This window comes from Pseudoalteromonas issachenkonii, assembly GCF_002310795.1.
GTDB classification, from domain to species: Bacteria; Pseudomonadota; Gammaproteobacteria; order Enterobacterales; family Alteromonadaceae; genus Pseudoalteromonas; species Pseudoalteromonas tetraodonis.
The window spans coordinates 2,768,224-2,883,566 of the sequence record NZ_CP011030.1; the positions used below are offsets into that span (position 1 = coordinate 2,768,224).

110 protein-coding genes, 2 pseudogenes and 1 riboswitch (1 of these 113 running past the window's edge) are annotated in these 115,343 nt (G+C 40.0%); of the genes and pseudogenes, 48 read left to right on the top strand and 64 right to left on the bottom strand.

All coding sequences use genetic code 11. The annotated features are described in order from the left end of the window. Positions 1–138 precede the first annotated feature (138 nt). The 3 genes from recJ to xerD form a co-directional block, all read right to left on the bottom strand. Entirely contained in the window at positions 139–1,860 is a 1,722-nt protein-coding gene (gene recJ / locus PISS_RS12830; RefSeq protein ID WP_028835670.1) for a single-stranded-DNA-specific exonuclease RecJ, read from the bottom strand. Between the two features lie 83 nt (positions 1,861–1,943). Beyond that, positions 1,944–2,672 carry a bifunctional protein-disulfide isomerase/oxidoreductase DsbC gene (gene dsbC / locus PISS_RS12835; RefSeq protein ID WP_008467797.1) on the bottom strand — a complete coding sequence of 243 codons (729 nt, stop codon included), beginning with the start codon at positions 2,670–2,672 and terminating at the stop codon, positions 1,944–1,946. Between the two features lie 72 nt (positions 2,673–2,744). Further along, on the bottom strand, positions 2,745–3,671 hold the full coding sequence (xerD, locus tag PISS_RS12840; protein WP_008110662.1) for a site-specific tyrosine recombinase XerD: 927 nt from the start codon (positions 3,669–3,671) through the stop codon (positions 2,745–2,747). A 105-nt stretch (positions 3,672–3,776) separates the two neighbouring features. Here xerD and fldB point away from each other — a divergent pair, with 105 nt between their 5' ends. Further along, complete coding sequence (fldB, locus tag PISS_RS12845) at positions 3,777–4,298, top strand: flavodoxin FldB (RefSeq protein WP_008467792.1); 522 nt, start codon at positions 3,777–3,779, stop codon at positions 4,296–4,298. Positions 4,299–4,345: 47 nt separating this feature from the next. On the opposite strand, the gene PISS_RS12850 is transcribed toward fldB, so the two are convergent. Together PISS_RS12850 and PISS_RS12855 are read right to left on the bottom strand one after the other, a co-directional pair. Beyond that, positions 4,346–4,804, bottom strand: coding sequence for a DUF2147 domain-containing protein (locus PISS_RS12850; RefSeq protein ID WP_036956626.1), 459 nt, complete (start codon positions 4,802–4,804; stop codon positions 4,346–4,348). Between the two features lie 94 nt (positions 4,805–4,898). Beyond that, the gene (locus PISS_RS12855) at positions 4,899–5,597 is read right to left on the bottom strand and encodes a tRNA1(Val) (adenine(37)-N6)-methyltransferase (protein WP_058155221.1); all 699 of its coding nucleotides are present in this window, start codon (positions 5,595–5,597) and stop codon (positions 4,899–4,901) included. A 76-nt stretch (positions 5,598–5,673) separates the two neighbouring features. On the opposite strand from PISS_RS12855, the gene srmB reads away from it, so the two are divergent. Together srmB and PISS_RS12865 are read left to right on the top strand one after the other, a co-directional pair. Further along, the gene (gene srmB / locus PISS_RS12860) at positions 5,674–6,900 is read left to right on the top strand and encodes an ATP-dependent RNA helicase SrmB (protein WP_013465810.1); all 1,227 of its coding nucleotides are present in this window, start codon (positions 5,674–5,676) and stop codon (positions 6,898–6,900) included. A 239-nt stretch (positions 6,901–7,139) separates the two neighbouring features. Then, positions 7,140–7,460, top strand: coding sequence for a BON domain-containing protein (locus PISS_RS12865; protein WP_058155222.1), 321 nt, complete (start codon positions 7,140–7,142; stop codon positions 7,458–7,460). Positions 7,461–8,205: 745 nt separating this feature from the next. On the opposite strand, the gene PISS_RS12870 is transcribed toward PISS_RS12865, so the two are convergent. Next, positions 8,206–9,162, bottom strand: a complete 957-nt coding sequence (locus PISS_RS12870) for a mechanosensitive ion channel family protein (RefSeq protein WP_033102560.1) — start codon at positions 9,160–9,162, stop codon at positions 8,206–8,208. Between the two features lie 105 nt (positions 9,163–9,267). Further along, the gene (gene yaaA / locus PISS_RS12875; RefSeq protein WP_028835667.1) at positions 9,268–10,047 is read right to left on the bottom strand and encodes a peroxide stress protein YaaA; all 780 of its coding nucleotides are present in this window, start codon (positions 10,045–10,047) and stop codon (positions 9,268–9,270) included. Between the two features lie 218 nt (positions 10,048–10,265). Here yaaA and tal point away from each other — a divergent pair, with 218 nt between their 5' ends. Both tal and PISS_RS12885 read left to right on the top strand, forming a co-directional pair. Then, a complete protein-coding gene (gene tal, locus PISS_RS12880; RefSeq protein WP_036980141.1) occupies positions 10,266–11,216 on the top strand; it encodes a transaldolase in 951 nt (316 codons plus the stop codon). Between the two features lie 226 nt (positions 11,217–11,442). After that, positions 11,443–11,631 carry a DUF3545 family protein gene (locus PISS_RS12885; RefSeq protein ID WP_008467780.1) on the top strand — a complete coding sequence of 63 codons (189 nt, stop codon included), beginning with the start codon at positions 11,443–11,445 and terminating at the stop codon, positions 11,629–11,631. 59 nt (positions 11,632–11,690) lie between these two features. Here PISS_RS12885 and ung read toward each other — a convergent pair whose 3' ends face one another. The 8 genes from ung to PISS_RS12925 form a co-directional block, all read right to left on the bottom strand. Continuing rightward, positions 11,691–12,353: a uracil-DNA glycosylase gene (gene ung / locus PISS_RS12890; protein ID WP_058155223.1), complete on the bottom strand. Its 663-nt coding sequence runs from the start codon at positions 12,351–12,353 to the stop codon at positions 11,691–11,693. After that, on the bottom strand, positions 12,350–13,198 hold the full coding sequence (locus tag PISS_RS12895; RefSeq protein ID WP_058155224.1) for a cobalamin-binding protein: 849 nt from the start codon (positions 13,196–13,198) through the stop codon (positions 12,350–12,352). The genes ung and PISS_RS12895 overlap by 4 nt, the downstream gene beginning before the upstream one ends. After that, entirely contained in the window at positions 13,198–13,797 is a 600-nt protein-coding gene (cobO, locus tag PISS_RS12900; protein ID WP_058155225.1) for a cob(I)yrinic acid a,c-diamide adenosyltransferase, read from the bottom strand. Before cobO ends, PISS_RS12895 begins: the two co-directional genes overlap by 1 nt. Beyond that, positions 13,790–15,271 (bottom strand): cobyric acid synthase, encoded by a 1,482-nt coding sequence (locus PISS_RS12905; RefSeq protein ID WP_028835662.1) that lies wholly within the window; start codon positions 15,269–15,271, stop codon positions 13,790–13,792. Before PISS_RS12905 ends, cobO begins: the two co-directional genes overlap by 8 nt. After that, positions 15,271–16,281 carry a FecCD family ABC transporter permease gene (locus tag PISS_RS12910; RefSeq protein ID WP_058155527.1) on the bottom strand — a complete coding sequence of 337 codons (1,011 nt, stop codon included), beginning with the start codon at positions 16,279–16,281 and terminating at the stop codon, positions 15,271–15,273. Before PISS_RS12910 ends, PISS_RS12905 begins: the two co-directional genes overlap by 1 nt. Before the next feature lies 1 nt (position 16,282). Beyond that, complete coding sequence (locus PISS_RS12915; RefSeq protein WP_036956633.1) at positions 16,283–17,095, bottom strand: ABC transporter ATP-binding protein; 813 nt, start codon at positions 17,093–17,095, stop codon at positions 16,283–16,285. A 76-nt stretch (positions 17,096–17,171) separates the two neighbouring features. Next, a riboswitch (cobalamin riboswitch) is annotated at positions 17,172–17,309 on the bottom strand. A gap of 50 nt (positions 17,310–17,359) precedes the next feature. Beyond that, complete coding sequence (locus PISS_RS12920; RefSeq protein ID WP_033102554.1) at positions 17,360–18,289, bottom strand: porin; 930 nt, start codon at positions 18,287–18,289, stop codon at positions 17,360–17,362. A gap of 163 nt (positions 18,290–18,452) precedes the next feature. Then, positions 18,453–19,322 carry a LysR family transcriptional regulator gene (locus PISS_RS12925; RefSeq protein WP_013465823.1) on the bottom strand — a complete coding sequence of 290 codons (870 nt, stop codon included), beginning with the start codon at positions 19,320–19,322 and terminating at the stop codon, positions 18,453–18,455. Positions 19,323–19,411: 89 nt separating this feature from the next. Between PISS_RS12925 and PISS_RS12930 the strand changes: the two genes are divergently transcribed. Both PISS_RS12930 and PISS_RS12935 read left to right on the top strand, forming a co-directional pair. Next, a complete protein-coding gene (locus PISS_RS12930) occupies positions 19,412–19,786 on the top strand; it encodes a MaoP family protein (protein ID WP_008110628.1) in 375 nt (124 codons plus the stop codon). Positions 19,787–19,872: 86 nt separating this feature from the next. Next, entirely contained in the window at positions 19,873–21,105 is a 1,233-nt protein-coding gene (locus PISS_RS12935; RefSeq protein WP_058155226.1) for a GGDEF domain-containing response regulator, read from the top strand. A 5-nt stretch (positions 21,106–21,110) separates the two neighbouring features. Here the strand turns inward: PISS_RS12935 and rarD are convergent, their stop codons facing one another. Beyond that, a complete protein-coding gene (rarD, locus tag PISS_RS12940; RefSeq protein WP_058155227.1) occupies positions 21,111–22,031 on the bottom strand; it encodes an EamA family transporter RarD in 921 nt (306 codons plus the stop codon). Positions 22,032–22,082: 51 nt separating this feature from the next. Then, entirely contained in the window at positions 22,083–22,538 is a 456-nt protein-coding gene (locus PISS_RS12945) for a thioesterase family protein (RefSeq protein ID WP_028835656.1), read from the bottom strand. A 151-nt stretch (positions 22,539–22,689) separates the two neighbouring features. On the opposite strand from PISS_RS12945, the gene recQ reads away from it, so the two are divergent. From recQ to PISS_RS12965, 4 genes are all read left to right on the top strand, one after another. After that, the gene (gene recQ, locus PISS_RS12950; RefSeq protein ID WP_058155228.1) at positions 22,690–24,513 is read left to right on the top strand and encodes a DNA helicase RecQ; all 1,824 of its coding nucleotides are present in this window, start codon (positions 22,690–22,692) and stop codon (positions 24,511–24,513) included. 7 nt (positions 24,514–24,520) lie between these two features. Beyond that, entirely contained in the window at positions 24,521–24,805 is a 285-nt protein-coding gene (locus PISS_RS12955) for a DUF3630 family protein (RefSeq protein WP_008110618.1), read from the top strand. A 128-nt stretch (positions 24,806–24,933) separates the two neighbouring features. Further along, positions 24,934–26,652, top strand: coding sequence for a POTRA domain-containing protein (locus PISS_RS12960; RefSeq protein WP_058155229.1), 1,719 nt, complete (start codon positions 24,934–24,936; stop codon positions 26,650–26,652). Positions 26,653–26,717: 65 nt separating this feature from the next. After that, the gene (locus PISS_RS12965) at positions 26,718–27,293 is read left to right on the top strand and encodes a mechanosensitive ion channel domain-containing protein (protein WP_013465831.1); all 576 of its coding nucleotides are present in this window, start codon (positions 26,718–26,720) and stop codon (positions 27,291–27,293) included. Positions 27,294–27,391: 98 nt separating this feature from the next. Here the strand turns inward: PISS_RS12965 and PISS_RS12970 are convergent, their stop codons facing one another. From PISS_RS12970 to PISS_RS12980, 3 genes are all read right to left on the bottom strand, one after another. After that, a complete protein-coding gene (locus PISS_RS12970; protein ID WP_008110612.1) occupies positions 27,392–28,450 on the bottom strand; it encodes a succinylglutamate desuccinylase/aspartoacylase family protein in 1,059 nt (352 codons plus the stop codon). Next, a complete protein-coding gene (gene rimK, locus PISS_RS12975; protein WP_008110610.1) occupies positions 28,437–29,342 on the bottom strand; it encodes a 30S ribosomal protein S6--L-glutamate ligase in 906 nt (301 codons plus the stop codon). The genes PISS_RS12970 and rimK overlap by 14 nt, the downstream gene beginning before the upstream one ends. A 66-nt stretch (positions 29,343–29,408) precedes the next feature. Then, positions 29,409–29,831: an ATP-dependent zinc protease family protein gene (locus PISS_RS12980; RefSeq protein ID WP_008110607.1), complete on the bottom strand. Its 423-nt coding sequence runs from the start codon at positions 29,829–29,831 to the stop codon at positions 29,409–29,411. Positions 29,832–30,359: 528 nt separating this feature from the next. On the opposite strand from PISS_RS12980, the gene zntB reads away from it, so the two are divergent. Continuing rightward, positions 30,360–31,331, top strand: coding sequence for a zinc transporter ZntB (zntB, locus tag PISS_RS12985; RefSeq protein WP_058155230.1), 972 nt, complete (start codon positions 30,360–30,362; stop codon positions 31,329–31,331). 67 nt (positions 31,332–31,398) lie between these two features. Here the strand turns inward: zntB and rraB are convergent, their stop codons facing one another. From rraB to PISS_RS13030, 9 genes are all read right to left on the bottom strand, one after another. After that, on the bottom strand, positions 31,399–31,734 hold the full coding sequence (gene rraB / locus PISS_RS12990; RefSeq protein WP_008110603.1) for a ribonuclease E inhibitor RraB: 336 nt from the start codon (positions 31,732–31,734) through the stop codon (positions 31,399–31,401). Then, entirely contained in the window at positions 31,734–32,447 is a 714-nt protein-coding gene (locus PISS_RS12995) for a 1-acylglycerol-3-phosphate O-acyltransferase (protein ID WP_029610024.1), read from the bottom strand. The genes rraB and PISS_RS12995 overlap by 1 nt, the downstream gene beginning before the upstream one ends. Before the next feature lie 166 nt (positions 32,448–32,613). Further along, positions 32,614–34,911, bottom strand: a complete 2,298-nt coding sequence (parC, locus tag PISS_RS13000; protein WP_013465834.1) for a DNA topoisomerase IV subunit A — start codon at positions 34,909–34,911, stop codon at positions 32,614–32,616. Between the two features lie 10 nt (positions 34,912–34,921). Then, complete coding sequence (locus tag PISS_RS13005) at positions 34,922–36,016, bottom strand: PQQ-dependent sugar dehydrogenase (RefSeq protein ID WP_058155231.1); 1,095 nt, start codon at positions 36,014–36,016, stop codon at positions 34,922–34,924. Positions 36,017–36,043: 27 nt separating this feature from the next. Continuing rightward, on the bottom strand, positions 36,044–37,933 hold the full coding sequence (gene parE / locus PISS_RS13010) for a DNA topoisomerase IV subunit B (protein WP_013465836.1): 1,890 nt from the start codon (positions 37,931–37,933) through the stop codon (positions 36,044–36,046). 20 nt (positions 37,934–37,953) lie between these two features. Beyond that, positions 37,954–38,517 (bottom strand): YqiA/YcfP family alpha/beta fold hydrolase, encoded by a 564-nt coding sequence (locus tag PISS_RS13015; protein ID WP_058155232.1) that lies wholly within the window; start codon positions 38,515–38,517, stop codon positions 37,954–37,956. Beyond that, positions 38,502–39,287: a metallophosphoesterase gene (locus PISS_RS13020; RefSeq protein ID WP_013465837.1), complete on the bottom strand. Its 786-nt coding sequence runs from the start codon at positions 39,285–39,287 to the stop codon at positions 38,502–38,504. Before PISS_RS13020 ends, PISS_RS13015 begins: the two co-directional genes overlap by 16 nt. After that, positions 39,274–39,732, bottom strand: a complete 459-nt coding sequence (locus PISS_RS13025) for a DUF1249 domain-containing protein (protein WP_058155233.1) — start codon at positions 39,730–39,732, stop codon at positions 39,274–39,276. The genes PISS_RS13020 and PISS_RS13025 overlap by 14 nt, the downstream gene beginning before the upstream one ends. Before the next feature lie 31 nt (positions 39,733–39,763). Continuing rightward, positions 39,764–40,390: an NUDIX domain-containing protein gene (locus PISS_RS13030; RefSeq protein WP_058155234.1), complete on the bottom strand. Its 627-nt coding sequence runs from the start codon at positions 40,388–40,390 to the stop codon at positions 39,764–39,766. A 158-nt stretch (positions 40,391–40,548) separates the two neighbouring features. On the opposite strand from PISS_RS13030, the gene tolC reads away from it, so the two are divergent. The 3 genes from tolC to PISS_RS13045 all read left to right on the top strand — a co-directional run bounded on the left by tolC (position 40,549) and on the right by PISS_RS13045 (position 43,547). Then, positions 40,549–41,907 carry an outer membrane channel protein TolC gene (gene tolC, locus PISS_RS13035; RefSeq protein WP_013465840.1) on the top strand — a complete coding sequence of 453 codons (1,359 nt, stop codon included), beginning with the start codon at positions 40,549–40,551 and terminating at the stop codon, positions 41,905–41,907. Between the two features lie 106 nt (positions 41,908–42,013). After that, on the top strand, positions 42,014–42,937 hold the full coding sequence (gene lpxL / locus PISS_RS13040) for an LpxL/LpxP family Kdo(2)-lipid IV(A) lauroyl/palmitoleoyl acyltransferase (RefSeq protein WP_013465841.1): 924 nt from the start codon (positions 42,014–42,016) through the stop codon (positions 42,935–42,937). A 37-nt stretch (positions 42,938–42,974) separates the two neighbouring features. Next, entirely contained in the window at positions 42,975–43,547 is a 573-nt protein-coding gene (locus PISS_RS13045; protein WP_016900582.1) for a toxin co-regulated pilus biosynthesis Q family protein, read from the top strand. A 64-nt stretch (positions 43,548–43,611) separates the two neighbouring features. Here the strand turns inward: PISS_RS13045 and glnE are convergent, their stop codons facing one another. Then, a complete protein-coding gene (glnE, locus tag PISS_RS13050; RefSeq protein WP_058155235.1) occupies positions 43,612–46,407 on the bottom strand; it encodes a bifunctional [glutamate--ammonia ligase]-adenylyl-L-tyrosine phosphorylase/[glutamate--ammonia-ligase] adenylyltransferase in 2,796 nt (931 codons plus the stop codon). A gap of 78 nt (positions 46,408–46,485) precedes the next feature. Here glnE and PISS_RS13055 point away from each other — a divergent pair, with 78 nt between their 5' ends. The 6 genes from PISS_RS13055 to ruvX all read left to right on the top strand — a co-directional run bounded on the left by PISS_RS13055 (position 46,486) and on the right by ruvX (position 50,912). After that, positions 46,486–47,379, top strand: coding sequence for a DUF350 domain-containing protein (locus tag PISS_RS13055; protein ID WP_058155236.1), 894 nt, complete (start codon positions 46,486–46,488; stop codon positions 47,377–47,379). A 77-nt stretch (positions 47,380–47,456) separates the two neighbouring features. Further along, the gene (locus PISS_RS13060; RefSeq protein ID WP_028835646.1) at positions 47,457–47,930 is read left to right on the top strand and encodes a hypothetical protein; all 474 of its coding nucleotides are present in this window, start codon (positions 47,457–47,459) and stop codon (positions 47,928–47,930) included. A 70-nt stretch (positions 47,931–48,000) separates the two neighbouring features. Continuing rightward, on the top strand, positions 48,001–48,735 hold the full coding sequence (gene rsmE, locus PISS_RS13065; RefSeq protein WP_028835645.1) for a 16S rRNA (uracil(1498)-N(3))-methyltransferase: 735 nt from the start codon (positions 48,001–48,003) through the stop codon (positions 48,733–48,735). Positions 48,736–48,801: 66 nt separating this feature from the next. Next, positions 48,802–49,752: a glutathione synthase gene (gene gshB / locus PISS_RS13070; protein ID WP_013465847.1), complete on the top strand. Its 951-nt coding sequence runs from the start codon at positions 48,802–48,804 to the stop codon at positions 49,750–49,752. A gap of 135 nt (positions 49,753–49,887) precedes the next feature. Continuing rightward, positions 49,888–50,445, top strand: coding sequence for a YqgE/AlgH family protein (locus PISS_RS13075; RefSeq protein WP_024600819.1), 558 nt, complete (start codon positions 49,888–49,890; stop codon positions 50,443–50,445). A gap of 17 nt (positions 50,446–50,462) precedes the next feature. Further along, a complete protein-coding gene (gene ruvX / locus PISS_RS13080; protein ID WP_013465849.1) occupies positions 50,463–50,912 on the top strand; it encodes a Holliday junction resolvase RuvX in 450 nt (149 codons plus the stop codon). Positions 50,913–50,970: 58 nt separating this feature from the next. Here the strand turns inward: ruvX and PISS_RS13085 are convergent, their stop codons facing one another. Then, a complete protein-coding gene (locus PISS_RS13085; RefSeq protein WP_013465850.1) occupies positions 50,971–52,107 on the bottom strand; it encodes a PilT/PilU family type 4a pilus ATPase in 1,137 nt (378 codons plus the stop codon). 9 nt (positions 52,108–52,116) lie between these two features. Then, on the bottom strand, positions 52,117–53,157 hold the full coding sequence (locus tag PISS_RS13090) for a type IV pilus twitching motility protein PilT (protein WP_013465851.1): 1,041 nt from the start codon (positions 53,155–53,157) through the stop codon (positions 52,117–52,119). Between the two features lie 2 nt (positions 53,158–53,159). On the opposite strand from PISS_RS13090, the gene PISS_RS13095 reads away from it, so the two are divergent. The 8 genes from PISS_RS13095 to PISS_RS13130 all read left to right on the top strand — a co-directional run bounded on the left by PISS_RS13095 (position 53,160) and on the right by PISS_RS13130 (position 60,142). Continuing rightward, a complete protein-coding gene (locus PISS_RS13095; protein WP_024600821.1) occupies positions 53,160–53,873 on the top strand; it encodes a YggS family pyridoxal phosphate-dependent enzyme in 714 nt (237 codons plus the stop codon). A gap of 17 nt (positions 53,874–53,890) precedes the next feature. Beyond that, positions 53,891–54,712 carry a pyrroline-5-carboxylate reductase gene (gene proC, locus PISS_RS13100; RefSeq protein ID WP_024600822.1) on the top strand — a complete coding sequence of 274 codons (822 nt, stop codon included), beginning with the start codon at positions 53,891–53,893 and terminating at the stop codon, positions 54,710–54,712. Between the two features lie 26 nt (positions 54,713–54,738). Next, positions 54,739–55,272, top strand: coding sequence for a YggT family protein (locus tag PISS_RS13105; protein WP_058155237.1), 534 nt, complete (start codon positions 54,739–54,741; stop codon positions 55,270–55,272). A gap of 57 nt (positions 55,273–55,329) precedes the next feature. After that, positions 55,330–55,773 carry a DUF4426 domain-containing protein gene (locus PISS_RS13110; RefSeq protein WP_058155238.1) on the top strand — a complete coding sequence of 148 codons (444 nt, stop codon included), beginning with the start codon at positions 55,330–55,332 and terminating at the stop codon, positions 55,771–55,773. Between the two features lie 2 nt (positions 55,774–55,775). Further along, entirely contained in the window at positions 55,776–56,375 is a 600-nt protein-coding gene (locus PISS_RS13115) for an XTP/dITP diphosphatase (protein WP_016900586.1), read from the top strand. Next, a complete protein-coding gene (gene hemW, locus PISS_RS13120; RefSeq protein ID WP_058155239.1) occupies positions 56,372–57,508 on the top strand; it encodes a radical SAM family heme chaperone HemW in 1,137 nt (378 codons plus the stop codon). Before PISS_RS13115 ends, hemW begins: the two co-directional genes overlap by 4 nt. Positions 57,509–57,545: 37 nt before the next feature. Next, entirely contained in the window at positions 57,546–59,378 is a 1,833-nt protein-coding gene (locus PISS_RS13125) for a DUF885 domain-containing protein (protein WP_033102538.1), read from the top strand. 104 nt (positions 59,379–59,482) lie between these two features. Continuing rightward, the gene (locus PISS_RS13130; RefSeq protein ID WP_058155240.1) at positions 59,483–60,142 is read left to right on the top strand and encodes a hypothetical protein; all 660 of its coding nucleotides are present in this window, start codon (positions 59,483–59,485) and stop codon (positions 60,140–60,142) included. Here PISS_RS13130 and PISS_RS13135 read toward each other — a convergent pair. Next, the gene (locus PISS_RS13135; RefSeq protein ID WP_008467710.1) at positions 60,134–60,850 is read right to left on the bottom strand and encodes an SIMPL domain-containing protein; all 717 of its coding nucleotides are present in this window, start codon (positions 60,848–60,850) and stop codon (positions 60,134–60,136) included. The two genes, PISS_RS13130 and PISS_RS13135, sit on opposite strands and share 9 nt — an antisense overlap. A gap of 380 nt (positions 60,851–61,230) precedes the next feature. Here PISS_RS13135 and PISS_RS13140 point away from each other — a divergent pair, with 380 nt between their 5' ends. Both PISS_RS13140 and PISS_RS13145 read left to right on the top strand, forming a co-directional pair. Then, entirely contained in the window at positions 61,231–63,897 is a 2,667-nt protein-coding gene (locus PISS_RS13140) for a bifunctional acetate--CoA ligase family protein/GNAT family N-acetyltransferase (protein ID WP_058155241.1), read from the top strand. 8 nt (positions 63,898–63,905) lie between these two features. After that, positions 63,906–64,850 carry an ion transporter gene (locus PISS_RS13145; RefSeq protein ID WP_013465861.1) on the top strand — a complete coding sequence of 315 codons (945 nt, stop codon included), beginning with the start codon at positions 63,906–63,908 and terminating at the stop codon, positions 64,848–64,850. Between the two features lie 24 nt (positions 64,851–64,874). On the opposite strand, the gene PISS_RS13150 is transcribed toward PISS_RS13145, so the two are convergent. Genes PISS_RS13150 through PISS_RS13160 form a run of 3 tightly spaced genes read right to left on the bottom strand, consistent with a single transcriptional unit; the run spans position 64,875 to position 70,023 of the window. Beyond that, positions 64,875–69,380 (bottom strand): EAL domain-containing protein, encoded by a 4,506-nt coding sequence (locus PISS_RS13150; RefSeq protein ID WP_058155242.1) that lies wholly within the window; start codon positions 69,378–69,380, stop codon positions 64,875–64,877. 25 nt (positions 69,381–69,405) lie between these two features. Further along, the gene (locus PISS_RS13155; protein WP_024600832.1) at positions 69,406–69,807 is read right to left on the bottom strand and encodes a GNAT family N-acetyltransferase; all 402 of its coding nucleotides are present in this window, start codon (positions 69,805–69,807) and stop codon (positions 69,406–69,408) included. Positions 69,808–69,819: 12 nt separating this feature from the next. Further along, positions 69,820–70,023, bottom strand: a complete 204-nt coding sequence (locus PISS_RS13160) for a DUF3283 family protein (protein ID WP_013465864.1) — start codon at positions 70,021–70,023, stop codon at positions 69,820–69,822. A gap of 425 nt (positions 70,024–70,448) precedes the next feature. On the opposite strand from PISS_RS13160, the gene PISS_RS13165 reads away from it, so the two are divergent. After that, the gene (locus PISS_RS13165; protein WP_049775596.1) at positions 70,449–71,093 is read left to right on the top strand and encodes a type 2 periplasmic-binding domain-containing protein; all 645 of its coding nucleotides are present in this window, start codon (positions 70,449–70,451) and stop codon (positions 71,091–71,093) included. Here PISS_RS13165 and PISS_RS13170 read toward each other — a convergent pair. Continuing rightward, the gene (locus PISS_RS13170; protein WP_013465866.1) at positions 71,090–71,335 is read right to left on the bottom strand and encodes a DUF1289 domain-containing protein; all 246 of its coding nucleotides are present in this window, start codon (positions 71,333–71,335) and stop codon (positions 71,090–71,092) included. The two genes, PISS_RS13165 and PISS_RS13170, sit on opposite strands and share 4 nt — an antisense overlap. Positions 71,336–71,438: 103 nt before the next feature. Next, positions 71,439–72,572: a 1-acyl-sn-glycerol-3-phosphate acyltransferase gene (locus tag PISS_RS13175; protein WP_058155243.1), complete on the bottom strand. Its 1,134-nt coding sequence runs from the start codon at positions 72,570–72,572 to the stop codon at positions 71,439–71,441. Between the two features lie 440 nt (positions 72,573–73,012). On the opposite strand from PISS_RS13175, the gene PISS_RS13180 reads away from it, so the two are divergent. Both PISS_RS13180 and PISS_RS13185 read left to right on the top strand, forming a co-directional pair. After that, a complete protein-coding gene (locus tag PISS_RS13180; RefSeq protein ID WP_425273031.1) occupies positions 73,013–73,990 on the top strand; it encodes a D-2-hydroxyacid dehydrogenase in 978 nt (325 codons plus the stop codon). A gap of 174 nt (positions 73,991–74,164) precedes the next feature. Beyond that, on the top strand, positions 74,165–74,545 hold the full coding sequence (locus tag PISS_RS13185) for a DUF3192 domain-containing protein (RefSeq protein WP_013465869.1): 381 nt from the start codon (positions 74,165–74,167) through the stop codon (positions 74,543–74,545). 13 nt (positions 74,546–74,558) lie between these two features. Here PISS_RS13185 and PISS_RS13190 read toward each other — a convergent pair whose 3' ends face one another. The 3 genes and pseudogenes from PISS_RS13190 to PISS_RS13200 form a co-directional block, all read right to left on the bottom strand. Continuing rightward, entirely contained in the window at positions 74,559–75,458 is a 900-nt protein-coding gene (locus PISS_RS13190) for a diguanylate cyclase (protein WP_016900589.1), read from the bottom strand. Continuing rightward, positions 75,448–79,218, bottom strand: coding sequence for an ATP-binding protein (locus PISS_RS13195; protein WP_058155244.1), 3,771 nt, complete (start codon positions 79,216–79,218; stop codon positions 75,448–75,450). Before PISS_RS13195 ends, PISS_RS13190 begins: the two co-directional genes overlap by 11 nt. Before the next feature lie 66 nt (positions 79,219–79,284). Next, positions 79,285–79,542 (bottom strand): annotated as a pseudogene (locus tag PISS_RS13200) (PhoH family protein); the annotation flags it as partial. Positions 79,543–79,627: 85 nt separating this feature from the next. On the opposite strand from PISS_RS13200, the gene PISS_RS13205 reads away from it, so the two are divergent. The 7 genes from PISS_RS13205 (at position 79,628) to PISS_RS13235 (ending at position 87,671) form a co-directional block, all read left to right on the top strand. Next, entirely contained in the window at positions 79,628–81,118 is a 1,491-nt protein-coding gene (locus tag PISS_RS13205; protein ID WP_008113382.1) for a site-specific integrase, read from the top strand. Further along, a complete protein-coding gene (locus PISS_RS13210; protein ID WP_013465872.1) occupies positions 81,102–83,873 on the top strand; it encodes a hypothetical protein in 2,772 nt (923 codons plus the stop codon). Before PISS_RS13205 ends, PISS_RS13210 begins: the two co-directional genes overlap by 17 nt. After that, positions 83,870–85,954, top strand: a complete 2,085-nt coding sequence (locus PISS_RS13215; RefSeq protein ID WP_008113384.1) for a site-specific integrase — start codon at positions 83,870–83,872, stop codon at positions 85,952–85,954. Before PISS_RS13210 ends, PISS_RS13215 begins: the two co-directional genes overlap by 4 nt. Beyond that, positions 85,951–86,415: a hypothetical protein gene (locus tag PISS_RS13220; protein WP_008113385.1), complete on the top strand. Its 465-nt coding sequence runs from the start codon at positions 85,951–85,953 to the stop codon at positions 86,413–86,415. Before PISS_RS13215 ends, PISS_RS13220 begins: the two co-directional genes overlap by 4 nt. 222 nt (positions 86,416–86,637) lie before the next feature. Next, positions 86,638–87,015 (top strand): MerR family transcriptional regulator, encoded by a 378-nt coding sequence (locus PISS_RS13225; protein ID WP_008464133.1) that lies wholly within the window; start codon positions 86,638–86,640, stop codon positions 87,013–87,015. Between the two features lie 60 nt (positions 87,016–87,075). After that, positions 87,076–87,465: an organomercurial transporter MerC gene (gene merC, locus PISS_RS13230; protein WP_008109712.1), complete on the top strand. Its 390-nt coding sequence runs from the start codon at positions 87,076–87,078 to the stop codon at positions 87,463–87,465. Beyond that, positions 87,453–87,671, top strand: a complete 219-nt coding sequence (locus PISS_RS13235; RefSeq protein WP_008109710.1) for a GDCCVxC domain-containing (seleno)protein — start codon at positions 87,453–87,455, stop codon at positions 87,669–87,671. The genes merC and PISS_RS13235 overlap by 13 nt, the downstream gene beginning before the upstream one ends. A gap of 22 nt (positions 87,672–87,693) precedes the next feature. Here PISS_RS13235 and PISS_RS13240 read toward each other — a convergent pair whose 3' ends face one another. From PISS_RS13240 to PISS_RS19055, 7 genes are read right to left on the bottom strand one after another with little or no spacing between them, the layout of a single operon-like run. Next, positions 87,694–88,233: a manganese efflux pump MntP gene (locus tag PISS_RS13240; RefSeq protein WP_008109708.1), complete on the bottom strand. Its 540-nt coding sequence runs from the start codon at positions 88,231–88,233 to the stop codon at positions 87,694–87,696. 51 nt (positions 88,234–88,284) lie between these two features. Beyond that, complete coding sequence (qatD, locus tag PISS_RS13245) at positions 88,285–88,875, bottom strand: Qat anti-phage system TatD family nuclease QatD (RefSeq protein WP_335337943.1); 591 nt, start codon at positions 88,873–88,875, stop codon at positions 88,285–88,287. 12 nt (positions 88,876–88,887) lie between these two features. After that, positions 88,888–89,016, bottom strand: coding sequence for a hypothetical protein (locus PISS_RS19120; RefSeq protein WP_257720497.1), 129 nt, complete (start codon positions 89,014–89,016; stop codon positions 88,888–88,890). Next, the gene (gene qatC, locus PISS_RS13250; RefSeq protein WP_058155245.1) at positions 89,013–90,347 is read right to left on the bottom strand and encodes a Qat anti-phage system QueC-like protein QatC; all 1,335 of its coding nucleotides are present in this window, start codon (positions 90,345–90,347) and stop codon (positions 89,013–89,015) included. The genes PISS_RS19120 and qatC overlap by 4 nt, the downstream gene beginning before the upstream one ends. After that, positions 90,340–91,227 carry a hypothetical protein gene (locus PISS_RS13255; protein ID WP_008109702.1) on the bottom strand — a complete coding sequence of 296 codons (888 nt, stop codon included), beginning with the start codon at positions 91,225–91,227 and terminating at the stop codon, positions 90,340–90,342. The genes qatC and PISS_RS13255 overlap by 8 nt, the downstream gene beginning before the upstream one ends. Before the next feature lies 1 nt (position 91,228). Continuing rightward, positions 91,229–92,989, bottom strand: a complete 1,761-nt coding sequence (locus tag PISS_RS13260) for a KAP family P-loop NTPase fold protein (protein WP_024596196.1) — start codon at positions 92,987–92,989, stop codon at positions 91,229–91,231. 18 nt (positions 92,990–93,007) lie between these two features. Continuing rightward, positions 93,008–93,253 (bottom strand): helix-turn-helix domain-containing protein, encoded by a 246-nt coding sequence (locus tag PISS_RS19055; protein ID WP_016899212.1) that lies wholly within the window; start codon positions 93,251–93,253, stop codon positions 93,008–93,010. A 509-nt stretch (positions 93,254–93,762) separates the two neighbouring features. On the opposite strand from PISS_RS19055, the gene PISS_RS13270 reads away from it, so the two are divergent. The 4 genes from PISS_RS13270 to PISS_RS13290 all read left to right on the top strand — a co-directional run bounded on the left by PISS_RS13270 (position 93,763) and on the right by PISS_RS13290 (position 100,499). Further along, positions 93,763–94,662, top strand: coding sequence for a cation efflux transmembrane domain-containing protein (locus tag PISS_RS13270; RefSeq protein ID WP_013465880.1), 900 nt, complete (start codon positions 93,763–93,765; stop codon positions 94,660–94,662). A 452-nt stretch (positions 94,663–95,114) separates the two neighbouring features. Continuing rightward, the gene (locus tag PISS_RS13280) at positions 95,115–96,407 is read left to right on the top strand and encodes a TolC family protein (RefSeq protein WP_013465882.1); all 1,293 of its coding nucleotides are present in this window, start codon (positions 95,115–95,117) and stop codon (positions 96,405–96,407) included. 71 nt (positions 96,408–96,478) lie between these two features. Beyond that, positions 96,479–97,375: an efflux RND transporter periplasmic adaptor subunit gene (locus PISS_RS13285; protein ID WP_058155246.1), complete on the top strand. Its 897-nt coding sequence runs from the start codon at positions 96,479–96,481 to the stop codon at positions 97,373–97,375. Between the two features lie 10 nt (positions 97,376–97,385). Next, entirely contained in the window at positions 97,386–100,499 is a 3,114-nt protein-coding gene (locus PISS_RS13290; RefSeq protein WP_058155247.1) for an efflux RND transporter permease subunit, read from the top strand. A gap of 98 nt (positions 100,500–100,597) precedes the next feature. Here the strand turns inward: PISS_RS13290 and PISS_RS13295 are convergent, their stop codons facing one another. After that, a complete protein-coding gene (locus PISS_RS13295) occupies positions 100,598–101,485 on the bottom strand; it encodes a cation diffusion facilitator family transporter (protein ID WP_008464143.1) in 888 nt (295 codons plus the stop codon). Further along, positions 101,472–102,203 carry a transglutaminase-like domain-containing protein gene (locus tag PISS_RS13300; protein WP_008464145.1) on the bottom strand — a complete coding sequence of 244 codons (732 nt, stop codon included), beginning with the start codon at positions 102,201–102,203 and terminating at the stop codon, positions 101,472–101,474. The genes PISS_RS13295 and PISS_RS13300 overlap by 14 nt, the downstream gene beginning before the upstream one ends. A gap of 79 nt (positions 102,204–102,282) precedes the next feature. Here PISS_RS13300 and cadR point away from each other — a divergent pair, with 79 nt between their 5' ends. After that, positions 102,283–102,672, top strand: coding sequence for a Cd(II)/Pb(II)-responsive transcriptional regulator (gene cadR, locus PISS_RS13305; RefSeq protein ID WP_008109677.1), 390 nt, complete (start codon positions 102,283–102,285; stop codon positions 102,670–102,672). Between the two features lie 526 nt (positions 102,673–103,198). Here cadR and PISS_RS19060 read toward each other — a convergent pair. Then, positions 103,199–103,561, bottom strand: a pseudogene (locus PISS_RS19060) (recombinase family protein). A 403-nt stretch (positions 103,562–103,964) separates the two neighbouring features. Here PISS_RS19060 and PISS_RS13315 point away from each other — a divergent pair. After that, on the top strand, positions 103,965–104,486 hold the full coding sequence (locus PISS_RS13315; RefSeq protein WP_008109672.1) for a DUF305 domain-containing protein: 522 nt from the start codon (positions 103,965–103,967) through the stop codon (positions 104,484–104,486). Position 104,487: 1 nt separating this feature from the next. Next, on the top strand, positions 104,488–105,219 hold the full coding sequence (locus PISS_RS13320; protein ID WP_058155248.1) for a MauE/DoxX family redox-associated membrane protein: 732 nt from the start codon (positions 104,488–104,490) through the stop codon (positions 105,217–105,219). A 216-nt stretch (positions 105,220–105,435) separates the two neighbouring features. Here PISS_RS13320 and PISS_RS13325 read toward each other — a convergent pair whose 3' ends face one another. The 13 genes from PISS_RS13325 to PISS_RS13390 all read right to left on the bottom strand — a co-directional run. After that, on the bottom strand, positions 105,436–105,786 hold the full coding sequence (locus PISS_RS13325) for a hypothetical protein (RefSeq protein ID WP_004589646.1): 351 nt from the start codon (positions 105,784–105,786) through the stop codon (positions 105,436–105,438). A gap of 50 nt (positions 105,787–105,836) precedes the next feature. After that, the gene (locus tag PISS_RS13330; protein WP_008467865.1) at positions 105,837–106,208 is read right to left on the bottom strand and encodes a hypothetical protein; all 372 of its coding nucleotides are present in this window, start codon (positions 106,206–106,208) and stop codon (positions 105,837–105,839) included. Positions 106,209–106,218: 10 nt separating this feature from the next. Beyond that, complete coding sequence (locus PISS_RS13335) at positions 106,219–106,641, bottom strand: hypothetical protein (RefSeq protein ID WP_008467863.1); 423 nt, start codon at positions 106,639–106,641, stop codon at positions 106,219–106,221. Continuing rightward, complete coding sequence (locus tag PISS_RS13340; RefSeq protein WP_058155249.1) at positions 106,625–107,290, bottom strand: methyltransferase family protein; 666 nt, start codon at positions 107,288–107,290, stop codon at positions 106,625–106,627. The genes PISS_RS13335 and PISS_RS13340 overlap by 17 nt, the downstream gene beginning before the upstream one ends. After that, the gene (locus PISS_RS13345) at positions 107,283–107,618 is read right to left on the bottom strand and encodes a DUF2933 domain-containing protein (RefSeq protein WP_008467859.1); all 336 of its coding nucleotides are present in this window, start codon (positions 107,616–107,618) and stop codon (positions 107,283–107,285) included. Before PISS_RS13345 ends, PISS_RS13340 begins: the two co-directional genes overlap by 8 nt. Before the next feature lie 9 nt (positions 107,619–107,627). Beyond that, a complete protein-coding gene (locus PISS_RS13350) occupies positions 107,628–107,981 on the bottom strand; it encodes a cupredoxin domain-containing protein (RefSeq protein ID WP_004589267.1) in 354 nt (117 codons plus the stop codon). A gap of 11 nt (positions 107,982–107,992) precedes the next feature. Continuing rightward, a complete protein-coding gene (locus PISS_RS13355; protein WP_058155250.1) occupies positions 107,993–110,236 on the bottom strand; it encodes a heavy metal translocating P-type ATPase in 2,244 nt (747 codons plus the stop codon). A gap of 101 nt (positions 110,237–110,337) precedes the next feature. Further along, on the bottom strand, positions 110,338–110,751 hold the full coding sequence (locus PISS_RS13360) for a MerR family transcriptional regulator (protein WP_008467855.1): 414 nt from the start codon (positions 110,749–110,751) through the stop codon (positions 110,338–110,340). 299 nt (positions 110,752–111,050) lie between these two features. Beyond that, positions 111,051–111,473 carry a hypothetical protein gene (locus PISS_RS13365; RefSeq protein WP_010558026.1) on the bottom strand — a complete coding sequence of 141 codons (423 nt, stop codon included), beginning with the start codon at positions 111,471–111,473 and terminating at the stop codon, positions 111,051–111,053. A 652-nt stretch (positions 111,474–112,125) separates the two neighbouring features. Continuing rightward, on the bottom strand, positions 112,126–112,986 hold the full coding sequence (locus PISS_RS13375; RefSeq protein ID WP_004589262.1) for a copper resistance protein B: 861 nt from the start codon (positions 112,984–112,986) through the stop codon (positions 112,126–112,128). After that, positions 112,983–114,806 (bottom strand): copper resistance system multicopper oxidase, encoded by a 1,824-nt coding sequence (locus PISS_RS13380; RefSeq protein ID WP_013465888.1) that lies wholly within the window; start codon positions 114,804–114,806, stop codon positions 112,983–112,985. Before PISS_RS13380 ends, PISS_RS13375 begins: the two co-directional genes overlap by 4 nt. 27 nt (positions 114,807–114,833) lie before the next feature. Beyond that, the gene (locus PISS_RS13385; protein ID WP_058155251.1) at positions 114,834–115,304 is read right to left on the bottom strand and encodes a YybH family protein; all 471 of its coding nucleotides are present in this window, start codon (positions 115,302–115,304) and stop codon (positions 114,834–114,836) included. A gap of 15 nt (positions 115,305–115,319) precedes the next feature. Further along, positions 115,320–115,343, bottom strand: partial view of a copper resistance D family protein gene (locus PISS_RS13390; RefSeq protein ID WP_024596191.1) — the 3' portion only. It continues 864 nt past the right edge of the window; 24 of the gene's 888 nt are visible here — the last part of the coding sequence; its start codon lies off the right edge, out of view; it ends in the stop codon at positions 115,320–115,322.

Here is a 115,343-nt window from a genome sequence, read left to right on the forward strand (position 1 = left end):
ACTCCAAAATGGCTAGGTTATTGCGCACTTAAAAAAGAGACCGAGCGCAATTAAAAATCATCAAATAATAAAAACGCCCGATTTTAACAAAAAACCGCGCGTTTTATTAGCCTTTTATGCATGGTTTGAAGATATTTTTTAGCCCACTTTTTCAAGCTCTCTTACAATCAGTTGTAAGCTAAATTTACCTCTAAATTCATTTATATCGAGCTGGTACGCTACTTTAACAAACTGCGCCTCGGTATCTGGCCACGCTTTTACATCAATGCCAAAAGCTATGGCGTCAACTAAACGTGCAGATTGGTGTTTAAGGACTAACTTTAGGTGTTTTTCACCCACAATGCGCTGCTGTATCACTTCAAAGGTGTGTTCAAATATCGGCTCAGGAAATTGCTGCCCCCACGGGCCTGATTGTTTTAAAAGCTGGGCAAAATCCATGCTAAAGCAGTCGTTAGGTAGTTCACCATCGGTAAACACAATACAGCGTTTACTTTCTTCACTGAGTTGCTCGCTAACCGCACTATCAAAAGCGCGTTTAAACTCAGTAAATTGCTGCTCGTTAATACTTAACCCTGCTGCCATTGCGTGGCCGCCAAATTTATTAATTAAACCGGGTTGCGCGGTGTTTAATCCCTCTAGTAGGTCGCGCATATGCAAGCCTTCAATAGAGCGACATGAGCCTTTAATTTCACCATTTTCGCCACCCGCAAATATCACGGTTGGGCGATGGTATTTTTCTTTTAAGCGCCCCGCTAAAATACCAATAACGCCTTGGTGCCAATCGTCTTGATATAAACAAATAGCATCGGGCACACTGTCTTCTTTAAACGCCAGCCTATCGAGCACGGCTTGCGCCTCTACTTGCATACCTTGCTCTATTTCACGTCTGGCAAAGTTTAAGCTATCAAGCTCACCGGCTATGCGTCTTGCTTGATTTATGTCGTTGCTAAGTAAACACGCTATGCCTAGACTCATGTCGTCTAAGCGCCCTGCTGCATTTAAGCGTGGAGCAAGCGAAAAACCAAAGTCACTGGCGCTCAAACGCGCGGCATTGCGATTAGCCACTTCAATCAGTGCGGTAATACCCGGACGAGTTTTACCACTGCGAATACGTGCCAAGCCTTGGTGCACTAAGGTGCGGTTGTTCGCATCAAGTGCCACCACATCGGCCACCGTACCTAGCGCTACAATATCAAGCAAATCAGCAATATTTGGCATGGGATGCTGCTCAAAATAACCTTGTTCACGCAGTGCGCTTCTCAGGGCAATGAGTAAATAAAATGCCACCCCAACACCGGCTATCGACTTAGAGGGAAAATCACAATCGTGGCGGTTAGGGTTAACAATAGCATCGGCGTTAGGCAGTTGTTCACCCTGCAAGTGGTGATCTGTTACCAGCACTTTAATGCCTGCGGCTTTAACAATATCAATGCCTGCGATACACGATATGCCGTTATCGACGGTGATCACTAAATCGGGCTGCATCGTCACTATTTGCTCAGCCAATGCTGGGCTTAAGCCGTATCCTAAACTAAAGCGGTCTGGTACTAAGTAATCTAAGTGGGTAAAGCCAAACATGGCCAGCCCTTGCATTAAGGTGGCGGTGCTGGTTGCGCCATCGGCGTCAAAGTCGCCCACAATAAGTATTTTGCTTTGTGCGTGTAGGGCTTCAATTAACAGTTGGCTGGCTTTGTCTATATCTTTAAAAAGTTTGAAGTCGTGGAGTGTGGCTGCGCTATTGTTTAGCTCATCGGCATGGGAAACATTTCGCGTGGCATAAATTTGCTTAATAACAGGGTGAAGATGGCTCGGCAGATGAGAGTCGTCAACGGGTTCTCGCGCAATGATCATTTTTTTCATGCTAGTTTTTAACTTATGATGTTCATGATATAAGACAAAAAAAGGCCATTAAGGCCTTTTTAAACACATACTCGTGGTATTGCTTAGCCCGCTTTGTTAGCCTCAAGCGCTGCGCTTAATGCCGCAGCAGGCTGATAACCTGGGATCATCGTGCCATCTTCTAAAATAATAGCCGGTGTACCGCTAATACCAAAACTCTGGCCTAACTGATAATGCTCAGCAACAGGTGCGCTACAGCCTTTAACAATTTGGGTATCTGCACCCGATTTAGCTTCAGTTAATGCTTCTTGCTGATCTTTCGCACACCATACATTCATTAAATCAGCGTAACCAGATCCTTGCAGACCGCCGCGTGGAAATGCTAAATACTTAACGGTAATACCCGCATCAAGTAAGTCATCTAGTTCACGGTGTAATTTACGACAGTAACCACAGCTAATATCGGTAAATACAGTAATGCTGTGCTTCTCTTCAGGTGCTTTGTAAACAATCATTGAGTCTTCGTATTCTTTTAACCCTGATTGGCGCACACCATTAAGTGCTTGCTCGGTTAGGTTACTACGGTTGTTTAGATCGATTAGCGTACCTTGCATTAAAAATTGACCGTCAGGACTTGCATACAGCACACCTTTATTGGTGATCAATTCTTTTAAGCCTGCAACTGGGCTTGGATTAATTTGTTTAACGGTCACCCCTAGCGCGGCAAATTTTGTCACGATAGGATCTGTAGCATCCGGAGTGACTGCAACGCTATTAGCAAAAGCGCTCAAACTAGTGCACAACATGGCACCTGCTAACATTAATTTTTTCATAACGGGTTCTCTATCCTAAAAATACTTATCTTATCGTGTCTATATGACCGGCTTAGTGACAAAAAAATTCGCTTAAGCACGAGGATGATGCTCAGCATGCACCGATTTTAATCGCTCATTCGCTACATGCGTATAAATTTGGGTAGTTGATAGGTCGCTGTGGCCAAGCATCATCTGCACCACACGCAAGTCAGCCCCATGATTTAATAAATGCGTTGCAAATGCATGTCGCAAGGTATGGGGTGATAGCGGCGACTCAACGGATGCCAAAATAGCATAGTGTTTAATCCGATGCCAAAAAGTTTGTCGTGTCATACCCACTCCTCGCTTTGAGGGAAACACAAAATCGGTAGCATGTTTTATCATTTGCGCGCGCCCGAGCTTTAAAAATTGCTCGAGCCAATACATGGCCTCTTCACCTAAAGGCACTAATCGCTCTTTGTTACCTTTACCTTTTACAAACACCACAGCTTGGCGCAAATTTATTTGCTCCATTCTAAGCCCCACCAGCTCGGTTACCCGCAGGCCTGTTGCATACAGTAACTCCAGCATGGCTTTATCGCGCAGCCCCATTGGCTCTTCAATGTTGGGCGCACTTAATAGCGCTTCTACTTCGGCCTCAGATAGCGTTTTTGGTAACGACTGCCCTGCCTTTGGCTGAGCAATATTGACCATAGGTGAGTCGCTAATTATTTTTTCACGTACAAAGTACTGATAAAAACGTTTTAATGCACTAATACTTCGCGCAGTGCTGCGTGGTTTTAGCCCTAAATCAACGCGGTGTGCTAGGTAACTTTCAACATCTAAGCTGGTTACCGTCATTAAGTTTTCGCCTTTTAAAAACTGGCAAAACTTATCTAAGTCACTGCGATAAGCGCTCAGTGTGTTTTCACTTACGCCTTGCTCTAAATAGAGGCTATCTAAAAAGGTTTCTAAAAAGTCGCTATTGCTGCTTAGCTCAGTATTTTGTTCAGGTAAATCGTCAGATAGCGTTGTCACGTTGTGATCTCATGTTGGTAATACCACGGGAGAAGGTATCAATTAAAAATACCTTACGGTAAACTTGAGCCTATCATAACAGGCAATTACACAGTGATAAATACGATGCAGATTGGTTTATTTTTTGGTTCTACTACCTGCTATACCGAAATGGCGGCAGAAAAAATACGCGACATTATTGGCGCCGATATCGTCAGCTTACATAATATTAAAGACGAGCCGCTTAAAAACGCTGAGCAATATGACTTTATCATTTTTGGTATTTCTACGTGGGACTTTGGCGAAATTCAAGAAGATTGGGAATCAAAGTGGGACGACATAAAAGATGTTGACCTAAATGGTAAAACTATAGCCTTATTTGGCATGGGCGATCAGCAAGGGTATGGCCAGTGGTTTCAAGACGCATTAGGCATGCTTCACGACGAAATAAATGCCCAAGCCATTACTCAATTAGGCTTTTGGCCGAACGACAGTAATTACGAATTTGAAGCATCAAAAGCCCTTACCGAAGACGGTAAACAGTTTGTAGGTTTAGCATTAGATGAAGACAGTCAGTACGAGCTAAGCGACGAGCGTATTGCCACGTGGGTAGAACAAGTGATGACAGAGTACGCTGAAACCCTATAACTCACTATTGCAAAGAGCGCTGCCATGCAGCGCTTTTTAATTCTTAACTATTCTACTTTTAACCAGTATTGGTTACGGTAAAAAAAGCCCACATAACCGCGCACTTCTAGTTTTTCGCCATTTTGCTGCGGTGTTAAACGCACGCTGTAGGTTTTACCATTATTGGGGTCGAGAATTTCACCGTCTTCCCAACTACCGTCACCCGCATAGGTCACATCTTCAATAATGGTCATCCCCAACATAGGCTGATTCTTTTTATCACCATCACACTCGGTGCAAAGTGCATCTTGCTTGGCTTTATTGAGTATTTTTTCAATTTTACCAGTCAGCACGCCATCTTGCTCAGTAATGCGCACGTACGACTTAGCCTCGTTGGTCTCTTCGTTAATAGTTTTCCAAAGCCCAACCGGTGTGGGGTTAGCAAAAACCTCAGAGGTGTTAAATAAGCTGCCCGCTAAAAGGGCTAGTAATAGTATTTTTTTTGATTTTTTAGTTAATAAATTCATCAAATTACTTTAAATATGAGTCAATAATGGTGCCATACTAACAATCCTTTATAAAACACTCTACGTAAAAATGCTTTAGGCATACAGCGTGGTATTACATATTTAAATAAAACGCCTTGCACAGTGCAATGTAGTCTTGACTGTAAGCATTACTTAACTCCCTTATGCATAGGGTGCTTTTACTTACTTCGCCATCATCAAAACTAAAAGTCATCAAACTGCGGCTAAAGGGCTTATTTGGCATAGCTTGTACTTGGCAGTGACGATTTAAATACAGCCCTTGCTGCTGTGCTAATGTTATAAATAACTGCGCCTCAGTGGTGGGTAAAATAAGATTAAAACGCGAATGTTGATGACTTAGTTGCCTAAACGCACCAAGCAGTTCTGCAAAGCTTAAACCATCGGTATGGCGAGCGGTATTTCGCGCTGCATTATCACCTTTTAAACTGTGATTAAAATAAGGCGGATTAGCTATAACACAATCAAATAAACCCACAGCCTCAAACTGCTGAATAGGCTGATGGTAAATACTAATATCCGGCCAAGGGCTTTGCTGGCAATTTTGTAAAGCCTGCTGGTAGGCGGCTTCATCAACTTCAACCGCGCTCACCTTTAAATGTGGCGCTCGTTGCTTACACATTAGAGCCAGTAACCCTGTACCTGTTCCTATATCAAGTAACGTATTTGCGTGGCTTAAATCAGCCCATGCGCCCAGTAAAATACCATCGGTAGAGACCTTCATGGCGCACTGGTCGTGCTCAACCTTAAATTGTTTAAATGCAAAACCAGACATTTTTTCACCTTTTCATTCACCAAGCAGGTTTAAGTGCGTATAATTAACGGCAATTGTCCCCTATTTTTGACACTCTATGCAATTTTCTGAATTTGATCTTGATGATAAGCTACTCAATGCTATTAATAAAATGGGCTATGAAACCCCCACTAGCATTCAACAACAAGCCATTCCTGAGGCGTTGCAAGGACGCGACATTTTAGCGTCGGCACCAACAGGTACGGGTAAAACGGCGGCATTTTTAATTCCGGCAATTCAATATTTAATGGATTTCCCACGTCGTGATCCGGGCTTTGCACGGGTATTAATTATGACCCCAACGCGCGAGCTTGCTTATCAAATTCATGAACAATGTGAGTTACTTGCAAAACAAACCCAGTTAAAAATTGGGGTGGTTACCGGCGGTATAAACTACGGTACACACAAAGAAATTTTTGAAAATAATAATGACATTTTAATCGCCACACCTGGGCGTTTAATGGAGTATTTGGAAACCGAGAACTTCCACGCAGAAAACGTAGAAATGCTCATTCTTGATGAAGCCGACCGCATGCTCGACATGGGTTTTCGTAAAGAAATGCTGCGCATTTGTGATGAAGCTAAAAACCGTCGTCAGTGCTTTTTATTCTCAGCCACCCTTGAGGGCGATAGCGTAGAATTATTTGCTGAGCGTATTTTAAACGACCCCGCGCTACTTGAAGCCGAATCATCACGTAAAGAAAAAGCTAAAATTCATCAATGGGTTCATTTAGCCGACGACTACCGCCATAAACTAGAGCTATTAGTTAACACTTTAAATGGCCCTGATGTTAGTAAAGCGATTGTGTTTGTAAAAACCCGTGAGCGCCTTGAAACCCTAATTGGTGAGCTTACTAATAACGGCGTAAAAGCTGCGTGGCTACGTGGTGAAATGCCACAAGACAAACGCATGAAAGCCATGGAAAACTTCCACAGTGGCAAAACCCGTATTTTAGTCGCTACCGATGTGGCGGCCCGCGGTATTGATGTAGCTGATATAAGCCACGTAATTAATTTTGATATGCCTCGCACTGCAGATGTATACGTACACCGTATTGGCCGTACAGGTCGCGCGGGTAAAAAAGGTATTGCAATTTCACTCATTGAAGCGCACGACATTGGCATACTTTACAAAGTAGAACGTTACATAGAGCAAAAGCTAAAACGCCGTGTATTTAAAGGATTAGAACCAAAGCATAAAGAAGCCAAGCCACCGGTTAAAAAGCGTAAAGATCCAGTAAAAATGAAAGCAAAGAAAAAAGCCAAAGCTAAAAAGAAAAAATAGCTTTAGCTTTAACACATTTAATTGAGCCGACGTTTGTCGGCTTTTTTGTGGCTTAAAAACAGTGAGTAAGCTATTCATAGTAATATGTAAAAAATACTTAGCTGAATAACTAATTAATAAAATAGTAATTTATTTCAAATAGTTAACCTTGGAATGAAACTTGTAACCCTATCGAATATACGAGTATTAAAACGCCGAGTAATGGCGTTGTTTTTTAGTAACACACTAAGGATATAGTTATGAGTCGCATTAAATTTACTATCGGTTTTATTTCGTTTTGTTGTTTATTTTTATTAGTCTCTGCTTTTAAAGTCAGTGCAGCAACGCATTTAGCTGTAGTTAGCAGTGTGGCTACACAACCTAATTTACAACAATCTATTACTCATGAATTGCGCACTAACCCAAATTTAAAGTTAGAAAAACTAAACGTATACGTTAATGACGGTGACGTTGAACTTAAAGGTGAAGCCAATAACGGTTTTGAACGCGCTCTTGCACAAAAGTTTTTAGAAAATATGGATGGGGTTAAAATCATTCATAACAAAATTAGTGTCATTTAATACAACTTTTTCTTAACCAATACGCTTAACTTATCCCTCAGCGCTGCTTGTTTCTCCAACACAAGCGGCGCTTTTTTATGGTTTGCACAATATAATTCACTGCAGAGCATATTCCCAAGCCAGTTTAAATACTTAATTAAATGCCTTTTAATTTACGCACCAATCGCGACGCTCATTGCAGCTGCTTATACTTTTGAAACCTTTGTTTATAGACACTTATTATAAAGCGCTTACATCAAGCTTGGGCTCTAGTTCGGCTGATTAAATAATCTATTTTGAGATGAGAAACCTTATCGATATAGTTTTATAATTGAGATGCTTTTAAGGCAGTTAGCGCAAGGCTTTAATTACTTCAGATTATCAATTGGGTCTGTTGTTCTTTCAAGGTTGAATTTGCAGTAGTCTGTTTGGTATTTAGCCAAGGGTTCTACCCAGGGACATTTACTCTTTGTTGGCTACATGGATGGTGGTAAGGAGCGTGAGCTGGACGCGGAAGCTTTGCTCGGTTTTTACTTATTATTACATGGATGTAAGCCAGTAGAATAACGCAGGAGCAGTTATCGAGCCCACTAGGCAACAAACCTCGCGTCGCGATTAAATAGCTCTTAGTTTGAACTAATTTTAATCCGCAAAGGTCAACAGACCCTTATATTATTTATTATAAAAAGCGCGTTTTACTTTGTAAAAACGCGCTGATAGTCAGTAACTATTTCCCAATGCTTTTACCTTCGGGGTTTTAAATTATTTACTCACCTTGGCTTGCATCAGTATTATTGTCACCCTCTTTATTTGCTGACTGCTGACTTATTTTATCGCTTATCATGGCATCGAGTTTTTCACCGCCCTTAATACCAAAATCCAACGTACGAATAGGAAACGGAATACTAATATCAGCGGCATCGAGTGCTTGCTTTACAGCCACAACTCCTTTGTGACGCACCGTCATAAAATCAGGCTCGCCAGGGTATTTGATCCAAAACCACACCAACAAGTTTATACTGCTATCACCAAAGCCTTCGGCATAAACAGCGGTTTCATTTTTGCGGATCACAAAGTCAAATTGGTTAATTTTGTCGACGATGACCTCACTGGCTTTTTCTATATCGTCAGCGTAAGAAATACCCACCGGCACTTCTATTCGTCTTACCCCTAAGGTGCTGTAATTACGCAGTACATTTCTAAATAGTATTTTATTAGGTACCAGTATCAATTGCCCGTAAAAGCTCTCTATTAGTGTGTTGCGCAAGTTTATTGAATGTACCGAACCAAACACATTATCGGTTTCTATGACATCACCCGCTTTAAACGGTTTACGAATTCCCATGGCAATACCCGCTATCAGGTTTTCGGTCATATCTTGAAAAGCAAAACCAATGGCAAGACCAACAATACCTGCACCAGCAAGCAGAGAAGTGACAGTACTTTTTAAGCCCATAAAATCAAGGGCAATAAATACCCCCACACTCAGTACAATAACTTTAAATATTGAGGCCATTAAATCGGCAATTTGCGTAGAGTCGAGCGAGCGACGTAAAACATTTTTCATTCCTTTGCCTGCCAAACGCGCAATAAATGAAAATAGAATGGCAATGATCACCGCAACAATAAAATTAGGGATATGGCTTATAACTACATCAAACCAACCGCCGAGCTTTTCTTCTATCAACTTTTCGGCTTCTGTAATTGAGGGAATTGAGAGCATTTATTTTATACCTTAGTTAGGGTTAGTAATCTAAGGTTTGCAAAAATAACGCCAGTATAAAAAAGCCATGCAATGCATGGCTTATTAAATACTTTAAAAAGTGTGTTAGTTTTGCTCTTCGCGTAAAAATACCGGTTCAAGTTCTTTGGTGGTTGCCTCTGGGCTAAAGTAATAGCCGGCCACAGTAAACTCTTTGAGTTGGCTTAATTGAGTCACTTGATTTTCAATGATGTAGCGTGCCATCATGCCGCGCGCTTTTTTAGCGTAAAAGCTAATCACTTTATATTGGCCGTTTTTACAGTCTTTAAAGTGTGGTGTAATAATGTGTGCGTTAAGCGTTTTTTTATCTACTGCTTTAAAGTATTCGTTAGAGGCTAGGTTTACTAAGTATTGTGCATCTTGTGCCGCTAATACGTCGTTAAGTTTATTAGCAATAACACTGCCCCAAAACTCATATAAGTTTTTACCCCGGCTGTTTTCAAGTTTTGTACCCATTTCTAAGCGATAAGCCTGCATTAAATCAAGCGGCTTTAATACTCCGTATAATCCCGAAAGTATACGTAAATGGTCTTGAGCGTAATCAAGCTGCTTAGTAGTGAGGGTATTAGCATCTAACCCGCCGTATACATCGCCGTTAAAGGCAAGCACGGCCTGTTTAGCATTATCGGTAGTGAATGGTTGTGCCCACTCACTAAAACGCGCTGCGTTGAGGCCTGCGAGTTTATCGCTAATTTTCATTAAACTGCCAATTTGCGCAGGAGTTAGTTCACGGCATACTTTCATGAGCGCTTCGCTGTGCTCAAGTAATTCAGGTTGAGTGAACTTATCTGTTGCGGGTGGCGTGTCGTAATCAAGATTCTTTGCTGGTGAAATAACAGTGATCATAGTTAGCTATTGACTTGTAAATTATTTAATGTCAATTTCAACATTAAATGAAACGAAAAGCACGTTTTGTTTAAAATTATCCTACCTAAAACTCAACCGTTACCGTTTTTTTATTGATAAGGACATAAGACCTATCAAGCATTGTCACACTGTTGCAGTATAGCTATATTAAGGTAGTTTAGATTTTCTTTTAACTTGCTTGGAATGAGGAAAAGCAAATGACTAGCGCTCTACAAAGGCTTAAACAACATTCTTCTATCGTGGCCGACACGGGCGATATAGAAGCCATAAAAAAACATCAACCTGAAGATGCGACTACCAATCCATCGCTACTTTTAAAAGCGAGCGAGATTGAAGCTTACAAACCTTATCTAGATAAAGCATGGCAGTATGCAAAAGAAACAGAGCAACAGCCTGCAAAACAGCTAGAGCTGGCTTGTGATTATTTTGCAGTATTACTTGGTAAAGAAATTAGTGAAATTGTACCGGGTTATATTTCTACCGAAGTTGATGCACGTTTGTCATTTGATACCCAAGCAACAATTAATAAAGCACACACGCTATTGAGCCTTTACGAAAAAGAAGGCGTAAGCAAAGACAAAATTTTAATTAAAATAGCGTCAACGTGGGAAGGTATTAAAGCGGCTGAGCAATTAGAAAAAGAAGGCACTAAGTGTAACCTTACTTTATTATTCAGCGATGCCCAAGCGCGCGCTTGTGCTGATGCAAACGTATTTTTAATCTCTCCATTTGTTGGCCGTATTTTAGATTGGCACGTGGCAAACGGTATGGAAAAACCAACCGATCCGCTTCAAGATCCGGGTGTGCAATCTGTACGTAGCATTTTTGAGTTTTACAAACGTCACGACTACAAAACCGTAGTTATGGGCGCAAGCTTTCGTAATACCGGTGAAATTATTGCCCTTACAGGATGCGATAAGCTAACAATTAGCCCTAATCTTTTAGAAGATTTGGGTAATTTAGAAGGTGCTGAAGAATACTTGCTAGCAAGTGATATTGCTAAAGAGCCAAAACCTGAGCCACTTAGCGAAACACAGTTCCGTTGGTTACATAACCAAGATGCCATGGCGACTGAAAAACTCGCTGAAGGTATTCGCTCATTTGCAGATGCGCAAGAGCAGTTAGAAGCACGCTTTAAAGCGATGTAACTAACCGCTGTTTAAGAGTTTAAAAACGTCGCTTATTGCGGCGTTTTTTTATACCTGCAATTTTATTTTAAATACTCGCCTTGTCCCCATTTAAGTGCTGTTCTCATTGATCTTCATCAAAATACCACCCGTTAGTAACAGTTTCGTCACATTTATATTCTATTTTATTAATAGCTGTGGTATAGATACTGCCGAGGTTCAAAAAGTGGTCAATAGGAGATAATCAATGGATAGCCTAAACGAAATAATAGAGATATTAGAAGGTTCTGATACATCGAAAAAAACCTCTCAAAAAAATAAAAAAAGAAAATGGCGCGAAATAGAAGCAATAAAAGATAAGCAACGTTTGCGCAAAGAACTACAGGAGCTTGACTATTTTGCGGATAGTGTTGCTATTGATGAGTTAGAGTTTTAACTAACATAAGCAACTAAAAAGGCTTTCATAAATGAAAGCCTTTTTTAATGCCTATTACCCTATACCTGCCAATTAATGGGCTGCGCCCCTTGCGCTATTAACAGTTCATTGGTTTTGGAAAAGTGCTGGCAACCAAAAAAGCCGCGATGCGCTGAAAGCGGCGAAGGATGAGGCCCTGCCAATACATGATGGCGCTGGCGATCAATACTTTTACCTTTTTTTTGTGCATGTGCGCCCCATAAAATAAACACCACACCTTGGCAGTGCTCATTTATATGAGCAATCACGTTATCGGTAAATTGCTCCCAACCTAAGTGTTTATGGGAATGGGCTTGCCCTTGCTCTACAGTTAATACTGTATTGAGCAAAAACACACCTTGCTTTGCCCAGCCTTGTAAATAGCCGTGTTCTGGCGTGGTAAAGCCATTAATATCAGTTACTAACTCTTTATAAATATTTTTGAGCGAAGGCGGGAGCTTTTTAACCTCAGGCAATACTGAAAAACACAAACCATGCGCTTGCCCTTCTCCATGGTAAGGGTCTTGACCTAATATAACCACTTTAATGTCGCTAAGTGGAGTTGCATCAAATGCGCTAAACATCTGTGATTTTGGCGGATATACAGCAGTGCCTTCGGATCGTTTATTCGCAATATATTCAAGGGTTTGCTGCATATATGTTTGGCTAAGTTCATGGTTTAAAAAAGATGACCAGTTGCTCATAATTGACTCTTAATAAATTCTCTAGATATATCTACTTTGTCACACATCTGCGCTAATCCATCCAACATTCTGGGGGTAAACCGATGTAATAAATCAGCATTGACGCTAATAAACTGCTCATACTTTACCGCAGGGATTTCAGGCCATTGCTGCCAATTTACCGTAGGCATTACCCTTTTTGATTTTTCATCGGGAATAATAATAACTTGTGGCTTAGTAACTATCACGTTTTCGATGCTAATTTGTGGGTAATCTGTGTCGCTGTTTGCAAATACATTGGTTACTTGGCAAGTTTCGATTAACTGATTGATCCATGTATTTTTTGATACAGTCATCATAGGCTCAGGCCACAACTGATAAAACCCAGTAAGCGTGGTTTTATCTTTCTGTGTAACTTTAATTGCGTTGAGTTTGGCCGTAAATGTCTCGGCTACTTGTTTACTTTGCTCAATATGACCCGTTATTTGACCTAATTTTAGTATTTCCGAGGCAACCCCTTCAATAGAACTTGGATCACTTAAATATAATTCAATTCCTAAACGCTTTATTTGTGCTAAATCTTCAGCCTGATTACCACTTTTCCACGCAATCACCATGTCAGGTTTTAGCATGAGTAACTTTTCAATAGAAATGCCATTGTAGCCACCAATACGCTCAATTTTAGTCGCCTCTTGCGGGTAATCTGCGTAATCCAGCGTGCCCACTATTAAATCACCAGCACCAATAGCATATAAATTTTCAACTATGTGTGGTGCTAAAGCCACTATACGAAGCGCCTTGTCAGCTAGGGCTTGGGGTACATTAACAGCAAACAATAACAGCCCAAAAACAATACGCTTTAACATTAGTAATCAAAGCCTTTCAATGCTTTTACGCCCGACTCAAACGCATGTTTTACATTACGTACTTCACTTACCGTATCGGCAAGCTCTATTAAGGTGCGATGCGCAGCACGACCAGTAATAATTACCGATTGCATAGGCGGTCTATTATTTACAGCAACAACCACTTCTTCAAGGTCGATATAACCATAGGTCACCATATAGGTGAGTTCATCGAGTAATACCACATCGATACTGCTGTCGCTTAGCATCCGCTTTGACTTTTGCCATGTTGCTTGCGCTGCCGCGGTATCGGCCTCTTTATTTTGCGTATCCCACGTAAACCCGGTGTTCATAACAGCAAATTCAACCCCAGCACCTTGCAGTAAATTACGCTCACCACACTCCCATGTGCCTTTAATAAACTGACATACCGCAGCTTTTTTGCCGTGCCCAACACAGCGTGCAACCACACCAAAGCCAGAAGTCGATTTGCCTTTACCGTTACCAGTAATAACCTGAAAAATGCCTTTTTCTCGTTGCGCTGCGGCTACTCGCGCGTCAACCTGTTCTTTTACTTTTTGTTGACGCTGTTGGTGCTTGTCGTTAGTTGATTCAGTCATTGTTATGTCCTTGATAAATTTTAATAATTTGTTCAATATTTAAATGCGCTTTACACATATCAGCTAAGCGTTCTAACTGGCGTTCACGATGCTCATTTATACTAATCGCACTAATTGCACTTTCTGGTTTCACCCACTTTAACAGCTGTTCTGTGGCTGCAGGACTATCAAACAAGCCATGTAAATAGGTACCAGCAATGGCATTATCGTCACTCACAAAACCATCGGTTTTAAAGTCATTGGGGTGTTTATTAAAGCGAATGAGTGGCTTGTAGAGCGCCTTTCCTTGACTAATACCTGCATGTATTTCGTAGCCATCACATGCAACCTGTTGCTCATTTAAATTAAGCACTGCGCTCACTCGGCTTAACACTTTTTGCTCACCCAATAGCGTATCAAAATCGCTAAGCGCTAAACCCGTCACTTGCCCCAACGATGACTCCACCCCATTTGGATCACTGATAGTGTTACCCAGCATTTGCATACCACCGCAAATACCCAATACTTTGCCACCATAACGTAGATGGCGCTTAATTTGCTGATCCCAGCCTTCATTTTTTAAAAACGCGAGATCGCTGAGTACATTTTTACTGCCAGGTACAATAATTAAATCAACAGCAGGAATTGCTTGTGTATGGCGCACGTAGGTTATATTTATATTCGGGTGTAATCGCAGAGCATCAAAATCGGTATGGTTACTAATATGTGGCAATAACAGTACAGCAATATTTATACTGGCATCGGTCACATTATTATCTATGGCCACAGCATCTTCTGCATCAAGTGCTAAATCGTGCAAGTAAGGTAATACCCCTAATACAGGTTTACCGGTATACTCCTCGAGCCAATCTAGCCCACCTTGTAATAAACTAATATCACCACGAAAACGGTTAATCACAAAGCCTTTTACTCGTGCTTGCTCAGACTCGCTTAATAACGCCAAAGTCCCGACTAAGTGCGCAAATACTCCTCCTTTATCAATATCGGCAATAATAATAACAGGGCAATCCACTTGCTCGGCGTAACCCATATTTGCAATATCGTTTGCGCGTAAATTAATTTCGGCTGGGCTGCCAGCCCCTTCTACCAGTAATAAATCAAAGCGTTTAGCTAAACGCTTATGTGAGGTTAATACTGCATCCATAGCCACTTTTTTGTAGTCATGGTAAGCATCGGCTTCCATATTGCTGATAGCTCTACCATGAATAATAACTTGTGCGCCGGTATCACTATTGGGTTTGAGTAATATAGGGTTAAAGTCGATTTCAGGTTCAACTTTTGCGGCTATGGCTTGTAATGCTTGGGCTCTGCCAATTTCGCCACCATCGTGTGTTACGGCGCTATTAAGTGCCATATTTTGTGGTTTAAACGGTGCAACATTAACCCCTTGGTTAGCAAACACTCTGCAAAGTGCTGCCACTAAGGTGCTTTTACCCGCATCGGAGGTGGTACCTTGTACCATTAATGTTTTCATTATTTACCCACCAGCTGGCGCTTACGAAAATACAAGATACTTAAAAAGAATAGACTACCAATAGCCGCCGTGATCACCCCTATTGGCAGCTCTTGGTTAGCGAGTAATGAACGTGCCAGTACATCGACCCATACCATAAATATGCCCCCGACTAACCCGGTCATTAATAATCCAACGCTGCTGCCTTGAGAGATAAAAAAGCGCACTATGTGCGGCACCATTAAGCCAACAAAGCCAATTCCGCCACACATAGCAACCAATACGGCTGTGATCAATGAGCTTAAAATAAGCATTAAAATTCGAAAGCGATGCACCCGTACACCAAGCGTTGTTGCGCTTTCATCACCTAACAACATGGCATTAAGTTGGCGTCTAAAACCTAACATAATGACTGTACATGTAATGATGACCAAGGCAGGTAATAACAGTGACGGCCATTGCGCCCTAGCAAAACTTCCCAAAGTCCAAAATAAAATAGCCGCGACGGCCTGTGGATCGCTCCAATAAAGTAATAAACTGGTAAAGGCGCTAAATAAAAATGATAAGGCCACCCCAGCCAATAACATCGACTCAACTTGGGCGTTGCGTTTACTGCCAGCAATTAAAATTAATAACCCCATTGCCACTAAACTGCCAATTAAGGCTGCTGCTGATAGCGCAATGCCTGCGCCTATTCCAACAAAAGCCATTAATACTACGACTCCTAATGATGCTCCCGACGAAATACCAAACAAATAAGGGTCAGCCAATGGATTACGAGTAACTGTTTGTAATATCAATCCAGCAATCGCTAAACCGCTGCCGGCCAAAAAAGCCAGTAACGTACGTGGCATTCTTAATTCAATAATAATGCGGCTGGTAAATGAGGCCTCGCTTGAAAAAGTTAAGCTATGGTATACATCTGCGAGCGAGGTAGGGGCAGCACCAAAGCTCAATGCCACAAATAAACTAAATACAGCGCATAACAGTGCAATAATTAACGCCACACCATGGTTAGACATAATCGCCATGTTATTGGTATCCATAATAATAGGTAATATGGGGAATAGACTCGCCATTGGACGCCGTTTGAGGGTGAGTATTAACTTGCGCGCAAACACCAAAAACCTCATCAAGCATTTGCTCGGTGATCACCTTATTAGGCTTTCCCGCGCTAGCGATTTCTCCGTTTTTAATAACCACTAACTCATCGCACATGGCTGCCGCTAAATTTAAATCATGAAATGAAGCAAACACAGTAATGCCCAAAGATTTAGCCAGCTCCATTAATTGAATTTGATATTTAACATCAAGGTGGCTTGTGGGTTCATCCATAATGAGTAGCTGTGGTTGCTGCACAATCGCTCTGGCAATAAGCGCTCGTTGCTTTTCACCGCCAGATAGTGAGTCAAATGACTGATTGCTATGAGATTCAAGCCCAACACGACTAATAGCCTGCGCTATTTTTTGTTTATCTGCTTGGGTGGTCGAGCTAAATAGCGTTTTATGCGGGGTAAGCCCTAGAGCTACAACATCGAATAACGAGAGATTAAATTGCGACGGTGTTTCTTGTAGCACTACCGCAACTTGCTTGGCATAGTCTTCGCTTTTTAGCTGCCAAATATCGGTATCGTTAAATTTAATGTCGCCTGCTGATGGCTGATTAAATCGATATAAGCACCGCAGTAAACTCGACTTTCCTGCCCCATTAGGGCCAATTAAACCAATAAATTTACCACGCTCAATGCTCACATTAATGTGCTTAAGAATTAATGTATTGTCCACTCGCCAAGAAACGTTGTTAACGGTTAAAAGCGGTAAGTTTAAAGAGGTGTGAGTGTGCAAAAAATTATCCTAGGCAGGGAAACACCCACACTCAGTACTAATACGTACCAAAAAGAAAATGAGTTAACCCGCTCGTTATATGAAGTTTTAAGGCATTTGTATCTGACTTACAGTAAAACTGATCACAGTTACGGGAATAGTTGAGGAGTTCCACCTCATTCCAAATGCTTGGCTATTATGCGCAGATAAGTAAATAATTTAAAGCAAAAAAAAACCGCACTCAACTGAGTGCGGTTAAAAGGGAGTGTTTTAACTAAGGTTTAGTTAAAACTTATATTCCATACCTAAACCTAGGTAATCTTGGTCAACATTGTTGTCCATATCAAAGCTTGAGTAAAAGCCAAATACTTTAAGGTTTTTGTTTAGCTTATGGTCAACACCTACCGATACCGCGCTTTTATCATCGCTGTCATCAAAATCCATTGTTTGGTATTGCACTTTGAAAGTGTTGCTACCCATAAGGTAAGCTGCATTCACTAAGTAACCGTCAGCCTCAGCGCTGCCATCTACTTTTTCTTGTGTTTGGTACATTGCGCCAAGTCTAAAATCTTCAATTTTACCTTGAACTGTTGCACGCACTACATCGTAACCATTTACTTCGCTATCAGCAGCAATGGCAGCATATACTGCGCTCTTTTTAAGGCCTGCATCACCGTAAGTTAACGCCACTGAGTAGCCATTTTTGGCATCTACGTCGTCTTCTGCAATAAATGACGCTAATACTTTAAAACCTTCATATGAGTTTGAAGCATAAGATACTGAGTTACCTAAACGATTTTCACCTTTAAAGGTATTTTTTATATCACCTTCAAGATCGTTGAAAAGATCTAGTTTCCCCTGCGCTTGCTTAAGCGCGGTGTCGTTGCGGCCTATTACAACCTGACCAAATCCGCCTTTAAAGCCCACATATTGATTACGCGCTGAAATATTGTCGTCATCACCTTTAGAATCGGCATCAGACACATCAACCTGAAATTCAAACTTATAAACCGCTTCTAAACCGTCTGAAATTTTTTCAGACCCTTTAAGTCCGAAACGAGATGCATTACTTTTAATTTCAGTAAACGATCCTTCACCATCGTCAGATGATTGAACGGTTACATTTGCTTTACCGTAAATATCTACCTCTGCAAGTGCATTAAAAGATAAACCGCTAAGTAGGGCTAAGCATAAGCTCGATTTTGCAAATTTCATGTTATTTCCTCGATAATCACAATAGACTAATTTTTAAAACAGCAGCAGTGTGTCACCACTAAATGACAAAAATATTACAAAGGACACATTTTTGTCTTTTTAAGTTAATAAAACTGCATTAAATCTGAAATCAAAATAACATGTAAAATAAACTGCCTACCGACTACTTACTTTGTTTCAATAAACTCGGTGTCATTTGCGACAACAAATTAACCAAGGTTTCTATCAACTCTTTCTGTTCGTTATCTCTATGATAGGCAACAAATACATCTCTTGAGGTATTTTCTACCCCTTTTACATGAAAAAGTTCGCCTTTTTCTAAATGATCTTTAACTAATACCTGTGGAATAAACGCACTACCGCCACATTGCAGTATTAAATCAAGCGCTATACGCCCTGTACTGGTTCTAAAATAAGGCGGTGTTTTACCGGTAAACTGACGCGCATGCCAAAGAGAAAACGTGGTTCCCCAATCAACATACACATATTGATTATCAAAAAAGTTATCACTGGTTGCCGTATCGTAACCACTCACCGGAATAATAGGCAATTCACAAATACGTTCAACCACAAGTTCATCAACTTTAGGAGGATCAAATAAAATAGCTAAATCAAGCGTACGCTCCAACAATAAGCGAGTGCTTTCTTGTTGCGCTTTCACTTCTGCCACCAGCGATACACCAGGCATTGCCGATACAATATTTGTAATACCAAACTGTAAAAATGCATCCCAAATATTAGGCGTACCTGCTAAGCTAATTTGCTTATGCATATTATCTGCAAGTGCAACATCCACTTTGGCTCTTTGCATCCCAGTAATAATCATTTGCGCATGCGGTAACAAACGCTCACCTGGGGCGGTGAGTTGAATATTATTACGCTGACGAATAAATAAATTTACGCCTAAGCCCTGCTCTAATTGGCGAATTCTAAAACTCACCGCAGACTGCGTTATGTATAGGTTTTCTGCCGCTTTACCAAAATGGCGAGTACGCACCACTTCAACAAATGTTTTTAATAAATCTATGTCCAATTTTTTATCCTCACGATAAAAATTTTTTGTTTAAAAAAATAGCGATTATGTCCCATACTCCAGCTAATAATTGGTATGAGGGTACAGCTATGAGCAATGATATTTCACTACTTCGTCAAGCATTCGTAAGTCAACGTCAATTTTATGATGACCAAAACTTTCCACGCGGATTTAGCCGCAGCGGACACTTTACCCTGTTAGAGGCAAGTATTTTAGAACAGCACGGTGTTGTTTTAAAAAGCCTGTATAACAAAACAGTTGAGCCACAAAACGAACATCAGCAACAATTTGTAAATGCTGTCAGTGGCATAATAGAGCCAAGTAACCCAATTGAGCGAGCATGGGTTAAATATTTAAAGTTAACAACCTGCAAAACAAAATTCCATACATTATTTGGACGCTCAAAAATTTCAGGGCCAACACCAATAAGCCAAGATTATTATTCTGAGGCAGACAATCTATAAGTCACTACAATAGTTGCTTTTTGGCGTTTTAGCAGTTACAACTTGTATAAGCAAACAATTTTGCAAAATTTAAACAAGGCTGTTACGTGACGCACAGAATACTTATTGTTGAAGACACTCCTACTATTGCGCGAGTGCAAAAGCATATCGCGCAAAAAGTCGGCTACGAGGTTGATATTGCTCAATCCTTGGCTGAGACTAAAGAGCTTATAAGTAAGCACCATTATTTTTGCGCAGTGGTCGACTTTATATTACCTGACGCGCCACAAGGTGAAGCTGTTCCATGCACCATTGCAGCAGATATTCCTACCATAGTGATGACAGGCAATATCGATAAGCATACCCGTGACACCGTTGAAAAATACCCCATTATTGATTACATCATTAAAGGCAATAAACAAGCCTACGAGTATTTAGAAAAGCAGCTTTACCGCCTGCCCCGTAATAAGCATGTAAAAGTATTGGTTGTTGATGACTCTGCGTCAACACGCCAATACATATGTAGTTTATTAACACGTCACAAATATCAAATATTACAAGCAGCCGATGGCCTAGAGGCGCTTAAAGAGCTTGAAATCACCCCCGATATTTCTGTGATTATTACCGACAAAGAAATGCCTAATATGGGCGGTATTGAGCTGTGTAATGAAATTAGACGCATTTATAGTAATAACGAAAAAGCCATTATTGGTATTTCAGGCGCTACTTCGTCTAATTTATCTGCCTTATTTTTAAAAAATGGAGCAAATGACTATTTATACAAACCATTTAACAGTGAAGAATTTTACTGCCGGTTAAGTCAAAACGTCGATATGCTAGAGCATATCGAAACTATAAAACGACAAGCCAATACAGATTACTTAACTAAACTCCCTAATCGTCGTTACTTTTTTGAAGAGGCTAACAAGTCATTAAAGCAGTTTAAAAAAGCAAAAGCACCAGCCATGTTAGCTATGCTTGATATTGACCATTTTAAAGCTATTAATGATACCTATGGCCATGATGCCGGAGATGAAGTGCTTAAAGGGCTGGCGGTATGCTTTAATAAATATTTTGAAAACCAATTGGTTGCCCGTTTAGGCGGAGAAGAATTTGCGGTATTTTTTACTGAACTGACCGAGCAAGAAGCACTAAAACGACTAGAAAGTTTTCGATTATTTATTGAGCTTAATAGCCATGAGTTTAGCCAAGCACAAATCAAGTTTACGCTGTCGATAGGCTTCAGCCACAGTGAAACCTATCAAATTGACGAACTATTAAAACAAGCCGACTTAAAGCTCTACAAAGCCAAAGAGTCGGGGCGTAATAAAGTGGTTTAGTTTAACTAAACCACACCTGAGGCGACAATGGCTGCTTTTCTGCGTTTACGCGACTGATGGTATGAATCCCAACTAAAAATAGCCAGTGCACTCCAAATACACGCAAAGGTAATTACACGCTCAGCATCAAACACTTCACCATAAAACACCACTGCTAAAATAAACATTAAGCTAGGCCCTATGTACTGAAAAAACCCAAGCGTAGTGTATTGCAATCGCTTAGCCGCGCCGGTAAAACACAGCAATGGTAGCGTAGTCACTATACCTGCACTTACTAATAGCGCATTAGTTAGCCAATCATTCGCTGGTAAATTAGACGTTTCAGTCGGCACCATTAACCACCAATAGGTCAGTGCCACCGGTAATAATATTAATGCCTCAATTAAAATCCCAGGCAGGGCATCAACCTGTAGTTTTTTACGTAATAGGCCATATAACGCAAAAGAAGTCGCTAACGAAAATGCCACAACCGGAAATGAACCAAAACTAATTAACTGTAATAAAACACCTGTAAAAGCCAAGGCAACAGCAGCTCCTTGCAACTTACGTAACCGCTCGTTTAAAAACACCATACCAAGTAATACATTTAACAAAGGATTGATATAGTAGCCTAAGCTGGCATCTAGCATGTGATTGTTATTAATAGCCCATATAAACAACCCCCAGTTAAACCCCAATAAGGTCGAGGTAACAACTAGCATCAGAATTAATTTAGGTTGGATTAAAATGCGTTTAATTTTATCCCAGTAGTTGAGCACACTCACCACCAAAATAAGAAACATCACTGACCAAATAACACGATGCATTAAAATTTCAAATGCTGATACATGTTGGATCATCTTAAAATAAATGGGTGCTAGGCCCCACATAAAAAAGGCGAGGCAGGCAAAAATGGCGCCCTTTCGCTGCTCGGTATCAATCGACATAGTAACCACTTGATGATTTAAAAGGCCGTAAGTTTAACCCCCTCTCACTTTTTAGCCAACTAAATACGTGCCCGTTCCAAACGCTATTTGTACCGACTGCTCGTTATGTAACTCCATCCGGCACACGCACACTTTATTTCCTGAGCGAATAAGTGTGGCGCTGGCAATAAATACCTCCCCTTTACCTGGGCGTAAATAATCAGTACGTAAATCTATGGTGCCCAGTGTTGCTAACTTTTTATGCACACTGGGTAAGTCGGCATCGTCTAGTTTTCCTATTACACTTGCTGCAGCAAGCATTCCGCCTACATTGTCGAGCACCGCAGAAATCACTCCACCGTGAAGAATCTTTTGCGCCGGATTACCAATTAATACGTCTTGCCAAGGAAATGATATTTTAGCTTGTTCAGTACTAAGTGACTCTACTGCTATTTTTAAAAACTGGTTAAAGGGCATGTTATTAACAAACAGCGCCCCTACTTGATCGATCAACATTTCTTTATTCATTGTTATTCTCTATGTTTACAGTGGTACGATGAGTAAAGCACAGCTTGAGGCTATTGTAACCCCCTGCAGATTTTAGTTTATCACTACAGATGTGTGTACCAAGTAATGAAAGCTAAAGACATCCTGATAAAAAACCACTAAAATAGCGCCGATGAATACACTAACTCCTTCTCCTAATACGCTTGTGCGTAAACCCGAAACTGTACTCAAACAAGTGTTTGGTTACAGTGAATTTCGCGACGGTCAAAGTGCAGTAATTGATGCCGCTATTAATGGCCAAGATTCATTAGTATTACTGCCCACCGGTGGTGGTAAATCGGTGTGTTACCAAATACCCGCGTTGGTATTAGAGGGAGTCACCATTGTTATTTCTCCGCTGATTTCTTTAATGCAAGATCAAGTCACCCAGTTACAAGCACTGGGAGTTAGGGCCGCTTATGTCAATAACAGCCTAGCTCGCGAAGAACAACAATTAGTGTATCAGCAATTGCATCAAGGGCTGATAAAGCTACTTTATGTAGCTCCTGAAAAAGTGCTACAACGCGACTTTTTAGAGCGGCTCTCTCATTTGAATGTGAGCTTGTTTGCTATTGATGAAGCACACTGTGTTTCTCATTGGGGTCACGATTTTAGACCGCATTATTTTCGTTTAAATGAGCTTAAACAACGCTTTGCACATGTGCCTATGATGGCACTCACTGCCACTGCCGATAAAGCGACTCGCTTTGATATTGTTGAGCAACTCAAGCTACAACAGCCCTACATTCATACCGGCAGTTTTGATCGCCCTAATATTCGTTACACCATAGAAGAAAAATTTAAACCTATGGTGCAATTACTGCGTTATTTAAAAGAGCAAAAAAATCAAAGTGGTATTATTTATTGCACCAGTCGTAAACGTGTTGATGATATAGCTGAAAAGCTTGCTGATGCAGGCCTTAATGCTGCCGCTTACCATGCGGGAATGAGTAACGAGCAACGTCAGTTTGTGCAAACCGGATTTGCCCGTGACGATATTCAAATTGTGGTTGCCACCGTTGCCTTTGGTATGGGAATTAACAAGCCTAACGTACGCTTTGTTCTGCATTACGACATTCCAAAAAGTATTGAAGCTTATTACCAAGAAACAGGCCGTGCTGGACGAGATGGACTGGCTGCAGAGGCCATCATGTATTTTGACCCTGCCGATATAGGCCGAGTTAGACGCTTTTTTGAAGATATTGACGATGAACAACGCCGCCGCGTAGAAGAGCAGCGCTTTAATGCCATGGCCAGCTTTGCCGAAGCACAAACGTGTCGTCGTCAAATATTATTGAACTACTTTAGTGAGTACCAACGCGAGCCCTGTGGGAACTGTGACATTTGCTTAAATCCACCTAAAAGTTTTGATGGCACATTAGTCGCACAGCAAGCGCTTTCATGTGTGTATCGCGCGCAACAACGATTTGGGTTAGGTTACATTGTAGAGTTATTACGCGGCGCGAATACTAGCCGCATTCGTGATAACAATCACCATGAACTTAGTACCTATGGCATAGGTAAAGATAAAAGCAGTGAATTTTGGCTTAGTATTTTACGCCAACTTATTCATCAAGGGCTATTAAGCCAAGATATAACCCAAGGCGCTTCATTGCGTTTAACTGAAGCTGCACGCGCTATTTTAAAAGGTGAATATGCGCTGCAATTGGCCGAGCCTCGCTTACAAGCTAAACACGTTTATCAGGATAAGTTAGCGCAGTTTAATTACGATAAAAAACTATTCGCTCGCCTGCGTGCATTGCGTAAAGAGTTAGCCGATGCCGATGATGTGCCGCCTTATGTAGTATTTAACGATAAAACGCTAGCCGAAATGGCGCAGCTTATGCCCACTAACGACAGTGAATTTTTAAAAGTGTCGGGGGTTGGTTTTACTAAATTAAACAAGTATGGCGGTGAGTTTTTAACCGCAATTCGACATTACCTAGCAACGCAATAAGCCCCTTATGACCGAACTTGAATACGATCACACACATCAATGTATTATTATTAAACCGACAGAGCTGCCGCACGATGAAGACTTTGAATTGTGGGGAACGTTATTTTTGCACAGCGATGAAATTAGCATTAATGAGTATGCCGCTGGGGCAGATCGTCATCAACTGCGTTTTAACTATGCTAACCACACATTTAATTTAAATTTTGAGCATTACAGCCAAAGTGTGTGGATTAATGGTGAAGGACAAGATGCCGACAACCTATTGGCAGCGTTAACATTTTATTTAACTTAAATGCATAGCTAATACCTTATAATCGCTATAAAAATAAAACTAAATCTGTCTTTTACTTACATATCAATAACAATGATGTAAGCTAAGAGTAAGTGTTTTATTTTGCAAAATAGCGCTAAAGAGGGTCAATGTTAAATAGAAAATGGATTGCACGTAGTTGTTTTAGCCTTTCTATTTCGAGTATGTTTATGCTCAGCGTTTGCGCGCAAGAAGCGCCACTAGCCCAAAGCTGCCCTAGTGACGACTCATCACAAACTCATGAAAATAATTTGCGTCGTCAAATTACATCTCAAACTCCAACACTCACAGCACAAAGTAACACTAAAATTGCCTCCATTACTTTGCAACAGCTTAATGTATTTAATACTGAACTAGAGGCTGAAAACAATGCATTATTTCGTTTTGCCAATCGGGCGCACATACAAACCGAGCCTGAGGTAATTAAGAGTATTTTACTGTTTAAGTCAGGCGATACCTTTAATCCAAAAGCGCTGGCCGAATCTGAGCGGTTACTGAGAAAACAAAGTTATTTATATGATGCACAAATTATTGCTGACGAAAATTGTGATGGAAATATTGATGTAACAGTAATTACTCGAGACTTATGGACTTTACTGCCCGAACTTAGTTTTAGCCGTAGTGGTGGTGAAAATAAATCAAGTATTGGTTTTCGCGAATCTAACTTATTTGGTTGGGGCAAACGGTTATCGTTTGCACGTAAAACAGACAGTGACCGAAATGGTTATTTATTTGTTTACGATGATCCTAATATCTTATCAACTCGCTACCGAGGGCGTTTAGAGTATGCCGACAACAGCGACGGTAAAAGTCATTTAGTTGAACTAACCTACCCGTTTTATGCCATCGATACGCCCTATAGTTATGGCGCCTTGAGTTACTCAACCCAACGAGAAGAAGCCTTATACATCAGAGGTGAAAAGTTTAGTGAGTTTGAACAAAAAACCGACCTAAACCAGGTGTTTTTTGGCCATTCTAAAGCCCTTAGTCATAACTGGACCCAGCGCTTGAGCCTTGGTTATATTGATGAGCAACACACTTTCAAAGCGATTGATTCTACCACTACAGCAGTGGCTGAAAACAGAAGCTTAAGTTACCCCTACATCAGCGGCCATTGGTTTGAAGATAACTTTATAAAAGTACGTAACTTTGACAGTATTTATCGTACTGAGGATTTAAATTTAGGCTGGAATATCAAAGCCACCCTGGGCTACTCCGATGAATCAATGAGTAACGACGATAGCCGCGCTGTGTACTCGTTTAATTTTAACAAAGCCCATTTTAGCACTAACCATACCCTTTGGCGTTTTCATGCAGATATTCAAGGCTATTGGAATAACGAGAAAAAACAGCTCGAAAACTTGCTCACTACTAGCCAAATTCAATATTATTTAAATACCAGTATTGATCAATCTTGGTATGTAAAAGCAAGGCTGCAATACGCAAAAAACCTCACTAATGATAAACAGCTCACCCTAGGGGGCGAAACTGGACTTCGTGGCTATCCTATGGAATTTCAACATGGGGATCGGAGTTTTTTAGTCAGTTTAGAAAAGCGCTATTACTGGGAATATGACTTACTACAGCTGTTTAAAGTGGGAGGGGCGGCCTTTTTAGATATTGGTCGAGCTTGGTATAACAACGACTCGAACACTCAGTATCAAGTTGAGAACACCCCAGTGCTAAAAAATGTGGGCTTAGGTTTGCGCCTTGCGCCAAGTCGTGCCAATGCGGGTACCATGATCCACCTTGATATAGCCGCGCCGCTAAATAAATATGATGATGTTGACTCGGTACAATGGCTGCTCAGCGTCAAAAATTCTTTTTAAAATCACTACTGCGCGCCTACGTTAAACGTTACACTTTGCGCCTATCATTATTGTGAGAGTACATTTTGGAATTAATCACCCTTTTAGAGCTTTTGGGCACACAATATAAACTTATCGTGACCGTGATTGCCCTTTTGAGCTTTCCGCTACTATTAAAAGTAACTAAAAAATTACTCGAAAAAGCTATCAGAGGTAAAATCGATTTACACCGAAAGTACCGTGCAGAGCTACTACTAAAAATAATACTCGCCTTTGTGATGCTGTGTTTAGTATTAGTTTTTTGGGGAATAGAACTGCGTGGTTTACTGGTATTAGGCTCTTCTTTATTTGCCATGCTAGGCGTTGCACTCTTTGCGGCATGGTCATTGCTGAGTAACTTAACCGCGTTTTTACTGATGTTTATTCAAAATGACTGCCGTGTAGGTTATTGGGTAAGAATTGTGGATGGAGCCAACGCCATTGAAGGGCGTATTATTGAAATGGGGCTGATGAATGTCTTACTCGAACACGTTGATGGCCACAGAGTGATTTACCCTAATAACTTATTTGTTACCCGCCCGGTGTTAGTGCTTAATACGGAGCCTAAACCAACAAAAGCGCCTAAAATTAAACGCATTATTGGCCCTAAACCGCGTAGCTAAACAACACCTATTAAAAAACCGCGTTAGCTTAAAACTAAGGCGGTTTTTTATATCTACAGATAGAGTCATATCAATTCACTTAATTGAGCAAATTGGTATTAATTATTTAGTTCAGCCGTTTTCAGCTCATCATCTAAATCATTTATCTCATCAATAAACGTTTCTAACTGCTGCTCTACCAAACTATTTGCATGCGCAAAATAAGCAATATGGAATACGGCATCGCCTTCATTTACCAGTGGCATGGTCTGCTGGCCAATAATAATACCGCTTCGAGGAGCAAGGAGTTCAAGTTCTGAATCGCCAAGCGGACTGCTAATATAAGCAAGCACTTGGCCTTTCATTACTCGCTCACCTAACGATACTTGCGCTCTTACTATGCCGTCTACTTCAGCACGTACCCAACTAGTTGAACTTGCAATCACAGGATCAGGCAGTTTTTTAGGGCGTTTACCGCGTATCATTTTTAAATGTCGCATAACATAATCAACCCCTTGCACGCCTGCAGCAATCGCAATAGGGTCAAAGCGTAGTGCTTCACCCGCCTCATAAGTAATAACAGGTATACCTAAATTAGCGGCTTCACTACGCAGCGAGCCATTACGTAATGACGCATCTATAACCGCAGGCGTACCAAAGGCTTTAGCCATTTGCGCTGTTGCTTCATCGGCTAAATTAGCGCGAATTTGCGGTAAGTTAGTACGGTGAATCGCCCCCGTATGCAAATCAATAATATGCGTACAATGCACAGCTACTTGGTTAAAAAACATATACGCCATGCGACCTGCTAATGAACCACGCTCAGACCCCGGAAAACTTCGGTTCATATCACGGCGATCGGGCAGATAACGCGATTTATGAATAAAACCAAATACATTCACAATCGGAACCGCAATTAATGTACCACGAAGCTGATTAGGGTCGATTTTAGCCAGTAACTGGCGCACAACCTCAACCCCATTTAGTTCGTCGCCGTGTATAGCCGCACACACCATCAATACAGGGCCTTCCATTACACCGTTAACCACTTCAATAGGAATATTAAGCGGTGAATGGGTGTAAAGCTTTGCAGCTTCTAGCGCGAGTGTTTTACGTTCACCTACACCAATACTTTCACCTAATAGGGTGAAAGGTCGGTTAATTTTAACCTTTGCCACGAGTTGCCGTTCCTTTACTTGCAGCATTTTTCTCGATGAAATCAATCACCATGCCCGCAATGTCTTTACCTGTTGCCACTTCAATCCCTTCAAGACCTGGCGATGAATTTACTTCCATAACCAAAGGACCACGAGATGAGCGAAGTAGGTCAACGCCAGCAACGTTTAAGCCCATTGCTTTTGCCGCTGCAACCGCTGTTTTACGCTCTTCTGGCGTAATACGCACCAATGTAGCGCTACCACCACGGTGAAGGTTTGAGCGGAACTCACCTTCTTGTGCTTGACGTTTCATTGCAGCAATCACTTTATCTCCGAGTACAAAGCAACGAATATCCGCACCACCCGCTTCTTTAATATATTCTTGTACCATGATATTGGCTTTTAAACCCATAAACGCTTCAATAACACTTTCAGCCGCTTTACGTGTTTCAGCAAGTACCACACCAATACCTTGAGTGCCCTCAAGTAGCTTAATAACGACCGGTGCGCCACCTACCATTTCGAGTAAGTCTTTTACGTCATCTGGCTTGCTAGCAAAGCCTGTTACTGGCATGCCTACGCCTTTGCGTGATAATAATTGTAGAGAACGTAATTTATCGCGCGAACGAGAAATAGCCACAGATTCATTAACCGGATAAACACCCATCATTTCAAACTGGCGTAATACAGAACAGCCATAAAAAGTAACTGATGCGCCAATACGCGGAACAATGGCATCAAAATCTTTTAGGTTTTCGCCGCGGTAATGGATTTCAGGTTGATCTGAGTTTATATTCATATAACAACGTAGCGCGTTAATCACTTTTACTTCATGACCACGTTGCTCAGCCGCTTCAATTAAACGACGCGTTGAATATAAATTTTTGTTGCGAGATAAAATACCAATTTTCATAGTTAAAACCTTAACTAAATTATGTTGAGCAAGCACATATAAGTATGTTTGCTACTCAACGAATTCTTATAATAAATGTGATAAAGCCGGATCAACGACTATACGATTTTCCATAGCTGTGCGTCCTAATAACATTCTAAACTTCATTGACGCACGACTTGTTAATGTAATTTCTATTGGCCAACTAAATTCGCCAGCATGTAATGTAGTTTCAATAAAGTAACGCAGTTCTTTTTGGCCACTAGAGCTGGTAACGTACTTCATTTTTTTAACTTTGGCATTGCAGGTGATTTGCGTTTGCTCGTCTTCTTGCAATGGTTGGGCTATAAATTTAACCCATTTTTCGCCTTCCACTTCATATTCTTCAATATTAATTGCATGAATACAGGAAGTACGTGCACCGGTATCTATTTTTGCTTTAATTTGCTCGATGCCCAGCTCGGGTAAACTCAACCACTCACGCCAACCAACTGTTATTTTTGTCGTCATAAATGTGCCCTTAGTAAAAAAAGTGTTTTATACGCTACAGCAAATAAAACACCAACAAAATAAATTAATCTACTCGATAAGCCGATTTGATTGACCTTTTAAGTTAACTCGTTTAACAATGCAGCTCTTACGTATGCATTTAACCATAGGCTAAAACATAAGTTTTTGTTGTTAAACTCAGTTTAACATATACAAAGTAAAGCTAAATTTTATTTAACTAGGGTCTGTTGACCTTTACGAATTAATATTTGTTCAAACTAGGGGCAATTTAATCGCGGCGCGAGGTTTGTAACCTAGTGGGCTAAGTAAAAATCGAGCAACAAAGAGTTAATTGCCCCTAGGCAGAACCCTTCGGACAGCGCCTATTTGGCATTGATGTTGTGTTATCGCCTATTTATGGGGAATAACCACACTCTGCCTTGCCTAAATACCAAATAGACTGCTGCAAATTTAACCTTGAAAGATAAACAGATCCTAAATACATTACAGTTAACTGTATTGAAAATATACTATCGATGAGAAATTATTATGATTAATGGCTTACTTCATGCGCTTATTCTTGATGAAAAAGGCGGTGCACACCCCATAGAAAACAGCAAGCAATTACACCAATGGCAACCTACTGATGGAAAACTGTGGGTGCATATGGACTACAGCCAAACAGATGCGGTAGATTGGTTAAAAAACTGCGGGCTGTTAAACGACTATGAACTGGAATCACTCACTGCTGATGAAACGCGTCCACGAATAACGCCAACAACTAATGGCCATATGTTATTTTTACGCGGGATCAACTTAAACCCAGCACAAAGCCCTGAAGACATGGTATCTATTCGGTTATTTATAAATAACGATGTGGTGATCACCACGCGTAAGCGCCGATTATTATCAGTGCAAGATATTCTAGCCTCGTTGAATAATAATGAGGGGCCATGCAGTATTTCTGAATTGGTGTGTACATTAGCGCACAAGCTCACTTCACGTATGCAAACAGTAATTGATGAGCTAGATGAAAGCTTAGATGATTTTGAAGAGGAAATTGATGAGCCCAGTAAAAAGTTTGATAACCAAGGCTTGTCGCAACTTCGCCGTCAAACCATCGCGCTAAAACGTTACTTAAAACCACAAAAAGAAGCACTCAGTAGCATGGTTAATAATCATTACCCATGGCTTTTTGACGATGATAAAGCCAAGCTAAATGAAACCACCAATTTACTTATTCGCTATTTAGAAGAGCTCGATAGTTCAATAGAGCGCGCACTTGTTATCCAACAAACCATTACAAACCAAGTCTCTGAGCAACTAAATCAGCGGATGTATGTAATGTCGGTGGTGGCTGCTTTATTTTTACCGCTGGGCTTTTTAACTGGATTATTGGGGGTCAATGTCGGCGGTATACCTGGAACAGAAAGCCCCTATGCATTCACTGCATTTGTGGTGTTTTTAATTGTTTTAACTGGTGGGATTGGTATTTACTTTAAAAATAAAAAGTGGCTGTAATTACAATACAGATCCAATAAGACACAAAAAAGGCGAACATATTGTTCGCCTTTTGCATTGGTAATCCTTACTCTTGAAAGTAAGTGCCCCAACCGTCGTATTCAACATCGCATTCAACAGCAAGTTGCGCGAGTTTGTCAACGTCTTCCATTATCACGTCGACATCTAATTCGGCTTCAACAACAATGTCAAAACTCCAAATTTTTTCACCGTCTTCAAGCTCAAGTTCTGCTGGCTCTTCTACATCGTAACCTAGTTTAAACGCAGCCAATGCCGCTTGTTCTAACTTAGTAAAGTCTTCACATACAAAGTGGTGTTCTACTTCATAAAGAATTTCTGGATCGGAACCATCTTCAAGTAGTGAAGTTACGATGTCTTCACTTATTTCACGCCAGTTTTCCATTATTTCTCTCTCACTTGAGCATCTAATTCTGTTATTTTAGCAGCCATAATACTGTGCACACTTTTAGCATGTTCACGGGCACTGATACTGTTATCAAGTGCTATGGGGGCTAACATTTCAATGTAAATTGTACCATTATCCCAGCGATTTAGTTTAATGGTTTTATCGGTTGTGTTCATACATACTGGCACAACAGGCACCTCTGCACTCATTGCGGTATGAAATGCACCGGTTTTAAAGGGGAGTAAACCACGACCATAACTACGCGTCCCCTCAGGGAACATCCACACCGATAAGCCTTTTTGTTTTATTTTAGCCGCTGCTTTTGAGATTGTGCCAGCAGCTTTTGAACGATTTGAACGGTCGATTAAAATATTACCCGACAACCAATAAAGCTGCCCAAAAAATGGGATCCATTTAAGACTTTTTTTGCCAACGCTCACACAATTTTTTGGTACCATGGCTGGAATAGTAAATAAATCGTAGCTATTTTGATGATTCGCTACATACACAGCAGGCCCCACCTTAAGCGCATCGGGATGATATTTTAGTTCTAATTTAACCCCAAGCATTTTAGCCATTGAGCCAAACCAACTTGCAATAACGTGCACATTATTAGGATGAAATGGTCTAAATATTGATAACAACAAACCAAAAAAACAACTTAATAATATAAACAACAGCATTATTAAAATACGTATAACAGCTAGCAAGTGCGCCTCTCCAATATAACCACAATCATGTATTGCTTTATTATAACGTTATTTTGTTGCGCAGACGAGAAAATAGCGCACAAGCGTTCGCTGAAATAAAACAGTCATAAAAAAACGGCTTACCTAAGTAAGCCGTTATCTAGTTTAGTCTAATTTTCCGAGTGTTTTAACTTTGCTCAGTATCTGAATTTGGCTCATCAACTTGCTGCGGCGTCAACTCTACCACGGCTTCATCAACGCGCTGTAAACCACGAGGTAACTTGTTCCCTCTGCGGCCTCGCTCGCCATGGTAATGCTCAAGGTCGCTTGGTTTAAGCGTCAATTTACGCTTACCTGCATGCAGCGTAACACTGCTGCCTTGCGGCACAACAGCTAATACTTTTACAAACTCTTCGCGCGCTTGTACTTTAGCGCCCGGAATAGAAATAATCTTATTGCCCTTGCCTTTACCTAGCTTAGGTAAATCACGCAGTGGGAATAACAACATTCGTCCCTCGTTAGAAATTGCCATACAGTAATCACTGGCAACGTCATTCACGCGAATTGGCGAAAGTAACACACCACCTTTTGGCACACTCACTAAGGCTTTACCGTTTTTGTTTTTACTGACTAAATCTTTAAAGTCAGTAATAAAGCCATAACCGGCATCAGAAGCCATTAGCAATACCTGAGCGTCTTCACCCATAACTACGTGCTCAAAGCTTGCGCCTGAGGTTAAGTTAAAGCGCCCTGTCATAGGCTCGCCTTGGCTTCTTGCAGAAGGAAGGCTATGCGCATCGGTCGCAAATGCACGCCCTGCTGAATCTAAAAATACCGCAGGTTGATTACTTTTACCTCGCGCTGATGCTCTATAGCCATCACCGGCACGGTAATTTAACCCTTCTACATCTAAGTCATGACCCTTACCAACACGTGCCCAGCCTTTATCAGATAAAACAACAGTCACAGACTCTGAAGGGATTAAATCTTTTTCGCTCAGTGCTTTAGCTTCCACACGCTCAATAACAGGTGAGCGACGATCGTCACCATACATTTCTGCGGCTTCTTGAATTTCTTTTTTAAGCAACGTCGACATGCGACGGTCTGAGCCTAATGTTTGCTCTAATTTGTCACGCTCTTTGGCTAATTCGTCTTGCTCACCACGAATTTTAAACTCTTCAAGCTTTGCTAAATGGCGAAGTTTTAATTCTAAAATGGCTTCCGCTTGAATATCAGTTAACTCAAAGCGTTCCATTAATAATGGTTTAGGCTTATCTTCAGAGCGGATAATTTCTATAACTTCGTCAATATTTAAAAAGGCAGCAAGCAAGCCCTCTAAAATATGTAATCTTGCGAGTACTTTATCGAGTCGATATTGCAAACGACGACGCACTGTTTCACGTCTAAAGGTTAACCATTCAGTTAAAATACTACGTAAGTCTTTAACCTGTGGACGGCCATCTAAGCCCAGCATGTTTAAGTTTACGCGGTAATTTTTTTCAAGATCGGTTGTTGCAAATAAGTGCGCCATTAATGGCTCAGCTTTAATTCGGTTTGAACGCGGCACAATCACAATACGGGTTGGATTTTCGTGATCAGACTCATCACGTAAGTCAGCCACCATTGGTAACTTTTTAGCGTTCATTTGCGCTGCAATTTGCTCAAGTACTTTTGCACCCGAACATTGGTGCGGCAAAGCGGTAATGACGATATCGCCCTGCTCTTCACAATACACTGCACGCATTTTAATAGAGCCACGGCCGGTTTTATAAATTTTGTGAATATCAGCTTTAGGCGTAATTATTTCAGCATCGGTTGGGTAATCTGGCGCATGCACTAAATCCAGTAACTCTTCGAGCTCTGTTTTTGGCTTATCAAGTAATAAACAACAGGCACTGGCCACTTCACGCACATTATGCGGTGGTATATCGGTTGCCATACCCACAGCAATACCAGTTACCCCATTAAGTAATATATGCGGTAAGCGCGATGGCAACACTAAAGGCTCATCCATGGTGCCATCGAAGTTTGGCGTCCAATCAACGGTCCCTTGGCCTAATTCTTTGAGTAATACCTCAGAGAATTTAGATAAACGCGCTTCAGTGTAACGCATTGCCGCAAATGACTTAGGATCATCAGCTGCACCCCAGTTACCTTGCCCATCCACCAAGGGGTAGCGATAAGAGAACGGCTGCGCCATCAGTACCATGGCTTCATAACAGGCACTATCACCATGAGGATGGTATTTACCTAATACGTCACCCACGGTACGGGCTGATTTTTTGTATTTTGCATTTGCCGATAATCCCAACTCACTCATCGCATAGATAATACGACGTTGCACTGGTTTTAGGCCGTCACCAACGTGCGGTAAGGCACGATCCATGATCACGTACATTGAATAATTTAAATAGGCGTCTTCGGTAAAACGCCCCATTGTTTGTTGTTCAATTCCTTGCATTAGCAAGGTATCTGTATCACTCATTAAAGCTTACCTAGTTTTTCTTATAGCTTACGCGGTAAATTACGTTTGCGTAATCATCGCTTACCAATAGACTGCCATCATTTAATTGTGCAAATGCAACAGGGCGTCCAAATGTCGTTTCGTCTTGCATAAAGCCGGTGATCAGTGGCGTATACTTTGTTACCTTGGCATTTTCTATAGTTGCCACTGCCACTTTATAACCGACCTTTTTAGAGCGGTTCCATGAACCGTGCTCAGCTACAAATAACTGTTGTTTATAGCTATCAGGGAACTGCTTGCCGGTATAAAAATGAATACCTAATGGCGCAACATGCGCACCTAATGCCAATGCAGGTTGAGTGTAGTCAGCAATGTTTTTGCCTTCACCAAACTCCGGATCAACAATAACGCCGCCATGCACGTATGGAAAACCAAAATGTTCTTCTTCTTTAGTGATGCGGTTTAGCTCATCGGGTGGAATATCATCCCCCATCATGTCGCGGCCATTATCGCTAAACCATAGCATTTGCGTGCTAGGGTGAAAGTCAAAGCCTACAGTATTGCGCACACCTTTGGCTAAAGTGGTTATTTCTTTGGTGTCGGTGTTTAACGAAAAAATACGACCAAACCGAGGATCTTCTTCGCAAATATTACAGGGAACACCCACCGGAATAATCAGCTCGCCGTTTGGCGCAAAGCGTAAAAACTTCCAGCCATGGTGGCGCTCTGACGGTAAATCGCTATAAAACACTTCATACTCAGGGTTTTTGAGGTGCTTATCGATATTTTTAAAACGAATAATACGGTGCACTTCACCGACATATAAGTCACCGTCTTTAATCGCTAAACCCGAGGGCATATTCAGTCCCTCTGCAATCACTATTTTTTTATCTGCAACGCCGTCGCTGTTATGATCAATCAATGCATACACATTACCCGCATTACGCGAACCTGCATACACTATACCTCGGCTTGATACTGCAATTTGCCGAGCATTTTCAACATCATCAGCAAATAAGCTTATTTCAAACCCTGGGGCAGCCGTCAGCTTGTCGAGAATATTTTTCGCCATCACTGGCGATGACATAAAGCCGACTAACAACAGTGTGCTAAATAGTCTTTTCATTTGCCTCTCCTGTAGCCCAAAGGCTTATTAAACTTGTGCTTTGTTACCGTGATCTTCAAGCCATTGGCGGCGATCTGATGAACGCTTTTTAGCAAGTAACATATCCATCATTTCCATTGTTTGTTCTTCTTCATCAAGTGTTAGCTGCACTAAACGACGGGTATTTGGATCCATGGTTGTTTCACGCAATTGTAGCGGGTTCATTTCACCCAAGCCTTTAAAGCGTTGCACGTTTACCTTACCGCGTTTTTTCTCTGCTTCTATACGCGCTAAAATTCCGGTTTTTTCATCTTCATCAAGCGCGTAATAAACATCTTTACCAATATCAATTCTAAACAGCGGTGGCATAGCAACATACACATGCCCAGTTTTTACCAATTGTGGGAAGTGGCGCACAAATAAGGCACACAATAAAGTGGCAATGTGCAGTCCATCCGAGTCAGCATCCGCTAATATACATATTTTATTGTAACGCAGCCCTGATAAATCACTTGAATCGGGGTCAATACCCAATGCCACTGAAATATCATGCACTTCTTGAGAGGCCAAAATTTGCCCTGATTCTACTTCCCAAGTATTTAAAATTTTACCTCTTAGTGGCATGATTGCTTGGAACTCACGATCTCGCGCTTGTTTAGCTGAGCCACCCGCTGAATCACCCTCTACTAAAAACAATTCCGTGCGGTCATTATCAGCAGCACTACAATCGGTCAGTTTGCCTGGTAATGCAGGGCCTGAAGTAACACGTTTACGAACTACTTTTTTAGCCGCGCGTAAGCGACGCTGTGCATTTGAAATACACAATTCAGAAAGTAACTCTGCAGTGTCAGTGTGCTCATTTAGCCATAAGCTAAAAGCATCTTTTACGACACCCGATACAAACGCAGCACATGAACGTGATGAGAGTTTTTCTTTGGTTTGCCCTGCAAATTGTGGGTCTTGCATTTTTACCGACAATACATAACTACAACGTTCCCAAATATCATCTGGGGTGAGCTTTACACCACGTGGTAATAAGTTTCTAAATTCACAAAATTCACGCATCGCCTCTAAAAGCCCTTGGCGCAGGCCATTTACGTGGGTGCCACCTTGTGCGGTAGGAATTAAGTTTACATAACTTTCGGCTGTTGACTCACCGCCTTCAGGCATCCATACAACGGCCCAATCAGCGCCTTCAATAGAACTTGAAAACTCACCTACAAATGGGTCTTTAGGCAGTATTTCATAGCCTTTAACTGCTTCTACTAAATAATCTTTTAAGCCGGTTTCATAAAACCACTCTTGGGTTTCTTTCGTTTGTTTATTTACAAACTTAATACGCAAACCTGGGCATAGTACCGCTTTGGCTTTTAATAAATGGTTAAGCTTAGTCAGTGAAAAGTTAGCAGAATCAAAATAGCTGGTATCTGGCCAAAAGCGCACGGTAGTACCGGTATTGCGTTTACCCACTGAGCCAATAACATTTAAATCTTCAACTTTATCGCCATGCTCAAAAGCCATTCTAAATTGCTGTGCGTCACGGCGAACCGTTACTTCCACACGGGTAGATAGCGCATTAACGACCGAGATACCTACCCCATGCAAACCACCAGAGAACTGGTAATTTTTATTTGAAAACTTACCACCTGCGTGTAATTTGGTGAATATTAGTTCAACCCCAGGAATACCTTCTTCAGGGTGAATATCTATCGGCATCCCCCGACCATCATCGCTCACTTCAAGTGAGTTATCTTCATGCAAAATGACATCAATACGCGTCGCATGCCCGGCCATTGCTTCATCAACACTGTTATCAATAACCTCTTGGCCTAAATGATTGGGGCGCGATGTGTCTGTATACATGCCTGGGCGGCGTTTTACCGGCTCTAATCCATTAAGTACTTCAATGGCTTCGGCGTTATAATTTTGTTGAGTCATAGTTTTTATCTTTATATACGCTAATATCTGATTTTAAGAAAATCGACAATGCTTGAAAAAGCTCGCTCAAAGCCATTAAAGCTATGATCGCCGCCAAATTCAATTAACTGTTTACATTGTGAGTAATACTTTATTGCGTGCTGAAAATTTAACACTTCATCCCCTGTTTGCTGTAATAAATACAACAGTTCAGGGTGTTTTAACTCTGTCACCGTTAATGCTTTTAACGCATCTATATGACGAGATTGTAATTGGTAATTATAATCTTGATACGGATTATAATTAGGCCCAAGTATAGGCTCTAATAATGTATATGGGGCAACGGCAGGATTAATTACCACCGCAGGAATTTGATAACGCTGCGATAAATACGTGGCAAAAAAACCACCTAACGAGCTGCCCAATAATACGGTATTCGGTGTTAATAGTTGTTCAAGCGCTACAATCGCCTCTATAGGTTCATGATTTAAGCGTGGCACACAATAATCAACATCATAGTGTGCCATAAGCTCACCAAAGCGCACAGCTTTATATGATTTTTCAGAGCTATTAAAACCGTGAATATAGATTACTCGTTTAACCATACCACGTCCGTGCGTATATGCACCTTTTGTTGCTCAGCATTTAAGTGCAGCATACGATAAGCCGCCCCTTTATCTTCTTGCTGCCAAGTAGCACTGTGCTTTGTAAACTGCACGGAACTGGCCGGTGTCGCGTAAATATCAAGCTCTCTAAATTGCTGTTGGTAGTCATTGTGAACATGCCCATGAAACAGCGCATCAACGCGGCCATTATTAACTAATAAATTTAATAGCTGCGGCCCATTTTCTAGCATGTGTTTATCTAGGTAGCCATTAATAGGCAGTGGGTTGTGATGACAAAATGCAATATGACGATTATCTGAATCGACTAAACACGCCATAATTTCCTCTAAATGCGAGGGCGTCACCCACCCAGCAGGGGTATTTCCTTTAGAATTAATTAATATCAGTTCAAACCCTTGCGCCACAATATGTTTAGCGCGTTGTATTTGCCCGCCACTAATTAAATTGAGCTGATCAATTTCATCATGATTACCAGGAACCCAAAATACGGGGCAATCAAGGTCACTATTATGAATCAGTTCAGCAAATAATAAATAGGAATTAAAGCTGTGATCTTGGGTTAAATCGCCACCAAATATCAAGGCATCAGGCTGCTGTTTTGCTATATCTGTAAGTGCCCTAGTAAAATGTTCTGCGGTGTTAACCCCAAAATACTCGCCCTGCTTATCGCTAAAAAGGTGACAATCCGTTATATGGGCTATACGAAGCTGGGCTTGCTCAAAATAATACGTATCATCAAACCAAGCCATTATTTACATCCCAATTAAGTGTTGATTGACCTCGCTCTACACAGGCAACCAACCAATCATATAAAAAAGCATTCAACTGATACTTTTCATCTTTTTGATGCATCTTAGGATTAGGGTAGCCATAGGAAGGTTTGATTCGTTGGTGGTAATCATGATGGACAATTTCGGCTACTTTAGCATCATTATATAAGCGCACTGTTAAATACAAAGGCGAAATACCACTTACCATTCCTGATAATTGTTTAATAGATACATCAAGGGTGTACTTGGCAATGTCATCTATGTTGATGGCAAATTCACTGTGGCCCAGTTTGATTTCTCTAACACTGCCAATCGCTCGTTCACGAGGTAGTAATTTTAAAAGGCGTACGTAATTATGCTCACAAAGTGTTAAATACTTTGGAAGGCTTTGAATGTATCGATTAGTCGTTAAAAGTGCTGTCAAAATACCGCCATTACTATTAAAAAATTAAAAACTATGCCCACTTCTTACGTATTCTGTCGCGATTTAGTGCTAACCATTGCAAGCAAATTACGGTAGCAGCATTATCTATTTCACCACTATTAAGTCGCTGTAGTGCTTCGTCTAAGTGCATAATATGGGTTTTAATATCTTCACCTTCGGTGTCTAATCCATAAATGCCAGCACTGATTTGGCTTAAATCGGCGTGAGCTAAATATAAATATAAACGCTCTGTAGTACCGCCGGGGCTTGAAAGGTAAGACAACATAAACTCAAGTTCTGTTAAATTAAGTCCCGCTTCTTCAAACGCTTCTTTTTTAACAACCGACTCGTAATCTTCACTGCCATCGGTCATGCCCGCTATACATTCTAACAGCCAAGGCGTGTGTTTGCTTTTAATTGCGCCAATTCGAATTTGTTCAATTAGCAACACTTGCTCAGTCACTGGGTCATAAGGTAATACTGCGACCGCATCTCCGCGTTCAAGAATTTCTCGACGAATTACCTCAGACTCTCCACCCGCAAATAAGGCATGCTTAAATTGATAAAGGTTTATTTTAAAAAAACCATCATACAAATTTTCAATTGGTTTTAATCTCACATCGTCATGGGTAAATTTAATACGACTTTTATTCGCCATCTATTCTTTCCTTTTTGAGGGTGCAAATACATCAACGTCATTTAGGTATATATTCTGTTACACTTGAGAACGCTGTTTTACTAATTTTTTTTTTAGTTATTAGTTAAAACAGGTTAACATGCTACTTGTACAAAAATTGTCTAAGGACCGAACATCACATGAAAAAGAACATCCTTGCTGCACTGGTTAGTTTATCATGCGCATTGGGCTCAACCGTAGCCAATGCAGAAGATTTACTTCAAGTTTTTGAAATCGCAACAGCCAACGATCCTACCGTTTTAAAAGCAAAAGCCCAAGCTGATGCACAATCATACCAAAGCGATCGCGCTATGAGCGCATTATTACCGCAAATTGGTTTAAGCATGAGTTATGAAAAAAGTGACTCGACCTCTTTTCAAAGCGTAGGCGATTTATCAAACCAAGTTAAAGTCGAAAGTGAAACGGACCAATTCAGACGTGGTATTAGCTTAAGCCAAACGCTATTTGATTTGGGCGCGTGGAATTCACTCGGCATTGCTGACAAACAAGCACTGCAAGCTAGTGGCCAGTACGATTTTGCTAAACAAGATTTAATAGTACGTGTGGCTGAAGGCTATTTTAACGTATTAAGCGCTATTGATAACCTTGAATTTGTACAAGCTGAAAAACGTGCCATTGAGCGCCAACTTGAACAAACTAAACAACGTTACGCTGTAGGTTTAACGGCTATTACCGATGTACATGAAGCACAAGCACAATTTGATAACTCAGTAGCGCAAGAAATCATTGCTAATAATGCGGTAGAAACAGCCCGTGAGCAACTACGTGAGATCACCGGAAAATACCATGCAAAGCTAGATATGTTAAACACCGAAACGTTTTCTACTGTTAAGCCAAGTACACCTGCAACTGATTTAGTTAAAATAGCGAAAGACAAAAACTTAAATCTGCAAGTATCAAAAATAACGGTTGATATCGCTAAAGAGCAAATTGAACTTGCTAAAGCAGGGCATTATCCAAAACTAACTTTAAATGCTAGTTACGGCGACTCATTAACAGATAGCGAGTTAAATGGCGCTAGTTTTGACGACCAGCCTCGTTCAGATTCAACATCTGTTGGACTTAACTTTAGCGTACCACTTTACTCTGGTGGCGCAACGGTTGCTGCAACAGATCAAGCACGTGCATTTTACGTTGCTGCGAGCCAAGATTTTGAAACGGATTATCGCGCAGTAACTCGCTCTGTTATTACTTCTTATAACCAAGTGGTATCTGATATTGCGACCTATAAAGCGCTTGAACAAGCGGTTATTTCAGCACAAAGTGCACTAAAAGCCACTGAAGCGGGTTTTGAAGTGGGTACACGTACCATTGTTGATGTGCTTGTCAGTACGCAAAACTTGTACAACGCAAAGCGTAATCTTGCTGATGTGCGTTATCGCTATGTTGTGTCAACGCTTCGTCTAAAACAAGCAACAGGCACATTAAGCCGCGAAGACTTAGTGGGTATAAACCAAGGGTTAAATACCGTTAACTAAACACACGACTTCATTATAAATAATTACTAAAGCCAGCTTTTTGCTGGCTTTTTGTATTTTTGAGCGCATAGCGTTAAACTAGCCTTTTATTTTTAGAGAAATTTTTGTGGTCAACTCATCCCCTTTTAAAGCCTCTTTTTTAGGTCCTCGTTATTGGCTAACTTGGATTGGTGTCTTATTTTTATATCTCATTTCATGGTTACCGCAAAAAATACAATTAGCTATGGGTAAGCAGCTAGGACGCTTGGTTCATAAATATATGAAGCGCAGAAGGCATATTGCTGAAGTTAATATTAAACACTGTTTCCCCACGATGAGCGAAGCCGAGCAACAACAGCTGGTACTTAAAAATATGGAAAATACCGGTATTGCTATGGTTGAAACCGGTATGGCTTGGTGGTGGCCACAATGGCGGGTCAAAAAAGTACTCGGGTCAATAAAAGGGCTTGAGCACTTTGAGCGCGTACAACAATCAGGAAAAGGCGTTTTATTACTTGTTCCACATATACTTCACCTTGAAATGACAAGTCGTGTAATGGGTTTGAAGTGCCAAGGTATTGGCTTTTACCGCCCACATAATAATCCGCTTATGGAATACTTTACTACCAATGGGCGTCTTCGCTCTAATGAATACATGGTTGGAAAAAAAGACGTAAAAGGATTATTAAAATCATTAAAAAATAAAAAACTGTGTTATTACTTACCCGATCAGGATTATGGCCGTAACCGCTGTGAGTTTGTGCCTTTTTACGCAGTACCCGATACAGCAACCACCACTGGTACACTAATGTTTGCAGGTAGTAAAAACTGCGAAACAATGAGCTTAATTGCTTATAGGGATAACAACGGAAAGTACCACTTAGAAATCGTGCCTGAGCTTGAAAACTTCCCGAGCGGCGATAATAAAGCCGATGTAACACGTGTTAATCAGCGCATGGAACAATCAATAAATGCCGCCCCTGAACAATATATGTGGTTGCATAGACGCTTTAAAACACGACCCGATAAAGACGCCCCCTCTTTTTATTAAAGATGGGTTATTAAAATAACAAAGATGAGTAACAGCCATGTGGTTTTGGATTAGATATATACTTTTAGCTTTATTGTTAATTGGTGCAGCTATTTACTTTCTACTAAATGGTTCGTCGTCACTTAATTATCAACAAACCACTAACGCTGCGGCTGAAGGGTTATCGCGGTTTTATGCATCAATCCGAGATAGAATTTCTGTCAATAAAGACAATGACAAATTTGTCATTGAACTCGAAAAACCCGATCTTAGCCTCGACAGAGCGCTAAACCAACGCTCTTTTGTAGTAGAGCCTATGCCTTTAAATTGGAGTGGAGAAGTAGGCCCGCGTCGCTTTCAACGTGACTCAACCTTGCGTACTGTACTGACCCAATATGCTAATAACGAAGGTATTACTTTAATGTGGTACTTAGACAAAGATTACGTAATAAAAGATCACTTTCGTATAGATAGCAGTTTTAACTCCGCTTTATACCGCGTTAGCCGCTCTATTAATGATGACTTTTCAAATGAAGTGTATGCGTTTTTCTGCCCTAAACAACGTGCAGCGGTGATTACCGAGCTACCGTCTGAATTTGTACGCTCAAACTGTTTAAAGCTAAGCAATTAACTACATTCGGTTTAATTTTGTTGATATGCGCTCAAATATTGCTGAGCGCATAACATTAAATTGCTCAATCTAGCCCAAATATTGCCTTCCAAACCGTGCTAACATTATTGATATTTTCACTAAACTCTTCGCGTTTAACGCAGCGACCTTGCTGGTCTAAGCTCAACACATGATAGCGTGAGCGATAGTCTATATACGCTTGAATAAGCTGCTTTTTTTGAATATCGCTGATACAGCCAATTTTAGCCGCGTCCGTTAAAATTCTCACATTGTCAGAATTATCGCATAAGTGGGTAAACTCATGGGCATGTTTTAATACCAAGTATTGCGTTATAAACTCAATATCGGTCATGGCACCCACATCTTGTTTTAAGTCAAATTGCTGCGCATTGCCTTTAGCCAAATGGCCACGCATTTTTTCGCGCATTTTAATCACGTCTGCTTTTAAAGTATCTTCATCACGTTGTTGGCACAATATCTCGGCGCGAATTTGTGCAAATCGTGTTACTAATTCAGCTTGACCTAAAATCAGCCTCGCTCTAACCAGCGCTTGGTGCTCCCATGTCCATGCTTGCGTTTGCTGATAATGATTAAAGCTTTCTAGATTAATAGCTAATAGCCCTGATGCACCTTCTGGACGCAGACGAGTATCTAACTCATATAAAATACCTGAGGCGGTACGGGTATTAAATAAATGCATTAATCGTTGTGCGAGTTTTAAATAAAACTGTCTTGAGTCAATCGCTTTATCACCATTAGTGTAGCTTGTACCATCATGGTTATGCACAAAGACTAAATCGAGATCAGAGTCATAACCCACCTCAAAACCGCCAGTTTTACCATACGCAATAACCGCAAACCCCTTGTTTTCATCATCGGTATTAGGTGGCATACCAAAGCGTTTTACGCAGTGGTACCACGCAATATTTACAGCCTGATCGACTATCGCTTCAGCCAATGCTGTTAAGTGATCGCTTACTTTCATTACATCAATAACGCCCGTCGCATCAGCTGCGGCAATGCGTAATTGATGGGTTTGCTTAAACTGACGCAGCGCTTCCATTTGCTGCTCTAAATCGTCATGTTCAATGCGTAAAAAATACTGTCTTATTTCATCTTTATAAGCTGTTAATGGGGTCGGTTTATACAGCACTGCAGGGTCGATAAGCTCATCGAGTAGAATGGGATACAATGAAATATGCTCTCCAATCCACTTGCTATGGCAACAGAGCAAAACTAACTGCTTTAACGTTCCTGGGTTTTCATACAACAGCTCTAAATAAGCGGTGCGCGAAATAATTTTATTTAGTATTTGGCATACCGTTGTAAACGCACTGGCAGTAGCATTAAAGTCGTTTAATTGTTTTAGTAATGCAGGCATTAATTTATCAAGAATATCGCGCCCACGATTGCCTACTTTAGCTTTAGAAAGTCGTTGTTTAAAGTCGTATAATGGTGTTTGCCACTCATCTCTGGGCTCATTTAAAAAGCTAACATCGCCGTGATCCCAAGCACTAATAAACGCCCCTTCACAGGTATCAAGTGGTTCAGTTTCTTCGCCTATAACCTGTGTAAATTCGTTATGTATTTGGCTCATCACATGATCTATTTTAACAAGCGTTGCCGCAAAATCTGCCTGAGCGAGCAACACATTGAGTCGCTGTTGATTGAGCTCATCCTCGGGCAGTGTTTGTGTTTGTTGATCATCAAATATTTGTAGGTATTGCTCTACTTTGCGTAAATATAAGTAATTGCTTTTTAAATCTTTAGCTTCAAGCTCATCAATAACTTGGCTAACTGTTAGCTCTTTTAATGCAATTAGTAAAGATTGCGCTTGTAAGTTGGCCTCTCTGCCGCCTCGCACCATTTGCAAAGCCTGAACAATAAACTCCACTTCGCGAATGCCACCACCACCTAACTTAATATTATTGGTTAAGCGCTTACGACGCACCTCTTGGGCAATCATAAGCTTCATTTTTCTTAGTGACTCAATAACCGAAAAATCAATATAACGGCGATACACAAAAGGCTTTAATAACGTATTAAACTCTTCCCAATAAATGTTAGGCGTGCCAATTAAGCGCCCTTTTAACATCGCGTAACGTTCCCAATCACGCCCTTGCTCTTGGTAATAATCTTCAATCGCGTTAAAGCTCATCACCAATGGGCCACTTTCACCAAATGGTCGCAAACGCATATCTACGCGAAAAACTTGGCCATCGACCGTACATTGATTAAGCGCTGTGATCAGCTTTTGCGCGACCTTGGTATAAAAAACGGATGCCTCTAGTGAGCGACGCCCTCCTTGGGTTTTAACATTGCGAGGATATGCAAAAATAAGGTCAATATCTGACGAGTAATTGAGTTCTTGTCCGCCTAGTTTACCCATTCCTAATACCATTAATGGTAATGGGTTATTGTGCTCATCTAATGGCTCACCATTGGTTTTCGCGACATTTTTATAGGCCCATTGATTAGCACTGTCGATCAGTTTATTAGCAAGTTCACTAATGTATTTAATACTATTTTCAATTGGGTTTTTGCAGCATAAATCTAAAAAAGCCACTTTTAACCAGTATTTTTCTCGGTATTGGCGCAGTAACTTATGGCATTCACTCTCTTCTATTTTAGTTATATCAAGCTGTGCAAAAGGGTCTAAAATTTCTCTATTTTTAATTTCGTGCTCACACAGCAACCAAGACAGTAGCGTAGGTTGAGAGCTTAAACTGCGCCAAGCAAAATCACTTAACGCTAATAACCGCACTATCTGCTGCTGGTTTTTCTGCTCTGGGTACAGCGCTGCAAAGCGTGTTTCACCGAGTTTTTGTAATTCAATAGGAAGCTGCGTGTCGTTACTCATCAATACCCTCTTTTATCTCACCAATAACCATACTAGAATGGTTAAAAACCTATTAAGGTAAATCTATTTAGGAACACCATGTCATATTTGTCATTATCTAACACTAGTTTAGTTGCGATTGCTATTAGTTTTGTGGTTATTTGTATCATCATCATCAGTTTAAGAATTGTTACTCAAATAAAAGCAAAACAAGCACTTAAAGAAGAATTGGCGCAGCATGATAACTTTGCAATGGGGATTAGTTTTGCCTCTGAAATATCTGTTGTTATAGCAACCATGGCGTTTTTATTTGATGAAATTAGTATTAGCACCGCACAATCAAACCCATTAAAAGTGATTTTGTTAATTGTGCTGCTCTTTTCATTTATAAAAATGGGGCATTTAATCCATCGTAAATGGATATTACGCCGCTTTAATGAAGAAGCCGCAATACTAAAGCAAAACGTCTGTGCTGCACTGGTTGACTCGGGGATGCTTATTGCCAATTGTATTTTAGCGCTGGGTTTATATACATGGACACATACTCAGGGGTTTAGTAATTTATTAATTGCTTCAGTAAGCTTTTTTGTGTTGCAAGGCATGTTTGCTTTGGACAGTAAAATACGTGAATACCGCTTTGCTAAAGCAAATCAAGGCGCCTCATTGCAAAGTAATTTTGGCTTAGAAAATACCTCTATTGGTATTCGCTATGCGGGTAAGTCAATTGGATTAGCACTTGCGGCGTATGCTGGTTTATCTAGTGCGGCCTTTCAAAATGGTAAAATGGTGGAAAACTTATTTACCTTGGTAATGCATTGCGGTGTGATGTGGCTGTTACTATACTGTTTAACGTATATTATAAAAATTATTTCAATGCCTAATATCGACACCGCACTTGAAGTCGATCATCAAGATAATATTGGTATTGCGTGTATTGAATTTGCTGTATTTTGTGCTATTGGTTACTTACTTATAAGTATGTTTTCAATTTAGTACCAAACTGGTTAAATTAAGCCGTTACTAAACGTCCCTATTTAATAGTCTGGTAAATTAACAGGGACTTCAGGCATATGGAAATAAAAACAGCGAGCTATCTCTTAATTGATATAGACAATGAGTTTAGTCGTTCATTTATTAAACACTATATAAACTCAAATGATCCAGCTAAAAAAGACATCGTTATTGCCGGAGCTAATACCCAAAAGCTGGTTAAAATGATGTTTGATGAACTCGTTAAAGATTATTGCTATTGCGATATTGAAAACGAAATAAGCATTTCTGAGCTGGCCAGCTACCTACACGAACACCACAATATTCAGGGGGTACTGTTTAACCAAACAGATTACTTGCTCGCCGATGATACACAGCGCTTTATTTATAATTCACTGCATGAAAAACGCTATATGGTTATTCAAACAGATCAAGGGTATGAAATTAAGCCCATAAAAGATGAATGCCATTCAAACCATTTATCGTGTGATACCGACATAGCTCAAACTGCACAAGAGTTAACAGAGCTTTTAACCCCCGAATATGAAAAATAAATAATTGCACCCAAGCCTTTGCTTACTTACCATAGAGAGATATAACTTCTATGTAAAAAAGTGATTTGCCATGCGAGTGCCCCATATTTATCAATCATCACCGATTGCTCTCAACACCCCTTTAAATCTTGACGATGACGCTGCAGGCCATGTAGGTCGTGTGCTACGTATGAAAGTGAGCGAACAGGTTTCTATTTTTAATGGTGAAGGGGGTGAATTTCTCAGTGAAATTATTGAAGTGAGCAAAAAAACCGTGGTTGTTATGCCCCTTGAATTTAATCCTCATGACGTTGAATCGCCATTAAAGATTCATTTAGGCCAGTGTGTATCCCGTGGCGATAAAATGGATTTTACCATTCAAAAGTCGGTTGAATTAGGGATCACTGAAATAACACCTATTTTTAGCCAGCGATGCGGCGTAAAACTCAGTGGCGACCGCCTAGAAAAAAAACACCAGCAATGGCAAAAAATAGCCATTGCTGCTGCAGAGCAGTCTGGGCGCAACTTTGTACCAATCATTAATCCTCCCGTAGATTTAAAACACTGGCTTGAACAGCAAACCGATGCAATTAAATTAACCTTACACCCGCGCGCCGAGCACAGCATTAAAACCATTACTGTTCCTGATGGTGGCGTGCGATTTTTAGTGGGCCCTGAAGGGGGATTTACCGATGATGAAATGGCGCAAACTAAACAACAAGAATTTGTAGATATTCGCTTAGGTCCGCGAGTACTTCGCACAGAAACAGCAGCGTTAACCGTTTTAAGTGCACTGCAATTACAATTTGGCGATTTAGCTAATTGAAATAACTAAAAGCACCCACATATCAAGATTACAGTTGTAAAAAACACATAAATTAAGGCACAGCGCATGGCAATTAAGTTAGGTATTATTTCAGATCCTATTAGTGGATTTAATATTAAAAAAGACACCGGTTTTGCAATGATGATGCAAGCACAAACCCGTGGCTACGAAATTTACTACATGGAAATGGATGATTTATCGCTGCGTCAAGGCAATGCCTACGCCACTGCAGCCAAAGCTCAAGTTTTTGATAACGCTCAAAAGTGGTACCAACTTGAAGAAAAAGAAACCATAGCGCTGGCTGATTTAGACGTTATTTTAATGCGTAAAGATCCGCCTTTTGATACTGAATATATTTACGCAACGTATATTTTAGAGCGTGCAGAACAAGCTGGCACATTAGTGATTAATAAACCACAAAGCTTGCGCGACGCCAATGAAAAACTCTTTACAGCTTGGTTTAGTGAACACACGCCAGATACATTAGTAACACGCAGCCAAAAACAAATTCGTGAGTTTTTAGCCCAGCATAAAGATATTATTTTAAAACCGCTTGATGGCATGGGTGGCGCTTCTATTTTTAGAGTAAAAGCCGATGATGCTAATATAGGCGTAATATGCGAAACTTTAACCGAGCATGGTAGCCGCTTTGCCATGGCGCAAAATTACATCCCAGAGATCACTCAAGGCGATAAGCGCGTATTGGTTGTTGATGGTGAAGTGATTCCTTATTGCTTAGCGCGTATTCCACAAAATGGCGAAACACGCGGTAATTTAGCCGCAGGCGGTCGTGGTGAAGCACGCCCAATTAGCGAATCAGATCTTAAAATTGCAAAGGCGGTCGCCCCTACTTTGAAAGAAAAAGGCTTAATATTTGTAGGTTTAGATATTATTGGTGATAAGTTAACTGAGATTAACGTAACAGCGCCAACCTGCGTAAAAGAAATTGAAGCCGCTTACGATATTTCAATTACTGGCATTTTATTTGACGCCATAGAGAAAAAGCTTAATAAATAAATTATCACTGAATCAGTTCAAAAATATAAAGCGATGACGCTTATCGTGTCATCGCTGAAAACTCGAATAAATTTTTAGTGTTAAAACATGGGACTATGCCATACTCAAGATTCAATAACTAAAAGGGTAAAACTTATGCAGTCATTAGAAAATCACTTTTTAATCGCAATGCCATCAATGCAAGACCCTTTTTTTAAACGTGCCGTCACTTATATTTGTGAACACAACGAAGAAGGCGCTATGGGATTGGTGATCAATCAGCCGATTGATGTCACCGTAGGTGAGTTACTCGACAAAATTGATATTGATAACGATAAATCTCAACATGCCGCGCAAGTGACTGTGTTTGCTGGCGGGCCGGTAAAAACAGACCGTGGCTTTGTGCTACATTCACCTAAACCTGGGTACTCGGCAAGCCAAAAGTTGAGCAGTGATATTATGATCACCACCTCAAAAGATGTGTTAGCCACGTTAACCACAGCCCAAGCACCCGAGCAATTTATTATTACTTTAGGCTACTCCGGTTGGGAACAAGGCCAATTAGAGCAAGAGCTACTTGATAATAGCTGGCTGATCATTAAAGCCGATCCTAAAATAATTTTTGATACTCCAGTAGAAAAACGCTGGGAAATGGCAGTCTCTATGCTTGGTTTTGATGTTAGCCAATTAAGCCCCGAAGCTGGACATGCCTAATAACATAAAAGATACACATGACTAAAAAAACAGTAAAGCCACAAGGTGAGCGCACCGTTATGGGATTTGACTTTGGTACCAAGAGTATTGGTATTGCTATTGGTCAAGAGCTCACAGGCAGCGCCACCAGCTTAAAAGCGGTGAAAGCCCAAGATGGCATTCCTAATTGGGATGACATTGCTGTGCAAGTAAAAGAATGGCAACCCGATTTAATGGTTGTCGGGTTACCGCTAAACATGGATGGCACCTCACAAGAGGTTACCTTTAAAGCTAAAAAGTTTGCTAATCGTTTGCACAACCATTACGGCATTGCAGTTCATACTCAAGATGAACGCTTAACGACTGCAGATGCAAAGGCACGGTTATTTGAACGTGGTGGCTATAAAAATTTAGGTAAAGGTAACGTAGATAATATGTCTGCGGTGATCATTCTAGAGAGTTTTTTTGAAGCCAGTTATGGTGAATAAAGCACTTAACACACATAAAAAAAAGCGCCTAAGGCGCTTTTTTTTATGTGGGTTAAGACTAAGTCATATTGCCTTTGTCATCAAGGCCATCAATGGTCACACCTTGTAAGAAGCCTGCGCCTTGCTGCTCGTTATTACGTAGTTTAATCATCAAGCGTAAGTCATTTGGCGAATCCGCATGATGCAATGCATCGGCATAATTAATACGTTGCTGTCTGTAAAGCTCAAACAGCGCTTGGTCAAAGGTTTGCATGCCCATCTCTGTTGATTTAGCCATGGTTTCTTTAATGCCACCAATATTACCGTTTTTAATTAGCTCACTGACCATTGGCGTATTAAGTAATACCTCAATGGCAGCAACACGCCCTTCCCCATCAGAGGTAGGAATAAGTTGCTGAGCAATGATAGCGCGTAAATTTAATGCTAAGTCATATTTAAGCTTATCGTGCTTTTCTTTTGGTACTAAGTGCATAATGCGGTCAATAGCTTGGTTAGCATTGTTGGCATGCAGGGTGGCAACACATAAATGACCCGTTTCTGCAAAGCTCAACGCATATTCCATGGTTTCTTGCGAACGAATTTCACCAATTAAAATAACATCAGGCGCTTGGCGCAAAGAGCTTTTAAGTGCCGATTCAAAGCTTTCAGTATCTAAACCCACTTCACGTTGGGTAATAATACTTTTTTGATGTTCATGCACAAATTCAATCGGATCTTCTATGGTTAAAATATGCCCACGTTGATTGCGATTTCTATAACCAATAAGTGCCGCCAAAGACGTTGATTTACCGGTTCCCGTACCACCTACAAATAACACGAGTCCGCGCTTTGACATAATCACATCGGTCAATGCAGAAGGTAATCCAAGCTCTTTAACGTCGGGAATCTTAGTGACAATTCGGCGAATAACCATGCCCGCTCTGTCGCGTTGCCAAAAAGCCGAAATACGAAAGCGCCCTTCGCTAGTTGCAATCGCAAAGTTACATTCTTTAGTGTTATGAAACTCTGCTTTTTGTTTTTCACTCATCGCTGATTCAACTAACTCTAGCGCTTGCTCATCTGTTAATTTATCGTCATTAAGAGGAGTTAGCTCGCCGTTAATTTTAGCGCTAATAGGAAGTTGGCTCGATACAAATAAATCAGAGCCTTTTTTGTCGATCATTATTTGTAAAAAGTGATTTAAAGATAAAGTCATAATAATTCCTTAAGCGCTAAACTGCGTCTTATCTTGCGCTTTTGTATACGCCGCTGAGTGAGTGATAATGCCACGGTTAACTAAGCTTGTTAAACATTGATCCATGGTTTGCATGCCTTGCGACGCACCTGTTTGAATTGATGAATACATTTGTGCAATTTTATCTTCACGGATTAAGTTACGAATAGCAGGCGTTGCCAACATAATTTCGTGTGCAGCCACTCGCCCTCCCCCAACTTTTTTTATCAGTGTTTGCGAAATAACTGCACGTAATGACTCAGAGAGCATAGAGCGGATCATATCTTTTTCTTCGCCAGGGAATACATCAATAATACGGTCAATGGTTTTAGGTGCAGAGGTCGTATGCAAAGTACCAAACACCAAGTGACCGGTTTCCGCAGCGGTCATAGCAAGGCGAATAGTTTCTAAATCTCGTAACTCACCCACTAAAATAACATCTGGGTCTTCACGGAGTGCGCTGCGTAGTGCGTTAGAAAAGCTATGTGTATCACGATGAACTTCCCGCTGATTAATTAAGCTGAGTTTATTATCGTGAACAAATTCGATAGGATCTTCAATAGTCAGCACATGATGATGCTTAGTTTGGTTGATGTAATCGACCATCGCCGCAAGCGTGGTCGACTTACCTGAACCTGTAGGGCCCGTGACTAACACTAGGCCTCGTGGGTTATCTGAAATTTGTTTAAATATTTCAGGTGCGCCTAAATCTTCAAGAGTGAGTACGTCACTCGGGATAGTACGAAACACAGCAGCAGGGCCACGATTAGAGTTAAAGGCATTTACACGAAAACGTGCTAAATTAGGGACTTCAAAAGAAAAATCCACTTCGAGATTTTGTTCATAGTCCTTACGCTGGTTATCGTTCATAATGTCATAAACCAGACTGCTGACTTCTTTATCTCCAAGTGCTGGTATATTAATACGTCGCACATCGCCATCAACACGTATCATAGGTGATACCCCTGATGATAAGTGCAAATCTGATGCTTTATGTTGCACACTAAATGCCAATAATTCGGTGATATCCATTTATGACTCCACAACTAACTGATAAATATATGGTTACAATAGCAGAACGACTCACATCCGCCTACGCTAGAATTGCAGAGGCAGCGCACAAAGCACAACGTAATAGTAACGATATTACGTTACTTGCAGTATCTAAAACCAAACCCGCTACTGATATTATGGCAGCTTATGAGCAAGGGCAACGTCAATTTGGTGAATCTTATGTTCAAGAGGCTGTAGATAAAATAGCGCAACTAGACACATTTAGCGATATTGTTTGGCATTTCATTGGCCCTATTCAGTCAAATAAAAGTGCTTTAGTCGCTGCCAATTTTGCTTGGGTGCAAAGTGTAGACAGACTTAAAATAGCCAAGCGATTAAACAGTCAACGCCCTGAGACAATGCCGCCACTAAATGTACTTATTCAAGTGAATATTAGCGAAGAAGAAGCAAAGTCTGGTTGTCACCCCAATGAAATCACTGAGCTGGCGCAATATATAGATCAATGTGCCCATTTACAGTTGCGCGGACTGATGGCTATTCCCGCTAAAAGCGACGATGCAAACACGCAAATTCAATATTTTGAGCAATTACAAACTTGCTTTGATAAACTACAGACCCAATATCCTCATATAGATACGTTGTCGATGGGGATGAGTAACGATGTAGAGGCTGCCATAGCGGCAGGTTCAACCATGGTGAGGATCGGCACAGATATTTTTGGAACACGAACTTAAAAGGTGATAACAGACATATGTCAGATAAAAAAATCGCATTTATAGGCACAGGTAATATGAGCTACGCCATCATTGGTGGCATGGTAAAAAACGGCTTTAACGCAAATAATATTATTGCGACTAACCGCAACCAAGAAAAACTAGCTAAGGTAGCTGCCGACTTTAAGGTGCAAACCACCAGTGACAATAACGAAGCTATGCGCGATGCCGATGTCATTGTTTTGTCTGTTAAACCACAAATGATGGGCGATTTATGCCAATCATTTCAAGATTCAGGTGTCGACTTTAGCGATAAATTATTTATCTCAGTCGCGGCAGGCTTAACCGTTAAGCGCTTACGTGAAATGCTTGGTCAAGATGTAAAAATGGTACGTTGTATGCCAAATACGCCATCATTACTTGGTCGTGGTGTATCTGGCTTATATGGTGCAGGCGAAACCCAAAGCGAGCATGAGTTTGTACAGCAAGTATTTGAATGTACAGGCATTGTTGTATGGGTTGAAAAAGAGTCGCAAATAAACGACGTGATTGCTGTTACCGGCTCTTCACCGGCTTACTTTTTCTTATTTATGGAAGCCATTGAAGAAAAAGCCAAAGCGCTTGGGTTTAGTGATGAAGACGCACGCCGCTTAGTGCAGCAAACCGCCCTTGGCGCAGCTGAAATGGCACTTAGCCAAACTGATATTAGCATTTCACAATTACGTTCAAATGTGACATCAAAAGGCGGTACCACGCATGCAGCCGTTGAGCATTTAAAAGCACAAGGTTTAACTAAAACCGTAGGCGATGCAATGGATGCGTGTATTGCGCGTGCAGTGCAAATGGAACAAGAACTTTAAAACCATTTTTTATTGAAGGTTATACTATGAATGCCATGCAATTTTTAATTAGCACCTTGTTTGATCTATTTTTAATGGTGGTACTACTGCGTTTTTGGCTACAGTGGGCAAAAGCCGACTTTTACAACCCAATGAGCCAATTTGTGGTCAAAGCCACTTCGTTTGCAGTTAACCCGCTGCGAAAAATCATTCCAGGGCTAGGCGGGCTTGATTTAGCCTCTTTGTTGCTGGCATTTATAGTGGCTGCGGCAAAAATAAGTACCCTAATGTGGCTGATTTATAGCTCTTGGGCTATTCAGCCTGTGCTTATACAGGCGCTAATAACTGTTTTAAAAGAAGGTTTAAATTTAGTCTTTTGGGTATTAATCATCCGCGCTATTTTAAGCTGGGTAAGCCAAGGCTATAACCCAATTGAAGCGGTATTCCATCAGCTTACTGAGCCAATGTTAAAGCCTATCCGTAAAGTTTTACCGCCATTAGGGGGGTTAGATTTATCGGTACTGGTACTAATCATCGGCATTCAGTTTTTACAGATGCTGCTAATGGACATTTTAGCTTAAGCATAACGTAATATAAAAGAGGCCTAGCGCCTCTTTTTACATACTCAGGAGTTAACTATGCAACGTTTAATAAAGTTTTGTTTTATTGCTTGTCTCGCTTTAGCATTTAATGCGCACAGCGCACAAGAACAAGGCGCTCAATATAAAGAACTAGGCCCTTGGCAAGTTCATTATATAGCCTTTCCATCAACGTTTATTCAGCCACAAATAGCCAAAACGTACGGCCTGGAACGCAGTGGCTACAAAGGTATTGTTAATATTTCTATCTTAAAAAATGATACTGATAAAACAGCGCAAAAAGCGACATTACAAGGCACCGCTAGAAATTTATTAGGCAATAAACAAAGCCTCAACTTTAAAGAAGTGGTTGAAGGCGACGCTGTTTATTACCTCGCTCAAGTAGATTACACCAACGAAGAAATTTTACGTTTTGAAATTGAAATCCAACAAGGTAACCATTTCCAAACATTAAAGTTTCAGCAAAAATTTTACGTAGATTAAAGATGACCAACACCTTAGTACTTGCAACCGGCAATCCCGGCAAAGTAAATGAGCTGGCTAACATGCTCAGCTCGCTTAATATTAATGTAGTACCACAAAGCGACTTTAACGTGAGCGAAGTGGCCGAAACAGGCACCACGTTTGTAGAAAACGCGATAATTAAGGCGCGTCATGCAGCTAAAATAACTGGATTACCGGCTATTGCTGATGATTCGGGATTAGAAGTTGATAGCTTAAATGGCGCACCCGGCGTTTACTCTGCCCGCTTTGCAGGTAAAGGCGCAAGTGATCAAGATAATATCGATAAATTACTGGCTGATTTAGGCGATAACCCTAACCGCCGTGCTCGTTTTTGGTGTGTATTGGTACTGATGCGTCACGCCGACGACCCTACCCCACTTATTTGCAGTGCTAGCTGGGAGGGCGAAATAACCCTTAGCCAACACGGTGAAGGTGGCTTTGGCTACGATCCTATCTTTTTTGTGCCATCAGAAAATTGCACCAGTGCAGAGCTGACAAAAGCGCAAAAAAATACCCTAAGTCATCGAGGGCAAGCACTTAAAATGTTACTGCAAGAGCTACAACACAAAGGCGGCCTGTGAACCTTCCTCCACTAAGTTTATATGTGCATGTGCCATGGTGCGTGCAAAAATGCCCTTACTGCGACTTTAACAGCCACGGACAAAAAGGTGACATCCCTGAAGCTGAGTATGTACAGCATTTAATCGACGATTTAAAAGCTGATTTACACTTAGTACAAGGGCGTAAAATTCACAGTATTTTTATAGGTGGCGGCACACCAAGCCTATTAACCGGCGCGGCATACACCCGTTTACTCAAGGAAGTAGATAGCCTAATTGGCTTAAGCGATAACTGTGAAATAACCCTTGAAGCAAATCCCGGCACAGTAGAAACTGGCCGTTTCAAAGATTATGTAAAAGCAGGCATTAACCGTATCTCTATCGGCGTGCAAAGCATGCAGGACGATAAGTTAAAAGCCCTAGGTCGAATTCATGGTGCCGATGAAGCCAGTTATGCTGCACAGCAAGCCAGTGAAGCAGGGTTAAATAGCTTTAACCTTGACTTAATGCATGGCTTACCAGGGCAGTCTCTTGATGATGCACTGAGTGATTTAAAACAAATTATAGCGCTCAATCCACCGCATATTTCTTGGTATCAGCTCACCATTGAGCCCAATACGCAATTTGCTTCAAAACCGCCGACTTTGCCACAAGATGAAACCTTATGGGATATTCAAGAGCAAGGCCAAGCATTATTAGCACAAGCTGGCTATCAGCAATATGAAATATCAGGGTATGCAAAACCTGGCTATCAATGCCAACATAACTTAAATTATTGGCGGTTTGGCGATTATCTTGGCATTGGCTGCGGCGCTCATGGTAAGGTTACTGATGCGAAAACGGGGGTGATAACACGCACTGAAAAGGTAAAACACCCTCGGGGCTATATGGATATTATTAAACCCTACTTGTACAAAAGCTGGCAAGTAGAGCAAGACGACTTAGCGTTTGAATTTTTTATGAATCGCTTTCGTTTAATAGAGCCATGCCCTATAAATGATTTTAATGCGCTGACGCAGCAACCACTGCAAAGCCAACAGCATGCACTAGATAAAGCCATTAATGCCGGTTTACTAACAAAAACAGACAGCCACTGGCACGTTACACTCCAAGGGCAACGTTTTTTAAATGATCTACTTGCGTTATTTGTTTAGTGACAATAATAGGTTTCTAACAACAAAAGGGAAACGAATGCGTAAACTTACTCTAATTGCTGCCACCATTAGTGTGGCACTGCTTGCAGGTTGCCAACAAGCAACACAACAATCAACGCCTGCACCTGCGGTTCAAGCTCAACCTGTTCAAAGTGAAATTGACAAAGCGAATGCTTTTTTTGAAGACACTTTTAATCGTGATGTAATGAGCAGCCCGGTTTATCAAACCTACATGGGCATCAAAAAAGATTACGATAAATGGGATGACAACAGCGAAGAAAAAGCCCTTAAAGACTTGGCACAAGCTAAAGCCGATTTGGTCACACTCAACAGCATTAATCGTGCGCAATTAGATACAGCAACCCAAGTAAGTTATGATTTAAAAAAACAAGATTTAGAAGCCAGCATTGCTGATTTCAAATGGCGTTACCATAACTACCCAGTAAACCAAATGTTTGGTACGCACTCTATGGTGCCGGCTTTTTTAATCAACCAGCATCAAATTAGCAACGTAAAAGAAGCTAACGATTACATTGCTCGTTTAAATGGGGTGCCCGGTGTATTTGATCAGCTTATTACTGGCTTAGAAATTCGCGCCGATAAAAACATCATCGCGCCTAAATTTGTATTTCCACACGTCATTGATTCAAGCAAAAACATCATTAAAGGTGCGCCGTTTGAACAAGGTGAAGATTCTACACTTTTAGCTGACTTTAAACGCAAAGTTAATGCCTTAGAAATAGACCAAGCTGAAAAAGATGCACTTATTAGTAAAGCGACTGAAGCATTAAAAACAGCGGTTAAACCTGCTTACTCTAAGTTAATTAACTACATTGCACAGTTAGAAAAACGTGCTGATGACCGTGACGGTGCTTGGAAATTCCCTGATGGCGAAGCGTTTTACAATAACGCACTGAAACGCACCACCACCACAGACCTTACAGCAAAAGAGATTCATGCCATTGGCCTTGCTGAAGTATCACGTATTCATGATGAAATGCGTGCCATTAAAGATAAAGTCGGTTTTGAGGGCGACTTAAACGCCTTTATGCAGTTTATGAAAACCGACAAGCAATTTTATTTAGCTAACACTGAAGCTGGTAAAGCACAGTACTTAAGTGAAGCTAAAGGCTTAATTGATAACATGAAAACACGCTTAGATGAGCTGTTTATTGTAAAACCAAAAGCCGACATGATTGTAAAACGTGTTGAAGCATTCCGTGAAAAAGCGGCAGGTAAAGCGTTTTATCAACAACCTGCGCCAGATGGTTCACGCCCAGGTATTTACTACGCCAACCTATACGACATGGAAGCAATGCCTACTTACCAAATGGAAGCCTTGGCTTATCATGAGGGGATTCCGGGTCACCATATGCAAATTGCCATTTCACAAGAACTTGAAGGGGTACCTAAGTTCCGTAAATTTGGTGGTTACACAGCCTACATTGAAGGCTGGGGGTTATACTCAGAATTACTACCAAAAGAAATGGGCCTTTACGAAGACCCGTATTCAGATTTTGGTCGCTTAGCCATGGAATTATGGCGTGCATGTCGTTTAGTGGTTGATACCGGTATTCACGCAATGAAGTGGACTCGTCAAGAAGGTATTGATTACTACGTTAACAACACCCCTAACGCCACTTCTGACGGTGTGAAAATGGTTGAGCGTCACATTGTAATGCCATCTCAAGCAACGGCTTACAAAGTAGGTATGCTGAAAATTTTAGAACTACGTGAAGATGCTAAAATGCAACTTGGCGATAAGTTTGATATCCGCCAGTTCCACGATGTAGTGCTTAAAAATGGCCCTGTACCATTAAACGTACTAGAAAACTTCGTTAATGAGTGGATTGCCAGCAAACAAGCTTAATTTTTAAGTATTTACTTAAAGGTATAAAAGGTCGCAATTGCGGCCTTTTGTTTTATAAAGCAAAAAATTAAGCTAGGATAAAGTTGGAATTCAAGGAGAACAGAATGGATCTAAGCATACAGCTACTCAATGCGCGTATTAAACAACAGCAGTTTGATGAGCTAGATAACGATTTTAAAAAGCTCACTGAGGCACAGCAAGTAATACAGCTTAATTACCTGTTTGAAAGTGCGCTACGCATGAGTATTAAATACGATTTTATGCAAAACATCGCCGTGCGTATTTTAACCACTAATACGCCACCAGCGCCGTTTATTGAAAAACTAACCAGTTTAGACGCGCTGAGTTTTTTTACGCCTGCACTTAAATTAAATAAGGGATTTATTAGTACAGACGACACTGGTAATAACGCCCTGCATAATGTATTTAAGCAAGCAATGCCCACACAACTGCCTTTTAACTATGTTCGCTCGTTAATGTTATTTGAATCTAATGAAGAGTTACTACATGCGTTAGCACATACAAATAAGCAAGGGCTCACTCCGGTTGCCAGTTACATTGCCTATGCACATAAGCCAAACATTCCGGTAAAACATGAATTTTCGGCCTTGCTGGCATTAATGGAAATAGAGCAAAAACAAAATCCTGCAGCAAAATTACAAATACTTGAGGCATTAAAAAATAATCCCCCAAGCGAGATAACCTTGCTACTGAGCGCCGCTTATTTACAGCGCTCTACTGAACAAGTGGCGGCTCTAATCTGATAAGTAATATTCTACGCTGGTAACAACACGTACGTTTTTAATTTGCGGCGTGTTTGAATCCCGATCGCTAATGCTAAACTGCCCTTGGCGAGCGGTTTTAATTTTACCTAAGCGTGAATTTGAATCTTTAGCAAACTTATCTGCCACTTCTCGGGCTTTTTCTGTTGCTTCTTGCACCATGGCTGGTTTTATATCGTTAAGCCCAGTAAAAATATACTCAATACGAGTTTGATAGTTGTCTTGCACAATAGCTATATTTTGTTTAGCTAGCTGACTCACTTTGCTCAGTGCGTTTTTAACTTTATCAGGAGCATTGGAATAAACAATAATATTTGAGCTAATAACATACCTAAACTTTTGATTATCATTCGCGTATTCACGGGCTTGCTTATCTATAATAGATTGAGTGCCTGTCGATATTTCTTGATCATCAAAGCCGTGTAACTTTAAAAAGGCAATCACCGCATCGTTTTTTTGCTCAACTCGCTCAACAAGCTTTTCAAGATTGTTGTCGGCATCGTTAAACTGCAAAGGCCAAATAACGGTATCAGCCACAACTTCACGTTCAGCTAACCCTTTTACCTGCACCGTGCGCTCCATCCCTTTAATATCAAGCGCAGCCCCTTTTATAATAAAACCCAATGCAATTAGGCCAATGCTTAAACACGCCGCTGCCATAACAACGGTTACATTCGATATTTTATTCACTTCACTCTCCTTGATTAGGGTCTGTTGACCTTTGCGGATTAAAATTTGTTCAAACTAGGGGCGATTTAATCGCGGCGCGAGGTTTGTAACCTAGTGGGCTAAGTCAAAACCGAGCAACAAAGAGTAAATCGCCCCTAGACAGAACCCTTCGGGCAGCGCCTGTTTGGCATTGATGCTGCGTTATCGCCTATTTATGGGGAATAACCACACCACATAGGCTCTGCCTTGCCTAAATACCAAACAGACTGCTGCAAATTTAACCTTGAAAGGTCAACAGACCCTAATATCAATAATAAGCACGTTCACGCTCGAAAAAACACTATAAACAGGTTACATTGAGAAGGTATAGATAGCAAAACTTAATCAGCCAAGGAAACGCAATGAGTCTAAAACGTATTAGCCAGTTTTTTAATCCAAGCTCAGTCGCTGTTATTGGGGCATCAAACACCCCTACTCGGGCTGGTAATGTGGTAATGCGTAATTTATTACAAGGCGGGTTTAAAGGGCCCATCATGCCTGTTACACCCAATCATACTGCAGTGCATGGCGTATTGGCTTACTCAAGTATTGAAGCCCTCCCCAAAGTACCTGATTTAGCCGTTATCTGTACCAATAAAAACACCTTAATGAAAATTATTGAGCAGCTAGGTACGCTGGGGTGCCAAAGCGCTATTATTATTGCTGATGGCCTAACAGGTACCCAAAAACAAGAACTTAAAGATAACGCTGCAAAGCATAAAGTGACGCTGCTTGGCTCAAATTGCTTAGGGTTACTTATTCCGCATATAGGTTTAAACGCGAGTTTTTCGCACACTGTTGCCACGCCAGGTAAACTGGCTTTTGTGTCGCAATCAGCGGCTGTTTGTTCAACGATTCTTGATTGGGCTAAAAATAAAGAAATTGGCTTTTCATACTTTGTATCTATGGGAGATTGTTTAGATATTGAGTTTGACGAAATACTCGACTTTTTAGGCCGCGACGCTAAAACCAAAGCTATCCTACTTTATATAGATAACATTAATGATATTCGCAGCTTTATTTCTGCCGCGCGTGCGGCGGCATTTTCTAAGCCCGTTATTGCCATTAAAACGGGCAGAACCAGTGCAGGCGCTCTTGCCGCTGAAATACACACCGGCGGAAAACAAAGCTCAGATGCAGTATATGATGCCATGTTTCAACGTGCAGGGATGTTGAGAGTAAATGATTTGCGTGAACTCTTTGCCGCCACTCAAACCTTGGCAATGCACCCCAAATTACTGCAAGTAGAGCAGCTAACTATATTAACTAATGGCGGCGGCCCTGGAGTGATGGCCGTTGATGAACTTATTCAAAGCTCAGGTAAACTTGCTCAGCTTAGTGATGAAACGCGCGAAGCACTCAATAAAGTGATCCCACATTCAGACACAACATCAAACCCTGTCGATATATTTGGCGATTCTGCGCCAGTGCGTTACAAACACGCATTAGAAATACTGCTTAATGCTAAAGAAGTTAAAAACTTACTGATCATTCATACTCCATCGGCATTGGCCCCGAGTGAAAATTACGCTCAGGTTATTGTTGAGGCACTGAACAAATTACCAAAAATGGCACGCCCGTATGTGATCACTAATTTCATGGGAGAAGATGCCGCCTTCGCAGCCAGACGCATCTGCGCAAATAACGCCATTCCGACCTATCGTACCCCAGAAGGCGCAGTAGGTGCCTTTATGCATTTAGTAAGCTATCGTCGTAACCAAAAACATTTAACCCAAACGCCAGAATCAAACACCGATGATGCGACTATTAATAAAGTAGCAGCGAAAGCAGCTATTAAAGAGTTTTTAAATGATGAGCAACATTACTTATCAACCCATCAAGCGAGTCAAATTTTAAGTAGCTACGGTATAGACTGTATCCAAACTGAAGTAGCCTACACCCCTACCGAGGCAAAAGAGCAAGCAATAGAGCTAGGTTTTCCGGTCGCATTAAAGTTGATGAGCCCCAGTATTCCCTCTAAGTCTGAAGTCGGTGGCGTAGTACTCAACCTCAATGATGCACAAGAGGTCGAGCAAACGGCATTTGCCATGCTGTTAAGAATAAAAAACACCTACCCTGATGCTATTATTGATGGCTTTTCGTTACAAAAAATGGCACCGAGAGCAGGCGCCAATGAGCTGCGCATAGCCATTAAAACAGAGCCTAATTTTGGGCCAGTTATTTTATTAGGTGAAGCTGGCACAGGGCTTGAGTACGCTCAAGCGGCGGTGGCCTTGCCACCACTGAATATGAACCTAGCTAAATATTTAATTGCCGCCGCCCATGATAAAGGAGTCCTTAAAGATCGCATTCTGCCAGAAAAAGTAGATAAATATCGTTTATGTGCGCTACTGACCCGAATTTCTCAACTCGTTGTCGATCAACCCGATATCACCTCATTAGAGCTAAATCCTATTTTAGCCAGTAATGGGCAGTTTTTAGTCCTTGATGCCACCATGAACTTAAGTCAGTACCAGGTTCAGGCGCACCGAAAACGTTTATCAATCCGCCCTTATCCTATTGAGTTGGTTGAAACGGTCACCCTAAAAAATAAGACCTTAGCAACGCTCAGACCAATCAAACCAGAAGATGAGCAGGCACATCAAGAGTTTGACCGCTCCTTAAGCAAAGAAGATAGATACAAGCGCTTTTTTGGTGAATTGCCACAATTTAACCATGATCAACTCGCTAAAATGACGCAAATTGATTACGACCGCGAAATGGCATTTATTGTTACCCAAACACAAGACGAGCAACAACACACATTAGGGGTTTCGCGAGTGATTATGGATCCCGATAACTTACAAGCAGAGTTTGCCATTGTGGTACGTTCTGATTGCCAAGGACTTGGGTTAGGGCGTATTTTAATGAACGCGGCTATTTCTCACTGCAGACGCCAAGGCGTGAAAACGGTTGAAGGTATCACACTGCCAGAAAATACCGGCATGATTGAGTTGGCTCGTAAACTCGGGTTTAAAATAAGTCGTGATTTTGAAGAAGGCAGTATCAATATGCTGCTCACATTGTAATAGGTACTATGCGTAAACTAAGACAAACCATAAACCAAGTATTTGAAGCGTCAGGTAAGTATCAGCGAGCGGGACACATTTTAGATGTCATACTGATCAGCATAATTATGATTAATGTGGTGGCGATTGTGCTTGAGTCGGTGCACAGCATCGCAACCGAGTACTATAGCGAGTTTTTAATCTTGGAGCTGGTATCAGTGGCTATATTTAGTGCTGAATATCTAATACGTGCTTGGACTTGTGTCGATCGCGTAAAGTACGCCTCCATGAATTGCTCAAACACACAAAAACGGATTCGATATATTTTATCACCTCTGGCAATTATCGATTTAATTGCCATTTTGCCTAGTTTATTAATGTTTTTCTTTGCTATCGATTTACGTTTTTTACGGGTACTGCGGTTGTTGCGGGTATTTAAGCTCACTCGTTATTCTCGAGCAATGCAATTGTTATTGCAGGCGTTTATTGATGAGTCGAGTTCATTACTGGCGGCATTTTTTATTATGTCTGTGTTACTTATTTTAGCCTCTTGCGGTATTTATTTATTAGAGCACGACATTCAACCAGACAAGTTCGGCTCTATTCCTGCAGCCATGTGGTGGGCAATGGCAACCCTAACTACGGTTGGTTATGGCGATGTTGTGCCTATAACGCCTATTGGTAAACTATTTGGTGGCGTAATCACTTTGGTGAGTATGGGAATGGTTGCCATACCAACCGGTTTATTAGCGTCGAGTTTCTCAGAGCAAATACGCAAACGTCGCCAGCTCTTTGAAGATGCCACCCACGAGAAAATAACCGATGGTAAGCTCACTGATGAGCAGATGCATCACCTTGAGGAGTTACGCTACAAACTAGGGCTAAGTAAGCTAGAGGCCAATAAAGCGATAAAAGCAGAGCTAAATAAACGCAGCTCACACTTATTTTGCCGTCACTGTGGTAAGCGTCCTTAATAAAATAATGTATTAAGCGGCGCTTTAAGCTTGTGAGAAGACAGGGTGCCAATCGTGCTCAATAAGCTCAAGCACCTGCTCTTTAGGCACCGCTTTACTAAACAAGTAACCTTGAAAGTAGCTGCAACCTTGCGCTTTTAAAAAAGCCAACTGATGTGCGCTTTCAACCCCTTCAGCAATACACTCTTTACCTAAACTGCTTGCTAAAGTTAGTGTAGATTGAATAATCGCTTCGTTATCCGAATCAATACCAATATCTTGCACAAAGCTGCGATCTATTTTTAATACATCAATCGGAAAGCGCTTCAAATAAGTTAACGAGGCATACCCTGTTCCAAAATCATCCATGTACAACTTACAGCCTAGTTGCTTTAATAAGTCCATATTTTTAAGCGCATGTTCTGAGTCTCGCATTAAAATAGACTCTGTTATTTCAAATACAATAGCCTCGGGCGGCAGTGCTGCATTGTTTAGTGCTTGGCGAATTTCAGGGACGAGTCCGATAAATTCAAAATCCAGTGCTGAGAGGTTAATTGATAGGTATAGATCAGGACACACTTTACGCCAACGAGCTAACTGCACCAAAGCACGCTTAAATGTTTGTAGCATTATTTTAGTGATTAAACCTATATTTTCAGCTACGTTTGCAAACTCTTGCGTACTCGCTAACTGATTATCAGGCCAGCGTAGTAACACCTCAAAGCCCACTGTTTTTTGCGTAGACGCATTAATAATGGGTTGATAATAATTACAAAATTCATGTTCATGATAAGCTTTGATCAACTGTGATTCTAAATGCATCGCTCTTTCAACACGTTGATTCATTTCTTGTTTGTAAAACTTATAACACCCTTCCAAGCCATCTTTAGCATAATAAAGCGCCACATTTGACGCTTTCAATAGTGCTTTATAATGCGCGGCATCATCAGGGAAAATAGCCACACCAATACTTAGGTGCACATTGACGCTTTGCTGATTCATAACAATGTCTTTACTCACGCAATCCATTAGTTTGGTGCATATAAGTAATACTTCTTCTATTTGCTGAATATCTTCAACTAGAATTACAAATTCATCACCGCCTAAACGCGCGACGCTATCACAAGGACGTAATGCTGTTTTCAAGCGGTTTGCCACCAGCTTTATTATCTCATCGGCGTTTTCTGTGCCAAATGAATCATTAAAATACTTAAACCGTTTTATATTAACGTGTAACAAAGCCACTTTACACTGATGGCGGCGCGCCTGATCGATGGCATGTATAGCTCTGTCGTTAAACAAGGTTCTGTTTGGCAGCCCAGTAAGTGAATCGTAATTAGCTAGTATATGCAGTTCGCTCTCGGCTGACTTTTGTGCATGAATATCCGTTAAAATAATCACAAAACTACTCAGCCTTTGGCTTTCATCAGCTACGGCGCTTATTTTAACCAGTACATGGCGTTGCTCTTTGTTTGCCAGAACGACAGTATCTTCACATGAAAAATGTTCGCCCACTTCAAGCTTTTGCATAATTCTTAAATAATCAAAATAGCTACTGCGGGACATTCCCAAATTAAGCGCACGGGTTGAACGAGGCTCTGCTGATAAGCCAAAAGCGCTTTGCAGTGATTTATTTGAGGCACGTATATTAAAGTTTTTATCTAAGATAAACACCCAATCTCGGGTTTGTTCAAACGCGGCGGTAAATAACCGTGCATGCTCTTCAAACACCCTTTCGCGTGTCATATTGGTATACGTACCGGCTACTTTTTGCGGCGTTTTTTTTTCCCATTCAACCACCTTGCCAAAATCTTTGTACCAGCGCCAATGACCTTTGGCGTGGCGTAATCGGTAGGTACAATTAAAATACCCTTTATCTGTTGATAAAAATTCTAACCACTCCAACCTAAAAATAGCACGCTCTTGAGGGTGAATTTTTTCTAGGTAGTCATCTAAACTCACCGAGTCATCCTCGTAGCCTAATTCGTTGACTAATCTAGGCTGATAAATATTTAACTGGCTCGCCTGCCAATCCCATACCCCGGACTCACTTCCCTCTAGTGCAAGCTTTAAACGCGCCTCACTGTCTTGGCTTTCTTTGTGTGCTGCCAATAAGATCCGCTGTATTTTGTTGCGCCTCATTACCCATGCAGTCACTATGGTGATCAATAAAATGGCATAAAGCGCTAAAAAGTATGGAGCACGCCATAGCGGATATTTCACTTTAATATTTAACGTGGCTGGCGCAGTATAGTCGCCGGTCAGTGGATCTTTTGCCCAGACTTTTAACTGGTAACTGCCTGGGTTTAATTTAGGAAACACCACTCGATTATTTCGGGTATAACTTTTTTTACCTTTATCGAGCTGATATTCATAAATAATGCGCTCTTGGAAGCTAAATGACATCGCTGAAAATGCAATCTCAAGCCCGATATCATCATGATTTAAAGTGATATTTTTTAATGGCTGCTGTAAATTTATAGACAAGTCCCGAGACATTAAGTTGATGCGCGTGATATTGACCTGATCTAATAAACCTTGGCTATTTTTATTGTCTTTAGGATCAAAGTAGGTAAAACCCTTGAGGCTACCGAAGGCAATTCGACCATCCGCTAACTTAGCCATAGCGCCATTATTAAACTCAGCAGAGAGCACCCCATCTGATGTTGTAAATTGCTGAAAATGAATTGTTTCAGGATTTAGTCGCCATATTCCTTTATGGCTACTCATCCAAATCATTCCCTCTTCATCAAGAACCATATCGTACAACAAGGTGCCTAGTTTATTTTTATCTAAATCAATTGTGTGCACTAACTCATAGGTTGTTGCATCTATACCAATCAGCCCAAAATTAGATAACGATAGCCAAAGTATGCCTTGCCCATCTACCACGTAGGAAAGAATACTAACGGCTACATTTTCATGGTGTTTAGGCACTTTATAAATGGTGTTTAAACTTAAATCATTGGGGTTAAATTGATATAAAACGCCACCACTAAAAAATAATGGCTTCTCGGGTTGGTGCGGTAATGGGGGTAAAAAGCCATGCGCTAAAAAAGGGTCAAATTGTGCTAATTCGCCTTTTAAGTGAACTAATTGTCGGCTATCAATATTATATTTAAACATGCCATGATCTGGGTGTACAAAATACAAATCCCCGTTTGGTAGCAATGTCAGGCCATGCATCCAATCATTTAAAAAAATCTGATTGGTAGGACTGTTGGTTTTTGGTTGGGTAAGTTGCTGAGTTTGCGGGTCAAAAATGAATAATCCTCGGTTTGAGTGCAACCAGAGTTTATCTTTGTAAGGCATAATTTTGAAAATAGTAAACTCTGTGGTCAGTAAATCGACTTTATAATCTTTTAAATACACCTTTGAGCGATTGCTTTTTAAATCAACCGCAGTTAAACCATTGTGTGTGCCTAACCATAGCTTTTCTTGGAACTCCTTAATTGACCATACCGAATGATGTGATAAACCATCCCCAACCAGTGCATTCCCCTCTACATTATAAAACTTGTAATTGTCGCCCGATAAATAAAACGCACCATCGGTTTTAGTGGCTAGCCACATTCCGCCCGATTTATCTTTCACCATATCAATAATACTGTTATCGGCGAGGGTGTACTTACTCTGTTGGATACGTTTATTTTTAACCACTTTTTTAGTGGTTAAATTAAAACAAAGCAGGCCTTTATCTGTTGCTAAATCGAGTACTCCTTGCTGATTATCGATATCCCAAACATTCAGATCGGCCAGTAATTTTTGGCTTGTAAATGATTGTTCGCGGTTGTTAAACATTGCCTCTAAATTACTAATATCAACAGCGTATAAGCCCTTAACCGCACCTACAAGCAACTGATTGTTATTACCTAGCGCAAATGATTTCACATTATTTTGATAAATATGTACATCCGTTTCGCTCAAGTGCTCGAGTGGCCTTACCTGCTGTGTTGCGATGTTAAAAACATACGCGCCGTCTGTGCTACCTATAAAAATATAACCATTATAATGAAACAAAGTACGTACAAACGCATTTTCAAATTGCTCAGGAAGTGTAAATAAGGAGGTAATTGAGCCGTTGTCTATATCGAGTTTTGCAAACTCTCGGCCTTGGCCAATCCATAAGGTTTTATCATCGGTGGCTAACATAGTAAAAACGGACTGCTGTAGTATTTGCTCTTCTGTGACAGGTTTTTCTATGTATTGTTGATAGGTATCCGTTTTCGGATCGTATCTGAACAAGCCTGCTAATAAGGAGGCAATCCAGATATGCCCTTGTTGGTCTTGATATATGCGATCGATGATCGCCTCTTCTAACTCACCATTAGGGCCATTGATTGGAATAACTTGATAGCCATCGTAACGGTTAAGCCCTCCTTCAGTAGAGAGCCATAAATACCCATTGTTATCGATAAGCATGGTATTAACGTAACTTTGAGATAAGCCTTCGCTTGGGGATAATCGTTTTACTTGCGCTGTTACTTCAACGCTTATGAGCATAAACAGCACAAATATGGCTGTGATAAACCCATTAATACTCATACCCATGCTTGTCCTATTACTAATTTATGTTTTATTGATATTTCAATGCGGTAATATTTCGGTGCTTATAAGCATCAAATAGCGTTAATAATGCAGGAGTATATGTTAACACTTGGTTAAAACCAAGTGCTTGATAAAAATCAGTAAGGCGTTGATAAGCAAAGGTGTAAACAGGTTCTGTTTGCGCATTTAAAAGGGCAACTAATAACTGGGTTGCCACCCCCTTTGAACGATAAGAAGGAGCCACGAACACCGTTGATAAAAATAAAAAAGTGGGCTTATTCTGTAACCGGCAGGCGGCAATAATCGTATTATTATCGTAAGCGACCCAGACTTGATCCTGTTTGTTAGCACGGCCGCGGACGTTATGTAACGTATAAAACTTATTAACTAAGGGCGTTTTAATTGATTCTAATTGTTTAATTACAAGCATAGTAGGCAAACCCTAGCTAAGCATAATTGCCAAATACTGCTCAAATTTTTGTTTTAAAACACCTTGCTCTGCAACAGGACGACTATGCAGAGTGTCGTACACTTGCTCACGCGTTTTTTTACCGCGCTTAATTTGATAAGCCCAAAATGAGGCCTCGTAATCTAACTGAATTTGATACTTTTGCTCTCGCGGCAAGTTACACAGATTAAAACTCATATTCACTCCAATTATTAGGGGCTATAAACTTATTGTTGCCTGCATGAATACAGGTAAGGGCCGTGAGCAGCACACGGAGGCTTTTACTAGCCCACTAGGTTAAACAAGTCGCGCCGAGCGCCCCTAGCTTGAACAAATTTTCATCCGCAAAGGTCAACAGCCCCTCGCTCAATAAAACGTAGATTATACGTTTAAACTTATAAAAAACTAACTCTATAACTAATAAAAATAAGCGACTGTAAATAATTCAACGTAATCAATAATTGTTGGTGGTAACTTTTGCAAGATTACTAATGCAAACTGTGCAAAAGACAGACAATTTGTTACTATGGCTGCTTATTATCTTGCCGCAATTAATTGGAAATGCTGACGTGCTTAAACGCTTTAACGGATTGCTGGTATTACTGTGCTTAGTTTTTAGTAATATGTCTTTTGCGCACAGTTATAGCTACACATTTAATCGCCCGCAAAACACTCAACAAGCAAACTATACCATTGAGCTATTACAATTGGCTTATGCAGATATGGGCTTTAAACTAAATATTGTCGATTTTAATCGTCAAAATGCATTATTTGCAGCAGATAATGGCATGTTAGATGGGCAGCTTGCTCGCGATATCAGTATTGAAAGTGCCTATAAAAATTTAATTCGAGTTAACTATCCACTCTTTAAATTTAACCTTGAGCTTTATAAACGCTGTGAGCCCAGCTCCACTAAAACCATAGATAGCGTTGCCATTATTTCCAGTTACCCTGTGCAACAGCGATATTTAGACAGTATTGATTTTCAAGGTAAGGTAATTGAAGTTAAAAATAATAATACGCAGCTTAACTTACTGATCCAGCAAAAAGTACAAGGAGCGTTACTTATTGATTTTGCGATGGCAAATAAAACCATTCCCCCCTCTTTAGGCTGCTATGAAAAACAAGTAGTTGCAACCTACCCGCTTTATCATTATTTACATAACAGTCATGCGGATATTGTTCCCCAGCTAGAAGCAACACTGGATAAGTTACACAATAACGGCACAGTTGCAAAACTCAGGTCAAAATACAACCTACATTTTTAAAAATCAAAACCTTGTTGATCTGCTTGCGGTGATGATTGTGCCACTTTATTTTTTTGCTGTAAGTAACGTTTATAGCGCTGCTGGCATAAACTCAATACTTTTTTCTTTTGGGAATTCGTTAACGAATTCCAAGAAAAACGTTCATCGCGACTGCGATAGCAGCCTTTGCAATAACCGCGATTATTAACTAAGCAAATACCTTTACAAGGGCTAGGAATATCAAATATTTCAATTTGTTGCATTTTACCCTCCGGTATTAAAAGCATAGCCTGAGTATAGCGCTATTTTTGTGCAAAAAAAAAGCAGCAAATAAATTGCTGCTTTGTTGTTAGCTTAAACTGTTAATTACTGCTCACAGCTTTGTTTATCTACTTGTGTTTTTCGATGAAATGGCTTGGCATACATAGCTAAAACCAAAGCCCTTAACTCTTCTGGCACCTTGGCCAAACGTTCTTCAAACTGTGCTGCGTCATTTTTATTGATCACCGCCTCAGTGTAGCCAGCAGCAATAAAGTTGCCTGGGTGTAAGTAAAACGAATCAATAATTTGCTTATCAATGGTTTTTGCCAGTTCATCGGCACTGTCACAACCTGACTCAATGGGCTGACCAAACGATAAATGCACATGCCCTTTGGCTGAACTAAACCCTTCAACAATGCTGGCAATATCTTCACCCGCCGATTTAACATACTTGCCATGATGTTGTTTATGATATAGCTCTTTTGCCTTGGCAATTGCACATGGTTCGTATTGGTAAGAGATTGCAACCGGCACCACTTTGAGCTCTTTAATGTATTCGCCAAATTCTTTCTTTTGTTTACGGCCATTAAGTTGCAACATTTTTAAAAGCGCAGGATCAGTTTGATCAACCCCATCTTTAGCGCGCCCTTCTTTTTGGGCAATCCAAATTGAGTGCCCGCTACTGAGTGAATCATAAATATAAGCCGATAACTGAGTCAGCGCTTTTAACATCTCTTTTGGGGCTTTTGCTGAGCGTTTCACAATAAAACTTTTATTTAAGCGCATAAGCTCAGTAATGTAAGGAATTTGCAGCAAGTTATCGCCAATCGCAATTCTCACTGTTTTCATTTTATGCTGGAATAAGCCCCAATTAACCAGTGCAGGGTCAAGTACAATATCTCTGTGGTTTGAAACAAAAAGATAGGCTTGATTAGGGTCTAAGTCTTCTAAGCCAGAAAAAGTGACTTTTGAGGTGGTACGTTTTATTAATTTATTTAAGTAATGTGCCACTTCATTTTGTACATCTTCAACCGTTTTAACTTTGCCCCACTTTTTGCGCAACTGATGCTTTATTATAGCGCGTGCTAAAAACCCAACTGCGGATATAAAGCGTGGCAAATTGTATTTTGCAATTACATCAATGAACGCATTATCATTAATTAATCGCGTTAATGAGGCGGCAACTTCATCGTCATTGTAAGGTCTTATATCTGCGTACTTATCTTCTAATTCAATCATTTACTGCATCTACAAAGTTAAAAACGGCGCGTTAAAACGCCCCGCTGTGTCTGATTTTGATTATAACTCAATCAAAAATACGAAACTAGCAATACTAAAGTTCGATTTACTGAGTTTTCATAGCGTTATAGTTTAACGCCGAGCCAAGCTGTCTTGCTAACAACGCATACGTATAAACTATGGCTATTAATTATTAATTTAAATGGGTAGACCCTACTAACAGCACTTTGTTCAAGTTAACTTAGCAAGGCAGTTGATCATAATAACATGCAAGTTAACCGTCAGTGGGCAGACCACATTTAAATATGGCTCTACAACTGCTAATGTAAACGCAATATGATAAACCCAATAACATTCAAATAGATGATACTCTTTTTATCACAAGCATTTTGCGTACAGGGGTTATTATTCCCTTAACACATACACTATTAGGACACACCGTGAACATAACAATTCTTGATAACGCTACACTGGCAAACACCTCACTTGATTGTATCTCAGCACTGGCAAACACCTCACTTGATTGTATCTCAGCACTGGGAAAGCTTACCGTGCATCAGCTAACTAGCCCAGAGCAAGTGCTAGCACATAGCCAAAATGCAGAGGTGTTAATCACCAATAAAGTAGTGATTAATCGTGACACCATGGCACAATTAACATCACTCAAACTTATTTGTGTTAGTGCCACCGGCACCAATAATGTTGATTTAAATGCCGCGAAAGATTTAGGCATTGCGGTAACCAATGTTGCTGGTTATTCAACCCCCTCGGTTGTGCAGCATACCTTTTCGTTAATTACTAACTTATTAGGCAATACTCACCGCTACCAAGCGGACTGCCAACAAGGCGCATGGCAAAAAAGTGAAATGTTTTGTCGCCTTGATTACAGCTTTAATGACATTCAGGGTAAAACATTAGCCATTATTGGTGGGGGAACTCTGGGCAATGCTGTATCTAAAGTGGCTGAAGCCTTTGGTGCTCATGTCATTGTTGCAGAGCGCAAAGGTGCTGAGTGTCGCCAAGGACGCACGCCTTTTGAAACCGCAATAAAAACAGCGGATATTATCAGCGTACATTGCCCACTTAATGATGAAACGCGTGACTTAATTACGCTTAATGAATTAAAAATGATGAAACCAACTGCGCTTATTATTAACACCGCGCGCGGGGGGATCATTAACGAAGCCGACTTAGCACAAGCCTTAAAAACCAATGTGATTGCTGGTGCAGGTGTTGACGTACTAACTAAAGAGCCTGCTGAGCACAACAATCCACTGGCCAATTACACGGGAGATAACTTACTACTAACCCCACATATAGCGTGGGCCAGTACCGAATCTATTGTGCGCTTGGTTAAAGAAGTGAGTTTAAATATCGCTGCATTTAGTCAACAAGAGTCGCGTAATCGCTTGGTTTAATGCCGTTAAATTAAGTTAGTCAAAATAACTAAAAAGTGGCTTTTTAATTTTATTTCTTAAAAAAGCCACTAACTCAAAAATCACTTTAAAAATAAGTAATTGATTTTTAAGGACTAAAAAACTGGCCTAGTCTTTGCTCTAAAGTCTGTAATTAATCATCTAGGATAATAAAAAATGAAAAAAACACTTTTAATCGCCGCCCTCACCGCTCCTTTTTTAACTGGCTGTGTTATTGCTGTATCCGATGGCGAAGCGGAAGGTCATTGGGCTGGTAATAGTTCTTCTAGCTGGCAAGCAACACATAAGAATAATCGTGAAATTATTTCAGGCTTGGCAATGGATAGCTCTTATCAGTCGGTATTAAAAACCCTAAAAACACCTGACTTCACCGAATTACTCAAAAAAGAAGAGGATGTTTACCAAGTCTTATTTTATGCAACGCACAGCATCCATTCAGATGGTAAAATGACTAAAGATGAATGCACACCGTTGGTATTTAAAAATGATAAATTAGTTGGTATTGGTGCCTCAGCACTGCAAATGCTGACAAACTAAGTAACTACAGCATTTATTGGGCGCTAATTTGATTGCGCCCTAACTTTTTCGCATTATACAAACCGGAATCAGCTTCTTCTAACAATGCTTTTTCAGTGTAAGCTTGGCTACTCTCACTAGAAGCAATACCGATGCTAATGGTGACGTGTGTAGCGTTTAAAGACGCATTATGTTCAATATTCAAATCATTAACGGCGTTACGTAACTTGTTGGCAAAAGCGATTGCACCTTGCTGATTGGTTTCTGGTAATACGGCCACAAATTCTTCACCGCCGTAACGCGCAACAAAATCACTGCCACGCTCACATTGCGCGGCTAACGTTTTTGCCACTGTTTTTAAACATTCGTCTCCAGCTCGGTGGCCATAGTAGTCGTTATAACGTTTAAAATGATCAATATCTATGAGTAAAACGCACAAAGGAGAGTAGTTACGCTTACTTCTACGCCACTCTCTTTCTAAGTTCTCATCTAAATAACGTCTATTGGGTATTTCTGTTAAGCCATCAATAGAGGCAAGCATTTCTAGCAAATCATTTTTTTGCTTAATTAATAACTGGTTCCGCACTCTAACTTTCACAATAGCGGCACTAAATGGCTTACCAATATAATCCATTGCGCCGAGCTCTAGCCCCTTTGCCTCATCTTCATGACGGTTGTTTGCAGAGATAAAAATAATAGGAATAGCCTGACTTATACTGTTCTCTTTTAGCTGTACGAGTACTTCATAACCATTCATACCAGGCATCATGATATCTAAAATGATTAAGTCTACTTGTGTGTGTTTAACAAACGCCAGCGCGTCTTCGCCGCTTGTCACTAAGTAAACATCATGCTCATCGCTTAAGGTTTTTTCTAAAATGATTCGGTTAAGCGCATCGTCATCTACAATTAATATTTTTGCTTTATTTATCATTGCTTACATCTAAAATTTTTATATAAATATGAACTTGTTTTAACTGTATTATCAGCTCTTTAATTGCAGCATTGGCGCTCTTGTCGCCCACTTTTAATAATTGCTCAGTATGTTGAGCACATAACAACAATCGGTTAAACCCTAAGTTTCCTGCTATCCCTTTTAGACTATGCACTAAGCGTACCATTTCAATAGTAGGTATGTCTTTTTGAAGCTCAGCTGAATATGACTCACTTAACACCGCTAACTTAGTAAGCATGCTTTGCAATAGCTTCTCATCATCATTGAACTGTGTCAAAGCGAAGGTTTTATCAAAAAAGCAAGGCTTAGATATGCCTAAATCAGCTATCGATGCAAATAAAATAGGCGCAACCACGGGCTTAGTTAAATGTTTATTCATACCACTATTCAATGAACGTGCAATATCGGCAGGCTCACAATGTGCAGTTAATGCAAAAATAGGCAATTGCTGGGCCTCAAACTGTTGGCGTATTATTTGGGTTGCTTGATAGCCATCAATACCCGGCATTTGAATATCCATTAAAACTAAATCGGGGCGCAATATATTCACCCATTCAACCCCCTGTTTAGCATCACTAGCAGTCACAACATTCACTTCGGCTTTACACAATATACTGCTAATAATGTCGAGATTGAGCGGGTTATCATCTATGGCTAATACTAAGGTTCCCGCTATTTCTTCTTGTGGTTTATCCGCTTTATTTTGAGTTACTTTCTTTAACTTTTCAGGGGTTAAACTAAGTAACCGCTGCGCCAATGCACTGCGCGGTAAATACTGGCTAATAAAAGAGTCATTTATTGAAAGCTGATTCGGTTGCGAGTGCTCTATAACGATGAGTGAAGTAGTACGAGTGTGTAATACTGCTTTTATTGCTGAGGTGAGAAAGGCAGGTACGTCATCAGCATCGATTACAATGCTATGCGCTTGTTGCAAACAATCTGGATCAGTTACGACTATTTCAAGAGCTTGATTATTGAAAAAAGGATGCGCGGTAATAACCTGATTAAGCAACTGACTCTTCGCGCTGGTGATCAGTAATAGTCTATCTGTAAAGCTTGCTGATTTCTCGGTATCTGTCGCTAAATCAAGCGTGAAGTAAAAATGACAGCCATGGCCTTTATCACTACTGAGTGCAATTTCACCTCCCATTAATGCCACACTATGCTTTACAATTGCCAGCCCTAAGCCAACCCCTTGATGCAAGCGAGTAGATGATTCATCACCTTGCGTGAAGGCATCAAATAAACGGCGTTGATCCGCTTGAGCAATCCCCACTCCCGTATCAATAACCTGAAAACAAATACGCTGCTCTATATGGCTCTGGCTCGGCTGTAATGTCATTTTTAATGTCACACTGCCTTTATTGGTAAACTTAACGGCATTGGTAAGTAAGTTACCTAATACTTGTTGCAAACGAATTGTATCACCGACTAAAAATGGAGAAATTTGCGAGTCTATGTCGATTTTTAGCTGTATCTGTTTTGCTTGGCATAAAGGTAAAATTAAACTTTCGCAGGTATCAATCAAATCAACTAAGCACAATGGCGCTAATTGCAGCGTTGCTTCTTTACTTTCAACACGGGCAAAATCAAGCATACTATTTAGCATCTGCAACAAATTATTGGCCGCATATTTTGCTTGGCTAGTTTGTTGAATTTGCCGCTGTGTTAACCCGTGCTCTGCGAGCATATCCAATAATCCCAACACGGCATTGAGGGGGGTGCGTATTTCGTGGCTTAAATTAGCAATAAAACGGCTTTTAGCTAACGTGGCACGCTCTGCATCATCTTTGGCTTTGGTAAGTTCTGTAACATCTTGAATATGAATAACATAATAAAGCGGCTGACTATTTTCATTCCAAATTAACGACATACTCAACTGTAACCAGGCATTTAATTGGGTATGAGCCAAGGTTAAGTGAAACACCCTTTTCTTATTATTTAATAATTGCTGTAGTAATGCTTCAAGCTCCTGCCATTGCGTATTATTAAAAAGCGCATAAAAAGGAGTATCGGTTAATTTATCATGCTTGGAAAATAATTTTCGTGCGGCTTTGTTTATCTGTAAAATAGCGTACTCAAGCGAGAGTAAAAACACCCCATTTGCGGCAAATTCAATTGCGCTTCTAAATATAGATTCAGACTCTTTTAATGCATACAAAGTATGTTGTTGTTCTGTAATATCACGACCAACCCCCATAGTTCCTAATAATTGTTGCTGTTCATTGTAAAAGGGAGCAATGGTTAACTGATAAGTTCGCTCAGCAACATCTATGCGCTGCTGAATTTGCATTCTATGCTGTAATACTTGATATTCCAGCAAAGTAATTTGTTCATACTCGTTACTTATGTTGTGTATTTGCTGCCCAAGAAGTTCACCTTGAGTTTTTCCAATAAACAACTCAAACGCTTTATTACAGCCTAAAAAAATGCCTTCTGTATTTTTAAAATAAATAAAATCAGGCACGCTATTAAGTACTGTGTTTAATAACGCTAAATGACGCTCTTTTGCTTGGTCGCTATGTTTTAGCTTTTGCGATTGTTGCCGTACTTGATCATCTAACTTTTGATTAGCATTTTGCAAAGAAATAACTAAATGCTCATTTTTCGCAAAAATAGCTTTTACCCGAGCAAACCAAGGTTGCCAGTTTAACGGTATTTGGTAATTTAAATACCCGCTATTGTCATCGTTATGATGCTCTAAATAACGCATCAACTCGGTCATAGGTTTGATAAATATACGTTTGCTTAACCAAAAAAAGATGTAAAACATCAAACATAAAAATAAGGCTAACGAAATAAACTCTATCAATACTTCATACACAATACCGCTTGAGAGAGTGTGCTTGTCAGCAAGAAACGCCAGATGAATAGGGTTCTTTTTTGAAGGCTGAATTAAAAATAATGAGTCTGCTCGCGCATTACTCTTTTGTGAGGGGCTATTAATATTAGGCCAATAGGTCGATAACTTTATGGCTTGATTAATTGGCTGCTGTGAACTGGCAATAATTTCATTCTCTTGGTTGATAAAAACATACTCGCCTTGCTTTGAGGTTATTTTTTTCAACCAACTAGAGATAGCCTGTAAGTCATATATTAAAACAATATAATCTGAGGAGTTAAGCTCTCGCTGTCGGCCAACTGCAAAATATGCGTTATTGTCTACTTTAATAACGGCACTTGAAGTGAGTTTGTTCGCTGAAGGTAAGGGTTTAAAGTCGCCATTAAGTACCTGCGTTAAAATATAACTTTGTGTATTGTTACGCCGAGCTAAATAAGCAAAGCCGCGCTCATCAACATAGGCTACAGAATGCAGCGACGAAAGCAGCGCTAAAGCGGTATTGAAAGACGGTGCCAGCGACATGACTTTTTGCCAGCGTGATAATGCCTGTTCGGAATAGCTGAATTGGCCTTTTCCTACTATTTCGCCATTAAAATGTGCTATCTGGCTATAATAATAATGCTCGTATTGATTAATGTTTTTTGTGAAGGCATGATTCGCTGGTTGTGGGGCGTGTTTGTCATACATAATAAACATCGCATTAAGTAAATCGTCGATGGCTTGCATATCATGGTCAAGCTGCGCCGATAACGCACTAAAATCGGTGGTCTTTTTTGTTATTGCACGGTCCATTTTTATATCATAAAAATGCAAACACAAAAAAGAGGCCACCAATAAAGGGATTGCTAACGCCACAAAAACAGAGCGATGATAATGTTTTAGCGGTAAAAAATTCAACGACCTACCTAATTATTAGCTCAAAAATCAAACTGTAGACTATAGAGCCAAGATGTTAAGCGCAAGTTATAAATTTTCCTCGGCGAACGAAGCCAGTCGACTGCGTACTACCCCATTAAGATTTACGGTAGCACCACCTTCAAAGTGCTTAAACCGCTCTACAATATAGGTAAGCCCCGAAGTAACCGCCGTTAAATAATTACTGTCTATTTGTGCCAAATTCCCAGTACAAATTAGTTTTGTTCCTTCTCCGCAGCGGGTAATAATGGTTTTTAGCTGAGAAGCTGTTAAGTTTTGGCTTTCATCTAAAATCACCCCCGAATTGATATAATACTATCATACCCTCAATAAACTTGAACAAAAAAGTTTTTACACACATACTCTAGCTAAGAATCAAAGGTGAACGAAAATGATACTTCGAAATACAACAAAAACTAAAATAATTAAAACATCAGTCAACTTTGGAAAAGGAATGTCTTTTCACCTCGATAAATCAGGGCAACCTATTAAGACTGAAAAAGGCATCAGAACTCACTCATATAGGCACGATAAAATAGAACCTAATTTTCCAGTGCTATATCACCCGACTCGCTTCACCGAATGCCAAGAAATGAACTTATTTTTAATGCACCGCTTTGAAGGTCATTTCAGTCTCAAAAAGAATCAAATAGACAATGAGGCTTTTAGTGACGCTTATCATGCCAGCCAACCGGGAAAGCCATTAGATGTTAAGTCTGTTCGCAGTATAGCTAAGCACTTAAAAGCTTTCTTAGATTGGTTGGATAAAGATGATGCATCCTATTTTGAAGTAATAGCTGCACCACTTTCAAAACAATCTGTAGATGATGATATTTCTAGGTTACCTGTGTGGAGATATCACAAACATTTATGTGAAAGAGTCGAAACCAAAGATAAGTCTAAACGCATAAGCTTTAACAGCGCTCAAGAACGAATTAGAGCTGTTAAAGCATTCTATATATGGAGCCATAAGCGCGGAGCTATAGATAGCCTCCCCTTCTCACTTGAATACAAACAGGTACGTATTAAATCGAAAGCTAAATCAGGTGTCAGTTCGTTGTTTCAATTACCTACCAGCAACAATCGTTCTGGGGGCTTATGGAAATGGGTCAGTAATTTGAGCATTCCAAATACATTGAAACAAAAAGAAGACTCACCAGACAAAGGTCTACAACCATATTCTCCAAAAGAACTTAAACAGTTACTGGAGACGAATACAGCTCAAAAAGAGACTTATAAACTTTATTTGCAGTGTGCCTTGTTAGGTGGACTTCGATCTTTTGAAATTTCGGCCATCGACCAGAAAGACCTCTTTAACCCTGATGAAAAAGAAAACGAGAAACGTATTCCAAAATTGAACATTGTACGAAAAGGACATAAGCCAGTGAGATTAACAATAGCGCGAGTTCTAATGAAGCTTTTGTACAATCACACTTTGACAATTCAAAATATGAAGCGACGTACCAAACATGAGACTAATCATGGTATGGACAATAGCGAACATCCGCTTCCTTTGTTTATGAATAGTTCAGGATCGCGGATAAGCGAAGATACACCGGGGAATACTATTTCCATAGTTAGAAAAGAACAAAGGAAGCAGGGATTAGAAATACTATTACGCACATTCCATGACTTACGCGCTACCTTTGCTACTTATGTCGCTAAATACCTAATTGACAAAGGTGAATCAGAAAGTTCCATCCGACAAACACTAATGACTTTGATGAGTCACGAAAGCTTTAAAACAACCAAACGTTACATCGACTTTGCCAAAAGTGTATCAGTGGATGCATACGGAGCGATGTCAGAGTGGGTAAAAGATATCTACGGTGATGTTAACGAATTGCTTATGCGTGAGGCTGAAGATGCTACAGCAAGTTAAAACGCGGAAGTCCAATCGTATTCCTGCTAGATTTAAACCTCATTCAATTGTTCTAGCCGAACAGTTAGACGTTTTATTTAACAGGGCATATGACAAAGAAAGCAATATTAGCACAGGTGACGACACTGCTATTTCAATGAGTCGCTTGCGGAATGCTTGTGTCAGTTTACAGCACATTCTTCCTCTAGCCCTTAATAAGGTTAGTGCAGATACTGCGACATCAATTCAAACTTCGGGATTAAATGCTCTATCAGACTTTGAAATTTGGCAAGAACTGGAATACTTTTGCATTAATGAAATAAATGATGTCAAGCTACCTAGTTATGCTACTCGTATAGAAGAAGCTTTAGAAAACATAGCTAAGTTTCATTTTTATGATAACGCTATCAACGCTCCTTTTAGGCTAGTAAATGGGGCTACTTCAATCGACATAACTAAATTATTCGAACTTGAATTCCATCAAGTAAAAGAGACTCGTAAATTACTAAAAAAATATCTGGACTATCTCGTCCTTCCAGAATTAAGCCTCAAAGATTCTTCTATTAGAGACAACATCCTCAAAACTGCGACTGCTATTATAAATATTTGTCTACATGATACTTTTAAGAATACTGAACGCGTCAAACTGCCATTATTGGCAACATTAAAGGATAGGGAATTCGTTTCATCATTTATATGCAATCACAACTTCCGTACTTTTTTAAAATTTATACTACCCGATGTGTGGGGTAAAGCTAGAGTCAATCAATTTAAAACTGAAGCCGAAGTGATAGGGTATGCACAAAGCATATCATCCAAATTTGGCAATGAAGTTGATGCTTTTTTGAAAAATCAGATAGCAAGCGCTTCGGAAGCTAATACAACAAGAGTTAGATCCTCAACTTTATCATTTCCAAGGTGGTTGAATAGTGCTGGTAGCGTAGCATCACCAATAATTAAGCTGCTTAGTGAGCGTGGAATTCAAGGGTTTGCAGAAAATGGCCTTCAGGGATTTAAATACCTTTATAAGCATTACCAAGAAGAAACTCAAAATAACCAGCAGTTTTTACTGCTACTAAACGCTGCATTGGACCTTTACCACTTTGTTACGGGTGAAAAAATCGCAAAGGAAAGTTTATTACCCTACTCATTGGGCTATTACCTTAAAGAAAGTGACACTACCGAATGGCAGAAGCATGAGTGGGTATATGACAATGCCTATAAATTTTATCAAAACCTAGTCGAATACCATAAAGTTTTTACAAAGCGAATTGATGGCGAGAGCATAGGCATCGTCACTCTCAAAGGTTACATAGGTAGTATGGCTAGAGCATTGAAAGAAAATGCATCATCATTAACAGATGAACAAATGAAGCTTATTGCCAATCATGGGGTTCATGCTTTTGTTGAAAATAACTGTGAGATACTAAAGGCTATAAGAGAGGCAATTCAACTAAAATCAAAACAAGGCGATTTGTCGGTTTTTGTTGGTAATCAATATCAGAGCGCTATCGACAAATTACTATCGTTTTATGGTCTAGATACTATTAAAAGCTTTCCGGTCAACACCGAATTAACTGCACAACATCAAGAGCAACTCTCTCAGAATCAAGATAAGCTCTACTCATATAGAGAAGTAGTAGAATTAGCATATTACATAGAAAAAGGGCTTTCTGAGACCTTACTCACAATTAAAGACAAAGTTACACTTTATGCAGCAAAAGTCATATTGAAAACTGGTTGGAATTCAACTCCTACGCTAGAGCTTGATACTGACGACTTATTTTTCTTTAACACGCCATTACATTCAAGTAAAACTCCTGCTCTTCGTTTATTTAAACGCCGAGCTAATTATCAAACACAATGGCATAAATTTGAAATTAAAGCCGAAGATCTAGAAAAAGAAGGCGTCTTATACGGCGACGTTGTCGAACCAGTAATATTTGATATTAAGGCTGCGACTAAACTTACGTCTATTTACCGCCCTTCTATTGAGAACCTATCAAAAAGAATTTTTGTTTTTCCCAAAGTAAATAGTATTGGAGAAGTAAAGATTCAATTATTAACAGCATCACGTTTCAAGACCACTATAGATAGGATATTGACTGAGCTTGGGTGTGATATCGTATTTAATTCGCAAAAGATCAGAAAATCAGGGCTTAACTACATTTACCGAAAAGTTGCCAAAGAATTTAAGTGGTATCAAAAAGCTGGCAAGCACTCTTATGAAACGTTCTTGCGTCATTATTTAATGCAAGATAACAAAGATGTTGCAATGACAATCAACAGAGCGACAAAAACAATGGCAGACTATTTTGTTCGCGATGTTACCGACAAAGTAATCATTTTGCAGACTCCACCAGAAGACGGTAAAAAAGTCCCGAATGGCACATGCATTAACTCAAAAGATAAATCCGCAGTAGTGGCATTCGAATCACAAAACAGGAAATTATTAGACCAGCGAGATACAAACGAGCATGCATGTGCCGACTTTAACGCATGCTTGTGGTGTCCGTTCTATCGCTGTGTTGCTGACGCATTGCATGTTTGGAAACTTTTGTCATACCGGGATTTTGTTGTTGCTGATATGGAAAACTCAGCCGCAACATTTGACTCTATAACAGAGCAACTGGAAAACATAGAGCAGTTGAAAAATAGGGTTAACGAAATATTAGCTGATATTGCCAAGCTTAATGCTCAAGCTGTGACTGATGGAAAAGAACTATTGAGAACAGAGGGTATTCATCCTCATTGGAAAAACACAGGTTTGCTATGACCAAAGAGATAACTAAAACAAAACTACTTGATATCGCTGTTGTAAAAACACATACAGGTCAAATCACTATAAAACCTTTGGTTCAGGTGTTAGAAGATTTTAAAGTTGATGATACTAGCGCTTTTAATTCGATTGCTTTGTGGGAAAACAGAGCATTGAATATTGCTAAACATGGCACTATTCACTTTGGCGATGACACTTGGATAAGCTATGAAGAAACGCAAAGAAATGTGAATTTTAAAGGTGTTGATGAATTAGCATATCAAATTCGAATTTATTCACTAATTAAACTCACACATGGTGATGTTGTAGGCGGTAAACCTCTAAAAATCTCTACACTTCAAAATGATGTAACGTATCTAAATTTATTTGCAGCCTTCTTAAGACAAAGAGGTTATCACTCATTTCATGAGTTGGAGTTCAAATCTGACTTAGTTATTAGGAATCTCATAAAAGACTATTTATATGAAGTCAGGAAAATAGCTATTTACAGACAATCACACTCATTTACTAAACTATTTGACGTGCAGCGCAGCTTTCGTCTTTTTGGCCCTAAGGTGTGTAGTGTTTTTATTGATGTACTTAACCAACTAAACGAGTTACACCATCCGAGACCAGTCACTTATTCGCACCCTGTCATTCCTACTAAAGTAATGAAAAAAATTCTGAAGTTTGCAGAAAAAATAGTTGAAAACTCTAAGGATAAGATAGAACGATGGCTAGAATTAAATGCACGCTTAATAGATAGTTTAAATGAAGGCTCCGTTGAACCACCGCCCAAAATTAGTACAGGTGAGCTAATAGCAAAACATGTAAGAAACTTACCCGATGAAGTGGAATTCATTCAATTATCCGAAGAATTAGAAGATTTAAAATTAGCCACATACATTAATATCTTGGCCTATACAGGCATGAGATATAACGAAGTACTTACATGCAAGGTTGGCTGTGCCAATTACAAAGATGATATTTATTACATTACGGCAATCATGACCAAAACCGACAACAGTAAGGTTGAGATGGAATGGTTTTCAAACGCTGAAGTACATGAGTGTGTTGGTATTTACGAAAAATATGTGTTCGGTATGCAAGAAAGGGCAAAAGCTGTACTTTCTTCATGCAGAGCCAATATAACAAGTAGTCAAGCACACAACTTGAAAGAAGGGTTAGAAAGAAACCGTCTTTTCGGGGTTTCACATAGTAGCTGTAGTGTTAGTTTTAGCGATGCTGGGCGATTCACAAAATTTGAGGTTAAAAACAGTGAAAACATTGAGCTTTTTGACTTAACTCTAGACGATGATGATATAGCAGAGCTTGAACGCCTTGAATCTAACTACAAAGAAGTTAGAGGAGAGAATAGAGGTGTCCCATACGAAGAAGGCGATACGTTTAGATTAACCGCTCACATGTTTCGACATACGTTGGCCTACTTTGTCATTGCCAATAAATTAGGTGAGCTTGATGATATTAGATATCAATTTAAACATTTAACCAGCCTAATGACGTTTGTTTATACTCGAAGAGCATTTTTGGCCTCAACAACTTTAATTAAAACTACTGAAGAGTTTAATGAGATTTTAATTGACCGTGTTGCAGAAGAGTTAATAGATGAAGCCGAGTCACAATCACTTAAAGGTGGTGCTGGTGAGCAAATTAATAAAACATCTAAAGATCTGATAATAGGTATTACTGATAGTCAAAGTAAAGATTCGACTGTGATTAAGCAGATCCATTTCAGTTCAATTGAAGAACTGAAAAAATTTCTCGTCAAAAATATTAAAAACATACGTGGCTTGCCTACGGGGTACTGCACTGCGGGAGAAGCTTGCAAGATAAAAGGAGCAGGAATCCCTAGCGGCTGTGTGTATTGTGGTAGTAAAATCATTACCAAACGCCACAAGGTCAATTGGCAAGTGATAAAAAAAGATGCGACCCAGAAACTAGAGGCATATGCAGCATCAACCACAGAAGAGCAAGAAGATTACGAGCTATTTGCTATTCACTGGAAAAATAATATAGCAGCAGCTGACTATGTATTAGATGAAGGCAAAGCGCATACAAACCAAGGAGAACAAGCATGAGTAGCGCATATGATGATATAAAACGTGCTTTTGAAGAGATGAAATCTGATGGCAGCAAGATAACCAAAAATGCAGTAGCAACGAGAGCTAAAAGAAATATTGCGAATCTATCTAAAGAAGAAGAAAAATGGGTAAAGTTACGAGAAAGTATTGAAAAAGCTCAATTAACTTGGGAAGAAAAAAATAAAGATAATTTAATAAAACAACTCAGAACAAAGGTAGCCGAACTAAAAAGCAAGCTTGCTAAAGAAAAGCAAAAAAATAATATCGGCACTAAGGAAATCGATAATAAAGATACAAAGTTATTAGTGTTGTTGAGTGAAATGTACGCAGAAATAGATAAGCTCAAACTGATTAATGCCGATTTACAAAATCAACTTCAGCATTCAGGGCAACATACAGAAATAAGAGTGGATACGTCTACTGGTGAAATTATTGAATTAGTTTCAACGAAACAATAGATTAGATGTAGTAGCTCATATCTCAACTTACAGTTTTGTTGATTAGGCTTAGACTTCACCTGACAGGCAGCAAGAGCGAACAAGAGACGGTCAGAGTGATCTGGATATGTGAACTTAATTCTACAAAGAGGACGCTTAGCGACCCCGTTCATGCAATAAAATTGAGTTTAGGCAATCCGCATTAATTGTATAATGATATTTCTGCTTCTAAAGAGTATGTTTATGAGAACCATTGGAAAACTGGCAAAAGATTTAGATATCAATGTTGAAACAATCCGTTTCTATGAGCGCCAAGGTCTGATAGAGCAACCTTTAAAACCAGAGTCTGGTTACAGAATGTATGGCGATGCCCTTACCAGTCAACTCAAATTTATTCTGAAAGCTAAAGCATTAGGGTTTACGCTGAAAGAAATTGAATCGCTTATGTCACTAAGTGACAGTTGCGCTGATATTGAGTCGATGGGGTTGCAAAAACTTAATCTCATTCGTAATAAAATTGCTGATTTACAGCGATTAGAGAAAGTAATTCAAGATATGACAGATTCTTGCAAGGCCAATCAAGACCCTCAATCCTGCCCGGTAATAAATTCACTTAAATAGCTATTGACCCCGTACTTATGTACGGAGTTTATACTACCTTAAAAATTGAGGTAGATAGTTATGATCAATAAAATTCTAGATAAAGTAGGTTCTGGTGGCGTTTGGCTAGCCGCCCTTAGCTGCACAGCATGTTTTCCTGCACTCGGCTCATTGGCATCTGCTCTTGGGTTAGGTTTTCTTTCACATTTTGAAGGGATAGCGGTGAACACCTTATTGCCATTATTTGCTTCACTAGCGTTGTTAGTTAATTTCTATAATTGGTATCAACATCGAGATTCATTGAGAGGCGTTTTAAGTGTCATTGGCCCAATTGCAGTATTGCTGACCCTTTATCCTTTATGGCAATACGACTGGAGCACTTACTTATTTTACTTTGGGATCATTTGGATGGTCGTAATGTCTATTTTAGATATTGTTAAGCCCATTAAGGAACCAGTATGCAAGGTATAGAACTAGAATCTAAAATCACTTGCCCTGAATGTGGATTTAGCAAAGTTGAAACCATGCCTACAAACGCTTGCCAATGGTATTACGAATGCGAAAGCTGTAAAGCACTACTTAAACCGTTAAAAGGTGATTGTTGCGTTTATTGCTCTTATGGAACAGTTAAGTGTCCTCCTATTCAAGAAGGCAATGCATGTTGCTCAGGTAAGTAGCCTAGTATTCGGTGGTTCTGTGTCAACCAAGTAATATCTTAAATGCGATTGCGATTAACACTAAACCACCAAATAGTTCAGCTTTAGATTCCAGCCATACGCCACTTCTTTCGCCGATATTCACACCAATCCAGCTAAAGGCAAACGTCGTGACGCCTATTATCAAGCAAGCTACGGCTATATCTACCTCAAGCAATGTGATTGCATAACCTGCCGCCATTGCATCAATACTGGTGGCAATAGCAAGAACAAATAGCACACGATGAGTAACATTAGCAATATCTTCTTCAATTCCTTCAGATTGGGACTCATAAATCATTTTGCCACCGATAAATACTAGCAAAATAAAAGCTATCCAAGGTGCATAATCTTCAATCCAAGATGATAAACCTTTACCGCTGTAATAGCCTAAAAGAGGCATAAAGCCTTGGAAAAAACCAAAATAAGCAGCGGCTTTAATAAAGAGCTTTTCAGCATTTACTACTTTTTTAGAACCTAAGCCTATGGATACTGCAAACGCGTCCATACTGAGTGCTATAGCTAATACAAATACTTCAAACAAACCGATTAAACCTGAATAAAATTGTTATAAGATTACGTGACGTATAATTAGTTACTTGACTGATGTTAAACACCTAAGATTTACTGACAATTTTTCTATTATCAAAGCCTTATTTTTACACCAAATTTCAGCCAGATATTCAGTAACAGTGCCAACACTTGAAGGAAACAGAATATTCCCCGCCACTTTGGCGAAAGGTCCATCAGTTTCGAGTAGAACTCTATCTTGAGGTATCCACGATATTACTTTTTTAGCTCTGGCTGAAGTTAGCATGGCTGGCCCAATAGAGAAGAAACAGCCTAGCTCGACGGCTTCTAGAACTTGCTTCTTAGTACCTAAAAACCAATGAAGAATAGAAGTACCAGCATTGGGATGTAACTTAAGTTGTTCAAGAACTTCACCAGTCGCGTTAAGACTATGGATAGTTAGTATTTTGTCATCAAAGCCTTCACATTTTTTTAGAATATGCGTGAAAACCTCTAATTGATCATCAAAGTAATCAGCGTAACCTTTTGAGCCATCCAGTCCAATTTCTCCAATATATCTAGTTCTATCAACTAGCTTATCGAATAGTGCTAATTCATTTTTTCTTAGATGAGCAAGTTGAGGGTGAAGCCCCAAGGCCGTCTTACAGTGTTTTATGCCACTTGTTAACTAGACAGTACCTTCAAAAGCTGAAGGCACCGTAGTTACTGATAGCACGTAATAATTACTGCTTTTTATGTCGTTCAATACCTCTTGATGATCTGGATATAAATCAACGTGGCAATGAAGATCCATCATGACGATTTATCCGCTTGGAGAAATAATTCAACCTCTGCCAATCCTCGCTTAATAGTTGATTCTAATTTTTCTCGTATATCTTTTTCTTGTGGTATTGGCCCTGAACTTCGAAGCCAAGAACGATAGTTATCGGATTGTTTCAATCTAATAATGGCAGTTTGAACCGCTTGGAGATCATCGCGAGTATCTTTTTCTTTGATAAGATCTCTCAACCGCTTTGTCTTGTATGGCGCATCTTGTGTAAAACCAGCATGAAAAACTGACGCTCTTCGAATAAGGCAAGGTACACAATGCCCACACTGTTTATGTTCTCTGTGCCAATGACTGCATGAAACACTTAGGGGAACTGCTTTTCTAATTGCGTCTTGATCAACACATTCCGCTAACATTTCACCTTTAGTTTTGAATTGATAGGGGTTTACAAATTTGACATGAAACCCAGTGTCTCTAAGCAAAGATTCAAGCCTGCTTAGAAAATTAGGATGAGTAGTTCTAGTGCTATGGCTACCAATCCGTCTTCTGGTAAGCGGCGGATTTATAGAAATATAGCCATTCTCTGGGACGACAATAGTTTCAATACTGCTATCGCAATTAGCATTTCTTAAGGCTGATATACCAAGTACCGCCATAGCTAGGAAGTTAAAGCTTCTTCCCCTCATACTAATGTCAGTTTTACCTTCTAAGTGCTTAATAATATGGGGAGACATTGAATAGGACAATTCGCCGAATGGCGGGGATAATAATTGCTTAATGTCTTCTTGCTTAGCGCCATCACCACGATAAGCGTGACTAACCAAGAGAGGCTTTAAATCTGATTCTCCGTTCAAAATATCAATTGCACCAACTGCGCTATCAAGACCACCAGAAAAAAGGCAAACAGAGTTGAGTCCAATTAATGATTTTGCTTTTGCTTTCGCTTGCTCACTTGTTTTAGGAGTCGGCATCGGCATAGTTGTTTTTTCAAAAGTAAACAGCCATTGATCGCCTGTAAGAAAGTTGAGCAAAGAACTCAGTTCAGGTTCTACAAAATTCCACATATCCTCATCAGTTACAGGAACATGCAAATGCATTTTTCTAGCCCATGCATTTTCTGCATTATCCCTTAATTCAAATGTATGAGCAGCGGTAACGGCGGTAGCAATTGTTATCAGATCTATTGAATCAGCATCTACATTCAATCCTAAATCACGAACTGTTTGTAGTAGTTGTTTTGACACCAAGCTGTGCTTAGTGATGTCATTTTGATGCGTATGAAACATTTGGACAGGATGACAATCATCAGAAAAGTCAGGCAAGTTAGCAGGGTCATGGTTAAAGTAAAAATTAGTCATTAAAGCTCTCCCATTCATCAACCGTCATAGCAATAGCATCGGCTTGAATTTTAGTAATATTTTCTTTGCTAATAGTACTGGGGTTGCCATTAGTTACTTTGTCTAACTGCTCTTGTGTAATCACTTTTATTAGTTCCCTTAATTCAACTTCCATTTGATGATGCTTGCTTGCTGGCTCAACATGAAACCAAGCTCTGCCCATGCCTTCAACCACATCCTGAAAAATAAGGTCTGTTAAATAACAGCCTATGGCTTCTTGGATAACTTCGTCAGTAAAACTGTTTGGGTCAAATTCTTCTGTATCGGGGAGTGCTTCTTCTAGTGCGTAATCCAACGCAACTCTTACAGCATCCGAATCGGCATTATCAGGCGCTAAATGGCTAGCAATTTTGTCGATTGCTTGATCAGTCGATAGCCCAGTTAGATCACCTAATGATAAGCTTTGATTATTAACCGTTACGGTGTCGCCACGCATGACACCAAGCAATCCAGAACCAGCAGTTATGCCGCTTGATAGTCTCCTGCTTGTGCTTTTACCTCCGCCAGAGCCTTTTCTAGAGTAACTTTTTAATGAACGCCTTAGATCTGAGGTTGAGCCACCTGTTTGCGCATATTTACCAAATGCTCTTCTGGCACTGGCAAACCTATTTGGAGGCGGTGTTGCTGTAGGTGAACCACCGATTTCTTGTTGAACCTTGTCATTGTCAATATCATTGCTATTGTCATTCTGATCATCAGCTTGATTATTATCAGAGCCAGCTTGCTCATCCCCATCAGTACCTGATGCAGGTTCTATTGTGACAGGATCTCCTTGCTCTGCCCAAGATGGAATAAGTGGACTCTTATTATTTGGTCCTGTTGACGATGCGGACGTACCCATATTACTTAGTTCCCTCTAGTTCTTTTAAAATTGGATTAAGCCATCTTTGGCGGGGCAAGCTTTTTAAAAATGTAAGAAGACTTAAGCTACATTTATCATCCTGCTTGGCAAGTAACACAGCCCCATAAATGCCTGTTGGTCTTTCGGTCCAATCACCAATCAACTTAAAGTTTTCAATCAAACCATCCATGACTGACATGTATTCTTCCTTCGGAGTTGTGGTAATCGCAGTAGAGTTAACGCCACTGACCCTTACCTTTTGCTTCATTAATTCTTCTACGAGTTTTTGAGCGGCTCCAGACATTACCGAATTAACAGCCCCCATTGGAATGCTTTCTCTGCTCAGATATGCCGCTGGTGTCAAATCCATTTCAGTGAACATGGGAGGTAATTTCGACCATTTATCAATAAAAGCTAGGTCGAGTTTCCACTCTTCAGGTAAATTAATTTCGTCAAATTCGACTTCTGAATTTTCAAGATCCGCTAATACTTTTGGATATCCGTTTTCCTTATCAATTAATTCATAAAGCTTGTTGGTAGCCTGAGTGCCTAAGCACCTCTCAAAAATTACCAGCTTAGTGATAGTTTTTTCATCAAGCTGCATTCCTCTGCGATGAGCGGTTTTCTTTCTCATCTTAACCTGATTGAGTAATCGCTTAACTATGCGAGGGTTGCCGTTAATGTTTGTGGATTCAGCTAATAGTGGAGCTAACTGTTCAGCAACCACAAATTTACTTCTGAGTTCGGAATGCTTTTCAATCTCGTGATCTTGAAGTAGCTCGTCAACGGTAATTTGTGGTTGTTTCCACGACAGCCTTAATGACTCTTCAAGGGCACATCTTATCGTTTCTAATTGCGCATCGGTAACGCCGTGATCTTGAGCAGTAAGCATCATTAAATATGCCCTTATCTCCAGAACGCCGGGTCTTGGTACATGCACAGGAATTTGAATAAGCTTGTCTAAATAATCAGTTTGATGTCGTTGAGATGCACCTTTGTGATACTCAGGCACTGCCAAGCGGATCATGTCCTCATCGGCGGCAATAACAAATGCAGTATTGGGTAAAAATAGAAATAACCTGATCGCCTCAAGGGTCGAAATAGCATTAAATGGAGAGCAGCGATCTAAATTATCGACATAGACAATAAGTGGCTTATCAAACTCCTTTAACAGATCAGAATATGCTTTTCGGAATTCTTTAATTTCTTTAGGAGGTGAAAATGATTTATTATCTTTGATCAAACCTTTGTTTTTCTTCGCGACATCCTTAGCGCCATCGACAGCACCTTTTACATCATCAACATCCAGTTCACCATCGTCACCACCACTGAATAGTCCCATGATCTTCTGTATACCACCCATAGTTGGTATACCAGCTAATGCTGCACCACCATCCATTAGCAATCCCATCAGTCTGATCTTATCTATTCGTCCAGCAAACTCTTTTGCTTTTGCACTGAGATTTTTATCGTCTGCTGCTTTTTTAACTAAAGTAGATGCAATTGTTTCTAGTAACGCCGCTTTAGCGTCATCATACCCTTGGAAAGTCCATGCATCGAAATGTACTTGGATATATTCTTGTTCATCACTTTCCAGAGAAGCCTTAGTAAGTTCAAGAATCGTCGATTTTCCAGCGCCCCAATCACCAAAAACGCCTATACTAATAGGCATTAACTCCTTTTCTGTTATAAGATCTTTTATTGACTCAGCCGTTTCATTAAAATTTAAGAAATCAATTTTTGATTCTTTATCAGACCACATAACGTCTCCTTTTATTTATTATTTCTTTTGTTCCATTCTTTCAATAATTCGGTGAACCGTGGGGCGGCTAACAGAATATTTCTTCGCTAATGCAGAGATCGATTCACCATTTAATTTATCTTTATATAATTCTTTCGCTTGTTTGTCTGATAAAGCAGGCAATCTGCCCATGTGTTTGCCTTTAGCTTTAGCCTCTTCACGACCTTCTGTGGTTCTGGCTTTTATAAGATCCCGCTCAAGTTGAGCGAATATGTGGCTACGCATAATGTTTGAGATTATTTCTCATCAAGCCAGATTGGGTGAGTACTAGGAAATCTTCGTCAGATTTGAGCCTGAAGCAGTCGTAAACGATGGTACAAAATTACTTCAGCTAAAATTCACTTTGATACGAAACCGGACATTAGGCTTAGCGTATCTCATGACAAGTGTTCCAACAATATAGTCGTTGCTCTTACTTTTAAATTTAAATCTTGTTTTAGATCCTCTGTACAATTAGTAACACACCAACGCGACTTTAATGTGGAATTAGGATCATCGGTTAATTTATTCTATCTAGATAGCTCTTCTATTTTTTATCTTTGATAAACATCGGTATAAAACGGGCAGTCCAAATAATGTTAGCAGTGTTTGCTGTCACTACCCCCCAACAATTATTTTCTTGGAATAGCTATTTGAGTTACTTCCCAATCTTTTCAAATTAAATAACTTTTTATTTGACTCTATAGCCACTATAGATTTTATACTTATTTTAATATTGTTTCGGAATGTTAAATATGTCAGAAAAATGTAGTGGTCAGTGTCAATCATCTCCTACCAACGAAGACGTAAAAATTGATACACAATTAGATAACTATAGTGGCGCGTTTGTCAGTACATATAAAGTGCCTCAAATGGACTGTCCTTCAGAAGAGAGATTGATCAGATTAGCACTTGACTCAATTCAGCCTTCAGTTGGATTGCAGTTTGATATTCCTAATCGCTTAGTCAAAGTTTTTCATGATGAAAATTTAGATGAGATAACAAAAAAGTTACAACAACTTAAACTCGGTGCAGAGTTAGAGTCAACTAAACAAAGTTGCAGTACAGAAGCTGCAAAAGCAAAAGACTTAGCCCAAAAAAATGAGATGAAAGAAGCATCAACCCTAAAATGGTTGTTAGCCATTAATGGAGTCATGTTTTTTATAGAAGTAATTGCTGGGATTATTGCACAGTCTGCTGGCCTAATTGCAGACTCATTAGATATGTTTGCTGATGCTGCTGTGTATGGTTTAGCTATTTATGCCGTAGGTAAAAGTATTAGCATGAAACTTAGAGCAGCACATATATCTGGTGTGCTTCAAGTTATTCTAGCGCTAGGTGCTTTGAGCGAAGTCGTAAGACGCTTTGTTTACGGTAGTGAACCGATCTCTTCTTTAATGATGATATTTGGTGGAATAGCACTAATCGCTAACGTTGCTTGTCTGTTTTTGATATTTGGCAACAAAGAAGACGGCGCTCATATGAAAGCGAGTTGGATTTTTTCCGCAAATGACGTTATCGCAAACGTTGGTGTAATTTTAGCTGGCTTATTAGTTACAGCAACAAGCAGTCGTTATCCAGATTTAGTGATTGGTTTGATAATTGCTCTTGTCGTTTTAAACGGTGCTCGCCGCATCTTACAGCTAAAGTATTAAGCAGAGAAATGAAAATAATGCACTCATCGTATATCAAATCAAATATATCATACGTGATAATGATTTTAATCGCGGTGCAGTCTGTGTTTTTTTCGCTAGAAGAGCTTGAAATAAACTTAAGTGAAAGTTCTTTTAGTTCATCACTAACTAAGTCTATTACCCCGCTAAAAGCTCCAGAAGACTCCAATATGCTTGAGGTGAATAATAGCAACTCTTCAATTGATAATTGTAATTTTTGTTGCTGTTGTCACTTATTTTTAAATGCTGATTCTTCCTGTAACATTTTCCAAGCAATAGAATATTTCCTTACCTACGCCTTAGTTTCTCCTGAGCTAAAAGGCTATATCTCGGTGCCATTCCGCCCACCTAAATACGCCTAAATTTTATAGAAAATTATGAAAGGTCAAATGTTAATGACCGAAAAAAACATATAAATTTATAGGAAAGTATACATGGCACTTAATACCTGTGTGCATCGCAAGATAGCAATTTTGAGGTGTGTAACACCTCGGCTTAAATATATCGCGTTTCTCGCGTTGTCACTTTTTACATTTAATGTTTATGCCTTTGAAAAGCAGTTAAATCTTCAAGAGGCAATTCAGTGGACGCTTAAACAAAATCCTGAACTCAAAATATTTGATTTCAAACAAACCGCATTAACAGGACAAGAACAAACAGCAAGTTTAAATCCTGCTTATGAACTAGAAGTTGAAGCTGAGAACTTTGCAGGCTCAGGTGAATTTAATGCATTCGACAGTGCTGAATTAACAGTCGCTCTATCTTCGGTTATCGAAATGGGAGATAAACGCTCAGCGCGGATTGGACTTGTTTCAAAATCAAGAGCACTACTCAATGCTGAGAAAGAAGTCTCTGCGCTTAATTTAATGGCTCAAGTCACTGAGAAGTACGTGGAAGTACTTGCAGCCCAACAAAGAGTTATATTGGCAGAAAATGCTTTGAGCTTAGCACAAGAAACGTTAGAGATTGTATCTCAGCGTAACCGCGCAGGTGCTACTCCTGAGGCTGAAGTGAAACGCTCAAAAGCAGTTATTGCTCAGGCTAACCTCACCCTTCAATCTGAACAAAAGCGCTTGGAATATTTGAAGCTCTCATTAGCAGCCTACTGGGGGGAAAACTCTGTAACCTTCTCTGAAGTACAAGGGGATCTTTTTCAGTTTGGCAATGATAGTGACTTTAACAGCCTTTTTGCGAAGTTAGAGAAGAACCCTGCTATTCAAATCTATGCAAGTGAACAGCGACTAAAAGAGGCTGAAATACAGTTAGCTAAAACAGAGTCAACGGCCAATATCAAATGGTCTGTTGGTGTTAGGCGCTCTCAAGAAGCCAATGATACGGCACTGGTCGCTGGCTTTAGCTTACCTTTGTTTGCTGAAAAGCGAAATTCTGGTGCAATCGCTAGTGCGCTAGCAGAGCGTGACCAAGTTGCCATAGAGAAAGAGGCGACTAAGTTGAGGTTTAGAAATCACTTACTACGAGCATACTCCAATAGAAAACAAGCCATATTAACAGCTAATTCATTAAAGCAGTCGGTTATCCCAATGCTTGAAGATGCACTGGAAGATACTCAAGACGCCTATCAAAAAGGTCGATATGGATATCTTGATTATGTATCGGCTAGACAAGAGCTGTTAAATGCTCGGCGAACCCTCATTGATGCGGCATCTGCTGCCCTAATTTATGGCGCAGAGATAGAAAAACTAACAAACGAAGCGCTGTCACTCTAAAAAAAGCATCACTTTAAGCTTAATAACAATTTATTGATTCAGTTATTAACTGAATCGTTTAGGAATTAAAAATGAAAAACTATTTACTCGCACTATTGATTTTTATTGGGTATTTGTCACCCATTCAAAGTGTTTTCGCTAGTGAAGATGAACATGAAGGCGAAGAAGGCATAAGCAAAATCGACAATAACATGGCAAAAAAGGTTGGTGTTGAAACAGCCTATTTAGCTTCAAAAACGTTGAACCAAACTATCCCTGTATACGGCTCTACGACGATAGGCGCTGAACAATTATTTCAAGTTGGCGCTAGATATAACGGCGTTATAAAGACAATAAACTCCACTGTTGGTGATACGGTAAAAAAAGGCGATCTATTAGCCGTTATTGAATCTAATGAGAGCTTAAATACTTATAAAATAACATCGCCTGTTTCTGGGACTGTTTTACAGCGAAATGGAAATATTGGCGGTATCACGCAAAACACTAGCTTGTTTGAAATCGTCAATTTTGACACCTTGTGGGCTGAATTTAAGGTGTTTACCAGCCAATATAATCAAATTAAAGTCGGTCAACCTGTTGATATTGAGCATGGTGAACAGGCATTCAACTCAACCATCACCAATATAATTCCAGCTAAAGATCAGTCTTATGTTTTAGCACGTGTACGTTTAAACAACACTGAGTTAAAGCTAACGTCAGGTCAATTATTAAAAGGCAACGTCAAAATAAATCAATTCAAGGTGGATTTAGCCGTTGAGAAAGTTGCTATCCAAGAACTGGGGGGACAATTAGGTGTATTTGTTAAAGAAGATGAAGAGTACGAATTTGCACCGCTTGTATTAGGACGTTCAGATAAGAACTATATCGAGGTTATTGGTGGCCTCAGTAAAGACACTGAATATGTAAACAAAAACAGTTATCTGATAAAAGCAGATATATTGAAATCTGAAGTAGAAGACGACGATTAGGAGACGCAATATGATTGAATCAATTTTGCGTCTTGCAATAAATAGGCGCTACTTAGTATTAAGCTTGCTGATGGTAATCATCGGCGTTGGTATGTGGAGTTATCAAAAACTTCCCATTGATGCTGTTCCAGATATAACAAACGTGCAGGTACAAATAAACACTTCTGCCCCCGGTTATTCACCTTTGGAAGCGGAACAAAGGGTGACCTTTCCTGTAGAAACAGCCTTAGCCGGATTGCCAAAGCTGTCTCACACCCGCTCCCTGTCAAGATATGGATTATCTCAAGTAACCGTTATCTTTGAAGAGGGAACCGATATTTATTTTGCTCGCAACTTAATCAATGCAAGATTAGCTGCGATAAAAGGCGTTATTCCCTCTGGCTTAGAGCCAGAAATGGGTCCTATTTCGACAGGGCTTGGCGAAATATTTATGTATACCGTACAAGCTTCTCCTGATGCTAAAATGCCTAATGGAGAGCCTTATACCGCTATTGCCTTAAGAGAAATACAAGACTGGATCATTAAACCGCAATTGGCTCAAGTTAAAGGCGTCATTGAGGTCAACAGTATCGGCGGCTACAACAAGCAATATCACATAACACCGAAACCTGAAAAATTACTTTTTTATCGTGTGAGCTTTGAAGAAATATCTGATGCATTACGTAAAAATAATGATAACCGTGGCGCGGGTTATATCGAGCAAAACGGACAGCAAGTTTTAGTACGCTCCATTGGGCAACTAGCGACAATAGATGAGATCCTCAATGTCATCATCAAAAAGAACGATGGTATTCCTGTAAAAATAAGTGATGTTGCCAATGTTGCTATAGGCAAAGAACTTAGAACAGGGGCTGCTACTCGTAATGGCATTGAGACAGTGCTTGGTACAACCATGATGCTGATTGGTGAGAATTCTCGCACCGTTGCTTTAGAAGTGGAACATAAGCTCAGCGAAATACAAAAATCTCTGCCAAAGGGCATTACCGCAGAGCCTGTTTACGACAGAACAACGTTAGTAGATAAAGCGATTGCAACCGTTACCAAAAACCTCGTTGAAGGTGCGCTTTTAGTTATTGTTGTGTTATTTATTCTACTTGGAAATTTACGTGCAGCTCTCATTACCGCTGCTGTTATCCCTATTTCCATGTTAATGACAATCACAGGTATGGTGCAAGCAGGAGTATCTGCCAATTTAATGAGTCTCGGCGCATTGGACTTTGGCTTGATAGTGGACGGGGCTGTCATCATCGTTGAAAACTCTGTCCGTAGGTTAGCACAGGCCCAACACAACGGTCATAGGCAAGACTTAAGAGAACGCCTAAATACCGTTTTTGAAGCCACTTCAGAAGTGATACGTCCAAGCTTGTTTGGTGTGGCAATTATCACTGTTGTTTACATCCCCATTTTCACGCTAACTGGCGTTGAAGGGAAAATGTTCCACCCTATGGCGGCAACTGTCGTTATGGCGTTAATTTCCGCAATGATCCTTTCAGTTACACTGGTTCCTGCTGCTGTAGCTGTTTTTATGAAAGGTAAAATCAGCGAAAAAGAAAGTGTTGTTATTCGTTCAACCAAGTCTATTTATGAACCATTGCTAAAAATGGCGTTGAAATTTCGTTGGGTTATCGTTTCATTTTCGACGCTCTTAATGGGGTATAGCCTTTGGTTAGCAACAACGCTGGGTAGTGAATTTGTTCCACAGCTAAATGAAGGGGATATAACAGTCCAAGCGCTAAGAATACCTTCTACCGGCCTAGAGCAATCAGTAGAAATGCAAGAAGTACTTGAGCAACGTATTAAAGCGTTTCCTGAAGTTGATAAAGTATTCTCGCGCATCGGCACACCAGAAGTAGCAACTGATCCAATGCCACCGAGTATTGCTGATATCTTTGTTATTTTAAAACCACGTAAAGAATGGGCCGAACCTTCAAAGCCAAAGAGTGAATTAGTTGAAGAAATGGAAGAAGTACTGAAAAACATTCCGGGCAACAACTATGAATTCACTCAGCCTATTCAAATGCGTTTCAATGAATTGATTTCTGGCGTTAGAGCTGATGTGGGCATCAAAGTATTTGGCGATGACTTAGATCGATTATTACTTACCGCAAAAGATATTCTAAATATTGTGAAAACCGTGGACGGTGCTGCTGATGCCCGAATGGAACAGGTCACAGGTGTTCCATCTTTATCAGTAATTCCTAAACGAGAAGCGCTTGGTCGATACGGTTTGAGCGTTTCAGAACTGCAAGACTGGGTTGCTACTGCAATTGGTGGAGAATCTGCGGGGATCATTTATGAAGGTGACAGACGATTTGAGTTAGTTGTTCGCCTACCAGAGCAAACAAGAACAGATATCAATGGCTTGAAGCACCTGCCGCTTCCACTTGAGGGTGGTAACTATGTGCCACTTGAAGAAGTTGCAGAGCTTAAATCAGAGTCTTTACCTGCTCAAATTAGCCGTGAGAACGGAAAAAGAAGAGTTGTGGTTACCGTCAATGTTCGTGGCAGAGATTTAGGCGGCTTTGTAAAAGAAGTGAAAGCTAAAATTAATCAGGAAGGAGAAATCCCAGCAGGATACTGGCTTGATTATGGTGGAACGTTTGAACAACTAGAGTCAGCGAGTAAAAGATTAAGCTTAGTTGTACCGATCACATTAGTTGTAATCTTAGGTATTTTGGTTATCGCATTTGGTTCATTAAAAGATGCATTAATCATTTTCAGTGGCGTGCCTTTAGCATTAACTGGGGGCGTATTTTCACTTTATTTAAGAGACATGCCCTTATCAATTTCGGCAGGTGTCGGCTTCATAGCATTGTCAGGTGTCGCCGTATTAAATGGCTTGGTTATGTTGGCTTTTATTCGAGATCTTTGGCATGAAAAAGGCGACCTTTACGTAGCGATCATTGAAGGTGCCATCATTCGTTTAAGACCTATTTTAATGACGGCACTGGTTGCTAGTTTAGGTTTTATTCCAATGGCGCTAAACACTGGAATTGGTGCAGAAGTACAACGACCACTAGCAACAGTCGTTATCGGCGGTATTGTATCTTCTACCATTTTAACTTTGTTTGTATTACCTGTTTTATATCAATGGGCGCATGGCTCTGAGAGTAACAAACAGTAATCTGACGAAATTTAAAGCCCAAAAAGCAGCTTAATTAATAGGTTATGCCTAATTAAGCTGCTTTTTATATTGTATGCCCAACATTTTATTGATAAAGCTTACTGCGCTTCATCCCGACAATTTTCATTTAAAAACTCAAACTCTATCGTTGTATGCGATAAATGATAGGAAGATAATTTAGCTGCAACTTCTTGTTTAAGCCTAATTAATTCTTTAACGTCAAAGTTGTCACTCAGCTCAAGGTGCGCTGTTAAAACGTGACTTTCACCATCTAGTGACCAAAAGTGCATGTGGTGGATACCATTAACTTCAGGAAATTCCATTAGTGATAGTTTAATACGCTTTTGAGTCTCTTTATCGGGTGCAGCTTGAAGAAATAAAACGAGTGTTGATTTCAGGTTTTTGAAAACATTAAACAAGATGAACAGCGTGAACCCTATTGATAAAAGGGGATCTAATATCGGCAGTTCAGCGAACAACAGTACGATAGAGACTATAAGAACGGCAACCCATCCAAGTACATCTTCAAGAAGGTGCCATGTCAGCACTTTCTCATTTAATGTTTCACCCGCTTTTAATTTTAATACCGCATATCCGTTAACGGCAACGCCGAGTATCGCTAGCCCTAACATCCCCTCGACTACAGGCATTTCAGGATTGGACAGCCTTGGAATTGCTTCAAATAAAATCCAAATTGAGCCAATGATTAAAACAATACTGTTTATCAATGCGCCAAAGAGAGTAAGTCTACGATAACCATAACTAAACTTATCTGATGCTTCTTTATCTGAAAAACGACTTAAAATCCACGCAAAACCTATTGAAAGACTATCACCAAGATCGTGAACTGCATCTGCCATTATCGCAGTACTGTTAGTGAGCCAACCACCTATAAATTCGATAATAGTAAATGTCACATTCAGAAAAAATGCCCAACCAATACGATCATCTTTAGAATGCTGATGACTGTGACTATGGTTGTGCATTTTGTACCTCCAGTGCTTTTGTATTTCTAATTTTTGATACATTCATATTAATCAAATGGCGAATCACACCTTGATACATCCAACGTTTTACTCCCGACAAATTAGTACCCTTTTCAAGATAAAACTCATCAGGGGAATCATAAAGCCCAAAGTCGTCATGAATACCTTCTTTTTGAATATAGGTATCTTGGCCGCACCAATTTGTGTTTGGTGAAGAGAAACACTTTGTTGCAACACCATAGACACAAAAGTCATCTTTTGCTTGGCTAAATTTCTGCTGTAGTGAGCTTAAGTATTGCTCATCCAATATAAAGCCCTCTAAGTTTATCCAGCGTCCATCGAAATAAACTTCTACCCAACTATGAATGATGTATTTAGGTGCTAACCAAAATACATAGCTAGGTATAGCCCCTTTTTGTAATTGCTGATCAATGGTAAAACCATGGAAACGACACTGGATACCTAGTCCACGCAATAGCGCCATTAACAGATTACCCTTAGTATTACATTGCCCATAACCATCTGCTAGTACATCGCTTGCTGCTATATCATCACTCTTGTTATAGCCAAACATTATTTCATCTTTCACAAATTGGTATGCTGCTCCAATTTTGTTGAAATCGTCTAAGCTTTGCCATCCTCGCTGATCGATCAGGGATTGGATATCTTTGTGTTCAAAATTAACGATATTCGTATTGTTTAAATATTTCTCGGTCATTTTTTATATATCCTTTTCGTTGCATACTTATACTACAGACTCTATAGTAACTATAGAATCAAATGTCTGGGGGAAATTGATGAAAATAGGCGAATTGTCTAAAAAATCGGGCTGTTCTATACAAACAATTAGATATTATGAAAGAGAAGGATTACTGTTAAATCCAAACCGTTCAGAAGGTAATTTCAGGCTGTATGATAGTAAAGCACTTAAACAATTGGAGTTCGTAAAACATTGTCGCAGCCTAGATATATCACTCAATGATATTAAACGTCTTATCGAATTAAAAAATAAGCCAGAAGAAAGCTGCTCTAGCGTTAATGCATTAATTGATCAGCAACTTGCACTAGTGAATAAACGCATGAAAGAATTAAGGGCGCTTAAAGCTGAATTACAACAGATGGCTAGTGCTTGTGGTTCGAACAATACTATTGAAGCATGCGGGATCATTAAGTCACTAGATAGTTAACTCTGTTAGAGGCATACGGGCAGAATATAGAACATTAATCGACTATTGCATGTCCTAAATGTGGACAGATAAAAACGGAAGAAATGCTGACAAATTCATGTCAGCGGTATCACAAGTATGAGTCACACAAGGTTTTGCCAAACTATTGAATGGTGACTGGTGTGTTTACTTCTCATATGGAACAGCAAAATTCCGCCAATTCTAGAACGACAAAATTAGTTGCAGCCGTTAATGCACTAGAGTGTTTAAATTGAAGTTTATTATTGACTCTTCAACGTCTGCTTTACACTCTGAATTTTCGTTAATAACTCAAAAGCTAACTTCCGCTTTTGGCTAAGTGAAGTCATAAGGTATTCATTGATGCTAATGTCCGCAATGTCGGAGGAGCTGCCGTTAGCAAATAGCATCAAATTATCGTAATATAACTGATTGAGTCTCAGATATTATGATTAAAAAATCATACTTTCATAAAAAGAGAGATTGGCGGCATCCCTTTAAAACCTTTCAGTCTAAAATGAGATCAATCTCAATCATTATGCACAGTCACAAATACTCCACATAGGTTGATCATGGCAGTGGCAAACGGATTATCATTTTTGGTATTGAGAGAGCCGTCGATAATATTCAAACAAGCACCTTTCTTATGGATGCTTTCAATTGCCTCAAGAATAGATTTTAACGACCGTCCCAAACGGTCGAGGCGAGTAACAATAACTTCATCACCTTCCCTGATAAAGTCGATGAGTTCCTAAAGCTTTTCTTCATTTCGAATCGAAGCACCAGACTGTTTGCCTTGGAATATTTTTTCACAGCCCTGAGCGTCCAACTTGGACAGTTGAACATTTAAATCTTGTTCTTTAGTTGAAACTCTTGCAAAACCAACTTTCATATATACGAAACCTGTAACTTTCGCACACCTTAACAATTAAATGAACGAAAGTATATTAAATAAATTTCGTACACTACGGATAGAAAATGAATGACAATTCTAACTATAAAGTGACTTAATTATTTCACACGCTTCACTTGTACACGAGCTTGCCATTTGTTGAAGCTCAGCTTGTAGTGCTTTGAGTTCTCCCATTAGATTGTTAACTAAAGCCAATTTAGCCTGTGTCTATCATAAGTTCAAAACTTAAACTTTAGATATAAGCTGAAATTGAGTCAATCGTATTACAAATACTCTTATTGATACTGGCTCATTACTTGCACTTTTTCGAGAACATGACCACATGTAGAGAATAATAGGCTAACAGTGGGAAATATTTACACTATCAATGTAAGGATTACTTATGAAATACTCAAGATTTGCTGCAATGATCATCACCTCAACCATTGCTATGTTTGTCATGATGTATCTCAACACTTACGCAGTATCACATATATGGTTTAGTGAAACGCGTATCTATATGGCGTTGTATATGGGAGCAGGTATGGCAATGATCATGCTGGCCTTTATGCTTGGCATGTACAGTAACAAGAAGCTCAACATGGCTATTTTTCTATTGGCGACAATACTGTTTGCCATATGTCTTTATCTTGTTCGCTCTCAAAGCACAATTTCTGACACTGCTTACATGAAAGCGATGATTCCTCATCACTCCATTGCTATTCTTACTAGTGAGCATTCAACTTTGGAGGATGTACGCGTGCGTGAATTGGCAAATGGTATTATTAAAGCCCAACGAAAAGAAATAAAAGAAATGGAATGGCTGATTAAAGATATTTCTGAAAATGGAAAGGTCAGCTCACAAGCTCAGGCTGAGCAACGACCGCTCCCAAAGTTTGAAGGCACACTGAACAAAGGAGACTAAGATGACTAAGACAGCTACCCTGTACAGAATGGTCACTGACGAACATATCTGCCCCTATGGTTTAAGGTCGAAAGATTTGCTGGAGAGGCAAGGGTATGATGTAGAAGATCATAAGCTCACGTCAAGACAACAAGCTGATGACTTCAAAGCTAAGCATGATGTCAAAACTACGCCACAAACCTTTATTGAAGGAAAGCGTGTCGGAGGATACGATGACTTAAGAGAGTATTTTGGTAAAGATGAAGCAGGTCAAACTGGCACAACCTACACGCCCGTTGTAGCCATTTTCTCGATAGCTGCACTTCTTGCTGTCGCATCTCAACATTTTGCTTCCGGCTCATTTATCTCCATCAGAACACTGATGCTATTTATAGCTTTTTCAATGACGCTCTTAGCGGTGCAAAAACTGAAAGACCTATACAGTTTCACAAATTCGTTTATTACTTATGATTTACTATCGATGAGATGGATAAGATATGGTTATATTTATCCCTTCATTGAAGCATATGCAGGTATTGGTATGGTTGCCCAACTACAGCCTCTCGCAGTGGCACCATTTTCATTGTTTATCGGCACAGTTGGAGCAATTTCAGTTTTCAAAGCCGTTTACATCGACAAACGCCAGTTAAAGTGTGCCTGTGTAGGCGGCGATAGCAGTGTGCCACTTGGATTTGTATCGCTATCTGAAAACTTATTTATGATCGCGGGAGCATTGATTATGCTGCTGATGTAAAGGTATAGCTCTATTCGGCGGCCCCTTAACTGTTAAGATTAGACCTAGGATGCCAGCCCACACCTTTCTAATTCATATGTAACATTTTTTCTGTCGTACTGGCATCAAGATAACCAGAACTGAGCAAACAATCTCAAAGGTTGTACAAAATAACACTAAAGTTTTTTCATTAAGTTTTATTGTTATGCTCTTGTGGTGGCTTTCGCCACCACTTTATTAGTTTTCAAGTTCCACCATATCTTTCGCTGCAATGTCACCAGACACTAGCTTTACAGTTGCGAAATGATCATTCACAATTTTAGTAATTTGTACCGTTCCTACCTTTTCGATAGTGTAGGGATCTTCACCTTCACTCAATACTATTCTTTCATGGAATCTAATAACACTGTATTTTTGCCCAACCTCTGCGCCATGCTTAGCACCAATACAGATTAGAGTTCGATTATCAGAACTTTCTACTACCTGACCTCTCATCATGTATTTATGATAAAAAGTGGTATTGGAACAACCCACTAAATATAAACCGAATGTAAGCAATAAAAGAGCTTTTATATAGGGTGTTTTCATCACTGTTACCTCATTTGACTAACTAATTATCTATACACTTTTTTATGAATTCATTTGTTTTTCCGGCCAGCCCCCGAAGGTGCTTGATGACAACTCCAAGGCTTATGAACAGAGTTATCTTTGATGTTCTGATCAACAAATTTATAGTAACTTTCTTTAGTATGTGTCCACCAATCATCATGAACATCTGCGCCATACTTACGGATTACCTCCTCAATCCCATCAAGGCTTACGTTTGCGGCATCATAGGCAAGGTGTATTTCACCTTCTTTGATGTTGTAACTAACTTCATCTATACCAAAAAGCTGATCTATTTCTTTTACTAACTCGTCACAGCTTTCTTCTGTGACATTGCTAAGCTTTAGGTTTCGAACAACTAAATTTTGCTCTTTAACGCCAACTCTATGATTTAAATCGCTCATAATTTTTCTCCTAATGTTTGTGTGAATGCTGTTGATTGCTATCTTTCATTTCTTCCATTTTACGGTTCATCTGCGGCATCATGTTCCCCATCATTTCTAAATGATGTTCAGCCATCTTGATTTGTTGATGCATTGGCATTTCTTCCATGTTTTTGTGCATGGATTGCATCATCTTCATCATTGAACGGTGATGTTCAACCATCATCTGCTGTTGCTTTTCAGGATCTTTTTCAGTTTTAATGGCATGGACTTCCTTTTTCATTTCCATCATCTTTTTGTGCATTTCTCCCATGTTCTCATGTGGTATTGCCATGCCTTGATGCATATCAGCTTTGTTCGCACCTTCATGCTTATGCTCATTGTTTTGGGCAAATGAGCTAGTGGTTATAAGTAGTGAACTAATAAATAAAATTGATTTAGTTAACGTTTTCATGATTTTTACCTTCTACACTTTTATTAAAATTTGGGATCCAACTTGGTGTCGATTCCATATACCTGTGGTACTCCGAACCAAACTCAGCAATCGCTTGTGCTTCTTCGCGTTTCGCTAGCTTGACGTAAACAACGACTAAGATCGGAAACATCGCAAGTGTTGGGATTGTCGGCCACTGCAATAAAAAGCCGAACATGATTAGAATGAAAGCTACATACTGTGGGTGGCGACACCTTGCATACCATCCAGTTGTAGCCAATTGATGATGTTTTTGCGCGTGATGCAATACATTCCATGCTGAAGACAACACAAAGAAACCTGCAACAATTAACACCATACTCACTATATGAAATGGGTCCCAATGGGCATCACCTTGAAATCCAAAGAAAGTATGTAATAAATGCCCATTTTCATGCGCAAAGAAATTTACTTCTGGATAGGTCTCCGTCAGCCACCCCGACAGAAAATAGATAGTTAAAGGAAAGCCATACATTTCAGTAAATAGGGCAACAATAAAGGCAGAGAACGCGCTTAGACTTCTCCAATCAGTTGATGTTTTTGGTTTGACAAAACTAAAGGCAAAAAAGATAAAAATTGCTGAGTTCAGTATCACCATTGACCATAAGTCATAATCATATGTTTCATTCATCACTGCTCTCCTTTTTATGTGATTCCTTACGTGCCTTTTCTAACCCTTGTATGTAGCCATCGCGATAGGCTGCATTTTTATCCGTGAGTTCTTGAAAGCTCTCTTCCTTTTTTTCATCAGGCGCATGTGAATGATCGTGACCATGTTTACCATGACTGCCATGCATAAATACGTGCATCAAGGGGCATAGCAATAAAATCAAGTAGGGAAGAAATTGCAGCATATGTTGACCATGCTCAAGCACTAAGAAGTAGGTCACTGCGGCAATAAGTGCCAGTGCAGCCCAGCCTGTAGGTGTTGACCAAAAATTAGGGTGTTGATTTTTCATATTGCCCTCCTAAACGACTTTTAAGACACCGCGATACATTTGCATCTGACAGTGAAACTCATGCTCTCCCGGTGATAAGTTCAATAGGGTAATTTGAGTAATTTCATTTAATTTAAGCTGTTCGCTTATATCCAATGAAGGAATAAGCATTGTTTCAGCGCAGGGGGATTGATCTTTGCGCATAAACTTCAGAGTGACAGGTTGGCTAGCAGACACCTGAATTGAGGATGGGGAATACACACCATCCCTCACTTCAATGAGTACTTCATTACCTTGAACGATTGTTTTATTGGGTTTATATAGCCAAAACCACCAAACAATCAGCGCGATTAACATTAAGCCTAATAAGTTAATAACCATCATTGTGATTCTCCTTAATGCTCTTTTGCTTTAAAAAAGCGAAGTCGATTTGCATTTGACACTACAGTCAATGACGAAAACGCCATTGCAGCACCTGCAATTACAGGGCTAAGCAGAATGCCAAAGAAGGGATATAGAACCCCCGCAGCAAAAGGAATCCCGGCTACGTTATAGACAAACGCGCCAAACAAGTTTTGTTTGATATTTCGTAAAGTAGCTTTGCTTACCGCTATGGCATCAGCAAGGCCATGAAGTGAACCACGCATTAGGGTAATGTCAGCACTTTCGATAGCTACATCAGTCCCTGTGCCTATGGCGAAGCCAACATCGGCTAACGCTAGCGCAGGAGCATCGTTGATGCCATCTCCTGTCATACCAACAATTTCGCCGCCTTCTTGTAGCTCTTTCACCTTGTTGGCTTTATCTTCTGGCAGCACTTCAGCAAGAAACTCACTAATACCCACTTTTTTAGCTACGGCGGCAGCGGTTTCCTTGTTATCACCCGTTAACATGATGACGCGTATACCATTAGCATGAAGCCGTTTGATAGCAGAGATTGAGTCTGACTTGATAGGATCTGCAACAGCAATGATTGCTGCAAGTTCACCATCTACAGCAAAGTACATAGGTGTTTTGGCTTCTTTGGCTAAAGACTGTGCTTGTTCAACAAAGCCTGTGAGGTCTATGCCTTTTAACTTCATTAGTTTATCGTTTCCGAAAAGCAGGGCTTTGTTGTTGCAGCTTGCTTCTACACCAAAACCCGTAATGGCGTTAAAGGCTTCAATTTTTAGTAACTCAATATCCTGATCTAACGCACTTTCAACAATCGCTTGCGCTAAAGGATGCTCTGAGCCGCTTTCTAAACTTGCTGCAAGCTGTAGTACGTCTTTTTCGTCAGTAGCTTTTGCTAAAATAATATCGGTTACCTTAGGTGCCCCTTCAGTAATAGTGCCCGTTTTATCTAAAATCATGGCAGTGATTTTAGAGGCGGTTTGCAGTGCCTCACCGTTGCGAATAAGCACTCCGGCTTCTGCTGCTTTTCCTACTCCCACCATGACAGACATGGGTGTTGCCAAGCCTAAAGCACACGGGCAGGCAATAATAAGCACAGTAGTTGCTGAAACGATGGCAAAAGCAATGGCTGGCTCAGGTCCAAAGTTAAGCCATGCTAGCGCACTTAACACAGAGGTGATCATCACGACAGGTACGAAAAAAGCTGAAATAACATCGGCCAAACGGCCAATCGGCGGTTTCGAATTTTGTGCTCGTTTCACCATATTGATGATCTGTGCAAGCGCCGTGTCTTTACCAACGCGTGTGGCTCTAAATAAAATCATGCCTGATTTGTTCAAAGTACCTGCGACAACCTCATCTTCTTCAGCTTTTTCAGCAGGCATAGGTTCGCCTGTCAGCATGGACTCATCAATAGAGGTGTGTCCTTCCAATACCACGCCATCGACGGGAATTTTTTCACCCGGTTTTACCTTCACAATATCGTTAAATAAAACCTGCTCAATACCTATCTGAACTTCTTTGTTGTCACGAACCACGGTTGCTGTTTTGGCTTGCAAGCCGATAAGACGTTTAATGGCCTCAGAGGTTTTACCTCTGGCTTTGATTTCTAATGCTAAACCTAAATCAATTAAGCCAATGATCATGGCGGTAGCTTCAAAATAAACATGCCGTGCCATCAATGGAACAGCGTCAGGTGCAAACACGACAACCATCGAATACAACCAAGCCGTGCCTGTTCCTAAAGCAATTAGGGTGTCCATATTGGCTGAATGATTTTTGAAGCTCTTCCATGCTCCTACATAGAAATGCTTGCCTGAAAAATACATAACACCAAAAGTTAAAATGCCTACAACCAACCAAGAAATTCGTTCAAGGTTTGTTTCAACCGTCATTTCTCCAACTACAATGCTGTAGATCATCAAAGGAACGCCGAGTGAAAGGGCAATAAACGTATCGCGCATTAGCTTTTTGTAATATGCAAAATCCGCAGCCTCTTTCTCATCAAGCGCATCTGTTGCTGAGCTATCATCAATTGGCTTCGCGTTATACCCCACTGACTCAACAGCTTTGATCAACTCTTTTGTTTTAGCTGTCCCATAAACTGTTACTGTCCTATCAGCAAAATTCATTTCCGCACTGACGACTCCAAGAGTTGCCTTCAACGCCCCTTCAATTTTGCCTACACAGCTAGCACACCCAGCACCTTCAATGATAAGCTGTTGGTTATGTGATACTTTCTCCAACGTATTCTCCTTACTTTTACACGAAGAGGATTGAGCTTTTGCCTGACAGCAACAGCCTGATTCAGTTTTTATATTTGTGTTAGTAGCCACCCTTTTTCCTCCTATGCTTTTTTAATTTGCTCAAAGTTTTCGATGAGATGACAAACCATGTTTGCAGTCGGTGCTTTGTCTTCCATTTCTTCCCATCGAGAAAGCGCAGAAGACATTTTTCCTCGAAGTGCCAACATTGCTTGAAACTGCTTTTCTGTTTCTTCAAGCCGCTCTTTGATCAGGCTTCTGACTAATGGGCACGCACTTTTACCATCTTCAGATTCATTAATAATTTCCTTGATATCTGCAACGGAAAAACCAAGGTTTCTGGCACTTAAAATGAATTTAAGTCTCGATACTTCTTTATTCGAGTATGACTTGTAGCCGTTCACTGACTTAGCAGGTTTTAACAATCCTAATCTGGTGTAATAGCGCACCGTATCAGCAGTCGTTCCAAGGCTTTTTGCCAGCTCCGCAACTTTCATATTCACTCCTCAGTTTTTTAGCTAAGTTTGTACTCTCATCTTCAGCTTAGACCTGTGTCTAAGACACAGGTCAAGTACTAATTCTAGTGAATAAGCTAAAAACTAATTTTTTGGTAAAAGAGAAATCTCGGTCAAAATCGACAGCATTAAGTACTGTAAATAGCAATAGTTTGAGCATGTTCATCATGCCTCCAAAAAATATTGTGCTAATTGTTCAAAACGGTTGGTAATTTAAACCAATCAGTAAATCGTTTTATTTTTGATGGGACTGGCGAAAAAAAGGCGCACTGATCCCGTGATTAGCCAATAATTGGTGGACGATAAAGTAAGAGATGGATACCAGATTTTGGTAGGGGTATACGCTGTAGAATTAGCTCAGAATGAATATTGCAAATACCTTCGTCTTGCGCTTCCACAAGATAGGCATTTAAATGAAAGCTTGTACAAAAACCGCCTTCACAACAAACACAATCACCAGCTTTACATTTTTCACAGTCTTCATCACCATGACGGTTTTTAGAATCTTGCGAATTTTCAGTGTGATAGTGACTATTGTCATTCATTGATTGATGATGCATATTTTTGCTTGGTTGTATAATATGCGTGTCGGAAGATCCATTTTGATGTTCTTCACAATTCATTGGTTTAGCAATAGCAAAGCCATGCTGCGTAAGCAACAGAGTAATTACCACTATTTTAAACCACTTGAAAAGTCCAAACATTTTAATTCCTTATTTATCACCTACAATATTAGCCACTTTATAAAAATAATTTTATGATCTTGATCAACCTTTGAACTAAAACCTAAACTTTTTACTTTTTACTTTTTACTTTTTACTTTTTACTTTTTACTTTTTACTTTTTTAAACAGCTTTAACTTCACAAGTATAAAAGGGGTGTCTAATTTATACTCATGAGATTGAAGCCAAGCATGAGCACCATTAAAAGAAATAAAAACCCTACGCTCATAACTAGGTATTGAGTAATGGATCATTTTTCCAATTGTTCAGCTTTAAGCGCAGTACTTTGCAACAATCGGTTCTATCCCGGGCACATCCAATTCCCGTTCATCAAAAGTGATAAAATGGCCTATTGTACGTCTTTCAATGGCGATGTTTTTTGCCTTGACTCTTTAACCTTAACCATTCGCCAACTTTACTTCTTAGCTGATATTCCACCTTGATAGGTATACACCAGACTGGCACCGATTGAAAACAAGAAGTAGCTTACTATTACTGCTCTTAGTTCTTTCCAAAAAAACTATTAGCTAGGCCTTTCCTAACATAACTAAAATGGTTTAAATCCCAAAAAACGAAAGCTACCATCAATATAGTTGCGGTAGCTCTCATCAAGTCAATATAGTATTTCTTCATATCAGAGCCAGAACTTGATACCTGCAACAAAAGCAGTATCACGAGTACTTTGCCCATTTAACTTCGCAAAGTCGGCTGTATTACCAAATTTATTTGTCCACTCAACGCCAACATAGGGAGCAAACTGGCGGGTAAACTCATAACGAACCCGAAAACCAATAGCACTGCTAGACAAGCCACTACCAAGGTTATTTTGGACGTCATCCTTACCGTAAAGCGTCAACTCTGCTCGTGGTTGAACAATTAACTTTTGAGTAAGTAATAGCTCATACTCAGCTTCGATCGAAAATGCACTATTACCTTGCTCTCCTAAATACGCAGTCATATCAATTTCAAACCAGTAGGGGGCTAGACCTTGTAAACCAAAAGCTAGCCATTTGCGGTTTTCACCTTCGTTATTGTAATCAAGTCGAATACCGACTTGTGTATCCCAATAAGCAGATATTGCGTGGCCCCATAGAAAATCTGTTTGGTTCTCCTCTAAATTACCTTCGCTAAAATCTCCTTCAGTTTTGATGACTAATCTATCAAAAGTAGTGCCATACCATGCCTGAAAGTCAAAAACACCTGCGTTTGTTTGCTCATTATATTCAAGACGATCCCCTAGTAGCGCGTAAAATGAATGCTCATCTGCCAAAGTCAGTCGTTTGTCGCTACTGAGTGCATAAGGACCTTCAGTCAAAGTTGTACCTGCTGCATAAGCATGGGGGTCTCTAGCATCTTTAGGTGCATCTCCACCTTGTGCTTGCATTTTAGAATCACCCATCTCAGTCATCTCATCTTTTGCAGATACAGATACACTTATAAGGGGCAAACCTATTAATAATAGTCTTAACGTATTGGTTAGTATTAATTTTTTCATGATACAACTACCTCTCTAAACATACCTGCATCCATGTGGAATAATAAATGGCAATGCCATGCCCAGCGACCTACGTCATGAGGTGTTGTTAAAAAACTAATTCTTTGCGCTGGTTGTACAGGGATAGTATGGCGACGAACCTGTACATCACCTTTTTCATTCTCCAAATCGCTCCACATACCATGCAGGTGCATGGGATGTGTCATCATTGTATCGTTTTGTAAAATAACTCTTAAACGTTGATTATGCTTCATGTGAACTGGCGTGCTTTTTCCAAATTCCAAGCCATCAAATGACCAGCTATAACGCTCCATGTTTCCAGTTAAATGTAATTCAATTTCAGCCTCTGGCTCTTGCTGGTTTGTAATTCCCTCAAGAGAATGTAAATCTGCAAGTGTTAAAACACGGCGTCCATTTTTACGTAAACCTATACCGGGATCATCAAGGTTTGTTCTAGGCATATCAACACGCATATCAACAGAAGCTCCATACTCTGTTTTTGCATGACGCACTTTAGTGCTAGCAACAGCTAATGGGTTTTTAGTCATTCCATGTTTACTATGATCCATTGCCATCGCTCCATGACCCATTGCACTATGATCCATTTTATTAGAATTCATGCCCGACATGTCTGCCATACCTGCCATCGCGGAATGCTCACCACCTTGGGCCATATTCCCCATCATATCTGTCATCGTTAACCATTCAACGGGATCTAGAGCAGGTACTGGTGCATCAATATTAGGTGCCATTGATAAAGTACCTTTAGCATAACCTGAGCGATCCATGCTTTGTGCAAAAATCGTATATGCATCATTTTTTGGCTCGACAAGTACATCATAAGTTTCACCGGGACCAAATCTAAATTCATCTACTGTCACAGGTTCAACATTTTGTCCATCAGCTTGTACAACTGTTAACTTCAGCTCAGGTATTCTTACATCAAAAAACGTATTGCTAGAACCGTTAATAAATCTAAGCCTAACCTTTTCGCCAGCTTTAAACATTCCACGCCAGTTTGTCAAAGGCGCACAACCATTCATTAAAAAAGTCATTGCAGATGCTGATAAGTCTGCAAGATCTGTAGGGTTCATTCTCATTTTATTCCACATTTCCCGGCGTTGTAGCGCATTTGAAACGCTGCTATTTGAAATGTCATCAAAAAACTCTGGAACAGTAGGTTGATTAAAGTTAAATACATCGCTCTGTACTTTTAACTTGCGGAACAAATCCATTGGGTCATCATCAGTCCAATCAGACAATTGGATAACATGCTCATTGTCAGCACTAATAATATCCTTTTCTCTTGGCTCAATAATTAATGCGCCGTACATACCTGTCATTTCTTGAAAGCCACTGTGTGAGTGATACCAATATGTGCCGCTTTGTTGCAGCTTAAATTTATAAACAAAGGTTTCACCCGGCATTATACCTTTAAAGCTAATACCCGGTACGCCATCCATTTGATACGGAAGAATGATCCCATGCCAATGAATTGAACTCGGCACTGATAATTTATTAGTTACCCTGATAGTAACGTCATCACCTTCTCTGAGGCGCAAGGTAGGAGCTGGTATTGAGCCATTGATTGTTGTAGCCATTCTTACAACACCTGTGAAGTTTACGGGTGACTCATCTATCACCAGATCTATTATTTCTCCACTTAGTTCGGGCACAGTACCTGTTATTGTTCCAGCCACTAAAGATGAAGCAGCATGAAGAATGCTTGGAAAAGCAGCTAATATACCGCCAGCAGCTAAACCTTGTACAAAGCGTCTACGCGGTGTAGAAATTTGATGTAATGGATCTTTAATTCTCATTTTACTCTCCGAGGTTTGACCAATAAATTAGTGTGACCAATGAATGTGCTTAATTTTCCATTCACCGTTTTGCTTTTCGAGAACCATTGTTTCCATCCCTTGATAATCACGTTCTTCACCATTGTAAGTACCTTTAGTTTGACTACGCGAGGCAGAGATAGCTGTATTTCCAAGTATCGTCACTTGATGTTCAAGTGTGTCGCTCTTCATCGCTGCTAAATACTTCATATCCGACAACATATGATGATGAGCATATTCATCAGCGCTCCTTTCAACGCGGCCTCCCTCGAAAATGATGACATCATCCGCTAACTGCGCTCTAGCCTGTTTTTGATTGCCAGTTTCAAGTGCTTGATGAAATGCCAAAACAACTTTTGCGGCTGGTGTATCTACACCTTTAAACAATCCTTTGTCTTTATTCTTATCACCATGAGCGTTTGCTGCGAAACTAAACGTCATTAATAAAACGAGTAGGATATTTATTGTTTTCATTTTCATTTTCTCTTTTAGGTTTTAATTTGCAGGGCCAACAACACT

What these genes read in the sequence shown, in the direction of transcription:
- recJ (WP_028835670.1), bottom strand. Translation starts at nt 1,860, where the DNA reads ATGAAAAAAATGATCATTGCGCGAGAACCCGTTGACGACTCTCATCTG.
- dsbC (WP_008467797.1), bottom strand. Translation starts at nt 2,672, where the DNA reads ATGAAAAAATTAATGTTAGCAGGTGCCATGTTGTGCACTAGTTTGAGC.
- fldB (WP_008467792.1), top strand. Translation starts at nt 3,777, where the DNA reads ATGCAGATTGGTTTATTTTTTGGTTCTACTACCTGCTATACCGAAATG.
- PISS_RS12850 (WP_036956626.1), bottom strand. Translation starts at nt 4,804, where the DNA reads ATGAATTTATTAACTAAAAAATCAAAAAAAATACTATTACTAGCCCTT.
- PISS_RS12855 (WP_058155221.1), bottom strand. Translation starts at nt 5,597, where the DNA reads ATGTCTGGTTTTGCATTTAAACAATTTAAGGTTGAGCACGACCAGTGC.
- srmB (WP_013465810.1), top strand. Translation starts at nt 5,674, where the DNA reads ATGCAATTTTCTGAATTTGATCTTGATGATAAGCTACTCAATGCTATT.
- PISS_RS12865 (WP_058155222.1), top strand. Translation starts at nt 7,140, where the DNA reads ATGAGTCGCATTAAATTTACTATCGGTTTTATTTCGTTTTGTTGTTTA.
- PISS_RS12870 (WP_033102560.1), bottom strand. Translation starts at nt 9,162, where the DNA reads ATGCTCTCAATTCCCTCAATTACAGAAGCCGAAAAGTTGATAGAAGAA.
- yaaA (WP_028835667.1), bottom strand. Translation starts at nt 10,047, where the DNA reads ATGATCACTGTTATTTCACCAGCAAAGAATCTTGATTACGACACGCCA.
- tal (WP_036980141.1), top strand. Translation starts at nt 10,266, where the DNA reads ATGACTAGCGCTCTACAAAGGCTTAAACAACATTCTTCTATCGTGGCC.
- PISS_RS12885 (WP_008467780.1), top strand. Translation starts at nt 11,443, where the DNA reads ATGGATAGCCTAAACGAAATAATAGAGATATTAGAAGGTTCTGATACA.
- ung (WP_058155223.1), bottom strand. Translation starts at nt 12,353, where the DNA reads ATGAGCAACTGGTCATCTTTTTTAAACCATGAACTTAGCCAAACATAT.
- PISS_RS12895 (WP_058155224.1), bottom strand. Translation starts at nt 13,198, where the DNA reads ATGTTAAAGCGTATTGTTTTTGGGCTGTTATTGTTTGCTGTTAATGTA.
- cobO (WP_058155225.1), bottom strand. Translation starts at nt 13,797, where the DNA reads ATGACTGAATCAACTAACGACAAGCACCAACAGCGTCAACAAAAAGTA.
- PISS_RS12905 (WP_028835662.1), bottom strand. Translation starts at nt 15,271, where the DNA reads ATGAAAACATTAATGGTACAAGGTACCACCTCCGATGCGGGTAAAAGC.
- PISS_RS12910 (WP_058155527.1), bottom strand. Translation starts at nt 16,281, where the DNA reads ATGGCGATTATGTCTAACCATGGTGTGGCGTTAATTATTGCACTGTTA.
- PISS_RS12920 (WP_033102554.1), bottom strand. Translation starts at nt 18,289, where the DNA reads ATGAAATTTGCAAAATCGAGCTTATGCTTAGCCCTACTTAGCGGTTTA.
- PISS_RS12930 (WP_008110628.1), top strand. Translation starts at nt 19,412, where the DNA reads ATGAGCAATGATATTTCACTACTTCGTCAAGCATTCGTAAGTCAACGT.
- rarD (WP_058155227.1), bottom strand. Translation starts at nt 22,031, where the DNA reads ATGTCGATTGATACCGAGCAGCGAAAGGGCGCCATTTTTGCCTGCCTC.
- PISS_RS12945 (WP_028835656.1), bottom strand. Translation starts at nt 22,538, where the DNA reads ATGAATAAAGAAATGTTGATCGATCAAGTAGGGGCGCTGTTTGTTAAT.
- recQ (WP_058155228.1), top strand. Translation starts at nt 22,690, where the DNA reads ATGAATACACTAACTCCTTCTCCTAATACGCTTGTGCGTAAACCCGAA.
- PISS_RS12955 (WP_008110618.1), top strand. Translation starts at nt 24,521, where the DNA reads ATGACCGAACTTGAATACGATCACACACATCAATGTATTATTATTAAA.
- PISS_RS12960 (WP_058155229.1), top strand. Translation starts at nt 24,934, where the DNA reads ATGTTAAATAGAAAATGGATTGCACGTAGTTGTTTTAGCCTTTCTATT.
- rimK (WP_008110610.1), bottom strand. Translation starts at nt 29,342, where the DNA reads ATGAAAATTGGTATTTTATCTCGCAACAAAAATTTATATTCAACGCGT.
- PISS_RS12980 (WP_008110607.1), bottom strand. Translation starts at nt 29,831, where the DNA reads ATGACGACAAAAATAACAGTTGGTTGGCGTGAGTGGTTGAGTTTACCC.
- zntB (WP_058155230.1), top strand. Translation starts at nt 30,360, where the DNA reads ATGATTAATGGCTTACTTCATGCGCTTATTCTTGATGAAAAAGGCGGT.
- rraB (WP_008110603.1), bottom strand. Translation starts at nt 31,734, where the DNA reads ATGGAAAACTGGCGTGAAATAAGTGAAGACATCGTAACTTCACTACTT.
- parC (WP_013465834.1), bottom strand. Translation starts at nt 34,911, where the DNA reads ATGAGTGATACAGATACCTTGCTAATGCAAGGAATTGAACAACAAACA.
- PISS_RS13005 (WP_058155231.1), bottom strand. Translation starts at nt 36,016, where the DNA reads ATGAAAAGACTATTTAGCACACTGTTGTTAGTCGGCTTTATGTCATCG.
- parE (WP_013465836.1), bottom strand. Translation starts at nt 37,933, where the DNA reads ATGACTCAACAAAATTATAACGCCGAAGCCATTGAAGTACTTAATGGA.
- PISS_RS13015 (WP_058155232.1), bottom strand. Translation starts at nt 38,517, where the DNA reads ATGGTTAAACGAGTAATCTATATTCACGGTTTTAATAGCTCTGAAAAA.
- PISS_RS13020 (WP_013465837.1), bottom strand. Translation starts at nt 39,287, where the DNA reads ATGGCTTGGTTTGATGATACGTATTATTTTGAGCAAGCCCAGCTTCGT.
- PISS_RS13030 (WP_058155234.1), bottom strand. Translation starts at nt 40,390, where the DNA reads ATGGCGAATAAAAGTCGTATTAAATTTACCCATGACGATGTGAGATTA.
- tolC (WP_013465840.1), top strand. Translation starts at nt 40,549, where the DNA reads ATGAAAAAGAACATCCTTGCTGCACTGGTTAGTTTATCATGCGCATTG.
- PISS_RS13045 (WP_016900582.1), top strand. Translation starts at nt 42,975, where the DNA reads ATGTGGTTTTGGATTAGATATATACTTTTAGCTTTATTGTTAATTGGT.
- glnE (WP_058155235.1), bottom strand. Translation starts at nt 46,407, where the DNA reads ATGAGTAACGACACGCAGCTTCCTATTGAATTACAAAAACTCGGTGAA.
- PISS_RS13055 (WP_058155236.1), top strand. Translation starts at nt 46,486, where the DNA reads ATGTCATATTTGTCATTATCTAACACTAGTTTAGTTGCGATTGCTATT.
- PISS_RS13060 (WP_028835646.1), top strand. Translation starts at nt 47,457, where the DNA reads ATGGAAATAAAAACAGCGAGCTATCTCTTAATTGATATAGACAATGAG.
- rsmE (WP_028835645.1), top strand. Translation starts at nt 48,001, where the DNA reads ATGCGAGTGCCCCATATTTATCAATCATCACCGATTGCTCTCAACACC.
- gshB (WP_013465847.1), top strand. Translation starts at nt 48,802, where the DNA reads ATGGCAATTAAGTTAGGTATTATTTCAGATCCTATTAGTGGATTTAAT.
- PISS_RS13075 (WP_024600819.1), top strand. Translation starts at nt 49,888, where the DNA reads ATGCAGTCATTAGAAAATCACTTTTTAATCGCAATGCCATCAATGCAA.
- ruvX (WP_013465849.1), top strand. Translation starts at nt 50,463, where the DNA reads ATGACTAAAAAAACAGTAAAGCCACAAGGTGAGCGCACCGTTATGGGA.
- PISS_RS13085 (WP_013465850.1), bottom strand. Translation starts at nt 52,107, where the DNA reads ATGACTTTATCTTTAAATCACTTTTTACAAATAATGATCGACAAAAAA.
- PISS_RS13090 (WP_013465851.1), bottom strand. Translation starts at nt 53,157, where the DNA reads ATGGATATCACCGAATTATTGGCATTTAGTGTGCAACATAAAGCATCA.
- PISS_RS13095 (WP_024600821.1), top strand. Translation starts at nt 53,160, where the DNA reads ATGACTCCACAACTAACTGATAAATATATGGTTACAATAGCAGAACGA.
- proC (WP_024600822.1), top strand. Translation starts at nt 53,891, where the DNA reads ATGTCAGATAAAAAAATCGCATTTATAGGCACAGGTAATATGAGCTAC.
- PISS_RS13105 (WP_058155237.1), top strand. Translation starts at nt 54,739, where the DNA reads ATGAATGCCATGCAATTTTTAATTAGCACCTTGTTTGATCTATTTTTA.
- PISS_RS13110 (WP_058155238.1), top strand. Translation starts at nt 55,330, where the DNA reads ATGCAACGTTTAATAAAGTTTTGTTTTATTGCTTGTCTCGCTTTAGCA.
- PISS_RS13115 (WP_016900586.1), top strand. Translation starts at nt 55,776, where the DNA reads ATGACCAACACCTTAGTACTTGCAACCGGCAATCCCGGCAAAGTAAAT.
- PISS_RS13125 (WP_033102538.1), top strand. Translation starts at nt 57,546, where the DNA reads ATGCGTAAACTTACTCTAATTGCTGCCACCATTAGTGTGGCACTGCTT.
- PISS_RS13130 (WP_058155240.1), top strand. Translation starts at nt 59,483, where the DNA reads ATGGATCTAAGCATACAGCTACTCAATGCGCGTATTAAACAACAGCAG.
- PISS_RS13140 (WP_058155241.1), top strand. Translation starts at nt 61,231, where the DNA reads ATGAGTCTAAAACGTATTAGCCAGTTTTTTAATCCAAGCTCAGTCGCT.
- PISS_RS13145 (WP_013465861.1), top strand. Translation starts at nt 63,906, where the DNA reads ATGCGTAAACTAAGACAAACCATAAACCAAGTATTTGAAGCGTCAGGT.
- PISS_RS13150 (WP_058155242.1), bottom strand. Translation starts at nt 69,380, where the DNA reads ATGGGTATGAGTATTAATGGGTTTATCACAGCCATATTTGTGCTGTTT.
- PISS_RS13155 (WP_024600832.1), bottom strand. Translation starts at nt 69,807, where the DNA reads ATGCTTGTAATTAAACAATTAGAATCAATTAAAACGCCCTTAGTTAAT.
- PISS_RS13160 (WP_013465864.1), bottom strand. Translation starts at nt 70,023, where the DNA reads ATGAGTTTTAATCTGTGTAACTTGCCGCGAGAGCAAAAGTATCAAATT.
- PISS_RS13165 (WP_049775596.1), top strand. Translation starts at nt 70,449, where the DNA reads ATGTCTTTTGCGCACAGTTATAGCTACACATTTAATCGCCCGCAAAAC.
- PISS_RS13170 (WP_013465866.1), bottom strand. Translation starts at nt 71,335, where the DNA reads ATGCAACAAATTGAAATATTTGATATTCCTAGCCCTTGTAAAGGTATT.
- PISS_RS13175 (WP_058155243.1), bottom strand. Translation starts at nt 72,572, where the DNA reads ATGATTGAATTAGAAGATAAGTACGCAGATATAAGACCTTACAATGAC.
- PISS_RS13185 (WP_013465869.1), top strand. Translation starts at nt 74,165, where the DNA reads ATGAAAAAAACACTTTTAATCGCCGCCCTCACCGCTCCTTTTTTAACT.
- PISS_RS13190 (WP_016900589.1), bottom strand. Translation starts at nt 75,458, where the DNA reads ATGATAAATAAAGCAAAAATATTAATTGTAGATGACGATGCGCTTAAC.
- PISS_RS13205 (WP_008113382.1), top strand. Translation starts at nt 79,628, where the DNA reads ATGATACTTCGAAATACAACAAAAACTAAAATAATTAAAACATCAGTC.
- PISS_RS13210 (WP_013465872.1), top strand. Translation starts at nt 81,102, where the DNA reads ATGCTACAGCAAGTTAAAACGCGGAAGTCCAATCGTATTCCTGCTAGA.
- PISS_RS13215 (WP_008113384.1), top strand. Translation starts at nt 83,870, where the DNA reads ATGACCAAAGAGATAACTAAAACAAAACTACTTGATATCGCTGTTGTA.
- PISS_RS13220 (WP_008113385.1), top strand. Translation starts at nt 85,951, where the DNA reads ATGAGTAGCGCATATGATGATATAAAACGTGCTTTTGAAGAGATGAAA.
- PISS_RS13225 (WP_008464133.1), top strand. Translation starts at nt 86,638, where the DNA reads ATGAGAACCATTGGAAAACTGGCAAAAGATTTAGATATCAATGTTGAA.
- merC (WP_008109712.1), top strand. Translation starts at nt 87,076, where the DNA reads ATGATCAATAAAATTCTAGATAAAGTAGGTTCTGGTGGCGTTTGGCTA.
- PISS_RS13235 (WP_008109710.1), top strand. Translation starts at nt 87,453, where the DNA reads ATGCAAGGTATAGAACTAGAATCTAAAATCACTTGCCCTGAATGTGGA.
- PISS_RS19120 (WP_257720497.1), bottom strand. Translation starts at nt 89,016, where the DNA reads ATGATGGATCTTCATTGCCACGTTGATTTATATCCAGATCATCAAGAG.
- qatC (WP_058155245.1), bottom strand. Translation starts at nt 90,347, where the DNA reads ATGACTAATTTTTACTTTAACCATGACCCTGCTAACTTGCCTGACTTT.
- PISS_RS13255 (WP_008109702.1), bottom strand. Translation starts at nt 91,227, where the DNA reads ATGGGTACGTCCGCATCGTCAACAGGACCAAATAATAAGAGTCCACTT.
- PISS_RS13260 (WP_024596196.1), bottom strand. Translation starts at nt 92,989, where the DNA reads ATGTGGTCTGATAAAGAATCAAAAATTGATTTCTTAAATTTTAATGAA.
- PISS_RS19055 (WP_016899212.1), bottom strand. Translation starts at nt 93,253, where the DNA reads ATGCGTAGCCACATATTCGCTCAACTTGAGCGGGATCTTATAAAAGCC.
- PISS_RS13270 (WP_013465880.1), top strand. Translation starts at nt 93,763, where the DNA reads ATGTCAGAAAAATGTAGTGGTCAGTGTCAATCATCTCCTACCAACGAA.
- PISS_RS13280 (WP_013465882.1), top strand. Translation starts at nt 95,115, where the DNA reads ATGGCACTTAATACCTGTGTGCATCGCAAGATAGCAATTTTGAGGTGT.
- PISS_RS13285 (WP_058155246.1), top strand. Translation starts at nt 96,479, where the DNA reads ATGAAAAACTATTTACTCGCACTATTGATTTTTATTGGGTATTTGTCA.
- PISS_RS13290 (WP_058155247.1), top strand. Translation starts at nt 97,386, where the DNA reads ATGATTGAATCAATTTTGCGTCTTGCAATAAATAGGCGCTACTTAGTA.
- PISS_RS13295 (WP_008464143.1), bottom strand. Translation starts at nt 101,485, where the DNA reads ATGCACAACCATAGTCACAGTCATCAGCATTCTAAAGATGATCGTATT.
- PISS_RS13300 (WP_008464145.1), bottom strand. Translation starts at nt 102,203, where the DNA reads ATGACCGAGAAATATTTAAACAATACGAATATCGTTAATTTTGAACAC.
- cadR (WP_008109677.1), top strand. Translation starts at nt 102,283, where the DNA reads ATGAAAATAGGCGAATTGTCTAAAAAATCGGGCTGTTCTATACAAACA.
- PISS_RS13315 (WP_008109672.1), top strand. Translation starts at nt 103,965, where the DNA reads ATGAAATACTCAAGATTTGCTGCAATGATCATCACCTCAACCATTGCT.
- PISS_RS13320 (WP_058155248.1), top strand. Translation starts at nt 104,488, where the DNA reads ATGACTAAGACAGCTACCCTGTACAGAATGGTCACTGACGAACATATC.
- PISS_RS13325 (WP_004589646.1), bottom strand. Translation starts at nt 105,786, where the DNA reads ATGAAAACACCCTATATAAAAGCTCTTTTATTGCTTACATTCGGTTTA.
- PISS_RS13330 (WP_008467865.1), bottom strand. Translation starts at nt 106,208, where the DNA reads ATGAGCGATTTAAATCATAGAGTTGGCGTTAAAGAGCAAAATTTAGTT.
- PISS_RS13335 (WP_008467863.1), bottom strand. Translation starts at nt 106,641, where the DNA reads ATGAAAACGTTAACTAAATCAATTTTATTTATTAGTTCACTACTTATA.
- PISS_RS13340 (WP_058155249.1), bottom strand. Translation starts at nt 107,290, where the DNA reads ATGAATGAAACATATGATTATGACTTATGGTCAATGGTGATACTGAAC.
- PISS_RS13345 (WP_008467859.1), bottom strand. Translation starts at nt 107,618, where the DNA reads ATGAAAAATCAACACCCTAATTTTTGGTCAACACCTACAGGCTGGGCT.
- PISS_RS13350 (WP_004589267.1), bottom strand. Translation starts at nt 107,981, where the DNA reads ATGATGGTTATTAACTTATTAGGCTTAATGTTAATCGCGCTGATTGTT.
- PISS_RS13360 (WP_008467855.1), bottom strand. Translation starts at nt 110,751, where the DNA reads ATGAAAGTTGCGGAGCTGGCAAAAAGCCTTGGAACGACTGCTGATACG.
- PISS_RS13365 (WP_010558026.1), bottom strand. Translation starts at nt 111,473, where the DNA reads ATGTTTGGACTTTTCAAGTGGTTTAAAATAGTGGTAATTACTCTGTTG.
- PISS_RS13375 (WP_004589262.1), bottom strand. Translation starts at nt 112,986, where the DNA reads ATGAAAAAATTAATACTAACCAATACGTTAAGACTATTATTAATAGGT.
- PISS_RS13380 (WP_013465888.1), bottom strand. Translation starts at nt 114,806, where the DNA reads ATGAGAATTAAAGATCCATTACATCAAATTTCTACACCGCGTAGACGC.
- PISS_RS13385 (WP_058155251.1), bottom strand. Translation starts at nt 115,304, where the DNA reads ATGAAAATGAAAACAATAAATATCCTACTCGTTTTATTAATGACGTTT.